78 protein-coding genes are annotated in these 82,346 nt (G+C 68.9%); 50 read left to right on the top strand and 28 right to left on the bottom strand.

What is annotated here, in order from left to right:
• The first annotated feature begins 333 nt into the window (after window positions 1-333).
• On the top strand, window positions 334-1,083 hold the full coding sequence (locus ACFV2O_RS18305) for an LGFP repeat-containing protein (RefSeq protein ID WP_379252813.1): 750 nt from the start codon (window positions 334-336) through the stop codon (window positions 1,081-1,083).
• Window positions 1,084-1,141: 58 nt separating this feature from the next.
• Window positions 1,142-2,152, top strand: coding sequence for a zinc-binding dehydrogenase (locus tag ACFV2O_RS18300; protein WP_379252812.1), 1,011 nt, complete (start codon window positions 1,142-1,144; stop codon window positions 2,150-2,152).
• 564 nt (window positions 2,153-2,716) lie between these two features.
• On the opposite strand, the gene ACFV2O_RS18295 is transcribed toward ACFV2O_RS18300, so the two are convergent.
• Window positions 2,717-3,613, bottom strand: coding sequence for a helix-turn-helix domain-containing protein (locus tag ACFV2O_RS18295; RefSeq protein ID WP_379252811.1), 897 nt, complete (start codon window positions 3,611-3,613; stop codon window positions 2,717-2,719).
• A 254-nt stretch (window positions 3,614-3,867) separates the two neighbouring features.
• Here ACFV2O_RS18295 and ACFV2O_RS18290 point away from each other — a divergent pair, with 254 nt between their 5' ends.
• From ACFV2O_RS18290 to ACFV2O_RS18275, 4 genes are all read left to right on the top strand, one after another.
• Entirely contained in the window at window positions 3,868-4,701 is an 834-nt protein-coding gene (locus tag ACFV2O_RS18290) for an SAM-dependent methyltransferase (RefSeq protein WP_355080513.1), read from the top strand.
• Between the two features lie 26 nt (window positions 4,702-4,727).
• Window positions 4,728-5,195 carry a hypothetical protein gene (locus ACFV2O_RS18285; RefSeq protein WP_379252810.1) on the top strand — a complete coding sequence of 156 codons (468 nt, stop codon included), beginning with the start codon at window positions 4,728-4,730 and terminating at the stop codon, window positions 5,193-5,195.
• A gap of 173 nt (window positions 5,196-5,368) precedes the next feature.
• Entirely contained in the window at window positions 5,369-6,289 is a 921-nt protein-coding gene (locus ACFV2O_RS18280) for an SAM-dependent methyltransferase (RefSeq protein ID WP_356965310.1), read from the top strand.
• A 15-nt stretch (window positions 6,290-6,304) separates the two neighbouring features.
• Window positions 6,305-7,009 (top strand): DUF6081 family protein, encoded by a 705-nt coding sequence (locus ACFV2O_RS18275; protein ID WP_356965311.1) that lies wholly within the window; start codon window positions 6,305-6,307, stop codon window positions 7,007-7,009.
• A 106-nt stretch (window positions 7,010-7,115) separates the two neighbouring features.
• On the opposite strand, the gene ACFV2O_RS18270 is transcribed toward ACFV2O_RS18275, so the two are convergent.
• A complete protein-coding gene (locus tag ACFV2O_RS18270; RefSeq protein WP_356965312.1) occupies window positions 7,116-7,310 on the bottom strand; it encodes a hypothetical protein in 195 nt (64 codons plus the stop codon).
• A 407-nt stretch (window positions 7,311-7,717) separates the two neighbouring features.
• Between ACFV2O_RS18270 and ACFV2O_RS18265 the strand changes: the two genes are divergently transcribed.
• Both ACFV2O_RS18265 and ACFV2O_RS18260 read left to right on the top strand, forming a co-directional pair.
• Window positions 7,718-8,014 (top strand): hypothetical protein, encoded by a 297-nt coding sequence (locus tag ACFV2O_RS18265; protein ID WP_379252809.1) that lies wholly within the window; start codon window positions 7,718-7,720, stop codon window positions 8,012-8,014.
• Between the two features lie 431 nt (window positions 8,015-8,445).
• Window positions 8,446-9,876: an AIM24 family protein gene (locus tag ACFV2O_RS18260; RefSeq protein ID WP_379252808.1), complete on the top strand. Its 1,431-nt coding sequence runs from the start codon at window positions 8,446-8,448 to the stop codon at window positions 9,874-9,876.
• Window positions 9,877-9,892: 16 nt separating this feature from the next.
• On the opposite strand, the gene ACFV2O_RS18255 is transcribed toward ACFV2O_RS18260, so the two are convergent.
• Window positions 9,893-10,717, bottom strand: a complete 825-nt coding sequence (locus ACFV2O_RS18255; RefSeq protein ID WP_379252807.1) for a metallophosphoesterase — start codon at window positions 10,715-10,717, stop codon at window positions 9,893-9,895.
• Between the two features lie 1,016 nt (window positions 10,718-11,733).
• Window positions 11,734-12,246 carry a DUF664 domain-containing protein gene (locus ACFV2O_RS18250; protein ID WP_379252806.1) on the bottom strand — a complete coding sequence of 171 codons (513 nt, stop codon included), beginning with the start codon at window positions 12,244-12,246 and terminating at the stop codon, window positions 11,734-11,736.
• A 213-nt stretch (window positions 12,247-12,459) separates the two neighbouring features.
• On the opposite strand from ACFV2O_RS18250, the gene ACFV2O_RS18245 reads away from it, so the two are divergent.
• The 7 genes from ACFV2O_RS18245 (at window position 12,460) to ACFV2O_RS18215 (ending at window position 19,391) form a co-directional block, all read left to right on the top strand.
• Window positions 12,460-12,804: a hypothetical protein gene (locus ACFV2O_RS18245; RefSeq protein ID WP_364433454.1), complete on the top strand. Its 345-nt coding sequence runs from the start codon at window positions 12,460-12,462 to the stop codon at window positions 12,802-12,804.
• 560 nt (window positions 12,805-13,364) lie between these two features.
• Window positions 13,365-13,919, top strand: a complete 555-nt coding sequence (locus tag ACFV2O_RS18240; protein WP_364433457.1) for a hypothetical protein — start codon at window positions 13,365-13,367, stop codon at window positions 13,917-13,919.
• A 238-nt stretch (window positions 13,920-14,157) separates the two neighbouring features.
• A complete protein-coding gene (locus ACFV2O_RS18235; RefSeq protein WP_379252805.1) occupies window positions 14,158-15,360 on the top strand; it encodes a transcriptional regulator in 1,203 nt (400 codons plus the stop codon).
• 106 nt (window positions 15,361-15,466) lie between these two features.
• A complete protein-coding gene (locus ACFV2O_RS18230; protein WP_379252804.1) occupies window positions 15,467-16,984 on the top strand; it encodes an aldehyde dehydrogenase family protein in 1,518 nt (505 codons plus the stop codon).
• A complete protein-coding gene (locus tag ACFV2O_RS18225) occupies window positions 16,984-17,385 on the top strand; it encodes a DUF779 domain-containing protein (protein WP_356965322.1) in 402 nt (133 codons plus the stop codon). Before ACFV2O_RS18230 ends, ACFV2O_RS18225 begins: the two co-directional genes overlap by 1 nt.
• Window positions 17,386-17,529: 144 nt before the next feature.
• Window positions 17,530-18,939: an MDR family MFS transporter gene (locus ACFV2O_RS18220; protein WP_379252803.1), complete on the top strand. Its 1,410-nt coding sequence runs from the start codon at window positions 17,530-17,532 to the stop codon at window positions 18,937-18,939.
• 86 nt (window positions 18,940-19,025) lie between these two features.
• Window positions 19,026-19,391, top strand: coding sequence for a DUF4345 family protein (locus tag ACFV2O_RS18215; RefSeq protein ID WP_379252802.1), 366 nt, complete (start codon window positions 19,026-19,028; stop codon window positions 19,389-19,391).
• 13 nt (window positions 19,392-19,404) lie between these two features.
• On the opposite strand, the gene ACFV2O_RS18210 is transcribed toward ACFV2O_RS18215, so the two are convergent.
• Window positions 19,405-20,841, bottom strand: a complete 1,437-nt coding sequence (locus tag ACFV2O_RS18210; protein ID WP_379252801.1) for an amino acid permease — start codon at window positions 20,839-20,841, stop codon at window positions 19,405-19,407.
• A gap of 208 nt (window positions 20,842-21,049) precedes the next feature.
• Between ACFV2O_RS18210 and ACFV2O_RS18205 the strand changes: the two genes are divergently transcribed.
• Window positions 21,050-22,234, top strand: coding sequence for a serine hydrolase domain-containing protein (locus ACFV2O_RS18205; RefSeq protein ID WP_379252800.1), 1,185 nt, complete (start codon window positions 21,050-21,052; stop codon window positions 22,232-22,234).
• Window positions 22,235-22,301: 67 nt separating this feature from the next.
• Window positions 22,302-23,294 carry an LLM class flavin-dependent oxidoreductase gene (locus tag ACFV2O_RS18200; RefSeq protein ID WP_379252799.1) on the top strand — a complete coding sequence of 331 codons (993 nt, stop codon included), beginning with the start codon at window positions 22,302-22,304 and terminating at the stop codon, window positions 23,292-23,294.
• 6 nt (window positions 23,295-23,300) lie between these two features.
• Here the strand turns inward: ACFV2O_RS18200 and ACFV2O_RS18195 are convergent, their stop codons facing one another.
• Window positions 23,301-24,128 carry an NADPH-dependent oxidoreductase gene (locus ACFV2O_RS18195; RefSeq protein ID WP_356965330.1) on the bottom strand — a complete coding sequence of 276 codons (828 nt, stop codon included), beginning with the start codon at window positions 24,126-24,128 and terminating at the stop codon, window positions 23,301-23,303.
• A 110-nt stretch (window positions 24,129-24,238) separates the two neighbouring features.
• Between ACFV2O_RS18195 and ACFV2O_RS18190 the strand changes: the two genes are divergently transcribed.
• Window positions 24,239-24,994 (top strand): siderophore-interacting protein, encoded by a 756-nt coding sequence (locus ACFV2O_RS18190; RefSeq protein WP_379252798.1) that lies wholly within the window; start codon window positions 24,239-24,241, stop codon window positions 24,992-24,994.
• 4 nt (window positions 24,995-24,998) lie between these two features.
• On the opposite strand, the gene ACFV2O_RS18185 is transcribed toward ACFV2O_RS18190, so the two are convergent.
• The 4 genes from ACFV2O_RS18185 to ACFV2O_RS18170 all read right to left on the bottom strand — a co-directional run bounded on the left by ACFV2O_RS18185 (window position 24,999) and on the right by ACFV2O_RS18170 (window position 29,097).
• Entirely contained in the window at window positions 24,999-26,210 is a 1,212-nt protein-coding gene (locus ACFV2O_RS18185) for a NupC/NupG family nucleoside CNT transporter (protein WP_379252797.1), read from the bottom strand.
• A 151-nt stretch (window positions 26,211-26,361) separates the two neighbouring features.
• Window positions 26,362-27,411 (bottom strand): ABC transporter substrate-binding protein, encoded by a 1,050-nt coding sequence (locus tag ACFV2O_RS18180; protein ID WP_379252796.1) that lies wholly within the window; start codon window positions 27,409-27,411, stop codon window positions 26,362-26,364.
• A gap of 2 nt (window positions 27,412-27,413) precedes the next feature.
• Window positions 27,414-28,301, bottom strand: coding sequence for an ABC transporter permease (locus ACFV2O_RS18175; protein ID WP_379252795.1), 888 nt, complete (start codon window positions 28,299-28,301; stop codon window positions 27,414-27,416).
• Window positions 28,291-29,097 (bottom strand): ABC transporter ATP-binding protein, encoded by an 807-nt coding sequence (locus ACFV2O_RS18170; RefSeq protein ID WP_355076366.1) that lies wholly within the window; start codon window positions 29,095-29,097, stop codon window positions 28,291-28,293. Before ACFV2O_RS18170 ends, ACFV2O_RS18175 begins: the two co-directional genes overlap by 11 nt.
• 155 nt (window positions 29,098-29,252) lie before the next feature.
• Between ACFV2O_RS18170 and ACFV2O_RS18165 the strand changes: the two genes are divergently transcribed.
• The 7 genes from ACFV2O_RS18165 to ACFV2O_RS18135 all read left to right on the top strand — a co-directional run bounded on the left by ACFV2O_RS18165 (window position 29,253) and on the right by ACFV2O_RS18135 (window position 37,809).
• A complete protein-coding gene (locus ACFV2O_RS18165) occupies window positions 29,253-30,935 on the top strand; it encodes an ATP-binding protein (RefSeq protein WP_379252794.1) in 1,683 nt (560 codons plus the stop codon).
• Window positions 30,917-31,588 carry a response regulator gene (locus ACFV2O_RS18160; protein ID WP_379252793.1) on the top strand — a complete coding sequence of 224 codons (672 nt, stop codon included), beginning with the start codon at window positions 30,917-30,919 and terminating at the stop codon, window positions 31,586-31,588. Before ACFV2O_RS18165 ends, ACFV2O_RS18160 begins: the two co-directional genes overlap by 19 nt.
• A gap of 377 nt (window positions 31,589-31,965) precedes the next feature.
• Window positions 31,966-33,018, top strand: a complete 1,053-nt coding sequence (locus ACFV2O_RS18155) for a Gfo/Idh/MocA family oxidoreductase (RefSeq protein WP_379252792.1) — start codon at window positions 31,966-31,968, stop codon at window positions 33,016-33,018.
• A gap of 85 nt (window positions 33,019-33,103) precedes the next feature.
• A complete protein-coding gene (locus ACFV2O_RS18150; RefSeq protein ID WP_379252791.1) occupies window positions 33,104-33,994 on the top strand; it encodes a bile acid:sodium symporter family protein in 891 nt (296 codons plus the stop codon).
• Window positions 33,995-34,079: 85 nt separating this feature from the next.
• Entirely contained in the window at window positions 34,080-35,792 is a 1,713-nt protein-coding gene (locus ACFV2O_RS18145; RefSeq protein WP_379252790.1) for a protein kinase, read from the top strand.
• A 152-nt stretch (window positions 35,793-35,944) separates the two neighbouring features.
• Complete coding sequence (locus tag ACFV2O_RS18140; RefSeq protein ID WP_379252789.1) at window positions 35,945-36,739, top strand: M50 family metallopeptidase; 795 nt, start codon at window positions 35,945-35,947, stop codon at window positions 36,737-36,739.
• 146 nt (window positions 36,740-36,885) lie between these two features.
• Window positions 36,886-37,809, top strand: coding sequence for a DUF5995 family protein (locus ACFV2O_RS18135; RefSeq protein ID WP_379252788.1), 924 nt, complete (start codon window positions 36,886-36,888; stop codon window positions 37,807-37,809).
• Here ACFV2O_RS18135 and ACFV2O_RS18130 read toward each other — a convergent pair whose 3' ends face one another.
• Window positions 37,810-38,352 carry a gluconokinase gene (locus ACFV2O_RS18130; protein ID WP_379252857.1) on the bottom strand — a complete coding sequence of 181 codons (543 nt, stop codon included), beginning with the start codon at window positions 38,350-38,352 and terminating at the stop codon, window positions 37,810-37,812. It lies immediately after the preceding gene.
• 287 nt (window positions 38,353-38,639) lie between these two features.
• On the opposite strand from ACFV2O_RS18130, the gene ACFV2O_RS18125 reads away from it, so the two are divergent.
• Window positions 38,640-39,803 carry a PucR family transcriptional regulator gene (locus ACFV2O_RS18125; protein ID WP_379252787.1) on the top strand — a complete coding sequence of 388 codons (1,164 nt, stop codon included), beginning with the start codon at window positions 38,640-38,642 and terminating at the stop codon, window positions 39,801-39,803.
• A 112-nt stretch (window positions 39,804-39,915) separates the two neighbouring features.
• Window positions 39,916-40,839 (top strand): LLM class F420-dependent oxidoreductase, encoded by a 924-nt coding sequence (locus ACFV2O_RS18120; protein ID WP_379252786.1) that lies wholly within the window; start codon window positions 39,916-39,918, stop codon window positions 40,837-40,839.
• Between the two features lie 3 nt (window positions 40,840-40,842).
• Here the strand turns inward: ACFV2O_RS18120 and ACFV2O_RS18115 are convergent, their stop codons facing one another.
• A complete protein-coding gene (locus ACFV2O_RS18115; protein WP_379252856.1) occupies window positions 40,843-42,843 on the bottom strand; it encodes a CocE/NonD family hydrolase in 2,001 nt (666 codons plus the stop codon).
• A gap of 218 nt (window positions 42,844-43,061) precedes the next feature.
• On the opposite strand from ACFV2O_RS18115, the gene ACFV2O_RS18110 reads away from it, so the two are divergent.
• The 5 genes from ACFV2O_RS18110 (at window position 43,062) to ACFV2O_RS18090 (ending at window position 47,137) form a co-directional block, all read left to right on the top strand.
• A complete protein-coding gene (locus ACFV2O_RS18110; RefSeq protein ID WP_379252785.1) occupies window positions 43,062-43,958 on the top strand; it encodes a dienelactone hydrolase family protein in 897 nt (298 codons plus the stop codon).
• Between the two features lie 113 nt (window positions 43,959-44,071).
• Window positions 44,072-45,181 carry a PQQ-dependent sugar dehydrogenase gene (locus ACFV2O_RS18105; RefSeq protein ID WP_379252784.1) on the top strand — a complete coding sequence of 370 codons (1,110 nt, stop codon included), beginning with the start codon at window positions 44,072-44,074 and terminating at the stop codon, window positions 45,179-45,181.
• An 81-nt stretch (window positions 45,182-45,262) separates the two neighbouring features.
• On the top strand, window positions 45,263-45,709 hold the full coding sequence (locus ACFV2O_RS18100) for a MarR family winged helix-turn-helix transcriptional regulator (protein ID WP_379252783.1): 447 nt from the start codon (window positions 45,263-45,265) through the stop codon (window positions 45,707-45,709).
• Between the two features lie 2 nt (window positions 45,710-45,711).
• The gene (locus tag ACFV2O_RS18095) at window positions 45,712-46,134 is read left to right on the top strand and encodes an organic hydroperoxide resistance protein (RefSeq protein ID WP_379252782.1); all 423 of its coding nucleotides are present in this window, start codon (window positions 45,712-45,714) and stop codon (window positions 46,132-46,134) included.
• 16 nt (window positions 46,135-46,150) lie between these two features.
• The gene (locus ACFV2O_RS18090) at window positions 46,151-47,137 is read left to right on the top strand and encodes a zinc-binding dehydrogenase (protein ID WP_356965352.1); all 987 of its coding nucleotides are present in this window, start codon (window positions 46,151-46,153) and stop codon (window positions 47,135-47,137) included.
• On the opposite strand, the gene ACFV2O_RS18085 is transcribed toward ACFV2O_RS18090, so the two are convergent.
• Together ACFV2O_RS18085 and ACFV2O_RS18080 are read right to left on the bottom strand one after the other, a co-directional pair.
• Entirely contained in the window at window positions 47,125-48,684 is a 1,560-nt protein-coding gene (locus ACFV2O_RS18085; RefSeq protein ID WP_379252780.1) for a phytoene desaturase family protein, read from the bottom strand. The genes ACFV2O_RS18090 and ACFV2O_RS18085 overlap by 13 nt on opposite strands.
• 79 nt (window positions 48,685-48,763) lie before the next feature.
• A complete protein-coding gene (locus tag ACFV2O_RS18080) occupies window positions 48,764-49,399 on the bottom strand; it encodes a TetR/AcrR family transcriptional regulator C-terminal domain-containing protein (RefSeq protein ID WP_355076399.1) in 636 nt (211 codons plus the stop codon).
• A gap of 70 nt (window positions 49,400-49,469) precedes the next feature.
• Between ACFV2O_RS18080 and ACFV2O_RS18075 the strand changes: the two genes are divergently transcribed.
• Window positions 49,470-50,429, top strand: a complete 960-nt coding sequence (locus ACFV2O_RS18075; protein ID WP_379252779.1) for a zinc-binding alcohol dehydrogenase family protein — start codon at window positions 49,470-49,472, stop codon at window positions 50,427-50,429.
• A gap of 128 nt (window positions 50,430-50,557) precedes the next feature.
• On the opposite strand, the gene ACFV2O_RS18070 is transcribed toward ACFV2O_RS18075, so the two are convergent.
• Complete coding sequence (locus ACFV2O_RS18070; protein WP_379252778.1) at window positions 50,558-51,139, bottom strand: TetR/AcrR family transcriptional regulator; 582 nt, start codon at window positions 51,137-51,139, stop codon at window positions 50,558-50,560.
• Window positions 51,140-51,220: 81 nt separating this feature from the next.
• Here ACFV2O_RS18070 and ACFV2O_RS18065 point away from each other — a divergent pair, with 81 nt between their 5' ends.
• Both ACFV2O_RS18065 and ACFV2O_RS18060 read left to right on the top strand, forming a co-directional pair.
• Window positions 51,221-52,483: a YbfB/YjiJ family MFS transporter gene (locus ACFV2O_RS18065; protein WP_379252776.1), complete on the top strand. Its 1,263-nt coding sequence runs from the start codon at window positions 51,221-51,223 to the stop codon at window positions 52,481-52,483.
• On the top strand, window positions 52,389-53,033 hold the full coding sequence (locus tag ACFV2O_RS18060) for an alpha/beta fold hydrolase (RefSeq protein ID WP_379252855.1): 645 nt from the start codon (window positions 52,389-52,391) through the stop codon (window positions 53,031-53,033). Before ACFV2O_RS18065 ends, ACFV2O_RS18060 begins: the two co-directional genes overlap by 95 nt.
• A gap of 74 nt (window positions 53,034-53,107) precedes the next feature.
• On the opposite strand, the gene ACFV2O_RS18055 is transcribed toward ACFV2O_RS18060, so the two are convergent.
• Window positions 53,108-53,935 carry a class I SAM-dependent methyltransferase gene (locus ACFV2O_RS18055; RefSeq protein ID WP_379252775.1) on the bottom strand — a complete coding sequence of 276 codons (828 nt, stop codon included), beginning with the start codon at window positions 53,933-53,935 and terminating at the stop codon, window positions 53,108-53,110.
• Window positions 53,936-54,064: 129 nt separating this feature from the next.
• On the opposite strand from ACFV2O_RS18055, the gene ACFV2O_RS18050 reads away from it, so the two are divergent.
• From ACFV2O_RS18050 to ACFV2O_RS18035, 4 genes are all read left to right on the top strand, one after another.
• On the top strand, window positions 54,065-54,748 hold the full coding sequence (locus ACFV2O_RS18050; RefSeq protein ID WP_379252774.1) for a 2-phosphosulfolactate phosphatase: 684 nt from the start codon (window positions 54,065-54,067) through the stop codon (window positions 54,746-54,748).
• 82 nt (window positions 54,749-54,830) lie between these two features.
• The gene (locus tag ACFV2O_RS18045) at window positions 54,831-55,265 is read left to right on the top strand and encodes a VOC family protein (RefSeq protein ID WP_355076703.1); all 435 of its coding nucleotides are present in this window, start codon (window positions 54,831-54,833) and stop codon (window positions 55,263-55,265) included.
• 225 nt (window positions 55,266-55,490) lie between these two features.
• A complete protein-coding gene (locus ACFV2O_RS18040; protein ID WP_379252773.1) occupies window positions 55,491-56,093 on the top strand; it encodes a hypothetical protein in 603 nt (200 codons plus the stop codon).
• Between the two features lie 348 nt (window positions 56,094-56,441).
• Entirely contained in the window at window positions 56,442-57,050 is a 609-nt protein-coding gene (locus tag ACFV2O_RS18035) for a hypothetical protein (RefSeq protein ID WP_379252771.1), read from the top strand.
• 70 nt (window positions 57,051-57,120) lie between these two features.
• Here ACFV2O_RS18035 and ACFV2O_RS18030 read toward each other — a convergent pair whose 3' ends face one another.
• Window positions 57,121-57,459, bottom strand: coding sequence for a hypothetical protein (locus ACFV2O_RS18030; RefSeq protein WP_379252770.1), 339 nt, complete (start codon window positions 57,457-57,459; stop codon window positions 57,121-57,123).
• Between the two features lie 646 nt (window positions 57,460-58,105).
• Between ACFV2O_RS18030 and ACFV2O_RS18025 the strand changes: the two genes are divergently transcribed.
• Together ACFV2O_RS18025 and ACFV2O_RS18020 are read left to right on the top strand one after the other, a co-directional pair.
• Window positions 58,106-58,777 (top strand): SGNH/GDSL hydrolase family protein, encoded by a 672-nt coding sequence (locus tag ACFV2O_RS18025; RefSeq protein WP_379252769.1) that lies wholly within the window; start codon window positions 58,106-58,108, stop codon window positions 58,775-58,777.
• A gap of 80 nt (window positions 58,778-58,857) precedes the next feature.
• Complete coding sequence (locus tag ACFV2O_RS18020) at window positions 58,858-60,246, top strand: MFS transporter (RefSeq protein WP_379252767.1); 1,389 nt, start codon at window positions 58,858-58,860, stop codon at window positions 60,244-60,246.
• A 136-nt stretch (window positions 60,247-60,382) separates the two neighbouring features.
• Here the strand turns inward: ACFV2O_RS18020 and ACFV2O_RS18015 are convergent, their stop codons facing one another.
• Complete coding sequence (locus tag ACFV2O_RS18015; protein WP_379252766.1) at window positions 60,383-61,342, bottom strand: isochorismatase family protein; 960 nt, start codon at window positions 61,340-61,342, stop codon at window positions 60,383-60,385.
• Window positions 61,343-61,760: 418 nt separating this feature from the next.
• Between ACFV2O_RS18015 and ACFV2O_RS18010 the strand changes: the two genes are divergently transcribed.
• The gene (locus ACFV2O_RS18010) at window positions 61,761-62,069 is read left to right on the top strand and encodes a hypothetical protein (RefSeq protein WP_379252765.1); all 309 of its coding nucleotides are present in this window, start codon (window positions 61,761-61,763) and stop codon (window positions 62,067-62,069) included.
• A gap of 154 nt (window positions 62,070-62,223) precedes the next feature.
• On the opposite strand, the gene ACFV2O_RS18005 is transcribed toward ACFV2O_RS18010, so the two are convergent.
• On the bottom strand, window positions 62,224-62,919 hold the full coding sequence (locus ACFV2O_RS18005) for a hypothetical protein (RefSeq protein WP_379252764.1): 696 nt from the start codon (window positions 62,917-62,919) through the stop codon (window positions 62,224-62,226).
• 82 nt (window positions 62,920-63,001) lie between these two features.
• Window positions 63,002-63,934: a PDR/VanB family oxidoreductase gene (locus ACFV2O_RS18000; RefSeq protein ID WP_379252763.1), complete on the bottom strand. Its 933-nt coding sequence runs from the start codon at window positions 63,932-63,934 to the stop codon at window positions 63,002-63,004.
• 146 nt (window positions 63,935-64,080) lie between these two features.
• Here ACFV2O_RS18000 and ACFV2O_RS17995 point away from each other — a divergent pair, with 146 nt between their 5' ends.
• Genes ACFV2O_RS17995 through ACFV2O_RS17960 form a run of 8 tightly spaced genes read left to right on the top strand, consistent with a single transcriptional unit; the run spans window position 64,081 to window position 71,828 of the window.
• Window positions 64,081-65,241 carry an acyl-CoA dehydrogenase family protein gene (locus tag ACFV2O_RS17995; protein ID WP_355076427.1) on the top strand — a complete coding sequence of 387 codons (1,161 nt, stop codon included), beginning with the start codon at window positions 64,081-64,083 and terminating at the stop codon, window positions 65,239-65,241.
• A gap of 10 nt (window positions 65,242-65,251) precedes the next feature.
• Window positions 65,252-65,776: a YiiD C-terminal domain-containing protein gene (locus tag ACFV2O_RS17990; RefSeq protein ID WP_364433580.1), complete on the top strand. Its 525-nt coding sequence runs from the start codon at window positions 65,252-65,254 to the stop codon at window positions 65,774-65,776.
• A complete protein-coding gene (locus ACFV2O_RS17985; RefSeq protein WP_379252762.1) occupies window positions 65,773-66,666 on the top strand; it encodes an alpha/beta fold hydrolase in 894 nt (297 codons plus the stop codon). Before ACFV2O_RS17990 ends, ACFV2O_RS17985 begins: the two co-directional genes overlap by 4 nt.
• A gap of 9 nt (window positions 66,667-66,675) precedes the next feature.
• A complete protein-coding gene (locus ACFV2O_RS17980; RefSeq protein WP_379252761.1) occupies window positions 66,676-67,809 on the top strand; it encodes an ABC transporter ATP-binding protein in 1,134 nt (377 codons plus the stop codon).
• Window positions 67,810-67,843: 34 nt separating this feature from the next.
• Window positions 67,844-69,217 (top strand): ABC transporter substrate-binding protein, encoded by a 1,374-nt coding sequence (locus ACFV2O_RS17975; RefSeq protein WP_379252760.1) that lies wholly within the window; start codon window positions 67,844-67,846, stop codon window positions 69,215-69,217.
• Window positions 69,214-70,071, top strand: coding sequence for a metallophosphoesterase (locus ACFV2O_RS17970; RefSeq protein WP_379252759.1), 858 nt, complete (start codon window positions 69,214-69,216; stop codon window positions 70,069-70,071). Before ACFV2O_RS17975 ends, ACFV2O_RS17970 begins: the two co-directional genes overlap by 4 nt.
• Window positions 70,072-70,075: 4 nt before the next feature.
• Window positions 70,076-71,026 (top strand): carbohydrate ABC transporter permease, encoded by a 951-nt coding sequence (locus ACFV2O_RS17965; protein ID WP_379252757.1) that lies wholly within the window; start codon window positions 70,076-70,078, stop codon window positions 71,024-71,026.
• Entirely contained in the window at window positions 71,016-71,828 is an 813-nt protein-coding gene (locus ACFV2O_RS17960; protein ID WP_379252756.1) for a carbohydrate ABC transporter permease, read from the top strand. The genes ACFV2O_RS17965 and ACFV2O_RS17960 overlap by 11 nt, the downstream gene beginning before the upstream one ends.
• Before the next feature lie 17 nt (window positions 71,829-71,845).
• Here the strand turns inward: ACFV2O_RS17960 and ACFV2O_RS17955 are convergent, their stop codons facing one another.
• From ACFV2O_RS17955 to ACFV2O_RS17920, 8 genes are all read right to left on the bottom strand, one after another.
• Window positions 71,846-72,322: a DUF3237 domain-containing protein gene (locus ACFV2O_RS17955; RefSeq protein ID WP_379252755.1), complete on the bottom strand. Its 477-nt coding sequence runs from the start codon at window positions 72,320-72,322 to the stop codon at window positions 71,846-71,848.
• Between the two features lie 3 nt (window positions 72,323-72,325).
• A complete protein-coding gene (locus ACFV2O_RS17950) occupies window positions 72,326-72,511 on the bottom strand; it encodes a hypothetical protein (RefSeq protein WP_379252754.1) in 186 nt (61 codons plus the stop codon).
• 171 nt (window positions 72,512-72,682) lie between these two features.
• On the bottom strand, window positions 72,683-74,059 hold the full coding sequence (locus ACFV2O_RS17945; RefSeq protein WP_379252753.1) for an acetyl/propionyl/methylcrotonyl-CoA carboxylase subunit alpha: 1,377 nt from the start codon (window positions 74,057-74,059) through the stop codon (window positions 72,683-72,685).
• A complete protein-coding gene (locus ACFV2O_RS17940; RefSeq protein WP_379252752.1) occupies window positions 74,056-74,574 on the bottom strand; it encodes an acetyl-CoA carboxylase biotin carboxyl carrier protein in 519 nt (172 codons plus the stop codon). Before ACFV2O_RS17940 ends, ACFV2O_RS17945 begins: the two co-directional genes overlap by 4 nt.
• Complete coding sequence (accD, locus tag ACFV2O_RS17935) at window positions 74,574-76,256, bottom strand: acetyl-CoA carboxylase, carboxyltransferase subunit beta (RefSeq protein WP_379252751.1); 1,683 nt, start codon at window positions 76,254-76,256, stop codon at window positions 74,574-74,576. The genes ACFV2O_RS17940 and accD overlap by 1 nt, the downstream gene beginning before the upstream one ends.
• Window positions 76,253-77,821 carry a PfaD family polyunsaturated fatty acid/polyketide biosynthesis protein gene (locus tag ACFV2O_RS17930; RefSeq protein WP_379252750.1) on the bottom strand — a complete coding sequence of 523 codons (1,569 nt, stop codon included), beginning with the start codon at window positions 77,819-77,821 and terminating at the stop codon, window positions 76,253-76,255. The genes accD and ACFV2O_RS17930 overlap by 4 nt, the downstream gene beginning before the upstream one ends.
• Window positions 77,818-79,869 (bottom strand): beta-hydroxydecanoyl-ACP dehydratase, encoded by a 2,052-nt coding sequence (locus ACFV2O_RS17925; protein WP_379252749.1) that lies wholly within the window; start codon window positions 79,867-79,869, stop codon window positions 77,818-77,820. The genes ACFV2O_RS17930 and ACFV2O_RS17925 overlap by 4 nt, the downstream gene beginning before the upstream one ends.
• Window positions 79,866-82,346, bottom strand: a 2,481-nt coding sequence (locus ACFV2O_RS17920; RefSeq protein ID WP_379252748.1) for an SDR family NAD(P)-dependent oxidoreductase, incomplete at its 5' end; no start/stop codon positions are given. The genes ACFV2O_RS17920 and ACFV2O_RS17925, both read right to left, overlap by 4 nt.

The raw sequence follows: 82,346 nt of genomic DNA, 5'->3' as shown, positions 1-82,346 counted from the left end.
GCCCCGCTGGCTCGTACCGCCCACCGCTCTAACCTCAGTTACGCCTGCCCCGCAACATTTTTGGTTTCGTCACCCCGCCGGGCCTGGGTGCGAGCACCCTGCCCCGGCGGCACCGTATCCGAGAAGGCGCGACCGTGGGCACGGTAGCACCGCCAGTTGTTCGGAGCCCAAGACGAGTTGGATGGCCGCCGACCACCGCACCGCACGACACCAGGGCATTCGAGTACCTCGTATCGCTCCGCATCGCGACCCGGCGAGGTAACTTGATCTCCGCACGCCGACCGAAAGCTTCAGCTCCATCCCGCACCCACCCGAGATGCACAGGAGTTCACTTTGGCACGGCACCGTCGCCCGAACCACTCGCGCGCCCGCGGCGCGCTCGCCATCGTCGCCGCGCTCGGCATCCTGCTCGCAGGCATCCTCCCCGATGCGGCGGCGCGCCCGATCGGCCCCTACGACGTGGGCGGGGCGATCGAAGCGGAGTACGACGAGGCCGGTGGGCCCGCGTTTTTCGGCGACCCCGTCACACCCGAGGACTCCGCCGCGCGCGGCGGCCGCTACCAAGCGTTCGAGCGCGGCTCGTCCATCTACTGGCACCCCGACACCGGCGCCCGTCAGGTCGGTGGCGCCATCCGCGACAAATGGGGCAATCTCGGTTACGAGGGCGGAGCGCTCGGCTACCCCGTGGCGCGGGAGGTGGCGACACCATCGAAGCCGGGAAGCTACAGCGTCTTTCAGAACGGGTCGATCTATTGGTCGCTCGGCACCGCCGCGCATCAGATCGGCGGCGTGATCCGCGACAAGTGGGGTTCCCTCGGCTGGGAGAGCAGCCCGCTCGGGTTCCCCATCACCGACGAATCCCCCGCCCGCGCGGGCAACGGCCGCTACAACCTGTTCGGCGGCGGCGCCATCTATTACGCCCCGCGCACCGGCGCCCATGTCGTCTGGGGATCCATCCGCGAGAACTGGGAGGCCGCGGGGGGCGAAGCCGGGCGTTACGGCTACCCCACCAGCGACGAGTACGACTTCGAGAACGGGAAAGCCCAGGACTTCGAGGGCGGCCGCCTCACATGGACGCCCTGATCGATCACCCCGGAACGCGCGGCGCACATCAACCGATCGGCCTGCTGAGGAGTTGAACATGCTTGCTGGACGACTGTTCCCGCGTGCCGCCGACGGGCATCGGTTCCGCCTGGAGGACGTCCCGGTGCCGACCCCGGGCCGGGGTCAGGTACTGATCGAGGTAGCGGCCGCCGGTGTCTGCCTGTCGGATGTCCACCTCATCGAGGGCGTGCTGTCGCCGATGTACCTGGCCGGCGACGCGGTCACCCTCGGGCACGAGGTCGCGGGTACGGTGCACACCGTCGGGCCCGAGGTGCAGGGTCCCCGGCCGGGCGACCGGGTGTTGTTGCAGGCGGGCGAGATCCGGGACGGCAAAACATACACCCGCGGCGTGGACTACGACGGCGGCTGGGCGGAATACGCGCTGGCCACCGCGGACACCCTGGTGCCGATTCCCGACGACCTACCGTTCGAGCAGGCCTGTTTCATCCCCGACGCGGTATCGACGCCGTGGGCCGCCATCACCCGTACCGGTCAAGTGCGGGCCGCGGAGTCGGCCGGCGTGTGGGGCGTGGGCGGGCTCGGCGCGCACGGGGTGCAGTTGCTCCGGCTGATCGGCGCCGCACCGATCATCGCGGTCGATCCCTTGCCCGCCGCCCGGCAGCGCGCGCTCGAATTCGGGGCGGACCTCGCACTCGATCCGTCCGACCCGGAACTGGCGAAAAAGGTGTACGCCGCCACCTCGGGAGCGGGACTCGATGCCGCGTTCGACTTCGCAGGCTTCGCGCCCGTGCGCGAACAAGCCGTCGGATGTCTCGCCGACGAGGGACGCTTGGTGCTGGTCGGGCTCACCGACAAGCCGATCACGATCACCAACGGCACCATCTTCAGTTTTCGGCAGCAACAGCTGCGCGGGCATTACGGCTCCGAGCCCGACCATGTGCTCGAACTCGTGCGCCTGCGCCGCGCGCATCGGCTCGATTTCGCCAAGTCGGTGAGTGCCGTGCTCCCCCTGTCCGAAGCGGACAAAGCGGTACACGCGTTGGAAAGCAAGGAGGGCAATCCGATCCGGATCGTGCTGACGCCGTGAACTATCGGCAATCCGGACATCGGAGCGGTTCGCGACGGCTCCGCCGGCGACCCCAACTCGCGTTGGGGTCGCCGTGGCCGAACCAGCCAGTGCCCGAGCCGATCCTCAGACCCCGACCTCGACAGGGATACTGCCACACCACGGCGGCCGCGTCGCATCGGTGATCGTCCATCGGTACGTACATGCGCGCGTGCATGTGCATTGGCGCCACCGGTCTCGAAAACCTCGAAAATCGAGGTGAACGCAGGCTGATCGATAACAAATCAGTATCGGATGCAATTCGGCGATATCGAACTGTTACCTTCTGCAGATCGCATTTCACCGAGTTCGCGCCGACGACAACGGATTTCACGTCACGGAGCGAGGATTCGATTCGGAGCCTTCGCTCTCCGCCGCTCCGCGCCGACCGACCGGTTTCCGAACGCACGACGCCATCCCGCCATCGACAGCACGCCGCGGCGACTCCTCGGTCGCCCGCGACCCTTTTGGCAAACTTCCCGCGCCGAGCCGGCGCACACACGTCGAGCACGGATACCGCACTCGGCAACAACGATCGAGTCAGTCCTATTCGCCCGATTGCGGCTCGGTGAGCAGCTCGCGCAGGAAGCGCACGCTCTCGGCCGGGGAAAGCGCCTCCACGCTGATCCGGTTCATGACCGACATGTACAGCTCGACATCGCGCTGCTTGTCGAAATACAGGGAACTGGTGAGCTGCTCGGTGTAGACGATGTCGGGCAGCTCGGGCTCGGGAAACCGGAGGATGCTGAACGGACCGCCCGCGGCGGAGTGCCCACCCGCCGCATACGGCAGCACCTGGATCCGGATGCTGGGACGGTCGGCCATTGCTACCAGATGCTCGATCTGCTCGCGCAGCACCTCCACTCCGCCGACCGGCCTGCGCAGCGCGTTCTCGTCGATGACAGCCCATAGCGTGGGAGCGGCGGCACGGTAGAGGATCTGCTGGCGGCGCATGCGAATGGCGACGCGGCGTTCGGTCTCGTCGGTATTGCCCAGCTGGATCACCGCCCGTGCGTAATCGGCGGTCTGCAGCAGCCCGGGGACGAACTGCGCCTCGTAGGTGCGGATCGTGGTGGCGGCCTGTTCGAGGCCGATGTAGGTCTCGAACCACGCCGGGAGCAGATCGCTGTAGTGCTGCCACCACCCCGGGTCGTTGGCCCGCCGAGCCAGTTCGAAGTACGTTTCGCGTTCAGCGGGGTCGACAACTCCGTAGAGGTTCAGCAGGTCGTGCAGATCGCGTTCCTTGAACCCGGTCCGGCCCAGCTCCAGCCTGCTGATCTTGGCATGCGATCCACGGATCGCGTCGCCCGCCGCCTCCCTGCTGATTCCGCAGCCCTCGCGCAGCTGACGCAACCGGCTGCCGAGCGCGATCCGCAGTACCGTCGGACCACGTTCTGCCGCAGGGAATTCGGCGTTGTCACCACTGTCCTCGTCGTTGGTCATGCATGCCTCCGGCCGATCGGGGGTTAGACCGCGCGGCGTAGTGCCTCCACCATCACAGCTGTCGGAACGTCGGCTGACGATCCTACTCGGCCGCACGCAAACGCCGGCCCGGACGCGAGCGCGCGCCGCGAATCGGATACGCACGAATGGATTCGCAAGAGCGCCAACGCAATATCCGGGCCGGATTCCCCGGCGCGCCGCGACGGCTGTGCGTAGAGTCGCCCCCGACGGTGGCCACGCGGAGGAGGAGCGCCATGACGTCGGCAGAGGGATCGACCCGACTAGCGGGTGTGGACCCGGAGATACCCAGTATCGCGCGGGTGTACGACTATGCCCTCGGCGGGACGGACTGGTTCGAGTCCGACCGGCAGGTGTACCAGCGCTTGAAGAAGGCGGTGCCGCACCAGGACGACGTCGGCGCCGCGAATCGGCGCTGGCTCGAGCGGGTGGTCCGGTACGTCACGCGGTCGGCGGGTGTCGACCAGGTTCTCGATCTGGGCAGTGGGCTGCCCACGCAGAAGAACACCCACGAGGTCGCCCAGGAACTCGGCGCCGAGGTCGCGGTGGTCTACGTGGACAACGACCCGATCTGCGCCGCGCGCGGGCGCAAGCTGCTGGAAGCCAACGAACGCACGCACTTTCTCGACCTGGACCTGACCCGGCCGGACGACGTGCTCGACGACCCCGCGGTCAACGGCTACCTCGATCTGACCCGACCGGTGCTGCTGATGCAGTGCGGCACCTTGCACCACGTCGACGACGATCGGGACCCCGCGGGCATCATGCGGCGGTATATCGATCGCCTCGCCCCTGGGTCCTATGTGATGATCAGCCACTTCTTCGATCCGGCCGCCGAGAGCGAACAACTGCACGCGCTGGCCAGACTGGCCGAACGAGCACTGCACGACGGGGGCCTCGGCACCGGACGCTGGCGCACCCGCGCGGAGATCCAGGCTTTCTTCGACGGATTGGAGATGGTTCCACCGGGATTGGTGGAGCTGCACGAATGGTGGCCCGGCGGCCCAGCGCTGCGCACGCCGTGGCCGGATGAACGTCTCATGCTCGGCGGCGTCGGCCGCAAAACCTGAACCCGTCCCCCACCACGGAGCCCGACATGACATCGAACGACGTGCGGATCACCGATCAGGACATCCAGGACAAGCTGACCGGTGTCCTCGGCTTCACCAGCATCGACCTCGCCACGTCGAAAGCGGGCGTGAACTGGTGCTCGAACGCGTTCTTCGCCGAGCTCAACGGCGATCCGTTCCGCTTGACGCTCGTGCTCGAGTCGGGCGGACGGACGTTGGACTGCTTGCGCGCCAATCCCAGCATCGGAGTCAAGGTCGTCCCCGACGGATTCCTCAACCCGTTCGCACAAGGCCTCGGCACGGCCGGTGTCCGCACCGGCGCGAGCGAGCGGGAGGAGACGTTCCGGACGCTGTTACGGAAGGAGCCACAGATCGAACCGTTCTTGTCCACGCCCATCGAGGCGGTGGAGGTGCACATCGACTGGTGGCGCGTGACGCATGTCCAGGGCGGGTGGCTGCCCGGACGGGTGCTGTACCGGCCCGGCGCGTCCTGAGTCGTCGCCCGCGACCGATGAATACCGACCGGTTCCCATGCCCAGTCGCGCTCGGCAAGACCACCATGGGTTCACGAAAGCAGCACTGGCCGAATGCATCCGCACGGATTGCTCCCCGATTCGGCGGTCCCTAGGCTGGTGAGCCAGGCGACGGAAACTAGAGAGAGGTCTCCATGTCCGATCCCGCTCCCCAGACCGGTGTCCGCGCGCCGGTAGGCGTGGACACGACACGCGCGAGCATCGCCCGCGTCTACGACGCCACCCTCGGTGGCAAGGACAACTACGAAGTAGACCGCTACGTACGCGACCGAGTCGCCGAAGTCGCACCGCGGCAGAGCGACGTGGCCCGCATGAATCGCCGCTGGCTGCACCGCGTCGTGCGCTATCTGGCCGGGACCGTCGGCATCGGCCAATTCCTCGACATCGGCGCCGGTCTGCCCACCGTCGGCAACACACACGAGATCGCGCAACAGCAGAACCCCGCGGCGCGCGTGGTGTACGTCGACAACGATCCGGTGTGCAACATCCACGGCCGCGTACTGCTCGAGCGCAACGAGTTCACCCATTTCGTGCCCGCGGATCTGACCGCCCCGCAAACCCTGCTGGCGAACTCCGAGGTGACCCAGCACCTCGACCTCACCCGACCGCTGGCGCTGATCCTGTGCGGCATCCTGCATCACGTCGACGACGATCTCGATCCGGCGGGGATCATGCGTCAGTACATCGATGCGCTGCCCGCCGGCTCCTACGTCGCGATCACGCATTTCTACGATCCCGCCGACGGCGGCGAGGCGCACGAGATGGCCATCGAGCTGCAACGGCGTTTCACCGAAATGGGCCTGGGCTCCGGGTGGTACCGCACCCGGGAGCAGATCGCCTCGTACTTCGGCGATCTGGAACTGATCGAGCCCGGTCTGGTCGAACTCGACGACTGGTGGCCGATGGGGCCCGCGCTGCGGCCGCGGCTGACGGAGGAACGTCTGCTGCTCGGCGGCGTCGGCTATAAGTCCGGATCGTCGAACGGCGTCGTGACCCCCCTGCGCCGCCGGGCGACCGAGGACGACCTATCGGATCCCCCCGAACGAATCGGCTGAAAGGTAACTGCCGCGATGATATACGACGACCTGAGCGGACCGGATCTACGCGAAGACCGGTGGCGCTTCCTCGAAGTCCCCCTCGGACCGGACCAGACGTGGCGCTACGCCGACCCGGCCGCCCGCACCGAGGTCGGCGAGGGCGCGGTATCGGTCCGGATCGACGCCTTCACCCGATCCCACGCCGAGGTCCAGATTCTGGACAACCCGAAGCATTTGCTGGTGTCGACCGAAACGTTCGATCTCACCGGCGGACCGCGGACCTTCGCGGTGGAGCTGGCGGCGGAGAACATCGGTGTCACCGGCGAGGACTACCGGGACGGCTTCGCCGCGTTCAACGTCCTCGACATGAGCAGCGCCCAGGTCTTCGACCTCATCGCGACGAGCAGGCACGCGTACGCCATTCACGAGCGGCTGTTCGTGCCGGGCGTCGTCCCCGCGGAAGAGGCGTTCACCCACGTCGTGCACGCGCCCTTGGCAGGGGTCGACATCAAACCCGGCGAGTTCCACCGCTACAGCGTCACCATCGACCGTGCCGCGGGCACCGCAGGCTGGTACGTCGACGACATCCCGGTGTACACCACGCGCGCACCACGGTTGCCGGAGACCGTGCAGATCGGTTTCGGCATCATCACCCTGCATCCGATCGAAGACGGCCGCAGCACGTCGCTGCGCGGGCAGGGACTGCACGCGTCGTGGCGCGACTTCACCGTGGCGTGACCGGATCCCGGCCTTCGAGCGGAGTTCCCCGAAAAGGAATGGCGCCCAGCCACATTCAGCTGGGCGCCAGGGTCGCCACCGCCTGCCGGGCGGCCGTTGCCGCCGATCAGACGCTCTCCTTGCGCGGCCATTCGACGTTGCGCGGGCGGGCGTACTCGTCCGCCAGGGCGTCCTCCTCGTTCATGTCGTACTCGTAGTCGTATTCGTCCGACTCCGCACGGCGGCGCGGATCCCACACCATCGCCACGGCCGACACGGCCAACAAGGTCACGACAATGGCCGCGATGACTACATAGAGCACGTCTTCCACCCTCCTGAAATAGACCGAACAGCACGCAGCCGTGCCGGATAAGCAACGCGCACAGCTTGTTTCACGCCGCTGGCATAGTAAGCCGGGCTGCCGGAAACCGGACATTCCGACGGCGGTTACCGACCGGTCGCCCCCGGATGCGGGCCGGTCGGCAACTCCTGCCGAATCCGCGGAAACGCCTCCGCGAATCTTCAGCGTCGCTTAGGCTCGTCACCGTCCCGGTGGCTCCGGGACATCCGGCGCGGCACCGCACGCCCAAGCGTGCCGCGATCGCTGGTGGTAGCGGTGGGGTTCACCCGAATAGATGAACCTCGCCGTCCCCCATTTTCTATGAAATCCAAAGGACATTCAGTGGGAATCACCCGCATTGGGCATCCTTCGAGCTACCGTCTTCGGTCATGGACGACATCGAACTGCAGCCACCGACCGTCGCCTCCGCCAAGCAGACCGGCCTGGTCCTGGACATCGCCGCGCTCGACATCCACAACCCGCTCGCCCGGCCGGGCGAGACCACCTATCCCTATGTCCGCTGCACCGACCACCGGGTTCTGCGGCTACCCGAGCCGTTGCACCGGTGGGCCACCGAAACTATCGCCCTCAACCACACCAAGCATGCCACCGGCGCGCTTCCCCTGTTCCCCGGACAGGTCGAGTTCGGCATCCTCGACGGCACCATGTACGCCGAAGTCCTCTGACCAGCCTCGAGCCCGGCAGACCCGGCCGGGCTCTTCCGGGTCACGGGGATTCGCCATAGCAGCCAGGCGGATTCGGCACCTCCGCTCGATCACTACAGCGCGCTGCCCCGTCACGCGATGAAGGCGCGGACACGTTCCCCGTCGCTCGCGCACAGATGGCGATCCGCCCGCACCGTGGCGACCTCGCGCCGGGTCACGTCGACGCGGGCGCCATGCGACGCTGTTGCCACTGTTCGGTCCGGTCGGCGAGCAGTTGCCGGTACCACATCCGACCAGCAAGCCCGGCCCGAGCGAATGGGGCTGCGTGACAAGAAAACGCCTGGTGGCCGCCCATTCCGGGTACGCGTGTGGCGCGGGTTGCGGGCGCACGACACACTGGAGCCCGTGAATCGCATGTCAACCCGACACCGCCGCGGATCGGACGGCCTGCCGTGACCGATCTCGCCCGCGGTGAGAACCGCCCCGCGCCCGGCGACCGGCTGGCGGTCACCGTCACCTGCTCAGCTCCCGTCGACGTATCGGCGCTGTTGCTGAACTCGGCGGGGCGCGTGCGCTCCGACGCCGATTTCGTGTTCTTCAATCAACCGGTCGCCCCGGGCGTCACCTACCGGCACGGCCAGGGCGCGGGCGACGTGGTGGACATCCAGACCGGCGCGCTGCCCAGCGACGTGGACCGCGTCGTGGTCACCGCGAGCCTCGACGGCAGCGGGCCAGCGACTTTCGCCGCCGCGGGCTCGCTGCGCGCGACCATCGCGTCTTCGTCGAGCACACTCGCCTTTCCGATGACGGGCTTGAGCACCGAGACCGCTGTGGTGTGCGTCGAGATCTACCGCCGCGGCGGCGGATGGAAAGTGCGTGCGGTCGGCCAGGGGTACGACAACGGTTTGGCTGGTATCGCAACGGCTTTCGGTGTGAACATCGATGATGAACCGGCCCAGCCGACCTCGTCACCCGCTCCCGCACCGGCATACCGACCTGCGCCGCCCCCGGCACACCAACCTGCGCCACCTCCCGCGTACCAGCCCGCGCCCCCGCCCGCCTATCCACCGCAACCGGCCTATTCCGCGCCGGCCGCCGCGGTGCCGCCACCACCGATGCCCTCACCTCAGCAAGGAGCGCTGCCGATGCAGAGCGAACTGTTCGCCCCCAGCCACGCCGAAGTCACCGGCGCGGGCATCCAGAAGCAGGGCGGCAAGATGATCAAGGTGGCCGTCAACGGCGAGGTCATGGCTCGGGCCGGATCGATGGTCGCCTACCAGGGCGATCTGCATTTCCAGGCGCTCGGCGCGGGCGGGATCGGCCGGGCGATCCAGCAGCGGTTGACCGGTGAGGGCGTTCCGCTGATGAAGGTGTCCGGGCGCGGCGACCTGTTCGTCGCCAACGGCGCCGCCGACGTGCACACCATTGATTTGGACGGCACCGACGGCCTCACCATCAACGGCGCCAATGTGCTCGCCTTCGATTCCGGCCTGCGCTACGACATCCGGATGGTGCAGGGCGCCGCCGGATTCGCGAGCAACGCCGGGTTGTTCAACTGCGTCTTCACCGGCCGCGGCCGCATCGCCATCACCACGCACGGTACGCCCGTGGTGCTCAACGTCGACCAGCCGACCTACGCCGATCCGCAGGCGGCGGTGGCGTGGTCGTCGAGCCTGCAGACCGGCATCAAACGCAATGATTCGTTCGGGCTGGGCAGGCTGATGGGCCGCAGCACCGGCGAGGGGATGACGCTGTCGTTCTCCGGACGCGGCTTCGTCATCGTGCAGCCGTCGGAGCTGCCGCCGGGCGGTTTCGTCGGAGGCACCGGCGGCGGGCAGGAGGCCGGCCAGAGCGGCGGTGTGCTGGGCGGTCTGTTCGGCTGACCCGCGAGTTCGGCGTTCAAGCCTGGAGCGACACGAGTTCCACGACGGTGATGTCCGACGGTGCGCCGACCCGCACCGGCGGGCCCCACGCCCCGGCCCCCCGGGAGACGTACAGCTGGGTGTCGCCGTACCGTTCCAGCCCTGCGACGGTCGGATTCGCCAGGCCCGCAAGGTAATTGCCCGGCCAGAGCTGGCCGCCGTGGGTGTGGCCGGACAGCTGCAGGTCGACGCCGTGCGCCACCGCGTCCTCGATCAGCACGGGCTGGTGCGCCAGCAGCACGGCGGTGCGCGTGCGGTCGCGGTCGCCGAGCGCCTTGCCGAAGTCCGGGCCCTGTCCGGTTCGCTCGCCCTGCACGTCGTTCACGCCCGCCAGGTCGAATCCGGGCAGCTCGGCGCGAGCGTTCGCGAGCAGATGCATGCCGAGTTCCTGCACATGCTCCACCCACTGCTCGGCGCCGGAGAAGTACTCGTGGTTCCCGGTCACGAAGAACGCACCGTGCCGGGCGCGCAGTCCGGCCAGCGGCTCGACGGCCGAGCGGAGGTGTTCGACGCTGCCGTCCACCAGGTCGCCGACGACCGCGACGAGGTCGGGCCGGGTGTCGTTGACAGTGCGCACCACGCGTTCGGCGAAGCCGCGTCCCAGGATCGGGCCGAGATGCACGTCGCTCACCACCGCGATGCGGAACCCGTCCGCTCGGCGCGGCAACTTCGCCAGCGGCACGGCGACCCGCTTCACACCGGGTCCGTCCAGCACGCCATGGGCGCCGATGCCGACCGTGGTCGCGGCCGCGGCGACGGCGGCGCCACCCATCACCCGCGCGACGAAGACACGGCGCGGCACCCGGGTCAGCGGAGACTCGGCCGGAGCGGTCGTGCCCCGCGGGGACTCCGGAGCGGAGACGGTTCTCGCCGAGGTGGAACCGCTTTCCGCTGAAGACTCCAGCTCAGACCCGGCCCTCGCCAGCGACTCCGGCCCAGCCCCAGCCCCAACCGACGACTCCAGCCCAGCCCCAGCCCCAACCGACGACTCCAGCCCAGCCCCAGCTCCAGCCGACGACTCCGGCGCTGACCCAGCTCCCGCTGACGGCTTCAGCCCAGACTCGGGCCCCGCCAACGACTCCGGCGCCAACTCGGCTCTCGCCGGGACCGCCGCCCCAGACCCCGCCCCCGCCAATGACTCGGGCCCCAGCCCAGCTCCCGCTGGGAACTCCAGCTCAGACCCGGCCCTCGCCAGCGACTCCGGCCCCGCCAACGACTCGGGCCCCAGCCCAGCTCCCGCTGGGAGCTCCAGCTCCGACCTGGCCCCCACCAACGACTCCTGCACAGGCACGGCTCCCGCCGAGGAGCCCGACCCCAGCCCAGCTCCCGCCACGGACTCCGACGCGAACCCGGTTTTCGCATGTGTCTTCGGTTCGCGTGGCACCCGGCCTCGATCAGACCAGCGCAGCGCCAAAGCTCGAATCGGCTCGCCGGCCACCAGCGCGAGCAGCAGGTATATGAACAACGCGCCCCACAGGTAGCCGGGCCAGGCGATGATCCGGATCAACGCGAACGGAGCGGACGCCAACTCCGCCACCGTCGTGCCCAGCAGCAGCAAGGGTCCTGCCAAAGCAACGGAGGTGCCGACGCGACGCGCGCGGGAAGCCGCTGTGGTCGTGTCCCGCACGAGTCGCCGCCATATATACCAGTGCGCGCCGACCACCGTGAGCACGACGACTCCCACGAGAACGAGCACGGCGACACCGACCAGAACACTCTTCACGACCACGGCGGCACTCTCTGTGAACATTCGGCTTGCGCGGCATCAACTTACGTCACAGCGCGGGCCGCGCAGAGCCGGCGACTTCCCGGTGCCGGTTATCTCCTTCGTTCCAGCACGCCGCGCAGAAACGCCGCTTGGCCCGCATGCTGCAGATCGTCCGAGATCACGCTGACCAGCCGCACACCCAGCGTCACCGGCGGATCCCATCGGGTGTCCACGACGCGGTCCAGATCGCCGTCCACCAGTCCCCGGACGAAGCGCAGCGTCTGTTCGTGCACCGCGTCGTAATACCCCGTGAGCAACTCGGCGGGCGCTCGGACCACCGCGACGTCGGCGGGCTGGTCGCCGTAGCCGGTCGCGCCCTTGTCGATGGGTAGCCCGAAGCGGTCGTACCAGCCATGGGCGGTCCAGACCTGCTCGATACCGGCCACATCCGCGATGTGGTCGTCCTGCACACGAGTCAGATGCCAGATCAACCACGCGATCGAGTTGGCCCCCGCATCGATCCGGTGAGCGAGGATGTCCTCCCCCAGTCCGTCGACCGCTTCGTGCACCACCTCCCTGATCCGCTCGTAAGCGTCGGTCAGCACGTCGGCACTGGTCGCCATCAGTCGACTCCTCTCGAGTGTCCGCTGACCCGACGGTACCCAGCGTGACCGCCCGGCACGAGCGCCGACATGCCTGCCGCGAATTTTCGCACGACCGAACCACATTGAACGTACCGTTATTCAACGGTACGATGCGTGGTGGTGAGATTGGGTCGATGACCTTCCGAATCGGTCACCGACCGGACGATGACGTACCGAAGTGAGGAAGTACCGATGATTCACGACGTCGAGACCGGACGCGCCCGGCGAGCGGTTGTCCGCGTGGCGATGGTCGCCGCGCTCGCACTGACCCCCGTTGCCGCGGCCGCCGTGCCCGCGGTCGCCGCACCCGCCGTGGCGCAGCCGACCGTTACACAGACGGCCCAGGCCGACGAGATCCACGGCGGCTGGCACCGCCACGGCGGGTGGGGCCACGGCGGCTACGGCGGCTGGGGTGGTTACGGCGGATGGGGCGGCTACGGCGGCTACTGGGGTAGCCCGTTCGGCTACTGGGGCAGCCCGTTCGGCGTCTGGCCCGGCATCGCCTGGCTGCTGCCCGGCTCCGGTAGCGCGTTCTGAGCAGGAACGATCCCGCACAGTCGGCCAGGTGATCCCGGCTCCGCGCGGCATCGTGAGCGCGGAACCGGAATCATCTGCCGCCGTGGGCGAGACGGCTGGCGGCCGCAGCGCGGGCGCGATCTCGCCGACCACATCTGGACCCGGTCACCGGCTACGACACCGGACCCGGCTATCGCACTACCGGCGCCGCTGCCACCGCTCACCTGAGTGCAGTGGGGGGCATTGACGCAGCATCCCCGCAGCGTCCAGCTGTCCCTATCGACTGAATCACTCTCGGAACCAGGACTTTTTGCTGAAATCGCCCCACTCGTCTGACCAATTTTGCTGCGCCGCAAGTCAATAGCACATATTCGGCAATCGGCGGCATCGTATCGACGAAACCACCAGTGTCCCCGCATAATTCATGCTCGCATTCGTCGCGAGCGCAGCACGGATTTTTCCACGGAATTCGCAGAACGATTGCTTCGGGAATCCACTGCGGCCAGAATGGTGGGGCCGAGAACCGGCATCTTGGGGATTCGTCGGCACTCGTGGCCGACACGACTAAGTGGGGAAATACGATGAGAGTCAATAGATTCGCCGCAACCGCCCTACTCGCGGTCGGGGCCACCGGAATTGCGACGGGCGTCGCGCACGCCCAGCCCGCGACGCCCGCGCAGGTCAGTGTGCACGGTGTCGAGCAGGGCCTCGGTTTCACCTCGGCTCCCGCCGCCGACGGGACAGGGGTGGTCACCACCCTCGACGCGGGCACCTTCGCGTTGACGGCCGACGCCGCGGCGGTCGAGCTGCGGAGCGAAACGGGACAGGTCGTCGCGACGCTGCCGCTGGCGTTCCAGGCCTCCGGCGCGACCCACGGGCTGGCCCCCGCGATCACCGACGCGGGCCGCACCCTCACGGTGACGCCGGTGGGCTCGCCCGCCACCACCGAGCGCCTCAACCAGTTCGTCGGTGAGGACGAGACGCTCGCCCGCAAGCAGTACAACGCCGGGATCGGCGCCCTCATCGGCGCGGGGATCGGCGCCGTGCTCGGCTTCTTCCTCGGCGGGGTCGGCGCGCTGGTCACCATCCCGATCGGCGCGGGCATCGGTGCGCTGATCGGTTTCTCCACGCCGTAGTCGGCCGGTTCGGTGTGCGGCCGCCGCAGGGCGACCGCACACCGCTCGCCGGTCGAACCGCCGGGATTCCCTGGCGCGTGCGCTCGCGCGCCACTCGCCGAGGGGGACGCGGCGATCCGACCGTCGACGGTTGCCGTCCAGCCCCGTGGACCGCGAGCCAAAACCAAATGCCCGGCCGTGCGCTGGGGCATGATGGGATGGCACGGAGACGATCGGAGCGAGACACAGGATCCGCGAGATGGCACAGCGCAGTTCCCTCTCGCAGCGGCGCGCTGCACTGGAACAAGAGTGGTCCCGATGGATACCGGCCGGGACCCCGCAGGGTGATTCCGCGCTGCGCAGCGAGGTGGCGCAGTCATGGCTACGGTCGCTGCGCACCGTCGATCCGTCCTGCGAGCACGCGCCACTCGCCGACGCCGACGTGACCGCGCGCTGGGCCGCGTCTTCTTTGCGCACACCGGTATCCGAGTTGACCGATCAGTTGCGCGACATCACCGAGGGCGCGGGCTACGTCGCGGCGATCACCGACGAGACCGGAACCATCCTCTGGTCGCACGGTGGTCCGGTGATGCGCCGCCGCGCCGAACAGGTGAACTTCGCGCCGGGCGGTCGCTGGGACGAGGCGCACATGGGCACGAACGCGCTCTCGCTGGCGCTGCGCACCGAACAGCCGCACACGGTGTTCTCCGCCGAGCACTTGGTCGCCGCACTGCACGGCTGGGTCTGCTACTGCGCACCCATCCGTGGCGCGGACGGTCGCCAGCTCGGCGTACTCGACCTGTCCACCACCTGGGACCGCGCCCACCCGCTGGCCATGTCCACCGCCCGCACCCTGGTCACCGCCATCGAGACCAAGCTGCACCACCGGATGGCCGCGCCCGGGGTCCGGCTGACCTGCCTCGGCGCGGCCCGCCTGATCCGGGACGGCGCACCCGTCCGGCTGCGCCCGAGACACCTGGAGCTACTGACGCTGTTGGCGCTCGAGCCCGAGGGCTTCACCCACGAACGCCTGCACTTCGCGGTGTACGGCGACCGGCCGGTCGGCACGAGCACGCTCAAATCGGAGATGTCCTACCTGCGTCGCGCCACCGGCGGCGACATCACCAGCCGGGTCTATCGGCTGGTGAGCCCCCTGTCCTGTGACGCCGTGGACGTGCTCGCGGCGCTCGAAGCGGGCGACACCGCGACGGCGGTCGAGTTGTATCGCGGCCCCTTGCTGCCGGATTCGGACACGCCGGGCATCGTGCAGTGGCGCGAGTATCTGGAAGTCGGTGTGCGCACCGCGGTGCTGTCCAGCGGAAACGTCGAGCACGCGCTGCGCTACGGGGAGCGCGCACCGCACGACATCGAGATCCACGAACACGCGTTGCGCTTGCTTCCCCGGGGCGACGGACGCCGGGCGCTCGCGGTCGCCCGTTTGCACGGCGCGCTGCGCGACTGAGCTCGCGCGCCTCAACGTTTCGTCAACCCTCGCCGGGCATAGTGACCCGCATCACGGCCGATCCGCCGTGTGCATCACGTCCGCAACCAGCGAGGAGTCACCCGCCATGAGCTACGCGAAGCCGGGAACCGAGGGCAGCGTCGTCGAATTCGCCACGCGCTACGACAACTTCATCGGCGGTGAGTGGACCGCGCCGGTCGAAGGCCGCTACTTCGAGAACCCGTCGCCGGTGGACGGCCAGACGTTCTGCGAGGTCGCGCGGTCCTCGGCCGCCGACATCGACCTGGCCCTGGACGCCGCGCATCAGGCGGCCGACGCGTGGGGCGCGACGTCGACGACCGAACGGGCCAACATCCTCAACAAGATCGCCGACCGGATCGAGGACAACCTCGAGGCGCTGGCGGTGGCCGAAACGTGGGAGAACGGCAAACCGGTACGGGAGACGCTGGCCGCCGACCTGCCGCTGGCGGTCGACCACTTCCGCTACTTCGCCGGGGCGGTCCGCGCCCAGGAAGGCGGGATCAGCGAAATCGACGCCGACACCATCGCCTACCACTTCCACGAGCCGCTCGGCGTCGTCGGCCAGATCATCCCCTGGAACTTCCCGATCCTCATGGCCACCTGGAAACTCGCGCCCGCCCTCGCCGCGGGCAACGCGGTGGTGCTCAAGCCCGCCGAGCAGACCCCGGCCTCGATCCTGAAGGTCGTCGAACTGATCGCCGATCTGCTGCCGCCGGGAGTCCTCAACGTGGTCAACGGCTTCGGCGTCGAAGCGGGCAAGCCGCTGGCGGCCAGTCCGCGCGTGGCCAAGGTCGCCTTCACCGGCGAGACCACCACCGGCAGGCTGATCATGCAGTACGCCAGCGAGAACATCATCCCGGTCACGCTGGAACTGGGCGGCAAGAGCCCCAACATCTTCCTGCCCGACATCATGGCCGACGACGACGCCTTCCTGGACAAGGCCGTGGAGGGCTTCGTGATGTTCGCGCTCAATCAGGGTGAGGTGTGCACTTGTCCGTCCCGCGCGCTGATCCACTCCTCGATCTACGACGAGTTCATCGCCCGGTGCATCGAGCGGACCAAGGCCATCCGCAGCGGCAATCCGCTCGACGAGGCCACCATGATCGGCGCGCAGGCCAGCAACGACCAGTTCGAGAAGATCCTGTCCTACATCGACATCGGCCGCCAGGAAGGCGCCGAGGTGCTCACCGGCGGCGGCCCGCGCAAGGTCGACGAGTTCCCCGGCGGCTTCTACGTCGAGCCCACGATCTTCTCCGGCCGCAACGACATGCGGATCTTCCAAGAAGAGATCTTCGGACCGGTCGTGTCGGTGACCACGTTCGACTCCGTGGACGAGGCGCTGAAGATCGCCAACGACACCCTCTACGGACTCGGCGCGGGTGTGTGGACCCGCGACATCAACGCCGCCTACCGCTTGGGCCGCCAGATCAAGGCGGGCCGGGTGTGGACCAACTGCTACCACGCCTACCCCGCGCACGCGGCCTTCGGCGGGTACAAGAAGTCCGGCATCGGACGCGAGAACCACCGCATGATGCTCGACCACTACCAGCAGACCAAGAACCTGCTGGTCAGCTACTCGCCGGACAAGCTCGGATTCTTCTGATGCCGCAGCCGGTCCGCCGCGTCGAGTTCACCGGACCCGCGGAAGCGCTGCTGCGCCGACTGATCGAACAGCACGGTCCGGTGATGTTCCATCAGTCCGGCGGCTGCTGCGACGGCAGCGCACCGATGTGCTACCCGCGCGGCGAGTTCCGGGTCGGCGGGTCGGACGTGCTGCTCGGGTATCCGGCGGCGGACACCCCGTTCTGGATGAGCGCCGACCAGTACGACTACTGGCGGCACACCCATCTCACCGTGGACGTGGTGCCCGGCCGAGGTAGCGGGTTCTCTCTCGAAGCGCCCGAAGGCGTGCGCTTCCTGATCCGCTCGCGGCTGCTCACCGACGAGGAACTCGCCGTACTCGAAGCCGAGCCGCCACCCACCGGGGCGGATCTGTCCCACTGAAATCGGAGCACGGGCTGCTCACCGACGCTCCGGTGAGCAGCCCTTCCCGGTTCACAGGGCGGAAAAAAAATTCCATGCGGGAATAGTCGGCAACCGGATACGGTCGTTCGAGGTGGTTAGACAGGCGAACGAGAGGGGCCGCGGGTGGCGACCGAGACCGCGACGGTGTCCGTGGGTTTCCGATCCGAGCGCGGTGCCATCCTCGGCTCGCTGATGCTGGCGACCGCGCTGGTCGCGCTCGACTCGACGGTCATCGCCACGGCGGTGCTCACCATCACCGACAGTCTCGGCGGCTTCGCGCAGTTCCCCTGGTTGTTCTCCATCTATCTGCTGGCGCAGGCGGTGACGGTGCCGATCTACGGCAAACTCGCCGACACCGTGGGCCGTAAACCGGTGATCCTGTTCGGCATCGCGATGTTCGCGTTGGGTTCGCTGCTGTGCGGCGTCGCGACCAGCATGCTCGGACTGATCGTCTTCCGCGCCGTCCAGGGTATCGGCGCGGGAGCGATCCAGCCGATGACGATGACGATCGCGGGCGACTTGTACACGCTGTCCGAGCGTGCCAAGGTCCAGGGCTACCTGGCCAGTGTGTGGGCCATGTCGAGTGTGGCGGGCCCGCTGCTGGGCGGCCTGTTCGCCGAGTACGTCAGCTGGCGCTGGATCTTCCTGATCAACCTTCCGCTCTCCGCGCTCGCCGGATGGATGCTGGTGCGTAATTTCGCCGAGAGCGCGCCCCGGCAGCGGCAGAGCGTCGACTATCTGGGCGCGGCACTGCTGACGTTCGGCGCGGGCGCGTTGATCCTCGGACTGCTCGAAGGCGGGCAAGCCTGGGCGTGGTCGTCTCCGTCGAGCATCGGGATCTTCGCGGGCGGCGCGTTCGTGCTCGTGCTGTTCGGGCTGGTGGAACGCGGAGCGCGGAATCCGATCCTGCCGCTGTGGGTGTTCACCCGGCGCGTCGTGATCGCGAGCAGCTTGGCGTCGGTGCTGGTCGGCGCCGTCGTTCTCGGCGCGACCTCCTATGTCCCCACCTTCACCCAGGGCGTGCTGGGCACCGGGGCGCTGGTCGCGGGTCTGACGGTGGGCGCACTCACGCTGGGGTGGCCGCTGGCCGCGTCCCAAGCGGGAAAGGTGTACCTGCGCTTCGGCTTTCGCACCACTGCCTTGATCGGTAGCGGATTGGCCGCCCTCGGCGCCGCCAGCACGTTGTTCATCACGCAGCATTCCACCCTGTGGCAGGTCGCGGCGTCCTGCTTCGTGATCGGCACCGGGATGGGACTGGTCGCCACCCCCACCTTGATCGCCGCGCAGACCAGCGCCGAATGGACCGAGCGGGGTGTGGTCACCTCGGCCAACATGTTCGCACGCTCGATCGGCAGTGCGGTGGGCGTCGCGGTGTTCGGCGCCATCGTGAACTCGCGCGTCGGCCACACCGATCATCCGGAGCCCGCCACACTGGCCTCGGCGGTGCATCTGGTCTTCGTCACGATCGCGGCGATGGCCGTCGTCCTGCTCGTCGCCTCGGCCATGATGCCCCGGCGCGCGGCGAACGCCTGAGGCGAGGCAGCGGGTTTTCGGAAGCGTTCGCCATCGCACCCAGCGCAAGCTGGGCGTTCCAACCGAACGAGATTCTGGAGGTCGCAGTGGCGCAGGCCGTATGTGTGATAGTCGGCGTGTTCTTCCTGGGTATGGGTAGCTACGCGCTCGCCGCGCCCGCCGCTCTGATCCAGCCGTTCGGCATCCGGCTCACCGAACCGAGCGCGCGCTACGAGGTGCGCGCCGTCTACGGCGGCTTCGGACTGGCGATGGCGGCCGTGCTCGCGGTGGCCGCCATCGACCTCGCAGGACTGCGCGGCGGGATCATGGTCGCGATCGGCGCGGCATTGGCGGGCATGGCCCTCGGCCGGGTGCTCTCGGCCGTGCTCGATGAGCGAACCGCGTTCTATCCCACCTGGTTCTACGGCGCGGTGGAGGCGATCGGCGCCGCCGCGCTCTTCCTCGCCGCCTAGCGGAAACCGTCCGTCAGCTGGTGTGCGTGACGTCGGTCGGCGTGCTGGAACTGCCGAGTTTGCGCAGCACGAAGTATCCGGCCGACACCAGCACCGCCCACACCGCGCCGACGACGAGGGCCGTGCGCCCGCTGTCGGTGAACAACAGCAGCACGACCACCAAACCGAGGAACGCCAGCGCGAGCACGGTGGTGTAGGGCGCGGCGGGCAGCCGGTAGTCGCTGGCGGGCAGTTCGCCGCGGGCGACCTTGGCCCGGTAGAGCAGGTGACAGACCAGGATGACGCCCCAGACGAAGATGATGCCGATGGTCGACACCGAGGTGATGTAGGCGAAGGCCTTGTCCGGGGAGATGACATTGACGATCACGCCGATCACCATCGCCGCCGCCGACACGGAGATCCCCGCATAAGGCACCGCGTTCGCGCTCAGTTTGTTCAGCCGGGCGGGCGCCTCGCCGTGCAGCGACAAGGTGCGCAGCATCCGGCCGGTGGAGTAGATCCCCGAGTTACACGACGACAACGCCGCGGTGAGCAGCACGAAGTTGACGATGCCCGCCGCGCCCGGGATGCCGATCAGCTCGAAGACCTCCACGAACGGGCTCTTGCCCGCGTGGAAATTGCGCCAGCTGGACACCGACATGATCACAACGAGCGCACCGACATAGAACAGGCCGATCCGGAAGGGGAGCGTGTTGATCGCCTTGCGCAGAGTCTTGCGCGGCTCGCGCGCCTCCCCGGCGGTGACGCCGACCAACTCCACGCCGACGTAGGCGAACAGCACGATCTGCAAAACGAGCAGCGACTGACCGATGCCGTTGGGGAACACGCCCCCGTCGGCCCACAGATTGGTGACGGTGGGGTTCGTCGCGTGCCCGAAGCCGAACAGCAGCACGCCGATGCCGAGCAGGATCATGCCGACGATCGCGGTGACCTTGATGGTGGAGAACCAGAACTCGCCCTCGCCGAACAGCCGCACCGAGATCAGATTCGCGCAGAACATCACCGCGAGCACGACCAGCGCGGTGACCCACGGGGCGATGTCGAACCAGTACTCCACGTACTTGCCCGCCACGGTGATCTCGGCCATGCAGGTGGCCACCCACACCGCCCAGTACGACCAGCCGGTGACGAAGCCGGCGAAGCGGCCGAGGAACTCGTGCGCGTACTCGGCGAAACTCCCCGAGATCGGCCGGTAGGTCAGCAGTTCGCCGAGCGCCCGCATGATCACGAAGATGGCCAGGCCCGCCGCCAGGTAGGCCAGGATCAGGCCGGGCCCGGCCTGCTCGATCGCGCCGCCCGCGCCGTAGAACAGGCCCGTGCCGATCGCGCCGCCGATGGCGATCATCTGAATGGTGCGCGGGCTCAGGCCCCGGGCATAGCCCTCCGAGTCGCCGGTGTCCGCCGGAACCGATGGTCCCGCGTCCTGGAGGTGACGGTCGGAGGCTGTCATACTGCGGTCCTTTCGCTGGGCAGCGATGCGACGATCCGGTCGCCGAACACGCGACGTCGGATCATCGCACGTCCGGTCCGGAGCACGTGGTCACGCTACCGCCCCGCCCGCGCGCGCGTCGTCTCCGGGCCGACCGCGGCGGTCGTGCGCGCTTACCGGACGGGCGTCCGGCATGCCATCATCGGATTCCCCGACGATGGGTTCCGTCATGACCGAATCGCCGTCCCGGCGCACGCGAACGCGCCGCTACGCGCTCCGCACCGCCGTCGTCCTGCTCGCTGTCGTCGCCGTCTTGGTCGGCGCGGCGTTCGCGACGACCGCGGTCCTGCGCATCCCGGCCCCGCCGACGCTGCTGCGACTGCTGACCGACCCGCCCTCGACACAGGGCGAACTGTTCGAGAGCCGCACGGTGGCCGCCTCCCCCACGCCGCGTCCGCTGCCGGTCGCACCGCGGCCGCTGCCCGACCGGGTGCCGTGGAAGGGCTCGCAGATCTCGGTCGCCGACTTCCTCGGCGCCACGCACACCAATTCGTTCCTCGTTCTGCGCGGCGGCGCTCTCACCCACGAGTGGTATCGCGACGGCGTCACGGCCACCACCCGCCAGTCCTCGTGGTCGGTAGCGAAGTCCGTCGTGTCACTGCTGACCGGCCGCGCCATCGCGGCGGGGCGGCTCAACGAAGACGACCGCCTGGTGCGAATCCTGCCCGAGCTGACCACCGGCGGCCCGTACGACACCGTGACCATCCGCGACTTGCTGGACATGGCCTCCGGCGTCGACGTCGACGAGAACTACAACAAGTACATGCCGCTGACCGGCACCGCCCGGATGTATCTCACCGAGGACCTCGCCGGGTTCGTCCGCGAGCATCAGGGCCTGCGGTTTCCGCCGGGCAGCGCGGGCGAGTACCGCAGCGTGGACACCCAGCTGCTGGGCATGGCGCTGGCGCGGGCCGAGGGCCTGCCGCTGAGTGAACTGCTGGAACGCGACCTGTGGGCTCCGATCGGCGCCGAGGACGCCGCGCTGTGGAATCTCGATCGCGCGGGCGGTCAGGAGAAAGCGTTCTGCTGCCTGAACGCGACGGCCCGCGACTTCGCCAAGATAGGCCAGATCGTCTTGGACGGCGGCCGCGTCGGCGACGCGCAGATCGTGCCGCCGGCCTGGATCGAACGCATCCGCACCCCGGTCCACCGGGTGGGCGACTGGCCCTACGGCGCACAGTGGTGGCACCCGACCGGTGGGGACGGCGCCGATCTCACCGCCGTCGGCGTCTACGGCCAGTACGTCTACGTCGACCCGCCCAGCGGCACCGTCATCGTCAAGCTCAGCGACTACGGCACCACCCAGGACGAGCAGGAGACCATCGAGGTGTTCCGCGCGATCGCGCGCGGCTGAGCCGGTCGGCGAAATACACCGGGGACCCGCGACGTTGGCAGTGGAGATCGCCACTGTGAGGAGACCCATGATCGACGTCCCGCTGTCCGTGCTGGATCTCGCGCCGGTGCAGTCCGGCCGCACCGTCGGCGAGGGGCTCGACGCGACCACCGAATTGGCCCGGCGCACCGAGGCTTTGGGCTACCACCGCTTCTGGGTCGCCGAACATCACAATATGCCCGGCATCGCCAGTTCTGCGCCGAGCGTGCTGCTGGCCCACTTGGCCGCGGCCACCTCGACCATCCGCGTCGGCTCCGGCGGGGTGATGCTGCCCAACCACGCGCCGCTCGTGGTCGCCGAGCAGTTCGGCACCCTGCACGCGCTGCATCCCGGACGGATCGACCTGGGCATCGGACGCGCGCCGGGCACCGACCAGGCGACCGCACGGGCGCTGCGTCGGACCGCGGACGGACTGTCGGCGGAGTCGTTCCCCCAGGAACTGGCCGCGTTGCTGGGCTACTTCCGCGGGTCCGACCCCGGCGGCATCGCCGCCACGCCCGGGCGCGGTGAGGAACCGGAGGTCTGGCTGCTCGGCTCCAGCGGCTACAGCGCCCAGGTCGCGGCGCTGCTCGGGGTCCCGTTCGCCTTCGCGCACCACATCGCCCCCGACAACACCGAGCCCGCGCTCGCGCTCTACCGCGAGCACTTCCGGCCTTCGGAGCGCCTGGAGCGCCCGCATGCGATGGTCGCGGTCGCGGCGATCTGCGCGGACACCGACGAGCGCGCCGAAATCCTGGCCGGCCCGCGCGACCTGGCCTTCCTGAACCTGGTGCGCGGCACACCGCAGGCACTGGCCACGCCGGAGGAAGCAGCCGCGTTCCGTCCGTCGGAACAGGAGCGCGCGTTCATCCGGCAGCGCCGGGCCGGGCAGTTGCTCGGCTCCCCGGAGACGGTGCGCGGTCAGCTCGAGGATCTGCTGCGCCGCACCCAGGCCGACGAGCTGATGATCAACACGCTGGTCTACGACATCGACGACCGCGCCCGATCGTTCGAACTGCTCACCGAGAAGGTCGCGGCCTGAGGCGAGTCAGTGCAAGCGGAAGCCGTGGTTGGCCAGCGATTCCCGCAGCCGATGCCTGCCGTTGAGTGCCGCCGCGGAGGCGAGCCGGGCCAGCACACGTTCGGTCCAGGAATGCGAGAGCCGTTGTTCGGCATAGAACTCCGCGATCCGGGTCTCGTACTCGGCCACGTGCACCCGCTGCGCGTCCAAATCGTAGGTCTCCCGATGCAGGACGGCGTCCTGCGGCAGGCGCGGCTTCACCCGCGCGTCCTCGGCGGGATCCGGGTGACCGACCAGCAAGCCGAAGACGGCGAAGACCTGCGGCGGCAATCCCAGCTCGGCGGCGACTTCCTCCGGCTTGTTGCGCAGCGCGCCGATGTAGACGGTGCCGAGCCCGAGCGATTCCGCCGCCACCACCGCGTTCTGCGCCGCGAGCGCGGCGTCGATGAATCCGACGTAGCTCGACTCCAGGTAGTCCGCACCCTCCAGCGGCGCGCTCCGGTCTTCGGCGAGCTGGCGCAGGCGCGCGAAATCGGCCGTCCAGACCAGCAGCACCGGCGCTTGCACGATGTGTGCCTGATCGCCAGCGAGCGCGGCCAGGCGCGCCTTGCGTTGCGGGTCACGCACCGCGATGACGCTCCAGACCTGCAGATTCGACGAGGTCGGCGCGGACTGCGCCGCGGAGATCAGCAGCCGCAGCGTGGCGTCCGGCACCGGGTCGGACAGGTAGCGGCGCACCGAGCGATGCTCGTGCAGCACCTGCAGGACCTGGTTCCACTGCGCGGGTTCGACCGGTTGCGGGTCGCGGTAGCGCTGTTGCACGGCGTGGGTCGGGGTCGGCACGGACTGCGTCATGGGCATCATCCTTTCGCCAGGACGGCGCGCCGTCAGCGGTTGGCCGCAGCCTGAGCGGAACACAGGTAGGGTAAGTAAGGCAATCCTAATTGCTTATATCGGAGGTTCTCTTGGCACGTCCCCGCACCACCCTCACGGTGCAGCGCACCGAATGGCTCACCCCGCACTTGATCCGGGTGTACCTCGGCGGTCCCGGCTTCGCCGCGTTCCGTCCCAGCGAGTTCACCGACTCGTACGTGAAACTCATCTTCCCGCAGGACGGGAACGAGGTGCTGCGCACCTACACCGTCCGGTCCGTCGACCCCGTCGCCGGAGAGATCGCGGTCGACTTCGTCTACCACGGCGCGGAGGGCATCGCGGGACCGTGGGCTGCCGCGGTCCAGCCCGGCGAGACCATCGATTTCCATGGCCCCAACGGCGCCTACGCCCCGCGCCCGGACGCCGACTGGCATCTGCTGGCCGGTGACGAGGCGGCGCTGCCCGCAATCGCCGCCGCGCTCGAGGCGATGCCCGGCGAGGCGACGGGGCTGGCGTTCGTCGAAGTCGCCGGTCCGGACGACGAACTGCCGGTGAAGAAGCCGGACGGCATCGAGCTGACCTGGCTGCACCGCGGCGCGCGGCCCCCTGGCGAGGTGCTCGCCGAGACCGTTCGCTCCGCGCCGTGGACGCCGGGGCAGGTCCAGGTGTTCATCCACGGCGAAGCCGAAGCGGTCATGAAAGACCTGCGCCGCTACATCCGCAAGGATCGCGGCGTTTCCGCCGAGTGGGCGGCGTCGATCTCCGGGTATTGGCGCCGCGGCCGCACCGAGGAGGGCTTCCGGGAGTGGAAGGCCGAACTGCGGGCGGTCGAGGGGGCCAACGGCTGAACCGTCAACTCAGCAGTCCGACGATGGTGGCGGACAGGAAGCTGACCAAGGTGGCGCCGTAGAGCAGGCGAAGCCCGTTGCGGGCGATGACGGTGCCCTGTTTCTCGCTGAGGCTGCGGACCGCGCCGGTGACGATGGCGATGGTGGAGAAGTTCGCGAACGACACCAGATAGGTGGAGACGATCGCGACGGTGTGGTCCGACAGTCCGGCGTGTTGCCGGTTCAGTTCCTGCATGGCGACCACTTCGTTGGACACCAGCTTGGTGCCCATGAACCGGCCCGCGGCCGCCGCCTCGTCCCACGGGATGCCGGTCAACCAGGCCAGCGGGGCGAAGACGTGGCCCATCACGTCCTGGAACGTGGTGCCGTGGAACAGCGCCGCGAAGATTCCGTTGACCATGGCGAGCAAGGCGATGAATCCGATCAGCATGGCCGCGACGGTGAACGCGACCTTGAAGCCGACCAGGATGTATTCGGTGAGCATCTCGAAGAACGATTGCCGCTTACGGCTGTCGGCGATCTCCTCGCCGATCAGCCGGGCATCGTCGGCGGCGCCGACCTTGTAGGGGTTGATCAGCGAGCACACCACGAAGGCGCCCAGCATGTTCAGCACGATGGCCGCGATCACGTACTTCGGGTCGATGAGCACCATATAGGCGCCGAGGATGCCCGCTGAGACCGTCGACATCGCCGAGGCCGCCAGGGTGTACATCCGCTGCGGCGGAATGTCGTCGAGCATGGCGCGCAGCGAGATGAACACTTCTGATTGGCCGAGGATCGCGGAGGCGACCGCGTTGAACGATTCGATCCTGCCGAAGCCGCTCACCCAGGCCAGCAGCATGCCGAGGTACTTGATGATCAACGGCAGGACCCGCAGGTGTTGCAGGATGCCGATCAGCGCGGACACGAGCACGATCGGCATCAGCACCGCGAACAGGAACGCGGGCCCGCCGCTGCCGACGGCGGGCAGGTCGCCGAATACGAACGCGGTGCCCTGGGCGGCGTAGCCGAGGATGTGGGCGAAGGCGTCGCTGACCGCGCGGATCACCGTGCCTCCGATCCCGGTCTTCAGCAACAGGAAACCGAGCGCGAGTTGCACGATCAAAAGGACGGCGATCCGCGGCAGCCGAGCGGCGGCGGCGCGGCGGTCGGTACTGGGCAGCCAGGCCAGCAGCAGGAAGCACATCAGCCCGGCGAATCCGATCAGATGATGCACGCGCACCTCGGCTGCCGTGACGTACTTCGGCTTATGGGAGCACTTCTCATGTCGGTTTATGGTGCGGTGTCTTCACAGTTGAGAAGCTCCGTCGGTACACGTGCGGCCGCCCGGGACGATCCCAGGCGGCCGCACATGGTCACCGGCGCCGCTACTGTCGCGGCGCGCGCAGCGCCTCCTCCACGAACTGCGTGGTGTAGGTCTCGGACAGGTCGATCCGATCGCGCACGGGACGCACGTTCTTCGAGTACTTGCCGAGGATCTCCAGGACGTTCTGCGCGCCTTCGGGTTTCATCAACCCGTCGCCGTTGAACATGCCGATGGAATCACGGATCGACTGGACGTAGAGGTCCTTGCCCGCGCTCGCGTACTGCGGCGGCATCTTCTCGGCGATCTCCTCGGGCGTGTGCGTCCGGATCCACTGCAGCGTCTGCACGAACGCGGCGGCGAGCTTGCGCACGATGTCGGGGTGGGCCTCGATCGTCGCGCAGCTCATGTACAGCGACGTCGCCGGATACAGCCCGCCGAGCGCGGCCCTGGTGCCCGCCTCGGTGCGCAGGTCGACGAGGACGCGCGCATCGCCGGAGTTCACCATCTGCGCCACCGTGGGATCGGTGGTCATGCCCGCGTCGATGCCGTCGTGGTTCATGCCCGCGATGAACGTCTGTCCCGCACCCACTTTCACCCGGGTGTAATCGGCGGTGCTCATCCCGGCCTGGCCGGTGAGCGCCTGGGTGAGGAAGTCGGTCGACGAGCCGAGCGAGGTCACGCCCAGCTTCTTGCCGCGCAGATCGGCGACCGAGGTGATGTCCGCGTCCGCCTTCGACACCAGTTCGACCTCACCGGGCACGTCGGACATCTGCACCACCGAGCGGATGCACTGGTCCTTGGCCTGCAGATCGATGGTGTGGTCGTAGAACCCGACGACGGCCTGCACGTCGCCGGTGAGCAACGCCGTCTCGGCCGTGGCTCCGGACTGCTCGCCGAGCAGTTTCACGTCGATGTCGTTGCGCTCGAAGAAGCCGAGTTGCCGGGTCAGCACGGCGGGCAGATAGATCACCTTCTCCAGCCCGCCCACCATGATGGTGATCTGCGGTCGCCCGTCGGCCATCGGAAGGGTGCGGGAGTCCCGGCATCCGGTGGCCGTCAGCAGTGCCGCGATCACGACGGCGACGAGCGCGAGTTGCTTGCGATGCCTCATGGTCAGATCCCGTGGTTCGAGGTCGCCTGCGAGGGCCGCCATTTCAGCAACCGGTTCTCCGCCATGCCGATCCCCCACTCGGCGATCAGCGCGGCCACGGTGACGATGATCATGCCCGCGTAGATGCCCGCCGAGTCGAAGGTGCCCTGCGCGTTGCTGATCAGCAGACCCAGGCCCTTGCTCGCGCCCGCGTACTCGCCCACCACCGCGCCGATCAGCGCGAAACCGAAGGCAGTGTGCAGGCTGGAGAGGATCCAGGTGGTCGCGCTCGGCAGCACGATCGACACCAGCACTTGCCTGCGGCTCGCGCCCAGGATACGGGCGTTGTCGATCACATTGCCGTCCACTTCTCGCGCACCGGTGAACGCGTTGAAGAACACCGCGAAGAACACCAGCACCACCACGGTCGCGACCTTCGAACTCAGGCCTAGACCGAACCAGATGATGAACAGCGACGCCAGCACGATGCGCGGAACCGCGTTGAGCGCCTTGATGAACGGCGCGAGTACCTCGGCCCAGTACCGGCTGCGGCCGAGCAGCACGCCCAGCACGACGCCGGCCACCGTGCCGATCACGAAACCGAGCACGGCCTCCTGCACGGTGGTGTAGATCTGCAGCCAGATCGAGCCGAATTGCGTCCCCTCGGTAAACCATTCGACCAACCGCGCCCAGATCAGCGACGGCTTCGAGTAGAAGAACGGATCGATCCACACCGTGGCGGTGAGCTCCCACGCGCCCAGCCACAGCGTCACCAGCGCGACGCGTAGGCCCCAAGTCCGGATCCGGGCGCGCCGCGCGGCGGTGCGTACCCGGGCCAGAATCTGTGCCTCGGTCTCGTTCTCCACCGCGGGCTCGTCGACGGCGTCCTGCACCAGCACGTCATGCGACACGGGAGGCTCCCTTCGCCCGAGCGGCCTCGACCTGATCGCGCAGCGTCTCCCAGATCTCCTTGTAGATGTCGCGGAACTCGGCGGTCAGCCGCACGTCCTCGACACTGCGCGGCCGTGTCAGGCCCACGGTGAAGTCTCCGCAGACGGTGGCCGGGCTCGCGGTCATCACGACCACCCGGTCGGCGAGCACGATCGCCTCCTCCAGATCGTGGGTGACGAAGACGACCGCCGCGTTGGTGCCCGCCCAGACGCGCAGCAGCTCGTCCTGCATGAGCTGCCGGGTCTGCACGTCCAGCGCGCTGAACGGCTCGTCCATCAGCAGGATCTCCGGCTCGTTGACCAGTGTCTGTGCCAGCGCCACGCGCTTGCGCATGCCGCCGGACAACTGGTGCGGGTAGTAGCTCTCGAACCCGGCCAGACCGACCTTGCGCACCCATCCGGACGCCTTCGCCCGCGCCTCGGCCTTCGACGCGCCGCGCAGGCGCGGGCCGAGCGCGACGTTGTCCAGCACGCTCTTCCACGGCAGCACCGCGTCCTGCTGGAACATGTAGCCGATGCCTTCGGGGATGCCGTCGACGTCCTTGCCGCGCACGAGCGTCCGCCCGGCCGAGGCCGGTTCCAGCCCGGACACCAGCGACAACGTGGTGGACTTGCCGCATCCGGTGGGGCCGACGACGGCGACGAATTCGCCGGGGCGCACCGTGAGGTTCAGATTGCGCACGGCGGTGTGGATGCCACCGCCGGTGCCGGGGAAACGCTTGGTCGCGTTCCGCAGCTCGATGAGGGATTGCGTCATTGCTTCCTACTTCTGCGAGATCGGGTAGGGCGAACGTACGTGGCCCCGGTCACACGCCGGAGCTTGTGCGCACAACCGCCACAAACGCGGGATATGCGGGTTTTGCGCATTCTGCTCATGCGCGGTGCGCGGTGGTCTGCGCCTATGCTGCGGCCATGGCCACTGAGGGCGCGCGGGCCGTGCGGTTGCGGACCCAGGTTCTGCTGTCGCAGATCCTGGTCGTCGCGCTGACGCTCGGTGTCGCGTTCGCGGTGTTCGGCTATCTCAGTGATCAGCGGCTGCGCGACGCCTACGGTCAGCGTGCGCTCGCCGTCGCGCGCACCGTCGCCGCCGACCCGGTGGTGCGCGCCGAGGTGGCCAGGTACGCGCCGGGCGCGGTCGATCCGGGCGTGCGCCAGGAGCTGGCCACCGGCCCGCTGGAGCGGCTCGCGGTGGACGCGACCCAGCGCAACAACGCCCTGTTCGTGGTGATCACCGATGACGTGGGCATCCGCCTGGCGCATCCGGACGCCGCCCGGCTCGCCGAGCACGTCAGCACCGATCCATCCGAGGCGCTCGCGGGCCGCGAGTCGATCACCGAGGAACGCGGCACGCTCGGCGACTCGGTGCGCGCCAAGGTCCCCGTCACGGCGCCCGGCTCCGATCGGGTGGTCGGCGCGGTCAGCGTCGGCATCGCCACCGACGCGGTGCACGAGCAACTGCTCGGCGACCTGCGCACCGCGGGCGGCCTGGTCGCGGTGGCGCTCGCGGTCGGCATCGCCGGATCGATCCTGCTCGCCCGCCGCTGGCGCGGGCTGACGCTCGGGCTGGAACCCGACGAGCTGGCCGAACTGGTCCGGGGGCAGGCCGCGGTGCTGCACGGCATCGGCGGCGGCGTGCTCGCCGTCGACGCGTCGTGGCGCACGACCTTCGTCAGCGACGAGGCGCGCAGGCTGCTCGGCATCGCGCCGGACATCGGGCGCCCAGTCGACGAGATCGGGCTCACCCCGCGAGTGCTGGAGGTGTTCCGCGACCTCGATCGGCAACCCGCCTCGGCGACGGTCGGTGCGAACGTCGTCATCGTCTCGGCGCGGCGAGTCAGCCGGGACGGCCGTGATCTCGGCGCGGTGCTCACCGTGCGCGACCGCACCGACGTGGAATCGCTGACCAGGCAGCTGGACGCGGTGCAGTCGATGAGCACGGTGCTGCGCGCGCAGCGCCACGAGTTCTCCAACAAGATGCACCTGGTCAGCGGGCTGCTGCACGGCGGGCATGTCGAGGAGGCCGCGCGGTCGGTCGACGAGCTGATCGGGGCGGGTCCGCTCGGTCCGGCGACCCCGGGCATCGATGCCATCCACGACACGTATCTACAGGCCTTCCTGGCCGCCAAGGCCGCGCACGCCAGGGAGAACGGGGTGGAACTCGTGCTCGGGCCCAACACCTGGGTCGAGGGCGATCTCGCCGATCCAGTGGACGTGACCACCGTGCTCGGCAATCTGCTGGACAACGCCATGGAGGCCGTGCGCGCTCGGCAGCGCTCGGTTCGGCAGGTGGAAGTCGAACTGGTGCAGGAGGATTCGACGCTGCACATCACCGTCGCCGACAGCGGCGACGGTGTCGCGCCCGACCTGGTGGACGCGCTGTTCACCGAAGGGATCTCGACCCGCGACGACCTCGGCGTCCCCGGTGGGCGCGGGGTGGGCCTCGCCCTGATCCGCCAGATCGTCCGCGCCCACGGCGGCGACGTGCGCCTGTCGAGTCCCGGCGGCGGCGAGCCGCCACTGACCGGCGCGGAGTTCATCGCACGCATCCCCGGGGTGCTCGCGCAGAGCGAGGTGTCATGGCCCCGCCGTCCCTGACCGTCCTGATCGTCGACGACGACTTCCGGGTGGCGAATCTGCACGCCGGGATCGTGCAGGCGATCCCGGGTTTCACGGTGGCGGGCACCGCCAATACCCTCGCCGCCGCGCGGGAACTCGTCGCGGCGCGGCCGATCGACCTGGCGCTGGTGGACGTCTACCTGCCCGACGGATCCGGTATCGATTTCGTCCGCGAGCTGCACTGCGACGCCATGGTGCTCACCGCGTCGACCGAGAGCGAGTCGGTGCGCGCCGCCGTCGCGGCAGGTGCGGTGTCCTACCTCGTCAAGCCCTTCCCGCATACCGAACTCGCCGCCCGGCTCGCCGCCTACGCCCGCTACCGGCGCATTCTCGCCGTGCCGCAGGTCGACAACGCCCGGGTCGCCGCGGCGCTGCACGCACTGCGTCCTTCGGTCACCGCGAGCCCGGCGGCGACCGTGGCCTCCCCCACCAAAGGCGCTGTCCTGCAAGCCATTCTCGATGCGGGCACACCTCTGTCCGCAGGAGAGGTAGCGAGCGCCATCGGCATCTCCAGGGCCACCGCCCAGCGCTATCTCGCCGCACTCGTCGCCGGCGGCGCGGTGCGCATGAGCCTGCGCTACGGCAGCACCGGGCGGCCCGAACAGGAGTACTCCGCCGCGCCGCCGCATTGAGCCGACCGCGCCGGGCGCGGGAAGAACCGGCCCGCGCGCGGCCGGTCCGGCGGGTCGTCCCGGACAGCCCGGAACCTCGCGCGGTATCCACCGGCCACCATCGCCGCACGCGCCAGAACGTCGCAGGTCGACAGCCGGACCATCGGCGGACGACAGCCGCTCGACCGGCGCGCGACGTGGCACCTACACGGCCAGGCCGACGCGTCTCCGTCTGCCGGACATACGATCCGATCGTCACCGGACCACCGGTTGCGGCAGCACAAGAGCGAATGGTGCGATCCACTTCGGTGGCGCGCCGCTCGAGGTGGCGCTCCTCGGCCGACCAGCGCCTACGTGGTGAAGCCTGATGCGGTTGTCAGCGGCGGTAGCGTCGGGGTATGAGCATCGTCGAGGTCGCCGTTGTCGGCTACGGCCTGGCCGGGTCGGTTTTTCACGCTCCGCTGATCGCCGCGCAACCGCGGATGCGGGTCGCTGCCGTGGTGACCTCCTCGGAGGAGCGTGCCGAGCGGGCGCGCGCCGAACACCCCGGTGTGCGTGTGGTGCCGCACGCAGAGGAGTTGTTCGCCACGCCGGACGGCATCGATCTGGCTGTGATCGCGACACCGAACCACACGCACGCGCCGCTGGCCGGGCAGGCGCTGGAGGCCGGGCTGCCCGTCGTGGTCGACAAGCCGTTCGCGGTAGCGGTGGACGACGCCGAAGATCTGGTCCGGCGCGCGGAGCGGTCCGGCCTCGCGTTGTCGGTCTTCCAGAACCGGCGCTGGGACGGCGACTTCCGGACGGTGCGTGAACTCGTCGAGACCGGAAGGCTGGGCCGGGTGCGGCGTTTCGAGTCCCGGTTCGAACGGTGGCGTCCGGTGCCGAAGGGCGGCTGGCGGGAGGTCGGCACGGACGAGGAGGGCGCGGGCATCCTGCTCGACCTCGGCAGCCACTTGGTGGACCAAGCCGTGACCCTGTTCGGCCCGGTGGCTTCGGTGTACTGCGAGCTGGACCGGCGGCGGGAAGGGATCACCACCGACGACGACGCGTTCGTCGCGCTCACCCACACCGGCGGTGTCCGCTCCCACCTCTGGATGAGCGCCGTCGCCGCGCAACTCGGCCCGCGTTTCCGGGTGCTCGGATCGGAGGCCGGGTATGTCACCTACGGGCTGGACCCGCAGGAGGAAGCACTCCGATCCGGTCGCCGCCCGGGAAACGATTCCCCTTGGGGCACAGTCGATGCCGAGGGCTGGGGCGTGCTGGGCGCGGAACCGGACTTCGCCCCCGTGCCGACCGCACCCGGCGCGTACCCCGATTTCTACTCCGCCATGGCCGCCGCGCTGCTCGACGGCGCTCCGGTGCCCGTCGACCCGCGCGACGCCGTCACCACCCTGCGCCTACTGACGAAAGCACGCGAGTCGGCAGCGCTGGGTGTGACCGTCACCGCTTGACCGGGGCTGGCCACCTTCGCCGCGACTCGATAACGTCGGTCCCCGGGATCGGCCGGTCCGGGCCGCCCTGCGAAAGGAGACCCGAATGGGTACAACGGTTTTCGCCGTGCTGCTGCCGCTGGCGCTGGCCTTGGTGATGTTCGGGCTCGGATTGACCTTGACGACCGACGATTTCGCGCGCGTGCTGCGGTATCCGAAAGCGGCGGTGATCGCGCTGGCGTGCCAGATGGTCCTGCTGCCCGCGGTGTGCCTCGGCCTGATCCGCCTGTTCGGACTGGAAGGCGCGCTCGCGGCGGGCATGCTGCTGCTCGCGGCGTCGCCGGGCGGAGCGTCGGCCAACCTGTTCAGTCACGTCGCCGGGGGCAACGTGGCGCTGAACATCACACTCACCGCGATCAATTCGGTGCTCGCGGTATTCACCCTGCCCGTGGTGGTGGCGCTGTCCTACGCCTTGTTCCTGGACGGCGAGGGTGCGGTCGGACTGCGGCCGGACAAATTCGCGCAGGTCTTCGCCATCGTGCTGGTGCCGGTCGCGATCGGCATGGTGGTGCATCGGCGGTTCCCGGAGTGGTCTCGGCGGATGCGCGGTGCGGTCAAGATCCTGTCCGTCGCGGTCCTCGCGCTGGTGATCGCGGCCGGAGTGGGCTCGAACCTGGACATCCTGACCGAGCACATCGGAGAGCTGTCCGCGATCTGCCTGACCTTCGCCGTGATCAGTCTGGCCGTGGGCTATTTCCTGCCCCGGCTGTTGCGGGTGGAAGCCGATCAGGCGATCGCATCGGCCATGGAGATCGGCGTGCACAACGCGGCGCTCGCGATCGCCGTCGCCGCTTCGGTATTGGACAACGACACCATGGCCGTTCCGGGCGCGGTGTACGGGGTTCTGATGAACATCCCGGCGGCGATCGCCGCGTATCTGCTGGCCAGGCGGGCGCGGCGAGAGCAGCCCGCGCCCGCGCCGAGCATGGCGGGTTAGCCCGGGCAGTTCGCCGCGCGGACATGGGCGGCCCCGGTGGGTAGCCTCTCGGAGGGTCGACGCCACGAAGGGAGCCAGCTGCGCGATGCAACCGCTCGGCACGAACGATCCGGCCCGGATCGGGGACTATCGCCTGCTCGGCGTCCTCGGTGCGGGTGGCATGGGCCGGGTCTACCTCGGCCGGAACCCGGGTGGGCGCACCGTCGCGGTCAAAGTCATCCGCCCGGACATGATCGACGCCGAATTCCGGCAGCGCTTCCGGCGCGAGGTGGCCGCCGCGCGCCGGGTCGGCGGACAGTTCACCGCGCCGGTGCTCGACGCGGACGTCGACGCCGATCCCCCGTGGCTGGCCACCGGTTACGTGGCGGGATTCTCGCTGGCCGACGCGGTCGACCGGTACGGACCGTTCACCGAGAACGCGCTGCTCGTGCTGGCGCACGGGCTGATCGAGGCAGTGACCGCCGTCCACCGGGCCGGTGTGGTGCACCGCGACCTCAAACCGTCCAACGTTCTGCTGGCCCTCGACGGTCCCAAGGTGATCGATTTCGGCATCGCCCGCGCCGTCGACGACAGCAAGCTCACCACGACCGGAAAAGTCATCGGCTCACCGGGATTCATGTGCCCGGAGCAGGTGACCGGCGATCCGGTCGGCCCACCCGCGGACGTCTTCGCGCTGGGCGGCGTCCTGGTGTTCGCGGCGACCGGCCACGGGCCGTTCGGCGTCGGCGAGACGGTGCAGATGCTGTGGCGGGTGGTGTACGAGCAGCCGCAGCTGGATGACGTGCCGGAGCGGCTGCGTCCACTGGTGGCCGCCTGCCTGACCAAGGACGCCGCGGCTCGCCCGACTCCGGACGAGCTGTTCGCCCAGCTCACCGCACTGGGCATCCCCGACCGCGGCGGCTGGCTGCCCGCACCGGTGCTCGAGGAGGTCGGCCGACGCGCGGTCGAGCTATTGGATCTGGACTCCGGCGCATTCGACCGCAGCCAGTTCTCCGCGCCCACGGATCGGGCGCGTACGGCCGACACCGTGGTCCGCCCCGCGCCACCTACCTATCCGCGGTACGCGCAGGGCGATCCCGGACGGTCGGCACACGGACCGACGCGCTATCCCGGCTCGCCGCAGGCGGCCGCCACGTCCATGGGGCAACGGATTCAACCACCCGCGCAATACGATTCGCCCGGTGGTCCGGTCACCACCCCGGCACCTCGCGCACACAGTCCGAACCGCGCCCTGCTGGTCGTGGGAGCCCTCGTGGTCGGCATCGCGGTCGCCGTGGCGGCGTTCGTGGTCGGCGCGCAACTACGGCGCGATACCGCGAACTCGATCGCGCGGACCGCGACGCCGACCGACAGTGATTCTCCGACGTCCACCACCCGAGCCGGCGTCGACGCTCCGACGGCTACCGCCACGCAAGCCGGTGACGGGACGCCGACCAGCGCAGGCCCGTCGGGCACGAGCGTTCCGAACGCACTTGTCGGCGAATGGCAGGGTGTCGCGCGGGACATTCTGGGCAGCTACGACATCGTCGTGCGGATCAATCCTGGGAACGTAGGCGAGCAGGTCGGAGAATCGACCAATACCGGCAGATTCGCGCATCTGCAATGCGGCCGGTCCGAAACGCTCACGTCCGCCACGGCCAACGGTGTGGTGCTGACCGCCAGACTCACCAAAGATCCCGGCGGCTGCAACGATGACGGCGCGACGTCCCGGTTGGAGTTGCGACCTGACGGGACGCTCTCGTACCGAACCCAGGGTGTGGCAGGGGATATGACCGGCACCCTCGATCGCACCGGCTGAACGGCGCGGGCGACGGATTCAGGGGCGACGAGCGGCGCACCGGCCCTCCACGACAGGACGCGGCGAGGCGAGCCGCACGCGCTCGCCTCCGGCGTCCCAGCGTCGAACCCATGCCCCGAGCGCGGTCGTCCGCGGGCGGTTAAGGTGCGGCGGTGGAAAGAGCGGAATTCTTCGAGCGCGGCGCTTCCATCGCCGATCGTCTGACGACGACGCAAGCGCAGCCGCCGTGGTGGCTGGTGGTGGCGGCCGCGGTGGCGGCGCTCGTGCTGGTGGGTTACACCCCGATCTGGCGGTTGACCCGCAATATCGTCACCATCGCGCACGAAGGCGGGCACGCCCTGGTCGCCCTGCTGACCGGCCGCAAGCTCAACAGCATCCGACTGCATTCCGACACTTCGGGGCTCACCGTGTCGAGCGGGAAACCCTACGGCCTCGGGATGATCCTCACCACCATGGCCGGTTACCCCGCACCGCCGCTGCTCGGTCTCGGATTCGCCGCGCTGCTGGGCGCGAGCCGGATCACGCTGATGCTCTGGACCGCCATCGTTCTGCTCGCCGCGCTGCTGATCAAGATCAGGAACGTCTACGGCGCCATCACCGTGCTCGGCCTCGGCGCGGTGGTCTTCGTGGTCTCCTGGTTCGGCACCGACACGCTGCAAGCGGGGTTCGCCTACCTGGGGGCCTGGTTCCTGCTGTTCGCCGGGGCACGGCCGGTGCTGGAGCTGCAACGAAGCCGCTCCCGGCAGCAACGTGCCCGCTATCACGAGGTCGACTCCGACGCCGATCAACTCGCCCGGCTCACCCGGCTGCCCGGCCTGCTGTGGGTTTTCGTGTTCGGCGCGATCGCCGTGGGTTCGTTGTCGCTCGGCGCGTGGCTGCTCGTCTCCGCCATCGCCGAAGTCTGCCTGCCGGGCGCGCCCTCCGGGTCCTGCTTCGCCGCTCACTGATCGCCGCGCTGCGCGGTCCGGTCGGCTCGGTTAGGCTTCGAACTCGCCCTGTGTCAACGCCTTACCTACGGCGATGGCGCATCGCCGATGCGCACCCGCTTCGGCCGTCCGACGCAAGTTCGCGATTCACGACCTCCGGAGCCAGCATGGCGAACCTTCTCGCGCGCACACCGATCAGCACTGCGCGACAACGATTTCCGATACTGGCCATGGCCGTCACCGCGCTGCTCGCCACGATTGCGCTCCACCCGGCCACAGGCCTCGCCGCGACGGCCGACACCGCCTGCGGCACACCGTTGACACCAGAGGAGACAGCCGCGATCGCGCGGCTGTCCGATACCGAGGCACCGGCTGGTTCCTCGTTGTGGCAGCTGGAGCAGGCCATCGACCGCCACCGGCAGATCACCGAAATCCTGGTCCGCCACCGCGACCTGCGCGGTGTGTTCGCCTTGGGGCTCGACGCGGTCGAGCAGGCCGCCGTCCTGCCGCTCCAGCGCGATCCCGCGTCGTTCGACGACCCCGAATGGGCGCACCGGATCAGTCGCGAGCTGCTGTCGCGTTTCCTGCGCGCGTTGCACGCGGAATTCACCGGCGCACCCGCCGAACCGCACTGGGCGCACTACTTCGAGCTGACCCGTCGCTGCGAGTTGCCCCCGGCCCGAGTGGCGATGGCCGGTTACGACGCGCATCTGACCGTCGACCTGTCCTACTCCGTCGCGGCGGTCGGCAGCACCGCCGCCAACACGCGCGACTATTTCCGCATCGTCGACTCGATCGCCCGGCAGGGCGCGCTGATCGTCGACGAGACCAAGGCGTTCTACGGCGGTGACCTGGGACCGCTGTGGCGCTTCTACTTCGTCGGGGAGGGCTTGGACGCGGTGCTCGGCCGAGGCGTGGCGACCGGCCCGTTGCTCCGGCTGGCCGACGCGGGCGCCAACGTCGTCATCTTCGCGAACGGGATCGCCTTGCAGGACCCGGCGGCGGCACCCGCCGTCACCGCCGAGATCGACGCTTTGTGGCGCGGGCTCGATCTCGGTTTCGATCTCCTGTCCGGCATCGGCGGCCTCTGACTACCTCTTCAGCGCCGCCACGGCGTCCCGGATCACATCCTCGGGCGGTCGTGTCGCGTCGAGGGTGTCGCCGCGCTCGTCGGCCGCGAGCCGCTCCAGCGTGGCCAGCTGGGAATCCAGCAGGCTCGGTGGCATGAAGTGCCCACCGCGGCCCGCCATACGGCGCTCGAGTTCCTGCCGCGGCACGTCCAGATGCAGGAAGAACGCGTGGGGGGCCGAGACGCGAAGCCGGTCGCGATAGATCCGTTTCAGCGCGGAACACGTGACGACGGCCCCCTTCCCTGATCGCCCGGCCATCCAGGCGGCCAAGGCATCGAGCCAGGGTGCGCGGTCGGCATCGTCCAGCGGCGTCCCCGCCGCCATTTTCGCGACGTTCGCGGGCGGGTGGAAATCGTCGCCGTCGGCGTACTCGACCCCCAATATGTCGGCCAAGCGGGTACCGACCGTCGTCTTTCCCGAACCCGACACCCCCATCACGACAATCATCGGCACATCGCGCACTCGAACCTTCTTCCCTGATGGTGGCGGATCTTCGTGCGGCATTGTCATCCGCAACAACGTAGCGGCCGATTGCTTCGTCGGCCCGTGCAGTGACGATTCGCGCCGCCGCCGATACATTTCAAGGAACGAGACTGTGCGATGTCACGAACTTCCGTGAATTCGAATTCTGCTTCGTATCACGCCATTTCGTGAAAACGTGCGGACGACTGGATGGGAAGTACCGAATGTTTGCGACGACGCAAGGCACCGGCCTGGTCCGACATCCGAACCGCGACCGCGCGCTCGACCCACGGATGGTCGGCGGCGGAGGCGGTCGCTGAGGGACCGGCATGCCACCCACACGCGGCACCGCCGAGCCCGTCCCGGCCACCGAACACATCGTGCGACACCTGCTCGGCATCATTCCCCGCCGGCACGTCGAACAAGGGAATCTGCTGCGGGAGGAGATCCGCGCCACCGTCGCCCACTGCCTCGACCTGGTCACTTCCCTCGCCCCCGCACAACCGGCCCGCACGGTCGGCATCTTCGCGGCCGCCACCCGGTGGGCCGGTGTCGGGGTGCGCATGGACACCGTCCAGCATCTGGTCCACGAAGGTTTCCGCCTGTATCTCGACGAGTATCTGCGTGATTCGAACACACCGCGGCACAACGACATACGCAGGCTCTTCGACGCCCTTCACGCGGTCACCACGACCGTCTCGCTCGCCTACCTGTCCGTCGCCCCCGCCGACGAGCAGACCGCTCCGCACGCCGTCGCCGCCGCGCTGCTGCGCGGGCACCACCCTGCGAAGGTCTACCGGGAGTACGGCATTCCGGTCGCCGACCGCTACACCGTGCTCGCCGTGGCGGTCGACCGGCCCACCGAGGAGAATCCCGGCCGCCCCGCGGAAGGGCACAGCATCCGGCAACGCATGCAACTCTGCCTCGCGGTGCACTGCGGCAGGCACGTGCCGAGCCTGCTCAGCGCGATCGGCGGAACGATCCTGGTACCGGCGGCGCCGGTCGCCGCGGACCGCCTCACCGACTTGGTCGCCGCGCTGGCCGCGGTGGTGCCCGCGCCGCTCACCGCCGCCGCCACCGCCGCCGAGGCCGAGCAGATTCCCGGCGCCGCCGACCAGGCGCACGAACTGCTCGACATGGTTCGTCGCCTGCAGAGCCCACCCGGCCTGTACCGCTTCGAGGATCTAGCCCTCGAATACCAGCTCACCCGGCCGGGCCCGGGACGCGACCGGCTGGCCGCCCTGCTCGATCCGCTGGAGGGGCATCCGGAGTTGGTCGAAACCCTGCGCGAACACATCCGCAACGACTTCAACCGCAGGCGCACCTCCCGGACGATGTATCTGCACCCGAACACCGTCGACCATCGGCTCAAGCGCATCGGCCGCCTCACCGGCTTGGACACCGCCGTTCCGCACGCGCTCTACCGATTGCGCGCCGCGCTCATCGCACGGACCTACACGCAACCGCCGGGGCCCGAACAGTCCGCGCGATGATCTCTCAGCGACCGCATCACCGGGCCGACCGCGCTCGAGCTGCCGCGCAGCTCGAACGGGGAGCCGCGCACGCCCCGATTCGCCTTCCGGCCGACCGACTAGGGTCGTCGACATGGAACTACGCATCTTCACCGAGCCGCAGCAGGGTGCGAGCTACGACACCCTGCTCACCGTCGCCAAGGCCACCGAGGACCTGGGCTTCGACGCGTTCTTCCGCTCCGACCACTACCTGAGCATGGGCGGCGCCGACGGGCTGCCCGGCCCCACCGACGCCTGGATCACCCTCGCCGGTCTGGCCAGGGAGACCAAGCGGATCCGGCTGGGCACCCTGGTCACCGCCGCCACCTTCCGGCTGCCGGGCCCGCTGGCGATCCAAGTGGCGCAGGTGGACCAGATGTCCGGCGGCCGAGTCGAATTCGGTTTGGGCAGCGGCTGGTTCGCCGAGGAGCACGCCGCGTACGGCATCCCGTTCCCCGCCGACAAATTCGCCCGGCTGGAAGAACAGCTGGCCATCATCACCGGGCTCTGGGCGACCAAACCCGGCGACACCTTCAGCTACGACGGCAAGCACTTCCAGCTCACCGACTCCCCCGCCCTGCCCAAGCCGGTGCAGGACCCGATCCCGGTGGTGATCGGCGGGCAAGGCGCCACCCGCACCCCGCGGCTGGCCGCGCAATACGCCAGCGAGTTCAACATGCCGTTCTCCTCGATCGAGGACAGCACGCGGCAGTTCGACCGGGTGCGCGCCGCCGCCGAGGCATACGGCCGCGCCGCCGACGACCTGGTCTACTCCAACGCGCTGGTGGCCTGCGTGGGCGCGAACGACGCCGAAGTGGCGCGCCGCGCCGAGGCGATCGGCCGCGAGGTGGACGAACTGAAGACCAACGGCTTGGCCGGCTCACCCGCCGAGGTGGTGGACAAGATCGGCCGGTACGCCGAGATCGGCACCAGCCGCATCTACTTGCAGGTGCTGGATCTGAACGATCTCGAGCACCTCGAGCTGATCTCCGCGCAGGTGCAGTCGCAGTTGTCGTAGCGCTCAGTCCAGCGGACGGTTGGTCGGCACCACGACGAAGCTCGGTGCCGACGGGTCGAGCTTCAGGTGCTGCGGCTTCAGCTCGGTGTTGTTGAGCATCGGCCGGAAGGCCAGCGCCTTCGGCGAGTTACCCGCGAAGACGTCGATCCGCAGCCGGTGGCCTGGTTGCAGCACCGCTTGGGTGGGAATCACCGCGATGTCCAGCGCCACCGGCTCACCGGGGACGACCGGCCGCACACTGTCCAAGGTGATCGGATTGAACGGTTCGGTCAGGTCGCCGGTCGGTGTGCGGCTGCTCTTCTGCTCGTCGACGGCGCGCAGCGATGCGGTCAGCTGCCCGGTGGACAGCACCTTCGAGCTCCCGTCGGGCGCGACGTCGTTCATGGTGACGCTCCAGTAGCCGTCGGTGGCGTCGTGCACCGCGTTCAGATGTACGTTCACCGGCCCCGAGATGACGGTGGGCTCGGTCGTCGGTGCGCTGGTGAAGGTCAGCGCGTTGCGCTCGGCGATGCGTGAGTCCTTCGCGCACACGTCCAGCACCGCCGCCATCCCGGCCGAGCCCTGCGCGGTATCGCGGGAACACGCCGAGGCGACGCCGGGCGCCACCGTCAGCGTCTGCCGTTCGCCGGGAGCGGTCATCGTCAACGATCCGTCGTACACGGCCTTTCCGGCGGTGCCGCTCGGCTCGGCCGACAGATACACGCGGCGGTGGTTGAGATCTTTCTGCGGGAACTGGCCGAGGGAGATCCAGCCGCCGCCTTGTTCCCACACGGTGATCGGCCCGAAATCGCCCAAGCCGTGGTCGGTATCCTTCAACCACTTGTCGAACCAAATGCGCTGCAACACGTCCAGCCGCGGCGGCGCCCCCGGAATGCCCGTTCCCGCACCGGGATTCGCGTGATAGGTGTCGCCGACGACCAATTGTTTCTGTCCCGCGGGCAGCGGAATCGCGTTGTACAGCTTCGTCGCGCTGTTGGCGAAGATGTCGTGCCAGCCGCCGTAGACGAAGGTGGGCACCGTGATGCGCTCGGGATGCCCCTCGATGCCGCGCCGGAAATAGCTGTTCTCGTCCAGCGCGTCGGCCAGCGCGGGCGGCACGTGATCGAGCGACGGTGTAAGCAGCGCCTGGGCCAGCAGGTCCACGTTGCTGGCCGGATCGGACATCCGTTCCTGCAGCCACCCCCAGTCGAAGGTGCCCTTCAACATCGACTGCACGTCGGGAATCAGCTTCAGCTGGTTGACCGTGCTGAGCCACATCGGAAGGAACGTCGTCCCCACGCCGCCGCCCGGCGCGACGACGTCGCGCATGAGGTCGCTGCCCGGCTCCACCGGGAAGATCGCCCGCAACGGCGCGGGGGCGTTCTCGGCGGCGCGCAGCTGGTTGATTCCCGAATAAGAGCCGCCGCTCATCCCGACCCGGCCGTTCGACCAAGGCTGGGCCGCCGCCCACTCGATCACCTCGCGGGTGTCGAGCTGTTCCCGCTCGCCGAGGGTGTCCCATGCTCCCTGGGAGAAACCGGTACCTCGCACGTCGGCGACGACCTGCGTGTATCCGGCGCGGATCAGATCGCGATCCAGACCGAGCACCGTCTGCACGGTGCCGCCGTCGACCGCGTGCAGCAGATCGCCGAAACCACTGACCGGCGTGCGGGACAGATTCACGCGATTGACCAGCCGCACGGTCAACGGCTGCAACCCGGGCACCGCGAGCGCCGTGTCGATCAGGTTGGTCATGAGCTTGGTGTACGGCGTGAGGTTGACGATGGTCGGCAGCGGCAGCCGTTCCACCTCGCCGCCCTCCTTCACCGGCCGGTAGACGTTGGCCTTCAACACGACACCGTCGCTCATCCGGATCGGCACATCCCAGTCGATGTGCACGTCGGCATACGGCTGGGGACCGTCGTGCAACGCCGTCCACCGCACACTGTGGGCATCGACCGACGGCTCCGCGGCCGCGGGCGCCGACACGAATCCCACGGTCGCCGTTACCGCGACCATGACCATCGTCCGGATCGCCCTGATCGTCGTTCGTCTCACGCCACGCCCCGCTGCCATCTCGCTCCCTCGACCGGTGTGCGGACCGACTATCGATCGCCCGATTGGGCGACAACGTAGCAATCTTCCGGCGAATAACGCGGGAGGCGCGGTCGGGCCGGTTTGTCGCGAGCGAACAGACGGTGAATGCCGCGTCGCCACCGACGTTGCGGCTTAGGGTGGGACACATGACGCCGCTGCAGCGCTACATCGCGGAGGAGATCGCGGCCGATCACGCCGACGGGCTGCTCACCCGGCGAGAGGCGGTGCGCAGGCTGGGGCTGCTCGGGCTCGGCGCCACGGCCGCCGCCACCCTGCTGGCCGCCTGCGCGAACTCCGACACCGGTATCACCGATTACTCGCCCTCGCCCACGTCGCCCCCGACGCCACCGGGATCCGCCACCGCTCTTCCGACGAGCGCCGTCACCTTCGCCGGTCCCCGCGGGACGCTGCAAGCCGCGTGGGCGGCGGCGCCGCAACCACGGGGCGGTGTGCTGGTGGTCCACGAGAACAAAGGTCTCACCGACCACATCCGTTCGGTGACAGGGCGTTTCGCAGGGGCCGGGTATTCCGCGCTCGCGGTCGACCTGCTGTCCGCACGAGGCGGAACCGCGACGTTCGCCGATCCCGCCGAGGCGACCGCCGAGCTGAGCCGGATCCCGCAGGACCAGCTCGTCGCCGACTTGCGCGCCGGACTGGACGAACTGCAGCGGCGGGTCGAGGGAAAGAAGCTCGGCGCCACCGGTTTCTGCTTCGGCGGCGGCCTGACCTGGCTGCTGCTGGCCTCGGGCCCGTCCCAGTTGGCGGCGGCGACACCGTTCTACGGGCCGTTCCCGGACAACGGCGATCTGACCGCGTCGAACGCCGCCGTGCTCGGCATCTACGCGGCGGCCGACGCCCGCGTGAACGCCTCCCGGGCCGCCGCGGAAGCGGCACTGGCCCGTTCGGGCAACCCGCATCAGATCTTCACCGCGCCCGATGCCGACCACGCATTCTTCAACGACACCGGTCAGCGGTACAACGCGACGGCCGCCACCGAGGCTTGGCGGCGCGTATTGGACTGGTACGGAACGTATCTCGGCTGATGCGAACCGGATCGGGCCGTTCTCTCGGCGTCCGGAGCCTCTTCACAGGCCCGGATTCCGACCGGCGGTTCCGCTGGTCCACCCGGCACGCGCACGCTTGCGACAGCAGGCTTGTGGCACCGAGACGGTGCCATACCCGCACGACCATCGCCGCACTCCTGCTCGGCGCGGCGCTGACTGCCTGCGGAAACGACAGCTCGACCGAACCGAGGAGCACGCCTCCGGCGACGCGCACCGTCGCGCCCAGCAATCCCGCCGAACGACCCGACCTCGACGCCGCCGAGGAAATCGCCGGGAACCTCGACGTGCCGTGGGGGCTGGCCTTCCTACCCGACGGCGCGGCGCTGGTGGCCGAGCGGGACTCCGGACGGATCCTGCGCATCGGTACCGGCGGTGCACCGCAACAGGTGTATCAGGTGCCGGGCGTGACCGCCCGGGGCGAAGGCGGACTGCTGGGGCTCGCCGTCGCGCCGGACTACGCCGAAAGTCGTTATGTCTATACCTATTTCACCGCCGATACGGACAACCGGATCGTCCGGTTCCGGCTCGACGGCCCACCGGAGGTGCTGGTGGCCGGGATCGCGAAGGCCGGTAATCACAACGGCGGGCGAATCGCGTTCGGGCCGGACGGCATGCTCTACGCCGGGACCGGCGACGCCGGGCAATCCGGACGATCGCAGGATCCGGCGAGTCTCAGCGGGAAGATCCTCCGTGTGACGCCCGAAGGCCGCCCGGCTCCGGGCAATCCGTATCCCGGCTCGCCGGTCTACAGTCTCGGCCACCGCAACGTGCAGGGTCTGGCATGGGACCGCGACGGGCGGTTGTTCGCGGCGGAATTCGGGCAAGACCGGTTCGACGAGATCAATCTGATCGAGCCCGGCCACAACTACGGCTGGCCCGAGGTCGAGGGGTCGGGCGGCGCCGACCGCGGCTTCACCGATCCGCTGCTGACCTGGACCACCGCGGAAGCGTCACCGTCGGGGATCGCCATCGCCGGGGACACCCTGTACGTCGCCGCGCTGCGCGGCCGTCGGCTGTGGACCGTGCCGCTCGCGGACGGCCGCACCGGTGCACCCCGTGCCGAATTGCGCGACCGGTACGGCCGGTTGCGCACCGTGGCGGTCGCGCCGGACGGAGCGTTGTGGCTCACCACCTCCAACACCGACGGCCGGGGCGAACCGGTCAGCGGTGACGACCGCGTCCTTCGTTTCCCGGCCCGCTGAGCCTTGCCCGCGGCCTCGGTGTGACGAGCGCCATGAACACTTAGGTTGTGCGCAATCGAATTGCTCACTACATTATTGCTCATGGCCGATCACCTCACCCTCGACGAGCAGCTCTGCTTCCCGCTCTACGCGGCGTCCCGGGCGATGACCGCGGTCTACCGCCCGAAGCTGGAACGGCTCGGGCTCACCTACCCGCAGTACCTGGTGATGCTCGCGCTGTGGGAACGCGACGAACGCAGCGTCGGCGACGTCTGCCATGCGCTCGACCTGGATTCCGGCACGCTCTCCCCGCTGCTCAAGCGGCTGGAGGCCGGGGGCCTCGTGGAGCGGCGGCGGTCGGCGGCCGACGAACGCCGCGTCGACATCCGGCTCACCGACCGAGGACGCGCCCTGCGCGCCGAGGCGGGCGACATCCCGGCCCAGATGGGCAAGGCCAGCGGCTTGTCCATGGACGACATCGCCGCATTGCGCGACATCCTGCGCCGACTGACCGATTCGCTGAAATCTCAGCTGAACGAAGGAGAATAGACATGCCGATCCTCTACACCGCCGAGGCCCTGGCCAGCGGCGACGGACGCAACGGCCGCGCACGCACCACCGACGGCAAGCTCGACCTGAATCTCTCGGCTCCCAAGGAAATGGGCGGCGACGGCGAGGGCACCAATCCCGAGCAGCTGTTCGCGGCCGGGTACGCGGCCTGCTTCCATTCGGCGCTGCGTCTGGTCGGCAAGCAGGTGAAGGCGAACATCGACGACTCCGCGGTCGGCGCCAAGGTCGGGATCGGGCCGAACGACGCGGGCGGCTTCGGCCTTGCGGTTACCCTGGAGGTATCGCTCCCCCATCTGTCCAGGGAGGACGCGCAAGCGCTCGCTGACAAAGCACACCAGGTCTGCCCGTATTCCAACGCGACCCGCGGCAACATCGACGTCCAGGTCCTCGTAGCCGAGGACTGATCGAGAAGGAGCGGATATGCGTGCCGTAGTCATCGAACGGTTCGGTGAACCGAAAGATGTACTGACCACCGCCGAACGCCCGGTCCCCGAGCCCGGTCCGGGCGAGGTGCGACTCGCGCTGATCCTGTCACCGATCCACAATCACGATCTGGCCATCGTGCGTGGCGTGTACGGCTACCGGCCCGAGTTGCCCGCCATCCCGGGCAGCGAGGCGGTCGCGCGGGTCGACGCGGTGGGTCCCGGCGTCACCGACATGTCGGTCGGACGGCGCGTGACGGTGTCCGGTGCGATCAACGTGTGGGCCGACTACTTCGTGGTCCCGGCCCGCCAGGTCATCCCGTTGCCCGACACGGTCTCCGACGAGACGGCGGCCCAACTGCTGGCCATGCCGTTGAGCGCGCTGATGCTCATCGAGGACCTCGGGCTGCGGTCCGGCGAGTGGCTGGCGATCAACGCCGCCAACGGCGCGGTCGGCAGGCTCGTCAACGTCTTCGCCAGGCAGCGTGGTTTGCGCGTGCTGAATCTCGTGCGCGGCCCTGGCTCCGTCGCGGCGCTGCGGGAACTCGGCTACGAGCCGGTGCTCGACACCGAGAGCGAGGGCTGGCGTGACCAGGTGGACGCCGCCACCTCCGGTGCGCCGATCGTCCGGGCCGTCGATCAAGTGGGCGGTCGCGCCGCGGCCGACGAACTGGCGTTGCTCGCGCCCGGCGGTCAGCTGATCTCCTTCGGCGCGCTCTCGGGCAAGCCGCTGACGCTCGATCCGGGCAGTCTGATCTTCGGCCAGGCCGTGGTCAAGGGCTTCTGGGGTTCCAAGCGGATCGAGGAGATCGGCGCGGACCAGCGCGGACGGCTGATCAGCGAACTGATCGATCTCGCCGCTCGCGGTGAGCTGCGGCTGGACATCGAAGCCGCCTACCCGCTCGAGGCCGCGGCGGACGCCGCCGTCGCCACCGAGACGCCGGGCCGCGCCGCCAAGATCGCGCTGCGGGGTCAGCCCGCCTGACCGGCGTTCAGCACGGCCATCGCGGCATTGTGCCCGGGAATGCCGCTGACGCCGCCGCCCCGGATGGCGCCCGCACCGCACAGGAACACGTTGCGGTGGCCGGTCGCCACGCCCCACCGGGCGCCGGGGTCGGCGGGGTCGGCGTCCTCGGGGAGGTAGGGGAAGGCCAGGTCCCGGTGGAAGATGTGGCCACCGGGCAGGCCGACCTCACCCTCGAGTTCGATCGGCGTCTTCGCCTCCAGGCAGGGCGCGCCGTTCTCGTCTCTCGCCAAGCAGTCCGCGATCGGTTCGGCGAGCACCGAATCGAGTTGCGCCAAGGTCGCTTTCACGAACTCTTCTTTCGCCGACGCGTGATCGGCGGCGAAGAGTTTCGCGCGAGCGTGCAGTCCGAACAGGGTGAGCGTATGCGCACCCTGCTCAGCCAGGTCCGGTGCCAGGATCGTCGGATCGGTCAATGTGTGGCAATAGATTTCGGCGGGCGGCGCGGACGGAATGCGGCCGATCGCGGCCTCGCCGTAGGCGCGGTCGAGTTGGGCGTACGACTCGCCGATGTGGAAAGTACCGGCGAATGCTTCCCGTGGCTCGACCTCGGCGTCGCGCAATCGTGGGAGGCGGCGCAGCAGCATATTGATCTTCAACTGCGCACCCTCGGGCTTCGGTGGCAGCGGCTCGCCGAGCAGCCCGGCGAGCGTATACGGCGCGACGTTCGCCAGGACGTGGCGCGCTCCGATCTTCCCTTCTTCGTATCCGACTTCCGCTGTGTCGCCGTCGGTTTCGATGCTCGTCACCGCGCAGTCGGTGACGATCTCCGCGCCCGCTTCGCGCGCGGCCGCGGCCAGTGCGTCGGTGAGCGCGCCCATGCCGCCGATCGGCACGTCCCAGTCGCCGGTGCCGCCGCCGATCACGTGGTACAGGAAGCAGCGATTCTGCCGCAGCGACGGATCGTGCGCATGGGTGAACGTGCCGATCAGCGCATCGGTGAGCACCACGCCGCGCACCGTGTCGTCGGCGAAGGTCGACTCGATCGTCTCACCGAGCGGCCGCTCGAACAGCGCCTCCCAGGTGGCCGCGTCGTCCACGATGTGCCGTAATGCCTCCTTCGACACCAGTGGCATGGTCAGCGTCGGAAAGACCCGCCGGGCCAATTCCCCCGTATTCGCGTAGAACCGCTGCCATGCGCGGAATTCCGTATCCGAGCCGGTCAGCCGCGTGAAACTCGCCTCCGTCCGGGCCTGCGCCGACGAGACCAGCAGACCACCCTCCCGTACCGGCGTGTAGGACGAGACCTCCCGCCGCCGCGTCTCGAACCGCAAGCCCAAGTCCGTCACGATCGACCACGGCAACAGGCTCACCAAATACGAGTACCGCGACAACCGCGCGTCGACGCCCGCGAACACCCGCTCCGATACCGCCGCCCCACCGGTATGCGGCTGCCGTTCGAGCACCAGCACCGACCGCCCGGCCCGAGCCAGATACGCGGCGGCCACCAACCCGTTGTGGCCGCCACCGACGATCACGACATCGTAGGAAGAGCGCGTCGGCGTCATGGATTCTCGATAGCACGAATCGGCGTCGGGCGACAGCGTCCACGCCTACCGCCACGGCGTGGCGATCCGGCCGGGGCAGTCAGCGCAGTCGGGCCGCGAGCCCGTCGAGGACGACGCCGAGTTGCCGTTCGAACCTGCTGTCACCGTCGTCGCGGAGGTGCCCGGCGGCCTTGACCAGTTCGGCGCCTTCACCCAGCCACTCATCACGTTCGGCGAGCGAGTACCGCGCCGGGTCGACGTCGGCCGACTGGCTGCGCTCCTGTTCCTCGATAACGAAGCCGACGACGTACGCGGTGACCAGGTCGAGGGCATCGTCCGCCTCCGCCAGTGCGAACCCAGCCGCTGTCAAGCGCGCGAGCCAGGATTCCTTCGCCCGCACCACTTCGGGGTCGGAGAAGCGCGTGCCGCTGAAGATGCGCGCGCCGTCCCGGTGGCGCAGGTATTCCGCGCGCAAGACGCGGGCGTAGGCGGCGACGTCGTCGCGCCAGTCGGCGCCGGAAGCGATCGCCGAGAGGGCGTCGGTGACGCGGCGCATCACGAACGTGCTCATCTCGTCGAGCAGTTCCTGCTTGTCGCGGACGTGCCAGTACAGCGCTGGGGCCTTCACCTGGAGCCGGGAAGCGAGCGCGCGGACGGTGAGCGCATCCATGCCCTTCTCGTCGAGCAGCTCGAGTGCCGCCGCCACGATCCGTTCCCGGGTGATGCCCTTTGCCACGGTTGACACCTTAACAAAGTTCAGGAAAGGTGGGCGATGCGGTTGATCTAACTTAGTTAAGGAGCTTGTCATGCGTGCTGCAGTCGTCGACACCGCAGGAGCGACACCGGTCTGCGCGGACTTCCCCGACCCGGAACAGCGGCCGGGCCGGACGCCGCTGAGACTCGTCGGCGCGGGCCTGCACCACGTCGTCCGTGGGCTGGCATCCGGCCGGCATTACGGCAGCGACCATGCCTACCCCCTCGTGCCGGGCGTCGACGCCGTGGCCAGGACCGACGACGGGCGGCTGGTCTACACGGGCCTCGCCCGGTCGCCGTGGGGAACGATGGCCGAATGGCTGGTCACCCCGTTCGAGGTGGAGCTGCCCGCCGGGGCCGATCCGCTCGCGACCGCCGCCGGCGTGAACCCCGCCTTGTCGGGCTGGATGCCCCTGACCACCCACCGCGAGGAGACAGGCGAACTCGGCACCGTGCTGGTACTCGGGGCCACCGGCATGTCGGGCAGCCTGGCCGTGCGAGCGGCGATGTCTCTCGGCGCGAAACAGGTCATCGCGGCCGGGCGCGATCACGAGGCGCTGGAACGACTGCGAGGCCTCGGCGCCGTCACCGTTCCGCTCGCGGCCGCCACACCCGACGCCGGGGCGGCCACCTTCGCCGCCGTCGTCGCCGAGGCGCAGCCCACGCTGGTGCTCGACTTCTTGTGGGGTCCCGTCGCCGAGGCCACCTTCGCCGCACTGGCGAAGGGCGGCATGGACGACGACGGCACGGCGATCGACTACGTGCAGATCGGCTCGCTCGCCGGAGCCGACGCGGCGTTGCCCGCGGCTCTGTTGCGCAGCAGGCGGATCCGGATCAGCGGCAGCGGCGCGGGCTCGGTTTCGAAGGCCGCGATGATCGCCGAGCTGCCCGAGGTCCTCGCCAGGTTCGCCGACGGCACCTTCGACGCGCCGTACACCGACTACCCACTCAGCCGCGTCGCCGAGGCCTGGGCGCATCAAGGGCGCACCCGTGCCGTCGTCGTCCCGGACTGACCGGACCCGGCGCGAGAAGGGAGGAAACGGGCAGACACGGCTTCGATGTCGCGGCCGGCCCGCCGGGATGTCGCTCGACTGCGGGAATGCCTTGCGGTCCTCAGCTATAGGCGGAGAACAGGACTCGGTCAGGTAGTCGCGGTGAGCAGGGCCACCGCGGCCGAGCGAGCATGCCCGCCGACACCAGCCGGATCATGCATCGCCGCGACGACGGTCGCGCCCTCCACCAGCATGAGCAGCTGACGGCCCAGCACGGCGGGATCCTCTGCTCCGGCGCGGGCGGCGATGCCGGTGAAGAGGTCGAGATAGCGCTGCAGGTGCCGCGCGGTGATGGTCCGCACCTCGTCGTCGTAGTGCTGGGCCGACGCGTTCACCATGGCGCAGCCGCGAAAGGCCGGTTGTGCGTACCACTCGCCGAGCGCGTCGAAGACCGCGGCCAACTGCTCGGCGGGGTCGTCGCCTGCCGACTCCACCGCACTCGCCAGCCACCCACCCACTTTTTCACTGCGCGACTCCAGCATCGCTCGCACGAGCCCGTCTTTGGTGCCGAAGTGGCGATACAAGGTCTCCTTGGACACCCCGAGCCGCGCGCACAGTTCGGCTACACCGATTCCGTCGAGGCCGCGCTCGTACAGCAGCGGTTCCGCCGCTTCGAGGATGGCGGCGCGGGTGCGCGCCGGGTCTATCGTCGAGCCTTTGGCCACGGGCATACATAGATGGTAACGGCTGGTTCGATCATCTGCTAGCATCCAAGGTCGTACCGATCGGTTCGACCTCGGAAGGCCGCGTTCATGACCCCGATATGGCAAGCCGCGCGCCTCGCCCTCGGCACCGCGTCGGCATTGGGATTCGCACGGTTCGCATACGGCTTGCTGTTACCCGCCATGCGAAACGACCTCGGCTGGAACCTGGCCGATGCCGGAATGCTCAGCACCGCAAACGGACTGGGCTATCTCGTCGGCGCCGTGGCGACACCCGCAGTGGTTCGCCGCCTGGGCACGGCAGCCGCGTTCCGCACCGGGATGACGCTGACCGCAACGGCGTTGACGTCCACAGCCGTCGGCAACGACCATCTCTTCCTGCTCGCGACCAGAGCCGTGGCCGGGGCGGCGGGTGCGGTCGTCTTCATCACCGGCGGCGTCATCGCCTCGCATATCGCCACGCACGCGTCATCCGGCACGCCCATCGCCGTCTACTTCGCGGGCACCGGGGTCGGCATCGTGCTCAGCGGCACAACCGTGCCGCTGGCGGGGGATCACTGGCGGATGGCGTGGGTCGGCCTGGGTATCGCCGCAGGCCTTGCGGCCCTGGCGAGTTGGACCGCCACCCGCCTCGACTCACCGGCTCCGAAAGTCGCCGGACACGCGCACTTGCGGCCACTGTGGCCGACAGCGCTCGCGTATCTGCTGTTCGCGGGTGGATACATCACCTACATCACCTTCCTGTCGGCGTACCTGGTCGATCGGCACGCCTCGACGCTCGAGGTGATGTCGGCCTGGACCGCGATGGGACTCGCCGTCGTCGCGGCACCTGTTCTGTGGAGCCGCCCCATCAGCCGCTGGCCCGGAAGCAGAGCGCTGTGCGTACTGCTCGCCGTCTTGGGCGCGGGCGCGGCACTGGCGCTGGTCACCCCCGCACCGCCGGTCCTGCTCGCCTCCACCGTCGTCTACGGGGCGACCTTCATGAGTGTCCCCGCGGCGGTCACGGCCTCGGTCAAGAACAACACCGCACCGGTCGATTGGACCGCGACGCTGGCGGCCTTCACGACGGTGTTCGCCGTCGGGCAAACCGCAGGGCCGTGGATCGCCGGGACTCTCGCGGATCACACGTCCACCAACTCCGCACTCGCGTTCACAGCGATCGCATGCGTCGCCGCGTCGGCGAGTGCCGCCATCCCACCCCCTCGCTCCCCCGACCAGAAGGAGAACGACAATGACGACTTTCGTCCTGATCCCCGGCATGTGCCACGGCGGCTGGTGCTTCGAGCAGCTCACCGAGCAGCTGCGTACGCGCGGCCATCGCGTGCTTCCGCTGACCCTCACCGGAGTCGGTGAGCGCGTGCATCTGCGCCACGGCGTGAATCTGGACACTCACATCCAGGACGTCACCGCCGCGCTGGCGGCCGAGAACGTCACCGACGCCGTCCTGGTGGGACACAGCTACGGCGGCATGGTGATCACCGGCGCCGCCGATCGCGCGGCGGCCCGGGTGGGCGCGCTTGTGTACCTCGACGCCGTGGTCCCCGGGCACGGGGACTCTTGCTTCACACTGGTTTCCGACGAAGAGCGGCGGTGGTACCTCGACGTGGTCGACACCGGCGACGCGGTCCGCCCGCTGCCCTTCTTCGATCCGCGAGCCACAGCGCACCCGCTCGCGTCGGTTCTCCAACCACTCACGCTCACCGGGGATCTCGGCCACATCCGGCGCAGGGATTACGTCTACGCGGCCGGATGGGAAACACCCTCACCGTTCACCGCCACCTACCAGCGATTGCGGGACGACGCCGGGTGGACGACTCACGCGCTCGACGGCGGGCACAACCTGATGCGCGACGCTCCCGAAGATCTGCTGCGCATACTGCTCGACGTCGCCGAATCGCACTGACGTCCAAGCGATCCGATCAGTCGGCCTCGACATGCGCCATCCCCCGCCGGACCGCACCCGACCGGTCCTCGACCTCACTCGAGGCGCTGTCCGACACGCAGGACGCTCAGATAACGGCGTGATGCCCGGTCGCCCATCCGTGTGCGGATGCGCTCGGCGACGGCATCGAGCAGGGGCTCACGGACGTCGCGGGCGAGCCTGCGATACAGCGACGTCGAGCGAAGGAGATCAGCGAAGCCGTCTCCGTCGAACTGCTGAACTGTTGGGTACCAACGCACGATCGTCGGGCCGAACAATGCTCCGGGATCCTCGACCAGGCCCCAGCCCTCATCGGTGGCGCGCACGTCGTCCTCCAGTGGTGGATGACCCCAGCCAGGGTTGCCGGGGCAGAACCGCTCGTGCAGATCGGCAGTTTCGGCGTAGACCTCCGGCTCGCCCGGCCTGCGGACGACGACGTTGCCGAGCAGCGCCATCCAGCCTCCGGGACAGAGCACATCGTGGGCTCGCCGCCAGCCGATCGACGGGTCCACCCAATGCCATGACGACGCGGCCACGAGGGCGTCGAAGCGTCGGCCACGGTCGTCCCACTCCTCGAACGTCGACGTCTCGACTTCGATGTTGTGCAAACCAGCGATCCGCCGCCGAGCGAATGCGGCCATGTCCTGGCCCGGCTCGATGGCGGTCACCGAGCAGCCGAGCGCTGCCAGCGAGCGCGTCGCCTGACCGGTACCGCAGCCCACCTCCAGCACCGCCGACCTTTCGGTCACGCCGGTGATGTCGCAGAGGTCCGCGAACAGCTCGTCAGGGTATCCCGGCCGGACTCGGTCATAGAGCTGCGGCACCTCGTTGAACACTCGGCCGAGGTCGTGTCGATTCGGGTCCGTCTTCCGATCGTCGGTCACGAACGGACAAGCTACGAGGCTCGCCCACCCATTCGCCACCGGTTTACCGGCAGCCGATGACGCGTTACGTCGTTCCTGCCCAACGCGCGCTCACGTCGGTGACCGATCCTTCTCATGCACGATGTGTGAATGCGTTTCACTTTCGCCGGCGTGGCGCAGTTGAGTGCCGTGCCCCGAGTCGCTGTCGTCATCGATGTGATGCGCGCTTTCACCACCGCGGCGTACGCCCTTGCGGGTTCCGCCGACCGGATCGTCTTCGCCGGCACCGACGACGCGGCATTGGAACTGAAGGCGCGTCAGCCGAATTGGCTCGCTGTGCGTGACGGCGCACCGGCGCCGGGGTTCGATCTGTCGAACTCGCCCGGACAGCTCAGCACACAGGATCTGCGAGGCCGCACCCTGGTGATGAAGACCACCGCGGGTACCGCGGGCGCGCTGGGCGTCGCCGACGCCGACGTGGTTCTGTGCGCGAGTTTCGTCGTCGCGCAGGCGACCGCGAGACTCCTGCGGAAGCTGGCACCCGAGCACGTCGTCTTCGTGATCACCGGAGACAACGGAAGCGCCGAGGAAGATTTGGCGTGCGCGCAATACATCGCCGCGTTGCTCACGGCCGACGACGTCGATCCGCGTCCGTTCACGAAACGAGCCCTGCACTCGACCGCCGCGAGGCAGCTGATGGAAGGCGTGGACAAGGGATACCGAGGAGTGCATCCTGACGACGTACAGCTATGCCTGGAGGTCGACACTTACGCATTCGCGATGACCGCCACCAACGACATATGGGGGATGACTCTGGGCGTCGAGGAGCCCTGATCCAACGTCGACGGTGACGCCGCTCGCGCTTCAGGCGATGTCTGGGATCTCGATGCCCGGCACACGCCCTTATGGTGGACCGATGGCATCGGTCAAGCAGGTCCAAGTCACCTTCGACTGCGCAGAACCCGAGCGCGTCGCTCGCTTCTGGTGCGAGGTGTTGGGCTACGTGGTACCGCCGCCACCAGAGGGGTTCGCTACGTGGGAGGATTTCGATCGCTCGCGGCCGCCTCAGCTTCAGGGTTCGTCGTTCGCCTGCGTCGATCCCTCGGGAGTGGGCCCGCGGCTGTACTTCCAGCGCGTTCCCGAAGGGAAGGTCGTCAAGAATCGAGTGCATCTCGATGTGCGGGTCGGCACCGGCCTCGTGGGTGAACAGCGCCTCGCCACGCTCGAAGCCGAGTGCGCACGGCTTATCGCCCTCGGCGCGATACGCGTGCGGCTACTTTCCGCCGATGACCACAACGAGTCGTGCATCGTGATGCAAGACATCGAGGGCAACGAGTTCTGTCTCGACTGAGTGACGCGACCCCGGTACGACCCGCTGAATGCAGAAGAAGCAACCTCAGGCGGAGCACTTGTCGCCTCCAGTTTGCCGCTGTTGCATTTTCCACGCTTTGGCCGCAAGGCACCAAGCGCGTTAGCTTTGCTTACGAACGACTTTGGGCGCGGAATTTTGAAACACCACATGTGGTTCGTTCGATGAGACGATTATGTTGTCGGGGCGGCTGCGGAGGAAGCTGACATGATCGACGGAATGGCCGTTGCCACTCACCTGGCTGTGGCACTGGGGGCAACGGGCGGACGGCCCGTGGACCGATCGGTGGATCAAGGATTGACCGCGCTCACCGGCGTGGTCACACGCGGGCTCGGACGACGCGCACTAGATGACCTCGACCAGAACCCGCACAGCATGGCAGCACGCCGCCAACTCGCCGCCGAGATCGAACGCGCGGCAGCCGCCGACACGGAATTCGCCCGCGAACTCGCCGCCCTGCAAGCCACGCTGGGCAGGCTGAACGGCGGAACCGTGATCAACACCGCGACCCACGGCAGTCGGATCGTCACCGGCAGCAAAGGCATCACGGCTGGTGGCAGCATTCACAACACCACATACGACATCGCGTCGGATGAGGATCTGTCCCGAGCTCCGGTCTGGACCAAGGCACTGTTGTGGATCGGCTTGGTATTCGTCGGTATCGGCTTCGTCGGCGGTCTGATCGGCATGTCTCGTGGCGCGTCGGTGTCGGGGCAGTTCAACTTGCTGCCGTTCTTCCTCGTCGGCGGTGTCCTCATGACCTTCGCCGAGCTCGGCGCGAGAACGTCGACACCTCGACGCCGCCGGTAGGTCGGAAGCAGTTCGTTCGCTCGGTCGCCTTGGCGTGGTACAGCCGGGTCGTCACCCCGACGAGTGAGATCCGCAAGAGAATTCAGAGCTTGTCGGATGTGCGGCGGTTTACTGGAAAACAGCTGGATCAAGGCCTCTTCCGCCCGTCGAATTAAAACATGCTGCGGTTTATGGATTTTCGATATCCACCCGCTCGATCGTGCCCGACTCCTGGCATGCAGACCGCTACCTCGGGGTCGTACCAGAAATCAGTGAGATGAATTTTTCAGTCCGGAATGTGTGAAACAACGCCGGTGGCTCGTTCGATGAGATGGTTATGCTGCCGGGGCGGCTGTGGAGGAGACTGACATGATCGACGGAATGGTCGTTGCCGCATATGTGGCCGCGGCACTGGGGGCGGCGGGCGGACGGGCCGTGGACCGATCACTGGATCAAGGCCTGACCGCGCTGACCGGCATGGTCACACGCAGGCTCGGACGACGTGCACTCGACGACCTCGACCGAAACCCGACGAGCATGGCAGCACGCCGCCAACTCGCCGACCAGATCGAACGCGCGGCATCCGCCGACGCGGAATTCGCCCGCGAACTCGCCGAACTCCGAGACCAACTGGACAGGATGAACGGCCGGACCATCATCAACACCGCGACCCACGGCAGCCGGATCGTCACCGGCGGGGACGGCATGACCGCTGGAGACGACATCCATAACACCACCTACGATTCCCCGGCCCCAGGGGATCTGTCGGGGGCACCTCTGTGGAGCAGAGTCCTGATCTGGATCGGCACAACTGTCGGAGTGATCGGCTGGGCCATCGCCGGGATCGCGATTGCTCAGCACACACCGGGGCACATGAACGATGCCACAAACGGATTCGTGGTTTTCATGATCGGAGTCGGCATCGCGCTGGTGGGCCAATACGGCGCGAGCACGTCGACACCCCGACGACGGCGGTGACGCCGACCCCATCACCCCACCCCGAATGATGGGCGCGGCTGCCCGTCACCGCAGGCCTCTGCTCAGGCGTTCAGGTTGCGCCATCGCCGCAACCGGCAATCTCGTCCATCAGCATCCGCAGGGTCAGGGACTGTTTCTCGGGCGGAAGGGCGTCCATCGCGCTGCGTGCCGTCCGAATTCCTTCGGTTCGATCACCTGCTCTGACCAGCATCGGACCGCAGTGCATCTCCAGATGCGTTGCGAAGCGCGGCAACTCGGCCGGAAGCTCCGTTCGGGCCTGCTCTTGTGCGGCGACCGCCAATTTCTCATCGCCGAGGCGCGCGGCGAGCAGGGACAGGAACACATTCATGCGCCACCACGGAACGTCGTAGTCGGAGGTCTGCTCGTAGGAGCCGGACTTGTCGAACACCCGGCGTCCCTTCTTCGACAAGAGCGCGCCCCGCCTCGCCATCGCCTCGCGACACTGCCGCATGAGCCTTGCCCATGGATCGCATTGAGCCGACCCAAGCTCGGCATGCCCGACAGCGCGAGCGCCTGGTCGGCGAGAAGATCGGCGACTCCCAACGCCGCACCCTCGTAGCCGAGCGCTATGGCCGCCTGCCCCCGCACCCACACTCGGGTCTGCTCATCCTCGGAACGGTCCGCTGCCTCGGCGGCCATCCGGTACCAGGTGACCACCTTAGTGCCGTCCGATCCCGGAAACGTCTTCGCGTACAGCGTCATCAGCCGGGCGGCCGCTCCCCACATCTGCGGACTGTCCAACTGCTGTTGCAGTATCGCCAGGTCGATGGCCAAACGCCGCTGAATGTGCGCCGCACCGAGTGACATGTAATCGGTACCGTAAGCGCTGAGCTTTTCCTGCCATGCCTCGATACTGGGTGGTTTTCGTGCACGAGCACCAGACCCACCGCTACGCCGACGATGTGACCGTCGATCTGCGCGATACCTCTACCTATCCGCGCCTGCCGAACGAGCGCTTGTATCCGCAACCGTGACCGCGCGCCGGTACGGAGACGGCTTGATAAAAGAATACGGTCGACCGTATATTCTCCTCCATGGAGCACAACGTCCTCACCGAGGAGACCGACCCGTTCTGCCTGGACCAGGCGGATGCCGTGGCCTTGCTGGCCGGAGCCCCGTGGGGCAGGTATGCCGTTGTCGGCGACAGTCTTTCGGCTGGAACCGGCGATCCCACCCAGGGCTACCGAGATCAGGGCTGGTCGGACCGGGTTGCCGATGTCTTGCGGGCAGTGCGGCCGGATCTGGATTACCTCAACGTCTCCGAGAACGGGGCGACCACCGCCCAGACGCTCGAGAAGCAGGCGGCCCGCATGCTCGAGTTCTCCCCTGATTTGCTCCACCTGCCCTGCGGGGCCAATGACATCGCGCGGCGCAGGCCGGACTTCGGCGATATAGAGCGAACGCTGCGGCAGATGTACGACCTGGCGAAGGGAACCGGCGCCCTGCTGACCACTTTCACGCTCGGCAAGGCGTACGTCGTCCCGGTCTTCCCGGACTGGCCGGAGCGAATCGCCACGGTCAACGAGATCGTGCGGGGGCTGGCTTCGGAATACGACGCCCTCGTGGTGGACATGTGGGACCACCCGATCAACGACCGCGACAACCTGCTCAGCGCGGACGGTATCCACTTCTCGACCTCGGGTCAGGCCGTCATGGCGGCCGAGGTGGTCAAGAAGCTGGCCGAATCCCTTGGCACCGACAAATGAAGAGGTCTCTCATCGTGGCAAGTAGTCAGCAAGCAGCCAGCCGGCCGGTAGCAGTCGCGGACGCGGACGCGATTGCGTGGATGACGGTATCGATTCTTCTGACCGCCCTGTTCATGGCGGTTCTCGACTCGTTCATCGTCGTGGTCGCCGACCCCTCGATCGCGGCGGACCTGCACGCGTCCGACGGCGATGTCCAGTGGGTGCTGGCGGGCTATCAGCTGAGTTACGCGGTCTTCATCATCACCGCTACGCGCCTGGCCGACATGTACGGCCGCAAGCGGATCTTCCTTCTCGGGGTGGTCCTGTTCACGCTGTCGTCGGTCGCTTGCGCGCTGTCACCGAACGCGGGCAGCCTGATCGCCGCGCGTGTCGTCCAGGGCCTGGGAGCCGCCCTCATGGTTCCCCAGGTGTTCGCGTACGTCACGGTGCTGGTGCCCGCGGCGAGGCGGCACAGCGTCTACGGCGTGCTCGGCATCGTCATGGGCATGGCCACCATCGGCGGACAGGTCATCGGCGGACTGCTGATCGGCGCCAACCTGTTCGACTCCGGCTGGCGCCTGGTGTTCTGGGTGAACGCGCCGATCGGAGTCGTCATGCTCCTGCTCGCCGTGCGATTCGTGCCGGAGACAGGCTCGGCTGCCGACCGCAAGCTGGACATGTCCGGCGTCCTGGTGCTCAGCACGGCACTGTTCCTCTTGGTGCTGCCGCTCATCCAGGGGCAGGAGGCGGGTTGGCCGGGGTGGGTCTGGGCTTGTTTCGCGGGCAGCGCGGTCGCGTTCGGCCTGTTCGTCGCGATCGAGCGGCGCCTGGAACGGCGCGGCGGGGATCCGCTGGTACCGCTGACATTGTTCGGACAGCGCTCGTTCTCGCTCGGGATCGTTCTCGTGCTCGCCCTGTATGCGCTGATCTACTCGTATTATCTGGCCTTGTCGGTAACGATGCAGCAAGGCCTCGACATGTCGGCGCTCGGCGCGGGTCTGGTCTACACGCCAGCCGCCATAACGTTTTTCGTGTTCAGCATGGTAGCGAGCCGGATGGTTCCGAAGTATGGACGACGCGTCCTCGAGGTCGGGGCGATCATACTGGCGACCGGTTACCTGGCGACCGGTCTCTTGCTGGTGTCCGGCCCTAGGATCACTCCGCTGCTCGTGATCCCCACCCTGATTCTGCAGAGTGTCGGTGGCGGACTGGTTATTACGCAGGCGCTCAACACGGTGCTGAGCCGTGTCCGGCCCGAGTCGGCCGGTGTCGCGTCAGGGGCCTTGTCCACGGCCCAGCAGTGTGGCGGAGCGCTGGGCGTCGCCGTCATCGGAGCGGTCTACTTCAGCTCGTTCCACCCGGCCGAAGTCGGCAGGGTAGCCGCCGCAGGCCACGCCTTCGCGGTCGCGTCGTTCGGGACGTTCGTCATCGCTGTCGTAGCGGGCGTTGTCGTCTTCCTTCTTCCGAAGCGGCCGACGGTCCAGGTCTGAATGCGAGGACACGGTCGGGCTGCGGACGAAGTGGGTCCCGCTTACGTCCGGGCAGATCGGTTGCCCGGACGTAAGCCAGCGAAAACATCAGCGCCGCGACACTGTCGAGCGTATGTCGGCGGGCCATGACAATCCATCAGATCTGGGTCGCGATGTCGAGCATGGTGAGCACATCCGAGGCCGGACGAACGTCGCCGAATGATCTGTAGATGGTGTGGAGTGCGGCGTTGTGGTCGCGGTCGCGGCGGGCGGCGTTGGCGTCGGCGACCATGATCACTCGGAAGTCGAGGGTGGCGGCGTCGCGTGCCGAGGACTCGCAGCACACGTTGGTGACGGTTCCCGTGATCAGGACGGTATCTATGTGTCGCTGTTCGAGTAGTTGCGGCAGGACGCAACGACCAGGGAAGAAGGCGCTGAACCCGGATTTGTCGACGAACAGGTCATCGTCGTGGGTGGCCAGATCGGGCCACAGTCGAGTGGGTATCGGTCCGGAAGTCCCCGCGTCGCTGTAGGTTTCGGCGATCTTCGGGCCGAAGAACTCGATCGCTCGCTCGGCCGGTTCCCCAGTCGCGGGCACCACCCACGCGACGGTTCCGCCCGCTATCCGCAACGCGTCGGCCAGGCGGTTGATGTTGGGCACGATCGCCCGGCAGTAGGCATTGCCGGAGACGTGGAGCGGCACCATGTCGATCACGGCCAAGGCGGTGCGCTCGGGATCGAGCTCCGGATACGCGAACCGGCGTCCGCGGCGGGATTCGTGGCGAGCGTACTCACGGGCCTCGATATGCCAGTCGTGTGTCGGGAGCGTCGGTGTGGCGTCGCCGTCGTCGCGAATCAGGTCGTACACATACGAACGGTCACCCTTCCGGCTCACCCACACGCCCTCGGGCGGCAGGTCGCCTCGCCCCGCGTCGTCGAACGGGCGGCTGGACACCTCACCCGACTCCGAGCACACCACCCATCCGAAGCCGGGCAATCGCCGGCACCAGATGTCGAGGTCAACACGCTTGTACGACGGGAATCCATGCATCTCCCCCTCGCGGGCGAACTCATAGGTCAACCCGTCCACCCGCCGCACGAACTTCACACCCGACATCACGCCATCCTCGACGAACGACCCGGCCGCCTCAACTGAAACTCCTCGCCGAGCTCGACGAACTTCATGGGGACACTCGCGACCCGCCCCAGCCGCTCAGCGCGGGTTCCGCTTGCACGCACTCACTCTGACGAGCCCGACGAGCACGCGGAACTGCCGCATTAAGTGATGCAGTATTCATGAATACCCATGAGCCCACCGCCACTCGACGGATGCGATGCGGCCGGAGGACTTCCCCTGCCACCTTATGAACTTGTGCACACGAAATCCGCAGGTGTAGACACCTATTCGGAAGCCGAATTGGCGAGTCCACGGCAAGATATCGCCCGCAGGCAGCGGAACTCGCTCCGCGATCTCGCGTACAACAGCGCACACTCTAGCTATTATGTGGACCAATATTCTTCAACATAGGAGCGCAATGATGCGTACCCCCCTGCGCCTCGCCACCGCCTCGGTCGCGGCGGCGACCCTCGTCGTCACCGCGGCCGGTGCGACGGCCGAACCGATCAGCTCCGCCCCGGCGACCGCTGTCGCGGCCGGAACCGGCTCGTCGGCGGTGGATTCCGGGGCGGCAGCGGCCCAATCGGCCGTGTACTTCCTCCAGCGTGGCGACGTCATCGGGATTCTCGTGCTCTTGGTCACCGCGCCCTTGCAGATATTCACCAGTGGCGTCTGCGATCTGGCCACCGGGTCGGCGCTTCCGAGTCCGTGCGCCACACCGAGGTGAACCCCCGGTGGCGTCTGCGCGCCGGTGCGCCGCGGCGAATTCGGGACGCACCCTGATCGGACCCCCGCCGAACGGGAAAGACCCCGCCCGGCGGTGCAGCCGGACGGGGTCGGGTGTCCCCCAACGAACGAGACGTCGGGTTCTTCGCCGCTATCTACTTCGCCTGGACGGGAGGCTGGTTGATAGTGGAGAAGTACTGGATGGCGGCGCCGATCGCCACCGGGGCGGTGACCAGGATCTGGCCCGCGATGGTGCCCAGGGCGCCGATCGCGATGATGCCGCCGAGGCAGCCGATGGCCGCCGCCGGGATGAACGCGCCGAACAAGCCGACGATCGCCGCGGAGGCGACGGTCGCGCCGGCGATGCCGCCGAGCACGCAGCCCACGGCGCCGCCGCCGATGCCGCCGATCAGGGTGCCGAGGGTGGCGCCCATGGTGATGGTGCTGGTCATGCGGGACCAGGCGGCCTGCTCACGGTCGTATTCGTTCTTCCACGGGGCCTTGTCCTCGAACGGCAGGGCGACCGGCTTGTAGGCCGCGTGCGCCATGTCGAACTGCGGGGTCAGCGTCGCGGTGCGATCGACGATGTCGGCCACGATCGGGAACTCGAAGTCGTCGACCCGGAACTTCAGCGGCATGCCGGTGAGCACGGCGCCGTTGGCGGCCTTGATCTTGAACAGCCCGTCCTCGACGACCATGGAACCGGCATCGGTCGTGACGATGGACTGGGTGTCGGTGGCGTAGGCGGTGAAGTCGACGGCGTCCTCGCTGCCGGGCTGCGCACCGGCCGAGCCGGCGGCGATCCCGACTGCGGCGACCAGACCAGCGGCCACCGCAACGATTTTCCTCATCCTTGGTTCTTTCCTCTCGGTTTCTCACAGGAAGCGGTCGCGACGAGCGCGCCGCACACCCACCGCGGTCGCAGCGGGCAGGTCAGAGGTCGAGGACGAGCGGGCCCGACCTGGCCCGCGAGACGCACAGCATCATGGTGTCGCCGCGCGCCCGTTCCTCGTCGGTGAGCAGCTCGTCCCGATGCTCGATGTCGCCGGACAACACCGCGGTCTCGCAGCTGCCGCAGGTGCCTTCGCGGCACGAGGTGACGATGCCGATTCCGGCGGATTCCAAGACGTCGGCGATGGATTGGTTCGCCCCGATCCGGAAGGTCTTGCCGCTGGCCGCCAAGCGCACCTCGAACGGCTCGTTCGGGGCGAACTCCGACTGCCGCGGCACGAAGCGCTCCACGTGCACCGGCACCCCGGCGCGCGCGCCTTCGGCCTCCGCCGCCGCCAGCAGCGGCTCGGGTCCGCAGCAGTACACGGGGGTGTCGGAGAGATCGGCGAAGATCTCGCGCAGCGGCAGTAGGCCGTGCTCGTCCTGCGGCAGCAGGTTCGCCAGCGGATAGCGCTCGGCGATGGCGTCGGCGAACGCCATGTGCCCTCTGGTGCGGCCGCCGTAGTACAGCGACCAGCGAGCACCCGAGGCTTCCGCGGCGGCGACCATGGGCAGGATCGGCGTGATCCCGATGCCTCCGGCGAGGAAGACATAGCTGTCGCCGCTCACGAGTTCGAAGTTGTTGCGCGGCGCGGACACTCGCAGCACCGAGCCGGGTTGCGCGGCGCGGTGCAGATAGGCCGAGCCGCCGCGCCCGTCCGGTTCGTGCAGCACCGCGATGCGCCAGCGTGCCCGGTCGGCCGGGTCGCCGCACAGTGAGTACTGCCGCACGCCCGCCGCGCCGACCGCGACATCGATGTGGGCTCCCGGTGTCCACGACGGCAGTTCGCCGCCGTCGACCGGGGCCAGGTCGAGCGCGAAAACGCCCGCGGCCTCGTCGCGGCGGCGCCATACTCGCACCGCTGTGTCAGTCATATCCGTCCCCTAGCCCGGCAACGTCTCCGCGATCACCGTCGCCGAGATGTGCCGCCCACGCACCGGACGAATGGGCAGTCGATTCGCGCAATCGACGTTGACTATCGCCCCCTCGCCCGCACACGCGGCGCGCCGAGACTGACGCCATGACCACTGTGGCGCAATTGGTGGACAAGACCACCCAGTTCATTCGGGACCAGGTCGTTCCGGTGGAACGCGAGGTCGTCGTGGACGGGCGGGTGATGGACGACGCGCTGCGGCTCGAGCTGCAGAAGAAGGCCAAGGAGGCCGGCGTCTTCGGACCGCTGTCGGATCCGCGATACGGCGGCCTCGGCCTCGACACCCGAGCCCAGGCGCAGGTGCTCGAAGCCGCGGGGGCGAGCCTGCTCGGCCCGATCGCGGTGAACGCGTGGGCGCCCGACGACGGCAACATCCACCTGCTCGCGCACGTCGCGAACGAGGAGCAGCAGCAGCGCTACCTCGCGCCGCTGGCCGCGGGCGACGTCCGTTCCGCGATCGCGATGACCGAACCCGCCCCCGGCGCCGGATCCGACCCCGGGATGCTGCGGACCGTTGCCGAGGAGACCGAGTCCGGCTGGGTCATCAACGGCGCCAAGCATTTCACCACGGGCGCGCAGGGGGCGGCGTTCACCATCTGCGTGGCGCGCACGGGTGACGGCCCGACTATGTTCCTGGTCGACCAGGACAACCCCGGATTGCGGGTGGGTCGCCGGATGCCGACGCTCGACCACACCAGCGCGCCCGGCGGCCACTGCGAGGTGACCTTCGACGACTGCGAGGTGCCCGATTCCGCCGTGCTGGGCCAGGTCGGCCAGGGGCTGGCGCTCGCGCAGGTCCGGCTCGCGCCCTCGCGGCTGGTGTTCTGTATGAACTGGCTCGGGCTCGCGGTGCGGGCGCACCAGCTGACCATCGAGCACATCGGCACGCGCACGTCGTTCGGCGTCCCGATCGCCGAGCACGGCATGGCCCAAGGCCTCGTCGCGGACAACGAGATCGACATCGCCGCCGCGCGCGGCGTGATCCGCACCGCCGCCGAGACCATCGACGCGCAGGGGCCGACCTCCTCGCAGGCGCGGCACGAGGCGTCGATCGCCAAGACGTTCGTCTCCGAGGCGGTCTGGCGGGTGCTCGACCGGGCGGTCCAGTTGCACGGCGGGCTCGGTGTCTGCGAAGACCACCTCGTCGCTCGATTCCTGGTCGAGGCCAGGGCTTTCCGCATCTACGAAGGACCCTCGGAGGTCCTGCGCTGGTCCATCGCTCGCCGCGCCCTGCGCACCAAACGCTGAAGGAGACGTCATGACCACGCGTGAGATCGCCGGTTTCGCGGCGGCCTATCCCGAACTCGACTGCGACGCCGTCGATTACGAGTACCTGCGGGCGGTGTCGCAGGAGATGGTTCCGTTCGGCCGCCACGTCGGCACGCTGATCACCGAGATCGGCCCGGAACGCGCCGTCGTCGAGATTCCCGCCGTCGGCTCGGTCCGCAACCACATGGGCACCGTGCACGCCGGGGCGCTGTTCACCGCCGCCGACATCGGCGGAGCGGCCGCGTTCGTCGGCGCGGCGGCCACCCGCCTGCGCACCGTCGAGCGGCTGGTGCTGCGCGGCGGCAGCGCGTCCTACCGCAAACCCGCCGTCGGCCGCATCCGCGCCATCGCGACCGTCGACCAGCGCGAACTCGCCGACGTGCTCGCGGCGACGGCCGCGCAGCGCTTCGAGCTGTCCGGCAAGGCGGCCCTGCTCGATGACGGCGACGTCGTCGTGGCGAAGTTCACCTTCGACTACGTCTGCGACATCACCCTCGCGGAGGACGAGCGATGACCACCGCGGCGCCGCAGAACCGTTCGGAGTTCACCACACTGGAATCGGCCACGGTGCCGACCGGCGACGGTGTCACCTTCACCGTCCGCTTCCTGGAGTCGAAGAAGCCGGGCGCACCGGTCGTGCTGATCCTGCCCGCCATGGCGATGAAGGCGAAGAACTATCTGTTCCTCGCGAAAGAGCTTCATTCGCAGGGGCTTTCGGTGGCGTTGACCGACTTGCGGGCGCACGGCGAGGCCGAGCCCGGACTCGGGCTGCACCGCGACTTCGGCTATCGCGAGATGATCGAGACCGACCTGCCCGCCCTCGTCGGGGTGGTGCGGGCGCGGTTCCCCGAGGCGCCGATCCACTTGTTCGGGCACAGCCTGGGCGGACAGCTCGCGTTGCTGTTCACCGCGGCGGAGCCGGAGCGGATCGCGGGCGTCACCGTCATCGGCACCGGCACGGTCTTCTGGTGGGCCTTCGGCGCGCGCCGCTGGTGGGAGGCGCTGAGCCAGATCCAGTGGATCGGCCTGGTCTCGCGGTGGAAGGGTCACTGGCCCGGTGGTGTGCTCATCCCGGCCCCGATGCCGGGCGGCGTCATGCGTGACTGGTCGATGCACTCGCTGACCAGCTACTACCGCCCCAAGGGCAGCAAGCGCCGGTACAACACCCTGCTGCGGAACCTGACCGCGCCGGTGCTGGCGATCTCGCTGTCCGACGACGTGCTCGGCCCGAAGTCCAACGTCGACTTCCTGGTCTCCCGGATGCCGAACGCCCGGGTGACCCACTGGCACATCGACGAGAACGCCCCGGTGGCCAATCGCGACCACTTCCTGTGGATCAAGGACTCCCCCGCGATCGCGGCCCGGGTGGCGACCTGGATCGTCGCGGGCGAGCTGCCGGGCTGAGGGGCGACGGTGGCACGACTGCGAATCGAAGCGGTGTCGAAGCGATTCGGCGCCGCCAACGCGGTGCGCGAGGTGAGCCTCGACATCGCCGACGGCGAGTTCATGGTGCTGCTCGGCCCGAGCGGCTGCGGCAAATCCACGCTGCTGCGCATGATCGCCGGTCTGGAGGATCCGTCCGACGGGCGAATTCTGCTGGACGACAAGGACATCACCCATCACGCGCCGCAACAGCGGGACTTGGCCATGGTGTTCCAGAGTTACGCGCTCTATCCGCACCTGACCGTCGCCGAGAACATCGGGTTCCCGCTGCGCGCCCGGCGCACACCGCGCGCGAGGATCGCCGAGCGGGTGTCGGAGGTCGCCGGGGTGCTCGGGCTGACCGAGTTGCTGCGCCGCAGGCCGTCCGCGCTGTCGGGCGGGCAGCGGCAACGCGTGGCCCTGGCGCGCGCCATGGTGCGCGATCCCGGAGCGTTCCTGATGGACGAGCCGCTGTCGAACCTGGACGCGAAGCTGCGCAGCGCGACGCGCGCCGAATTGATCGGGCTGCATCAGCGGCTGGGCGCGACGTTCCTGTACGTGACCCATGACCAGGTCGAGGCGATGACCATGGCCGATCGGATCGCGCTGCTCAACGAGGGTCGGGTGGAGCAGGTCGGCACACCGACCGAGCTCTACGACCGTCCGCGTTCCACCTTCGTCGCCGGATTCCTCGGCGCGCCGCCGATGAACCTGTTCCCCGCCGTCGTCACCGAGCGCGACGGCTCGCTGCGCGTGGTGGCCGATGGGATCGATACCGAATTGGCCATCGGCGTCGAGGGTTTCGACGACGACCTGGAAGTGGTCGCGGGCATCCGCCCCGAACAGCTGCGCTTGGATCCGACCGGCGCCGACATCCGCGGCCGGGTGACGATGGTGGAGAACCTCGGCAGCGAGGAACTGATCCACTTCACCACCGGTGATCGCGTCCTGTGCGCCCGAGCGCCGCGGCCCGCGGGCGTCGCGGTCGACGACAACATCGCGCTGCGAGTCGCCCCGGCGCACATCCACCTGTTCCATGCCACCTCCGGGCTGCGCCTGACCTGGCAGGAAACGCGGCAGGACGCCCACGTCGACAGCGCGGGCGAACCCGTCGCCGTCGCCTGAACCCGAACACCCCTACTCGATGAGGAGAAACACCGTGAAACGCACCGCGCCCGTTCTGGGCCTGGTGTTCGCAACCACCGTCGCGCTCAGCGCTTGCGGCGGACTCGGGAGCACCACCACCGACTCGAACGCCGACAGCGCGCGGATCCCGGAACTGAAGCCGGACCAGCAGGTGTCGATCGTGTTCGAGTCCTACAACTACGGACTGGCCGGCGCCTGGACCGACACCTTCAACTCCTTGATCGCCGATTTCCGCATGAAGTTCCCGAACATCACGGTGACCGCGCAGAAGCCGCAGGGCAACAGCCCGAACCCGGCCACGGACACCATCTCCAGCATCCAGAACCAGATGGTCGCGGGCTCGCCGCCGGACGTCGCCCAGCTCGGTTTCAGCGACCTGGACTTCACCATCCACCAGCTCGGCGCCAAGCCGCTGGACACGTTGGTCGGCAAGCAGGAAGTGCAGCACAACTTCGACGGAGCCCAGCACCCCTTCGCGCCGAAGGCCCGCACACTCGCCGACTGGGACGGTCACACCTACGGCGTGCCGTTCGTGTTCTCCACGCCCGTGCTGTATTACAACGCTTCGCTGTTCGCCGACGCCGGCCTGGATCCCGCGAAGCCGCCCGCCACCTGGCAGCAGGTCGCCGAGGCCGCGACGGCGATCACCGGGAAGACCGGCAAGGGCGGCATTTACGTCGACTGCCTGACCAAGACCGCCAAGGACTGGTGCTTCCAGTCGATGGTGCGTTCCAACGGCGGCCGGGTGATCTCCGAGGACCGCACCAAGCTCACCTTCGCCGACGCTCCCGCGGTCGAGGTCGCCGCGATGAGCCAGCAACTGGTCAACTCCGGCGGCATGCCGAAGCTCAACCAGAAACAGGGCTACGAGGCCTTCGCCCGCGGTGAGATCGGCATGATCCTGGAGACCAGCGCGATCCAGGGCACCTTCGTGACCGGCGCGAAGGACAAGTGGGACCTGCGCTCGGCGCCGATGCCCAGCTTCGCGGGCAAGCCGACCGTGCCGACGAATTCCGGCGCTTCGCTGCACATCCTGTCCAACGACCCGGCCAAGCAGCGCGCCGCGTGGGAGCTGATCAAGTTCCTCACCAGCGAATCCGCCTACACCAAGATCTCGCAGGGCATCGGCTACCTGCCGCTGCGCACCGGCCTGATGGACGACCCGCAGGGGTTGCAGACCTGGTCGAAGGAGAATCCGCTGCTGGGGCCGAACGTCGCCCAGCTGGCGAACATGGAACCGTGGATCTCCATGCCCGGCACCAACTACCTGCAGATCCGCGACGGCATGATGGACGCCGTCGAGGCGATCGTGTTCCAGGGCAAGGAGCCGCAATCCACTCTCACCGCCGCCCGCGATCAGGGCGCCAAACTCCTGCCGACGTCATGAGCGAGGTGACGATCGTCCAGCTGACCGACACCCACATCCGGCCCGCCGGGGAACGGGTGCACGGGATGGTGGACACCTACGCCAATCTCACCCACGTGCTGCAGCAGTTGCGTGCCTCACGGCAGCGCATCGACGCGCTGGTGCTCTCGGGCGATCTGACCGACACCGGGTCGCCCGAGGCATACCGGCGGCTGCGCGGCGCGGTCGAGCCGGTGGCCGAGGAACTCGGCGCGCAGACGGTGTACGTCATGGGCAATCACGACGAGCGCGCCGCCTTCGCCACCGAATTGCTCGGGGCCGACCCCGCCGCGCTGGACCCGGACACCACCCACGACCAGGTGGCCGACGTGGCGGGTCTGCGGGTGATCGCGCTGGACAGCACGACGCCGCGACGGCACGACGGACGGCTCGAGGAGCACCAGCTGGACTGGCTGGCCGAGCAACTGCGCGAACCGGCGCCGCGCGGCACGCTGCTGGTGCTGCACCACCCGCCGATCCCCTCGCCGGTCGCGGCCACCGAGTACCTGCGGCTGGAACGGCCGGAGCTGCTGGCCGAGGTGCTGGCCGGTTCGGATGTGCGGTTGATCGTCTGCGGGCACAACCATCTCACCGGGGCGGCGGCGCTGGCGGGCATTCCGGTCTGGATCGGTCCGGCGCTGGCTTACCGGATCGATACGATCGCACCGGCGGGACGTCATCGGGGACTGATCGGCTTCGGCTACAGCCGCATCGATCTGCTCGGTTCGACGATGGTCGCCACGGCGATCGAGGCGACGCCCGCCGAGACCCTCTACGACCGGCCCGAGCAGGACGTGCTCGATCAACTCGCCGCGCTGGCCGCGGAGGCCGGGTAACTCGATGTTCGTCGTCGAATTGCCGCTGCCTGCAACGGAAGCGGCCGAAACGGTCAACCCGTCGCATCGCCCCGCCCGGTTCCGCCGGGCGGGGCGGTTCGCCGTGCCGTACCTGTATCTGGCGCCCGCGCTGGCGTTGCTGGTCGTGTGGATCTACCGGCCGCTGGTCCAGGCGGTCGAGCTGTCCACGTATTCGTGGAACCTGCTGCCGACCTCACCGATGAAGCCGGTCGGCACCGGCAATTACGAACGGCTGCTGGATCTCCCGGCCTTCTGGGATTCGGTGGGCCGCACCGGGGTGCTGATCGTGGGCATGCTGCCGTTCACGGTGCTGCTCCCGCTGCTCATCGCGCTGGCCAGCCGACGGGTGCACGGCCGGGCGCGGACGGTCTACCACGCGTTCGTCTTCGCGCCGTTCCTCGTCGCGCCGGTCGCGGCGGCGGCGGTGTGGCGCTGGCTGCTGCATCCCGGCAGCGGCTTCGTCGATCAGGTTCTGCGCTCGAATCGCAACTGGGTCTACGACGTGGACACCGCGCACGGGGTGATCATCCTGATCACCGGATGGCAGTTGCTCGGCTTCGCCGTCCTGGTGATCTGGGCCGGGCTGGCGGGTATCAGCGGTGACTACGACGAGGCCGCCCGGGTGGACGGGGCGAGCGCCCGGCAGATCCGACGGTGGATCACCCTGCCCCTGCTGTCGCCCACACTGCTGTTCCTGGTGCTGACCACGGTATTGCTCAGTCCCACATTGACTTTCCCGCTCATCGACTCGATGACGCAGGGCGGTCCGGCGCAAGCGACCACCAATATCTACTACCTGCTGTGGGACTACGCCTTCCACAGCTTCGACGCCGGACTCAGCGCCGCCGCCGGTGTGCTGCTGTTCGCCGGGTTCGGCGTGATCGCGGGTGTGCTGGTGTGGGTCTCGGAAAAGGTTGCCTTCCATGACGATTGACCGATTGCGCACCGCGGGCAGCCATCTGCTGCTTGCCGTCACCGCGGTGCTGTGCGCGTTCCCGATCTACTGGCTGTTCGCGACCTCGCTGCGGCGGCCGGAGGACGTCACCTCGCTGTCGCCGATCCCCTGGCCGATCTCGTTCGCCAACTATGCCGACGCGGCCGACAAAGTCGACGTGGTGGGCCTGATCGGCAATACCTTCTTCGTCGCGGCGCTCTCGGCGGCGGGGCAACTGCTCATCGCGCTGCTGGCGTCCTACGCGTTCGCGATGTACACCTTCCCGTTCCAGAAGGTGCTGTACCTGGCGTTCGTCGGCACCTGGCTGGTGCCGTTCCAGGTGACAATGCTGCCCAACTACGTCCTGCTGACCAAGCTCGGGCTGATCAACTCCCTGGTCGGCGTGGTGCTGCCGACGTTGTGCTCGGCGCTCGCGGTGCTGCTGCTGCGCCAGCACATGGCGAGCTTCCCGAAGGAGCTGGTGGCGGCGGCGAAGATCGACGGCCGCTCCTCCTGGTCGATCCTGTGGACGGTGGTCGTGCCCAATCTGCGCCCCGCGCTGGCGGCCTTGGGAATCCTGCTTTTCATCAACGCGTGGAACGAGTACTTCTGGCCCGCGGTGGTGCTGCGCCAGTCCAACAGCGTGTTGCAGCTGGGTCTGCGCAGTTTCATGGGCACCGAGGGCGATCAGTGGGGTCCGATGATGGCGGTGGCCAGCCTCGCCTGCCTGCCGGTGCTGCTGATGTACCTGCTGCTGCAACGGCACATCGTCAACGCGTTCGTGCGGTCGGGGTTGAAGTAGGACCCGGGTTTTCGAGGTCAGACGACTTCGAACACCCGGTAGGCGATGCCGCCTTCGACCGGGTATCCCGATCCGACGCACACGATGTCGTTGAGCCACAGATAATCTGGTGCGCCGGTTTCGAAGACCGGTGTGGTGCGGAAGTAGTAGCGGCCGGGGTCGACGAGATGCCGCGTGGCCGGATCCCCGATCCGGCCACGTATCTCCTCCGGCATGATCCAGCGCCCGCCGTAGGTCAGCTGCAGGAGGGCGTCGTCGTCGGTGCGCAGGGTGAGCCGGACATCCAGCGTCATACTTCCGTCCTGCCGGAACGTCGCCCAGTCACCGCCACCCGGCACCACCGTGCCACGCAGCTTCGGTCCTTCGAACGATCCGCCGTCGGCGCCGAACAGCACCCGCCCGTTCCCGATATTCAGCGGCGGCGCCAGATCCACCACGACGTCGAACAGCAGCCTCGTCTCGATCCGGGCGACATCCTTGACCCGTGCGTCCATGATCTATCTCCCTCCGAACAACTTCTGCCGCACCACGTCGGTGGAGACGCCCGATTGGGCGCACAACCCGAAAGCCGGTGCCTCCAACACCATCTCGCCGTGCATGAGCCGTACGGCCGCGGCCACATCTTGCCTGCTCTTGGCGACCGCGAGCCGCGTTGCCAGGTCCATCGTCCAACCGCTGTCCACGTCAATAATATACGGTCGACCGTATTTATTGTCTAGATCGGGCGGGAAAACGAGCGCTCGGCCCGCATCGGAGACGGCCAGGGCCCGGTCCGCATGGACCGGGCCCCGTGCAGCGATCGAAAGTGCGCCGCCATCGGACGCGGGCCGTCACCGCGTCCGATGGCGGCGGCTTCATGAGGCGACGCGCGACACCGTGGTGAGGGTCCCGATGAGGGCGGTGTCGTGATCCGCGGCGCGGAATCGGGGGTGATCGAGGATGTCGTGCAGGAATTCGGTCGTGGTGGCCACGCCCCTGCCACGGATTCTGGTCTCGGCCAGAGCCCGGCGCATCCGCGCGATGGCCGCGGGACGGTCGGGAGCCCACACGATGATCTTGGCGAGCAGCGAATCGTAGTGCGGCGGAATGTCATAGCCGGGGCCGACATGGGTGTCGATCCGGACGAACGGTCCACCGGGCAGCGTGCATTCGGCGAGCGTGCCCGGGGCGGGTGCGAATTCGCGCTCCGGATCCTCGGCGTTGATCCGGCATTCGATGGACACACCGCGCGGCGTGGCGACGTCGGCGGACAACGCCAGCGGCAGCCCGGAGGCGATGCGCAACTGCTCGGCGACGAGGTCGATGCCGGTGACCATCTCGGTGACCGGATGCTCGACCTGTAGCCGGCAGTTGACCTCCATGAAGTAGAAATCGCCCCGCTGATCCAACAGGAATTCGAAGGTTCCCGCCCCGACGTAGCCGACGGCTTCGGCGCCGCGCACGGCCGCTGCCCCGATCCGGGCGACGAGTTCCTCGGACAGCCCCGGCGCGGGCGACTCCTCGACGAGTTTCTGGTGCCGCCGCTGCAAGGAGCAGTCGCGCGCGCCGAGATGCCGCACCGTGCCGTGCCGATCGGCCAGGATCTGGACTTCGATGTGCCGCGCCGAGTCGAGGTAGCGCTCCACGTACAGGCGTCCGTCGCCGAACACGGCGGTGGCGTTGGCTCGGGTCTCCTGCCAGGTCGCGGCGAAGTCCGCCGAGTCACGCACGACCCGCATCCCGCGGCCGCCGCCCCCCGCGACCGCTTTGATGATCACCGGGTAGCCGATGTCGTCGGCGAGGGCGTGCGCCTCGTCCACCGTGTCGAGCGGCTCACGGCTGCCCGGCAGCAGCGGCAGCCCCGCCGCGGCCATCAGTGACCGTGCCGTCGACTTGTCGCCGAGATCGGCCATGATCGCGGCGGGGGTGCCGACGAACACGAACCCCTCCGCCTCGCACACCTCGGCGAAATCCGGGTCCTCGGAGAGGAACCCGTATCCGGGGTGGATGGCGTCTGCGCCGGTGGCCCTGGCGGCCTCGATGATCGCGGGAATGTAGGAGTAGCTGCGCTTCGCGGGCCCGGGACCGATCCGGAACGCCTGGTCGGCCAGCCGGACGGCAGCCGAGTCGGCGTCGGCCGCGGAATACACCGCGACGGTGGAGATTCCGAGTTCGGCGCAGGTGCGGATGACCCGCACGGCGATCTCGCCGCGATTGGCGACGAGCACCTTGCGGATCGGCCGCACGGTCATCGCACCACCTCGAGCACCAGCAGCGGCGCGCCGTGCTCGACCGCTTCCCCGTTCTCCACCAGGAATTCCGCCACCCGACCCTCCCTGGTCGCGGTCACCGGGATCATCAGCTTCATCGCCTCGACGATGCCGACCTGCTGACCGGCCCGCACCGGGTCGCCCTCGGCGACGAACGGCGACGCGCCGGGTTCGGGCGCGCGATAGAACACGCCGACAGTTTCCGCCGTCAGCGTGAAAGTATCCGCGTCCGGACGAGTGTCCCGCGGCGCGGACTCTGCGGGCGCCGCGGGGACCGGGGCGGCCGCCGTGGGTGCGACGGCGACCGGCCCACTGGTGCCGTTGTGCCCATCCCAGCTGATCCGCAGCACCAGCGGGCCGTTGGCGACGGTCACCGAGGTCGGCGCGGTCTCGGCCCGCACGGACAGCGCGTGTCGCGACAGCACGGTCAGCGCCTGGTCGGCGTCGACCGGATTCAGCGCGCGGCCCGCGGGCTCGGTGGTCACGGACTCGGTCATCACTTCTCCTGATCGTTCGTGGACAGTCCGAAGACACGGAAACGGTGGTGGCGCCGGTCGAGCAGTTGCGCCGCCTGGAGTCGCGCCAGATCGGCCACGGCGTGGCGCAGCGCCTGACGCAGGGCGGCGGCGGCCGCGGCGGGATCGCGGTGTGCGCCGCCCGGCGGCTCGGGCAGTACGCCGTCCGCGACGCCGAGTTCGAGCAAGGAGGTCGAGTCCACCCGCAAGGCGGCGGCGGCCCTGGGCGCGGCGGTAGCGTCCTTCCACAGGATCGAGGCGCACCCTTCCGGGCTGATCACCGAATAGACCGCGTTCTCGCAGACGATCACTCGATCGGCCACCGCCAGTGCGAGCGCTCCCCCGCTGCCGCCCTCGCCGGTGACCACGGTGACCACCGGAACGGGCAGTCCGGCGAGCAGTTTGAGCGATTCCGCGATGGCGACGGCCTGCCCCTGTTCCTCGGCGGTTACACCGGGGTAGGCGCCCGCGGTGTCGACCAGGGTGATCACCGGAATGCCCAGCTTGGCGGCCAGGCGCAGCACGCGGGCCGACTTCCGGTATCCGGCCGGGGTGGGCATGCCGTAGTTGCGCTGCGCCAATTCGGTTGCGGTGTGTCCCTTTTGAGTGCCGATCACCACGACCGGCGCGCCGTCGAGGCGGGCCAGCGCGGTGATCATGGCCGGGCAGTCGGCCGCCAAGCGGTCGCCGTGCAGCTCCACGAATTCGTCGAACGACGCGGCCAAGTAGTCCAGCGTGGTCGGCCTGGCGAGTTCGCGCGCGGCGCGCACACTCTGCCAGGCGTCGCGCGGGGCGAGCTGGGTCGCGTCGGCGCGGACCGGATTCTCGTCGTCGGCGAACGCGACGGGACGCTTGCTGTCGGCGGCCAGCGCGAGCAGGCGGGCCAGCCGGTCCCGCAGGGCCGAGCGGTGGCAGATCATGTCCACCACACCGTGTTCGAGCAGGAATTCGGCGGTCTGGAAGCCCGCGGGCAGCGTCTCGCCGATGGTCTGCTGGATCACCCGCGGTCCGGCGAAGCCGAGGCGAGCGCCGGGTTCGGCGATGATGATGTCGGTGGACGTGGCGTAAGAGGCCGCCACGCCCCCGTAGGTGGGATCGGTGATCACCGAGATGGTCAGCACGCCCTCGTCGTCGAGTTCGCGCAGCGCCTGACTGGTCTTGGCCATCTGCATCAGCGCGAGGATGCCCTCCTGCATGCGGGCGCCGCCGGACGCGGTCACCAGCACCAGCGGCACCCGCGCCGCGAGCGCGGTCTCGGCAGCGCCGGTGACCGCTTCGCCGACGGCCGCGCCGAGACTGCCGCCGAGGAAGCGGAAGTCCATGACCGCCAGCACCAGCGGTGCGCCGCCGATCGTGCCGCGCACGCAACGGATAGCGTCGGGCAGCCCGGTGCGACGGCTCGCCTCGGCGTGCCGCTCTGGATAGGGCCGGGAGTCGGTGAAGCCGAGCGGATCGACCGCGGTGGCGGACGGCTGGATGTGCCGCGCCGATCCCGGGTCGAGCAGCGCCTCGATGCGCTGGTCCGCGGTCAGCATGCCGTGCCCGTCGCAATCCGGGCAGACCCGGCCCGCGCGCTCGTAGCGTTTGGCGTAGAGCATGGCGGCGCAGGATGGGCACACCATCCAGGAGGTCCGGGTGTCCGGACCCGTCTCCAGTGTGGTCATCGTTCCTCCCTCGGTCGGGGTACGAAGCGGGCGCAGTCGGCGGGTAGCCGCACGCCCGCGGTGCGCAGCTGGGCGACGCGGGTGAGGTAGGCCGCGCCCAGCATCATCTGGTCGGCGATATCGGCGACGTGCCGGTTGCGCAGCGCCGCCAGATAACTTCCGGCCGCCCAGTTGTTGAACCCGCCCATCGCGGGCCCGCACCAGATCTGGTAATCGGCGACGCGACCGGCCTCGCCGCGAATGCTCCACCCCGACGACAGCCCCAGATACCACCGGAACACCAGCGCCATCTTGCGTTTCGGGTCCGCGTCCGCGCCGGCCAGCTGGGCCGGATCGCGTTCGGTGAAGTAGCTGACGCAGTCCTCCCACACGGCGTCGAGGGGCCGCTGGAACAGCGTGGTCTCGAGCTCGCGGCGCAGCTCGGCCGGGAGCGCGTCGATGCCGTCATAGGCGCGGTAGGTGTCGTAGAGCCGCTGCGCGCGGGTGGCGAACATGGTGCCCCGGCGCAGCACCTGCACCTGGACGCCGAGCTCGAACATGTCCGAGGACGGCGCCATGGCGCAGTCGGCGAAATCCGCTCGAGTGAGCAGCTGTTTGGTGGTGTCGCACTGGGCGGCTTCCACGGTGGCCTGATTCACCGAACCGGTCACCACGTAAGCGGCGCCCAGCGCGAAGGCGGCGGCCGCGGCTGCGGGGGTGCCGATGCCGCCCGCCGCGCCGACGCGGACGGCCGCGGCGGCGGGCACGGTGCGGGCCAGTCGATCCCGTGCCGCGATGAGCTCGGGCAGCAGTACCAGCAGTGGTCTGCGGTCGGTGTGACCGCCGGAGTCGGCTTCGGCCGTGATGTCGTCGGCCATCGGCACATGTTCGGCGAGCCGCGCCTGCTCGGGCGTCAGGTCACCGGCTTCGACCAGTGCGCGCAGCAGCCGTGCGGGAGCCGGACGCAGGAACGGCTCGGCCACCTCCACCCGGGAGACCTTCGCGATCAGGCGGTGGCGCACCTCGACACGTCCTCGCCGGTCGACGGCCAGCCCTGCCGCCCGGTAACGCACGACCTCACCGGTGAGGTCCATGAACGCCGACGCCTCCACGCAGCGAACCTGGTGCCGCAGGCAGGCGTCGACGATCGCGCGCTCCAAAGCGGGCTCGGAGGGACTGTGGATGAGATTGCACGCGAACGGTTTTCCGACCAGCGCGCGGCTCAGCTCGGCCAGCGCCGCGTCCACCGCGGCGGGTGGAACGCCCGCCGCGCCGTAGGAGGCGAGATATCCCGCCCGCGCCATCGCCGAAACCAGAGCGGGCGAGGCGATGCCGTTCGCCATCGCGCCTGCCGCGTAGGCCGCTCGCACGCCGTGGGCGGACGCGAATCGCCGATCACCGAGCTGCTCGGGCGGCAGCGGAGCCACCGCCGCGAGCACCTGCGCGTATGCCGCGGTGCGCTCGTCGGACGTCGCGCCCACCCGGCCGTCGTGGCGCACGATCCAGCACGGGCGCGTCAGGTCGGACAGGACGGCGGTGATGCCGTCGGCGGTGTCGGCGAGGATACCGGCCCGGGACGTGGTCATCGGCGCTCCTCCCGCTCGACGAGTTCGACCGCGAGATCGGTCAGCTCGTAGATGCGCAGCCCCGGCTTCCACAGCGAACCGTCGGCGACGACGGTGACCCCGCGCGGGCCGCGGTGGATCTCCTTGATGTGGGCCTCGAGTTCTACGGTGCCGTCGGTGGGCAGGAACTGCCCGCGGTAGCGCCAGCTGAACGTCCGGCCTGCGGGGATGCGGAAGACCGGATCGCCGATCGTGTCGGCGAATCCGGCGTCGATCATCCACTCTTGGATCGCGTGGATCACCGATTCCACACCGAGCGAGCCAGGGATCACCGGGTCGAGGTGGAAGTGCCGGGCGAAATACCAGTCGGACGGATCGATCTCGCGCAGCGAATGCAGATATCCGGAGTCGTAGCTGCCGCCGCCGTCGACCACCTCGACCCGGTCGATCAGCGCCAGGGTGCGCCTCGAGCACAGGCGGGCGGCCGGGTTCGCGCGGCGGGCGGCGACATCGATGGTGCGCACCCGTGCGCCCGGGTTCTCCGCCAGCCAGCTCGGCGCGGGGCGTCCCGCGTCGAGTCCGGTCTGGTTGGCCAAGGCCTCGTCGCTGAAGTAGCCGAACATGGTCTCGCCGGTGTAGAACGGCTCGCCGTCCACGCTGAGCGTGTAGTCGAAGGTTTGCAGCGACGAACCGGGCAGGATGGTGGTGGACAGCAGCCGAGAGGACTGGCGGATCGTCTTGTCCCGCAGATCGAGCTGCCGCAGCACGGTGGCGGTGCCGCCCAGGTTGCGCAGACTCAGGGTGGTGCCGGGCTGGGTGAGCGTGGGGCCCGCGTAATAACCCATCAGCAGCGCCGCCTGCAACGAGGTCTCCATGTAGACGAAGTGCGGCATGGAGTCGTTCGCGGTGTCGCCGTAGTACCAGGAGTCGGCGGGTGAGTCGTATTCGGTGGTGTAGGACGCGCCGTCCAGGTTCCCGCGCTTGCCGTCGAAGTCGAGCACCCGGTCGACCAGCAGCAGACCGCCGGTCGGCAGACGGGTCGCCCGCACCCCGGTGTACTCCGCGAATTCCGGTCCCATGGCGATCCCTTGGTCACCCCGAGCGAGGTGGGCCATGTGGAACTCGTTGAGCAGCAGGCTTTCCGAGACCTGGCCGGGGCCGACCCCGCTGCCCGGACGCTCCACCACCGTGACCGTGACGTCGAGCGCGCCTTCCGCGCCCGCGACGCGGACAGTGCCGGTGACGTACGGCCGGGGCACCAAGTCGAGCGCGGTCACCGTCAGCGTGATCGTGCCGGACGCGGCAACCGCGACCGTACCCGCGCATTCGGCGACCAGGGAGCTGCCCGACAGCACCAGCGGCAGGCCCAGATACAGCGCGAACACCTCCGCGACCTGCATCGCCGCCGCGTGCGGGTCGCCCTCGAATCGTGCTTCGACGCTGCCCTTGCCGGAGCCGCCGTACAACTCGATGCCAGTCACCTCGGTGAGTGCGAGCCGGGTCGAACCGCCCAGCCGGGCCGCCGCCACAGTGCCGGGGCGCCGGTACGCGGAGCCGAAGACGCTCAGCTCACCTTCGGCGAGACGGAGCAGGTCCGCTCGATCCAGGCGCGTGCGGTCGGTGCGAGCCGGCGGCTTGAAGGCGGACTCGGCGGCGGTGAATGCGCCCCGGACGCCGGACGCCTCTGGTCCTTCGTGGACGTGACCGGCCGCCTCGGCCGTGACCGACGAACGGCGCAGCGCTCGCTGCCACACCGCCCGTTGCATCGCCAGCTGCGCGCTCAACGCCGCCCGGTGCGCGGCGACGATACCGGTGCGGATTTCGGCGAGCGGACCGGCCGCACGCGAGGCGGAGCCGTCGGCATGCGCCGCCCGCGCCTCGGGTTGTGTTCCGGTGACCGCGAGACCGGCGGCCGGGGCCGTCTCCGCGTACCCGGCGAACGGGCTCGCCGGCGTGACCGTGTCGCCGGAGCGCGGCCGAAGCGTCGGCGCCTCGTCGACGACCTCCCCCGTATCCGCGAGCGCCGTCACCGGATCGAACGGAATCCCGTCGAATTCCAGGGTTGTCATGCCATCCACCGCCTCACCGAGGTCTGGAACTTCTCCGTCAGATCGGGTGTCGTCACCACGGTGACGTCCGAGAAACGTTGCAATACAGTGCCGTCCGCCGTTGTGGCGGTGGCGTCGATCCGGGCGTCGACACGACCTGCGCGCGGGTTGTCCACGGTGAGCACGAACGGCTCGCCCGCGGGCAGTGGCCGGAAGTAGTCGATCCGCCCGGCGCCGAGCGGCAGACAGGCGCTGCCGAGCAGCCGGTGGCCCAGCACGGGCGGCCCCTGCAAGATCAGGTCGGCCAGGACCGGATCGTGCAGCCGCCCGGCGTAGGCTCCGCCCGCCACGGTGGCGGGGGGCAGTTCGCAGTCGAAGACGATCGCGTCGTCCGAGACCGCCCGGACCCGGCGCAGTCCCTGCAACGCGGGCGCGTGGAACTGGACGGCGTCGCGGTAGGTGGTCGCCTCGCCGACAGAACCACCCGGCACCGGCTTGCGCGGTGGCCGATCCGGCGTCTCGGCGAGCACGAGGGTCGCGCGGAAGCGGACGGCATTCTCGCCGCGCACCGTCGCCCGCACAGTGGACGCGCCCTCTTCCGGCGCGATTTCCAGTTCCAATTCGTGGAGCGGCCGTTCGAAGACGATGCCTTTGAGCACTTCGAAGTCCCGGACGCCGACCACCGTGCGGCCCGGCAGGCCGCGTTCGGCGAAGTTGATCATCGCACCGAGCCCGAAGGTCGCGGGCAGCACGATGTGCTCACCGATCCGGTGCGCCGCGATGATCGGGTCCGCAGTGATCCCGGTGATCGTCCGCCGCGCCCGCACTGTGCCGGCAGCGGACGTGGTGTCCGACAACGACTTCGCGGGCCCGATGAGCACGACCGTGTCCGCGGAGCGCGCCTCGGTGAACTGCTCGGTGAACGCCGCCGCGCCCGCCTGCGGGTCGAGCAATTCGACGCCGCGCGTCCGGAAGTGTTCCCGCAGAGCGGGAGTCACCATGCCGCCATCCCACGCGCCCCAGTCGATCGCGTTGACATGGCAATTCGGCCGCTGCGCCCGCAAGCTCACCGCGAATCGGGAGAGCGCCTCGTTCGCTGCCGCGTAATCGGCCTGACCGGCATTGCCGAACAGCCCGGCCACGGAGGTGAACAGCACCAGATGACGCAGTTCGCCGAGCGCGCCGAGCACCGACGCCAGTCCGGCGATCTTGGGATCGAGCACGCGCGCCACCGATTCGGCGGTCTTGTCCGTGATCACGGAGTCGGCCAGCACTCCCGCTCCGTGCACGACGCCGGTGATCGAGTCCCGCCACGGTGCGAGCGCGGCGGCGACCGCCTGCTCGTCCGTGATGTCGACCGCGAGGTACTCGGCGCGGGAACCGAGGGCGGTCAGCGTCTCCCGGATCTCGCGTGTTGCGCGGATTCCGGACACGGCACGCTCGATATCGCGCGGCTTCGCGCCGGAACCGGCCAGCGCGCGTACCGCGGCGGCCTTGAGATCGGCATCGGAAACCACTGCCGCCCAATCGGGTTCGGCGGCCGGTTCGGAGCGCCCGAGCAGCACGAAGCGCGCCTCGCTGCGCGCGGCCAGCGCCAGCACGCAGGCCGCCGTGACGCCGCGCGCGCCGCCGGTGACCAACAGGACGTCCTCGGCGGTGAGCACGGTGGCATCCTGCTCCGTGCCCGTGCGCACCGGGAGAACGGTGCGCGCGGGCGCGTGCCCGCTCGGCACCGGAGTCCATCGCCGCGCCGCCGCGTCGATGCCGACCTCGAGCGTGTCGCGAGCCGGATCGAACAGCTCGGCGGTGACGAACTCGGCCAGTTGCCGTGCGGAGCAGGCCGGGTCGACGTCGAGCGCCCGGCAGAACAGCTGCGGCTGTTCGGCGGCCAGGGTTTTCACCACACCGCCGATCCCGCCGAGCAGCACGTGTTCGGGCTGCTCGGTGCCGTGGAAACCGAGTGCGCCGTCCAGCCGCGTCACCGTCACGAAGGCCGCTCGCTCCGATCCGCCGCGCAGCAGCGGCACAGTACGGCCGGCCAGGAGGATGCCGTCGGTCAGGCGGCGTTGCGCCGACGCCCAGTCGGCGGTGCCGCCCAGCAGGACGAGGCAGAGATCGAGCGGCTCGCCGTCCAACCCGTCTGCCGAATCCATCTGTCGCACAGTCCAACCGAGCCCGCTCAACGCTGCCGCGAGCGCGTCGGATCCGGAGTCCGCTTCGCCGGTCAGGTCGACGAGCGCCGCCCGCGCCCCGTCCCGGTAGGGCGCTACCGCCCGATCCGGCGCGGGCAGCGCGACCAGTTCGACGGCGTGCCGCGACGTTTCCGCCGCGGCCTCAGCTTTTGGGTGGACATCACCTCCCGCCGTCCCGGCGAGTTCCACCACGATTTGATCCAGCGTGCGAAGCGTGCCCAACTGCTCCGGGCCCAGACTCGGTAGATTCGGAAACCGTTCTTGCAACGCGCCGATCACCTGCACCCGCTTGATCGAGTCCACACC

The organism is Nocardia sp. NPDC059691 (genome assembly GCF_042733915.1).
GTDB classification, from domain to species: Bacteria; Actinomycetota; Actinomycetes; order Mycobacteriales; family Mycobacteriaceae; genus Nocardia; species Nocardia sichangensis.
The sequence above is the reverse complement of the archived record's forward strand: the minus strand, read 5'-3'. Positions and strand labels throughout refer to the sequence as shown.

Coding starts and splice junctions, on each gene's coding strand:
- ACFV2O_RS18300 (WP_379252812.1), top strand. CDS start 1,142: ATGCTTGCTGGACGACTGTTCCCGCGTGCCGCCGACGGGCATCGGTTC.
- ACFV2O_RS18295 (WP_379252811.1), bottom strand. CDS start 3,613: ATGACCAACGACGAGGACAGTGGTGACAACGCCGAATTCCCTGCGGCA.
- ACFV2O_RS18290 (WP_355080513.1), top strand. CDS start 3,868: ATGACGTCGGCAGAGGGATCGACCCGACTAGCGGGTGTGGACCCGGAG.
- ACFV2O_RS18285 (WP_379252810.1), top strand. CDS start 4,728: ATGACATCGAACGACGTGCGGATCACCGATCAGGACATCCAGGACAAG.
- ACFV2O_RS18280 (WP_356965310.1), top strand. CDS start 5,369: ATGTCCGATCCCGCTCCCCAGACCGGTGTCCGCGCGCCGGTAGGCGTG.
- ACFV2O_RS18275 (WP_356965311.1), top strand. CDS start 6,305: ATGATATACGACGACCTGAGCGGACCGGATCTACGCGAAGACCGGTGG.
- ACFV2O_RS18265 (WP_379252809.1), top strand. CDS start 7,718: ATGGACGACATCGAACTGCAGCCACCGACCGTCGCCTCCGCCAAGCAG.
- ACFV2O_RS18250 (WP_379252806.1), bottom strand. CDS start 12,246: ATGGCGACCAGTGCCGACGTGCTGACCGACGCTTACGAGCGGATCAGG.
- ACFV2O_RS18245 (WP_364433454.1), top strand. CDS start 12,460: ATGATTCACGACGTCGAGACCGGACGCGCCCGGCGAGCGGTTGTCCGC.
- ACFV2O_RS18240 (WP_364433457.1), top strand. CDS start 13,365: ATGAGAGTCAATAGATTCGCCGCAACCGCCCTACTCGCGGTCGGGGCC.
- ACFV2O_RS18235 (WP_379252805.1), top strand. CDS start 14,158: ATGGCACAGCGCAGTTCCCTCTCGCAGCGGCGCGCTGCACTGGAACAA.
- ACFV2O_RS18230 (WP_379252804.1), top strand. CDS start 15,467: ATGAGCTACGCGAAGCCGGGAACCGAGGGCAGCGTCGTCGAATTCGCC.
- ACFV2O_RS18225 (WP_356965322.1), top strand. CDS start 16,984: ATGCCGCAGCCGGTCCGCCGCGTCGAGTTCACCGGACCCGCGGAAGCG.
- ACFV2O_RS18210 (WP_379252801.1), bottom strand. CDS start 20,841: ATGACAGCCTCCGACCGTCACCTCCAGGACGCGGGACCATCGGTTCCG.
- ACFV2O_RS18205 (WP_379252800.1), top strand. CDS start 21,050: ATGACCGAATCGCCGTCCCGGCGCACGCGAACGCGCCGCTACGCGCTC.
- ACFV2O_RS18200 (WP_379252799.1), top strand. CDS start 22,302: ATGATCGACGTCCCGCTGTCCGTGCTGGATCTCGCGCCGGTGCAGTCC.
- ACFV2O_RS18195 (WP_356965330.1), bottom strand. CDS start 24,128: ATGACGCAGTCCGTGCCGACCCCGACCCACGCCGTGCAACAGCGCTAC.
- ACFV2O_RS18180 (WP_379252796.1), bottom strand. CDS start 27,411: ATGAGGCATCGCAAGCAACTCGCGCTCGTCGCCGTCGTGATCGCGGCA.
- ACFV2O_RS18170 (WP_355076366.1), bottom strand. CDS start 29,097: ATGACGCAATCCCTCATCGAGCTGCGGAACGCGACCAAGCGTTTCCCC.
- ACFV2O_RS18165 (WP_379252794.1), top strand. CDS start 29,253: ATGGCCACTGAGGGCGCGCGGGCCGTGCGGTTGCGGACCCAGGTTCTG.
- ACFV2O_RS18160 (WP_379252793.1), top strand. CDS start 30,917: ATGGCCCCGCCGTCCCTGACCGTCCTGATCGTCGACGACGACTTCCGG.
- ACFV2O_RS18155 (WP_379252792.1), top strand. CDS start 31,966: ATGAGCATCGTCGAGGTCGCCGTTGTCGGCTACGGCCTGGCCGGGTCG.
- ACFV2O_RS18150 (WP_379252791.1), top strand. CDS start 33,104: ATGGGTACAACGGTTTTCGCCGTGCTGCTGCCGCTGGCGCTGGCCTTG.
- ACFV2O_RS18145 (WP_379252790.1), top strand. CDS start 34,080: ATGCAACCGCTCGGCACGAACGATCCGGCCCGGATCGGGGACTATCGC.
- ACFV2O_RS18135 (WP_379252788.1), top strand. CDS start 36,886: ATGGCGAACCTTCTCGCGCGCACACCGATCAGCACTGCGCGACAACGA.
- ACFV2O_RS18130 (WP_379252857.1), bottom strand. CDS start 38,352: ATGCCGCACGAAGATCCGCCACCATCAGGGAAGAAGGTTCGAGTGCGC.
- ACFV2O_RS18125 (WP_379252787.1), top strand. CDS start 38,640: ATGCCACCCACACGCGGCACCGCCGAGCCCGTCCCGGCCACCGAACAC.
- ACFV2O_RS18120 (WP_379252786.1), top strand. CDS start 39,916: ATGGAACTACGCATCTTCACCGAGCCGCAGCAGGGTGCGAGCTACGAC.
- ACFV2O_RS18115 (WP_379252856.1), bottom strand. CDS start 42,843: ATGGTCATGGTCGCGGTAACGGCGACCGTGGGATTCGTGTCGGCGCCC.
- ACFV2O_RS18110 (WP_379252785.1), top strand. CDS start 43,062: ATGACGCCGCTGCAGCGCTACATCGCGGAGGAGATCGCGGCCGATCAC.
- ACFV2O_RS18100 (WP_379252783.1), top strand. CDS start 45,263: ATGGCCGATCACCTCACCCTCGACGAGCAGCTCTGCTTCCCGCTCTAC.
- ACFV2O_RS18095 (WP_379252782.1), top strand. CDS start 45,712: ATGCCGATCCTCTACACCGCCGAGGCCCTGGCCAGCGGCGACGGACGC.
- ACFV2O_RS18090 (WP_356965352.1), top strand. CDS start 46,151: ATGCGTGCCGTAGTCATCGAACGGTTCGGTGAACCGAAAGATGTACTG.
- ACFV2O_RS18085 (WP_379252780.1), bottom strand. CDS start 48,684: ATGACGCCGACGCGCTCTTCCTACGATGTCGTGATCGTCGGTGGCGGC.
- ACFV2O_RS18075 (WP_379252779.1), top strand. CDS start 49,470: ATGCGTGCTGCAGTCGTCGACACCGCAGGAGCGACACCGGTCTGCGCG.
- ACFV2O_RS18070 (WP_379252778.1), bottom strand. CDS start 51,139: ATGCCCGTGGCCAAAGGCTCGACGATAGACCCGGCGCGCACCCGCGCC.
- ACFV2O_RS18065 (WP_379252776.1), top strand. CDS start 51,221: ATGACCCCGATATGGCAAGCCGCGCGCCTCGCCCTCGGCACCGCGTCG.
- ACFV2O_RS18060 (WP_379252855.1), top strand. CDS start 52,389: ATGTGCCACGGCGGCTGGTGCTTCGAGCAGCTCACCGAGCAGCTGCGT.
- ACFV2O_RS18050 (WP_379252774.1), top strand. CDS start 54,065: ATGCGTTTCACTTTCGCCGGCGTGGCGCAGTTGAGTGCCGTGCCCCGA.
- ACFV2O_RS18045 (WP_355076703.1), top strand. CDS start 54,831: ATGGCATCGGTCAAGCAGGTCCAAGTCACCTTCGACTGCGCAGAACCC.
- ACFV2O_RS18040 (WP_379252773.1), top strand. CDS start 55,491: ATGATCGACGGAATGGCCGTTGCCACTCACCTGGCTGTGGCACTGGGG.
- ACFV2O_RS18035 (WP_379252771.1), top strand. CDS start 56,442: ATGATCGACGGAATGGTCGTTGCCGCATATGTGGCCGCGGCACTGGGG.
- ACFV2O_RS18025 (WP_379252769.1), top strand. CDS start 58,106: ATGGAGCACAACGTCCTCACCGAGGAGACCGACCCGTTCTGCCTGGAC.
- ACFV2O_RS18020 (WP_379252767.1), top strand. CDS start 58,858: ATGACGGTATCGATTCTTCTGACCGCCCTGTTCATGGCGGTTCTCGAC.
- ACFV2O_RS18015 (WP_379252766.1), bottom strand. CDS start 61,342: ATGTCGGGTGTGAAGTTCGTGCGGCGGGTGGACGGGTTGACCTATGAG.
- ACFV2O_RS18010 (WP_379252765.1), top strand. CDS start 61,761: ATGATGCGTACCCCCCTGCGCCTCGCCACCGCCTCGGTCGCGGCGGCG.
- ACFV2O_RS18005 (WP_379252764.1), bottom strand. CDS start 62,919: ATGAGGAAAATCGTTGCGGTGGCCGCTGGTCTGGTCGCCGCAGTCGGG.
- ACFV2O_RS18000 (WP_379252763.1), bottom strand. CDS start 63,934: ATGACTGACACAGCGGTGCGAGTATGGCGCCGCCGCGACGAGGCCGCG.
- ACFV2O_RS17995 (WP_355076427.1), top strand. CDS start 64,081: ATGACCACTGTGGCGCAATTGGTGGACAAGACCACCCAGTTCATTCGG.
- ACFV2O_RS17990 (WP_364433580.1), top strand. CDS start 65,252: ATGACCACGCGTGAGATCGCCGGTTTCGCGGCGGCCTATCCCGAACTC.
- ACFV2O_RS17985 (WP_379252762.1), top strand. CDS start 65,773: ATGACCACCGCGGCGCCGCAGAACCGTTCGGAGTTCACCACACTGGAA.
- ACFV2O_RS17970 (WP_379252759.1), top strand. CDS start 69,214: ATGAGCGAGGTGACGATCGTCCAGCTGACCGACACCCACATCCGGCCC.
- ACFV2O_RS17965 (WP_379252757.1), top strand. CDS start 70,076: ATGTTCGTCGTCGAATTGCCGCTGCCTGCAACGGAAGCGGCCGAAACG.
- ACFV2O_RS17960 (WP_379252756.1), top strand. CDS start 71,016: ATGACGATTGACCGATTGCGCACCGCGGGCAGCCATCTGCTGCTTGCC.
- ACFV2O_RS17955 (WP_379252755.1), bottom strand. CDS start 72,322: ATGGACGCACGGGTCAAGGATGTCGCCCGGATCGAGACGAGGCTGCTG.
- ACFV2O_RS17945 (WP_379252753.1), bottom strand. CDS start 74,059: ATGACCGTGCGGCCGATCCGCAAGGTGCTCGTCGCCAATCGCGGCGAG.
- ACFV2O_RS17940 (WP_379252752.1), bottom strand. CDS start 74,574: ATGACCGAGTCCGTGACCACCGAGCCCGCGGGCCGCGCGCTGAATCCG.
- accD (WP_379252751.1), bottom strand. CDS start 76,256: ATGACCACACTGGAGACGGGTCCGGACACCCGGACCTCCTGGATGGTG.
- ACFV2O_RS17930 (WP_379252750.1), bottom strand. CDS start 77,821: ATGACCACGTCCCGGGCCGGTATCCTCGCCGACACCGCCGACGGCATC.
- ACFV2O_RS17925 (WP_379252749.1), bottom strand. CDS start 79,869: ATGACAACCCTGGAATTCGACGGGATTCCGTTCGATCCGGTGACGGCG.